Here is a 113137-nt window from a genome sequence, read left to right as displayed (position 1 = left end):
CCTGCGGGCTTCCCGGGTACGGCCCGGGTGACCTCATCGACCTGGCGTTCTCGTCCGAGGACCTCGACGACGCCGAGCTGGTCGAGGTGACGTTCACCGCCGGGATCGACCGGCCCGTACGTCTCACCGCCGCCGAGGCCGTCACACTGGAGACCGGACTCGCGATCTTCCTGGATCATCCCGAGGTGGTCGACCAGACCGCCCTGCGCGATCTGCTGCAGACCCTCCGGACCGCGGCGGGGGTCGAGTCGGGTGCCGGGGGACGCGGCGTGGACGCCCCCCGTCCGGAGACCACTACCCCGGATGCCGATGTGGTGCGCACCGCGGTCCACGACGGACGCGCGCTGCGATTCGTCTACCACTCAGCCAGCTCGGATACCTCCACCACCCGGGTGGTCGATCCCGCTCGCCTCTCGGTGTCCGACGGCCACTCCTACGTCCACGGCGTCGACCGCGGGACGGGGCAGTGGAGGACGTTTCGCACCGATCGGATGAGCGGGGTGGAGGAGGTCGGACCGCGAAGGGCTCTCGGACCGGAACCCCAGGACGACGGCGAGGGGGGCGTCCTCCTCGAGCGGGCCGTCGTCCCCTCGGCGGCGGCGTGGTTCCTCGACGAGTTCGGCTTCCGCGACGTCATCCGGCGCCCGGACGGTGATCTGGACGTCTCGATCGCCTATCACGACCGGGCGTGGCTGGTCAGATTCCTGCTCGGACACGCCGACGTCGTGACGCCGTCGGACCCCGCACTGGCCGCGGAGATCGCCGCCCGCGCGACCGCGGGGCTCGCGCTCTATCAGGCAGGCGACGACTCGAAATCGTCGACGTGAATTCGTGGTGAACCCGCTGGTCACCGCGTTCGCAGACGAGGACCGCGGCAACGCCTGTCGGCCGGGGTGCGTTAGCATGGGCGTGTTGTCACACAAACGGAGGTTGACATGGGTGCGTTGAGCATCTGGCACTGGCTCATCGTCCTCGCGGTGGTGCTGCTTCTCTTCGGTTCCAAGAAGCTCCCCGACGCCGCGCGCGGTCTCGGCCGGTCGATGCGGATCTTCAAGTCGGAGATCAAGGAGATGCAGAACGACGACAAGCCGGCCGAGCCGGAGGCGCTCACGCAGGCCGGTCAGCCGACCGCGGCGCAGTACGTCCAGCCGCAGGCGCATCCCCAGCAGGCCCAGCCCCAGGCACAGGGATACCCGCAGGCCCCGCAGCAGCCGTACCAGCAGCCACAGGGCCAGCAGCCGGGTCAGGCCCAGCAGCCGTACCAGCAACCCCAGCCCCAGCAGCCGTACCAGCAGCCGCAGGGTCAGCAGCCGCAGCAGCCCGGCCAGCCCCAGCAGCCCTTCGATCCCACCGCGCCGTACGACGGCGGCACCAGCCCCCAGCGGTAGTAGGCAACCTCACCGATGACGCAGAGCGGACCGGAGAAGACCGGCGCCACCCCCAGGGGCGGCGCCGGTCGGCTGCTGTCCAAGCGCAGGCGCCGGCCTCGGAACCCCGACGGCACGATGCCCCTCATCGAGCACATCTACGAGTTGCGCACGAGGCTGCTCATCGCCCTCGCGGCGATCGTGGTGACGCTGGGCTTCGGGTTCTGGTGGTACGGCAGCGGATTCTTCGGAGTCCCCTCGCTCGGTGAGATCCTCACCGGACCGTACTGCGACATCCCACCCGGCGCCCGCCTGCAGCTCGGTGACTCGGGGGACCAGTGCCGTCTCCTCGCCACCGGCCCCTTTGAGCAGTTCATGCTGCGTCTCAAGGTGGCCGCGACCGCCGGCATCGTGCTGGCCAGCCCGGTCTGGCTCTACCAGTTGTGGGCCTTCATCACCCCCGGACTGCACAAGAACGAGAAGCGCTACGGGATCGCCTTCACGTTCCTCGCCGCCGTCCTGTTCATCGGCGGGGCGGTCCTGGCCTACATCGTCATCGTCTTCGCCCTCGAGTTCCTGCTCTCCATCGGCGACAATGTCCAGACCACCGCCCTCTCCGGTACGCAGTACTTCACCTTCCTCATCCAGCTGATCCTGATCTTCGGGGTGAGCTTCGAGATCCCGCTGCTTATCGCGATGCTCAACGTCGCCGGTGTGCTCCGGTACGAGGTGCTCGCCAGGTCCCGCCGCGGGATCATCATGGGGATCTTCGTCTTCGCCGCCGTCGCCTCGCCCGGGCAGGACCCGTTCTCCATGCTGGCCCTCGCCGGGGCCGTGTGCATCTTGGTGGAGATGTCCATCCAGTTCGCCCGGATCCACGACAAGCGCAAGAGCAGGAACCGCGAGGAGTGGCTCGAGGTCGACGACGAGTCCGCGTCGCCGCTGGGTCCGTCCGAGCGCCTCGACGGCTCCGGTGCGGTCCGGTCCACCGGGCCGCTGTCCGCACCCGAGCCACTCGGTGGTGCACGGCCCCTCCAGGCGCCGTCGGGTGGGGCGATGTATGACGACACGCTCTGAGCCCCACGACCCGGGCATCATGCTCGAGTCGTTCCTGCAGACGGAGGGGTTCGACCCGGACCCGTTCCAGCTGGAGGCGTTCACCGCGCTCGACGCCGGCCGCAATCTGCTCGTCTCGGCGCCCACCGGGTCGGGCAAGACCCTCATCGGGGAGTACGCGGCCCACCGGGCGTTGTCCGGCGGCGGCAGGTGCTTCTACACCACGCCCGTCAAGGCGCTGAGCAATCAGAAATTCCGTCAGTTCCGTCACTGGTTCGGGCCCGAGAACGTGGGGCTGCTCACCGGGGACCACTCGATCGACGCCGATGCCCCGGTGGTGGTGATGACCACCGAGGTCCTCCGGAACATGATCTACTCCGGGTCCTCCGCCCTGCACGATCTGGACTGTGTGGTCATGGACGAGATCCACTACCTGGGTGATCGGTCACGAGGGGTGGTGTGGGAGGAGATCATCCTCACCCTCGATCCGGCGGTTCGGCTGGTGGGCCTGTCGGCGACGCTGAGCAACACCGGCGAGCTGGGGGACTGGATCAGCGAGATCCGGGGGGACACCGCCGTGGTGCTCTCCGAGCTGAGGCCCGTTCCGCTCGCACATATGCTCTACACCGACGGGGACCTGATCCCGGTCCGCGCGGCGGCCGATCAACGGCGACGCACCCGCGGCGGATATCACGACGAGCGGGTCGCGTCCCGGCCCAGAGCGCAATGGGCGCGGCGCCAGGACGTCATCGAGAAGCTCGACGACGACCACCTGCTGCCCGCGATCTACTTCGTGTTCTCACGGGCAGGTTGCGACGGGGCGGTCTCGCAGATGCGGCGGGCCCGGTTGCGGCTGACCACGGGGGAGGAGTCCCGGCGGATCGCCTCACACGTCGACGCCGCGTGCGCACAGGTGCCCCGACACGACCTGGACGCGCTCGACTTCACCGCTTTCAGGGCCGGACTGATCAGTGGCATCGCCGCCCACCACGCGGGGATGCTGCCGCTGTTCCGGACCATCGTGGAGGAGCTGTTCTCGGCAGGTCTGATCAAGGTGGTGTTCGCCACCGAGACCCTCGCCCTGGGAATCCACATGCCGGCCCGCGCCGTCGTCCTGGAGAAGACCACCAAGTTCAACGGCGACACCCACGCCATGCTCACCTCCGCGGAGTACTCGCAGATCACCGGCCGTGCCGGCAGGCGGGGGATCGACACCAAGGGCACCGCGGTGGTGCTGGACCAACCGGACCTCGACCTGGACGCACTGTCCGCACTGGTCGACACCCCACGATTCCCACTGCGCAGTGCGTTCACCCCCGACTACTCCATGGCCGTCAACCTCGTGGAGCAACTCGGCGTGGCGGAGGCCACCTCGCTGATCGGCAGGTCGTTCGCGCAGTTCCAGACCGATCGCACGCTGGTGTCCCGGTCCCGGGCGGTGGAACGCAGGACGGATGAGCGGGACCGGATCCGGGCCGATCTGGAGGACGCCGGTGGGGACCGGGAGCTCGACGAGTACATGTTGCTCCGCGCGGACCTCGGCCGGCTGGAGAAGTCCACCGAGAAGGCGACCCGGGACGACCGGCTGGACTCCGTCCGTGCGGCGATGCTCAAGCAGACCGCGGGTTCGGTGATCACCGTGGGCCGTAAACGGTTCGGCATGGTCGCCACCGTGCTGCAGGTCCGCACAGACATCCCCGCCGACCCGGCGCTGCTGTGCCTGACCGACACCGGTTGGACCGGCTGGCTGCGCCAGCAGGATTTCGCGGCTCCCCCCGTCCCGGTGGGGAGGGTCGACCTGCCCCGGGGCCGACGCAAGCTTGACGGGAGGGCCAAGCGGGCGCTGGTGCAGCGGATGGAGGGGCTCCGCGGTAAGGCCCGGGGTCGGATGAAGAACGCCGGCGGCAAGCCCGTCCGCAAGGACCCGCGGATCGCCGCGGCGCGCCGCGCCGTGCGCCAGCACCCCCTCCACGAGGACCCGCGGACCGAGAGGCTGGCACGTCTCCACGAACGCTGGGCCCGGGCAGCGGCGGAAGTGGCTGAGCTCACCGCCGAGGTGGAATCCGACTCCGACTCCCTGGCCCGCCGTTTCCGGAGGATCGTCGGGTTGCTCGACCACCTGGGTTACCTGGAGGACCGCGAGGGCGAGATCCGCGCCACGGACGCCGGCCGTCTGCTCGCGGGTGTGCACACCGAGCAGGACCTGTTCGTGGCCGAGTGTCTCCGACGCGGTGTGTGGGCCGGGCTGGACCCGGCCGGTCTGGCGGCGGTGATCGCCACCGTCGTGGCCCACCCCCGGAGTGATGCGGTGGTCCGCGAACCCTCCGACGAACTCCTGCGCGCCGCCCTCGCCGAGACCGAACTCGTCGCCGCCGACGTCGCCGCGACCGAGAAGGCCCACCAGCTGCCCTCGACCCCCGATCTCGACGCGGGGCTCGCACCGGTCCTGCACCACTGGGTGTCCGGCGGCGCGCTGTCGTCGATCCTCGCCGCCTCGTGGCAGGAGGGAGTGGAACTCACCGCCGGGGACTTCGTGCGCTCGGCGCGGCTCGTCGTGGACGTCCTGGCCCAGGTCGGTCAGGTCGCCGAACCCGATCTCGCGCGGACGGCACGATCGGCCGTGGGGTCCCTGCGTCGCGGGGTCGTACTCGACCACACGGTCTGACCCCCGTCCCGCACTCCCTCCATCGCGCAGTCGCGCTATCCCTTCAACCGGAAGAGCGTTCCGAACACATCGGTCGAGAAGAGGGTGTGCGGAACACTCTTGTCGATGCCGGCGCGGGAGATGACCGGCGCGGGAGTACAGAGGACCGGCGACGGTTCTCAGGCCGGATCCAGCACCGAGGCCGCCTTCTCCAGACGGCCGATCGCACGCGCCTGTCCCGTGGACTCACCGAGGGCGTCCAGCCGCGCGCGGTCCACGTGTCCTCGCCGGCCGTCGGCATCACCGGTGAACTCGAGCTCGAACCCGCGCCCCCGCAACCGCACCACCCCGCGGGCGGCGGTCAGATAGTCGGCGGCCTCGAGCACCGCCTTCCGCTGCCGGGTGGTCAGACCCGACCCCTCGTCCTCGGCGGCCTGCACGATGCCGTCGAGGCCCCCGTACTCCCGCACGAGGGATGCCGCGGTCTTGGTGCCGATCCCCGCCACCCCCGGCAGGCCATCGGAGGCGTCACCGACGAGCACCGCGTAGTCGGCGTACACGCGCGCGTCATCGCCGACGGGCAGATCGAAGCGCTCCGCGACGACCTCAGGGGTGTACGCGAGACGCTTCTTCATCCCCGCCCCCACGTACACGACCGTGGTGCTCGCCGACGCCAGCTGGAACAGGTCGCGGTCGCCGGTCACCACCAGCACCTCGCGATCGCGAGCGGCCAGTTCCGCCAGGACGTCGTCGGCTTCGGCGTCGGCCGCGGACGCCTGCGTGATACCGACCGCGGTGAGGACCTCCCGTATCGCACCGACCTGCGGGTGGAGTGAGGCGGGCGCGTCCTCCCCACCGTCGTCCCCGACACGGTGGGCCTTGTACGACGGCAACAACTCGACGCGCCAGCCGGGGCGCCACTCGCGGTCCAGGGCCGCGACCAGTCCGGCCGGCGAGTACTCCTCGAGCAGCACCGACACCATGTCGCAGAATCCACGCACGGCGTTGGCCGGTGCGCCGTCGGGTCCGGTGATCTTCTCCGGTACCGAGTGGAACGCACGGAACCACAGGCCGGCACTGTCGAGAACCATGAGCGGGCCCTGGGACACCGCGCCTCCTCGGGTCGAGTGTGGGCCGGGGATCGACCCGGCGTCAGAATAGTCCTCCCCGTGGGCGAGCGAGGTGACAGTGATCCGCCGGGAACGGACGGCGGGGCGCCCTGATCCGCCGGGAACGGACGGCGGGGCGTCCTCGTGGCCCGACGACCTAGGGTGGGGGGCATGAGCACCGGCCCCTCGGACATCCACGCCCGGCGACTGACCGCGGTGCGCGATCGCGCGCGCGGGCTCGGGATCGACCACGTGGTGGTGTACTCGGGTGAGGACATGGACTACCTCACCGGCGAACGCATGGATTCCCACGAGCGGCTCACCGCCCTCGTCGTACCCGTCGGGGACGGAACGCCCCTCCTCGTGCTCCCGGCGCTGGAACTCACCGGCGTCACCCGCCGGGCGGCCGCCCGGGTGGGCGCGGAGATCCATCCCTGGGCGGACGGCACGGACGCGGTCCCCCTGGTCGCGGGCACGGTGTGGGGCCGGATCGCCGTGTCGACCGCGCTGCCCGCGCTCCATCTCGTCCCGCTCCAGATGGGCGTCGACGGCGAGGTGATCCTGGCCTCGGAGGTGATCGACCACGTGCGGTCCGTCAAGACGCCGCACGAACTCGATGAACTCGCCGAGGCCGCCCGTCGCATCGACGCGGTCCACGCACGGATGGGCGAGTTCCTCGAGGTGGGTCGTACCGAGGCTCAGGTGGGTGAGCTGATCTCCGCCGCGATCGTGCAGGAGGGGCTCACCCACGCCGAATTCGTGATCGTCGGCTCGGGACCCAACGGCGCCGACCCGCACCACGGGGTCTCCGACCGCGTCATCGAGCCGGGGGACATCGTCGTGGTGGACATCGGCGGGCCAGTCGAGAGCGGGTACCACTCGGATTGCACCCGCACGTACTCGATGGGGGCGCCCGACCCCGGGATCGCCGAGGCGTACGCAGCCCTGGAGGAGGCGCAGCGTCTGGCCCGGGAGGCGGTGCGCCCGGGCGTCGCGATCGGCGAGGTCGACGCCGCGGCCCGCGAACACCTCGCGGCCGCGGGACTCGGGGAGCTGTTCATCCACCGCACCGGGCACGGGATCGGTCTGGGGCTGCACGAACCGCCGTTCGTCGCGCCCGGTGCCGACACCGTGCTGGCGGAGGGCATGGCCTTCTCCCTCGAGCCCGGGATCTACACGGCGGGCGGGTGGGGCGCCCGTCTCGAGGACATCGTCGCGGTGACGGCGGACGGCCGCCGCGACCTCAACACCGGTGATCGGGGTCTCCGGGTCCTCTAGCCCACTCCGGAACCGGTGAACATCTGGGCAGAACCCAGGACCCGGTCCACCTCGATCGCCACCACGACGCGCTCGGGATTCGGCTTCGGTTCCCGGTAGCGCAACCCGTATCGACGCTCGCCCTCGCGGACCGAGGCCTCGTCGGTGAGCAGCCGCGCCTGCCCCTCGAAGGTCAACCAGCGGCCGCGGTCGACGTGGGAGACCGCTGCCCGCCCGCCGCGCGCGGCGTTGCGCGCCTTCTGCGATCCCCGCCGGGTGATCACGCGGGCCAGCCCCGACTCGGGGTCGATGGTGAAGCCCACCGCCACCACGTGCGGTGAACCGTCGCGGCGGAGGGTGGTGAGCGTGCCCAGGTGGTACTCGGCGAGGAACTCGTGGGCGTCGGGGGAGAGGTCTGCCAGTGTGCGGGACATAGCGGCGAGCCTGCCACAGCGAGCCGACGCGGACCGGAACGACGTGCGTGGGACAATTCCCTCATGTCCACCCCCGCAGTCCCCTCGCCCCGGCGCGCACCGGGTGGCGAGGTCGTCGTGATCTTCGGTGGCCGGAGCGAGATCGGTCTGGCCGTGGCCCGGCGTCTCGCGGACGGACGCACGGTCGTCCTCGCCACCCGCCCCGGCCGAGACGTCTCCGCGCTGGCAGCCCCGCTCACGGCGGCCGGGGCGGTGGCCGTCGAGATCATGGACTTCGATGCCGACGACCTCGACTCGCACGCCCGGGTCGTGGAGGACGTCGAATCGCGCATCGGTGAGATCTCGATCGCCGTGCTGGCGTTCGGGATCCTGGGCGATCAGGAGGTGGCCGAGAGGGACGCGGCGGCCGCGGCCGGGATCCTGCACACCGACTTCGTGGCCCAGGCCGCCCTGCTCACGGTTCTGGCGGAGCGGATGAAACCCCGGGGTCGCGGGGTACTGGTGGCGTTCTCGTCTGTCGCCGGGCAACGGGTCAGGCGGGCGAACTACGTGTACGGCTCCGCCAAGGCCGGTCTCGACGGGTTCGCGTCGGGGATGGCCGACGCCCTCCACGGCACGGGCGTGACGCTGGTGATCCCCCGCCCGGGGTTCGTGATCGGCCGGATGACCGAGGGGATGGACCCCGCCCCGTTCTCCTCCACTCCCGATCAGGTGGCCGACGCGGTGGTCGACTGCGTGCGGGCCCGTCGGGCCGGGGTGGTGTGGATCCCGTGGCAGCTGCGGGTGATGTTCGCCGTGGCCCGTCTCGTGCCGCAGCCGCTGTGGCGACGGATGCCGCGGTGAACGCCCCCGCCGCGGAGGACAACGCGCGGTGACCGCCCGATACATCGGCGTCGGGCCCGGTGCCGCGGATCTGCTCACCGTCCGCGCGTCCGGGATCCTCGCCCGCTGCGGGACCTGTTTGTTCGAGGGCGGCCCCGGGATCCGGGAGGTGCTCGCCCTCTGCCCGCCGACGGCCCGACTCGTGGACACGGCCGGGATGCCCCTCGCGGACGTCATCGCCGAGATCCGGTCGGCGTGCGAGCGGGGCGACCGGGTCGTCCGGCTCATCCCGGGGGATCCCGCGTCGTCCTTCGAGGTGGGCCGGGAACTCCGCGCACTCGAGGCGGCGGGGATCGGGTGGCGGATCGTCCCCGGTGTCCCCGTGTTCGCCGCGGCGGCCGCCGCTGTCGGTGTCGACCTGTCCACACCCGGAGGAACGGGATCGGTCCACATCACCGGATCGGTCCACATCACCCCGGTGGGCGACCAGCCCCGGCCGGCCCCGTCCGGCGGGGACCCGGAGTCACCCCTTCTGACCGGGCACCCGGACCTCACCGTGGTGCCCCACGTGGGCGCCCCGCAGCTCGCCGAGGTGATCCGGGGACTCGTCCCGGTGCACGGAGCCGGGTGCCCCGCCGGGGTCGTGATGTCCGCGGGTCGAGAGGACGAGACCACGGTCATCGGGACGCTCGCGGACATCACCGACCGCCTGGCGGGAACCGATCTCCCGGCGGACATGGTCGTGATCGTGGGACGGACCCTCGGGCACCGCGAGGACGACGACGGATCCGTGGCCGACCGCGGACCGGCCCCGGTGGCGAGCCGGTCGTCCGAACCCACTCCTGCATCGGTGTCGCGGTCCGTCGTGGCGACAACCGCCCGGATGCCCTCGGACACCCCGGGACGGATCCTCGTCCTGGGCGGGACCGGCGAGGCCCGCGGGCTCGCCGACCTCATGGTGACGGCGGGGCTCGACGTGGTGACCGCTCTGTCCGGCGCGACGTCCCGCCCGCGGTTGCCCCGGGGAGAGGTTCGGATCGGGGGGTTCGGTGGGGCCGAGGGCCTGGCCCACTGGCTCCGCGAGAACGACGTCAGCGCGGTCATCGACGCGACCGACCCGTTCGCCACCCGGATCTCGGCCTCAGCGACCAGCGCCGCCCGCGCCACCGGAATCCCCCTGCTCCGGGTGCATCGCCCGCCGTGGACACCGGAGGACGGGGACCACTGGATCCGCGTCACCGACACGGGGGAAGCCGCACGGCTGGTCCGGCAGCGTTTCCGGCGACCGATGCTCACTGTCGGACGACGGGGCCCGACCGCCTTCGCGGGCGACACCCGGGGGTCCTACCTGATCCGTTGCGCCGAACCGCCACCCGGTCCGCTCCCGCACCGCTACCTGCTCGTGTTGGACCGGGGGCCGTTCGGAGTCGAGTCCGAGCGGACCATCATGTCCCGACACCGGATCGACGTCCTGGTCACCCGCAACAGCGGAGGCCAGGCGTCGGTCGCCAAGCTCCATGCCGCGCGCGATCTGCGGATCCCGATCGTGATGGTGGACCGGCCGGCCGGCGCACAGCCCGACCCGGTCGGGCCAGGCGACTCCGGCCCTCTCGTTGACACCGTGAACTCCGTCGATGACGCGGCCCGCTGGCTGGTCCGTCGCTTCGGCTCACGCTGACCCGGTCACCCAGGGCGACGAGGCGTCGAAGACCATCCCCATCGGCGCCAGGACCCGCACGACCTGCTCGGCCATGTCCTCGGTGAGTTCGTGGAGTCCGATGACCCGGTCCGCGGAGACCGTGCTCGGGCGGTCGACAGCGCCCAGGAACTCGGCCAGTCGCGCCGGGACGACGCCGTGGGGTACCACCGCGAGGAGGCTCACGAGCCCGTCGATGGTGTCGACCCACCCCACGGGGGGCACCTCTACCGCGGTAGTGGCGACGGGGCGGGGGGAGGGCGTCGGGTGTGCATCGGCGACGACGACGAGGTGGTCCGGAGCGTCCGGGTCGCCGATACCCCTCACCGCGTCCGGGCTCCGGAGGAGCGCGTCGGCGATATCCGCCAGGACCCGCGGGGCGTCGGTCGCCGCGATCTCCGACCCCTCCTGCTGTCCGGGGAGGTGCACCCGGACGGACCCGTCGGGGCCCCCGCCGACCACCGCGAGGTCGGGCGCGTGGGCCAGGACGTCCCCGGAACCGTCGTCGAGGCCCACCAGCAGCGGACGACGCGGCACGGGCGGGCCGGTACGCCCGAGCAACTCCTCACACAGACCCTCGGCCAGGTCGGCCAGGTCGTGATGGCCGTGGAGACGCCCGGCCATGGGCGAGGCGATGACGTGGGGGAGGCGCCGGTCCCCGACGATCGGGGACAGCCCGGCCGAGACGAGCTCGGACCGGGACAGCGGCTCACCGCCGGCTCGCCTGACCAGTACGCCGCCCTTGGGGGCGAGCCCGATGTCACCGCCGTGCTCGGCCGCCACGCCCGCCAGGGTCGTCCAGTCGGTGGGACGCAGCCGGCCGCCCGGGAAGCGGGCGACGGTATCGGGGGGAGAGTCGGTCATGGGGTGCCAGCTTAGGCGCCGGGCAGGTGGGGGACCGGACCCCCGTCCATCGACTCAGGGATAATCGGGGCCATGACCGCACTGCTGGCCACCGGAGGCCGCGTCCTCACCCCCTCCTCACGTGACGCCACCGCCCTGGCCCACGAGAACGGGCTGGTCGTGTGGGCCGGCTCGGACGCACCGGGACCAGCGCTGTTCCCCGGCGCCGAACTCGTCGATCTCGACGGGGACTGGGTCGCGCCCGCGTTCGTCGAGTGCCTCTCCACCGGCCTGGACCTCGACGCGGCCGCCGGCGACGGCGTGGTCGCCGCCCCCGTCCCCGGATCGCACCCGCTCGACGCCGTCGGCGACCGGGTGCGGGCGGGCGAGCGGGTGGTCCTGGACGCGCACGAGGGCCCCGCACGGATCGCGGACGAGCTCACCCGGCTGGCCGGGGAGCTCGGCGGGCCGGCGGTGGCGCGGTGCACCCCGGTGATCGTCGGGACGACCGCACGGATCGACGACGGGACACTGGCGGCCCTCGCGGCGGTCGGCACGGTTCTCCTGCTCCGGCCCCTCGTGGACGACCTCGCGGGGTGCGACCTCGTCCGGATCGCCGGCTCCGGGGTCGCGCTGGCGGCATCGACCCGGGCCGATGACTCGGTACGGCCGTGGGACACCCTGCGGGTGCTCACCTCGGTACCCGGCGGACGGGGTCTGTCGCCGCGCGCCGCGTTCACCGCCCTGACCCGGGGCGCCCGCCGCGCCGCCGGGGCGCGCGACGGGACGGCGGGGACCCTGACCCCCGGGGCGGCGGCGACCTACGCGAGGTGGCGGACGGGAGAGCTGGCGGTGGTCGCGGCCGACGACGCCGTCCAGCGCTGGTCCACCGATCGGAGGTCCGGCGTCCCACCGATGCCCGACCTCACGGGACCTGATCCGGAACTGCGCGGGCTGGTCGTCGACGGCAGGTCCACGGTGCACCCGCGGTGATCCCCGTCCTCATACGGGTGGTGGGGGCGGCCGCGGCCGGCGCACTGCTGGCCGCGTCGTTCCCTCCTGTCGGCCTGTGGTGGGCCGCACTTCCCGCCATCGCCCTCCTCGTCGTCGTCCTGTCCCCGTCGCGCGGGCCCGCGCCCCGTGCGCGGACCGGCGCCCTCCTCGGGCTGGTCGCCGGTCTGGTGTTCTTCCTCCTGCTGGTCCCCTGGGTGGGGTTGTACGTCGGCGCGTACGCCGCGTGGGCACTGGCGCTGGTGGAGGCGCTCTACCTCGCGGCGTTCGGTGCCGGGGCCGTGGTGATCCTCGGGGCGGGGCTCGCGCCCGGGCGGCGTCCCGGTCTGCGGGCGCTGGGGGCGGTGATCGGGGTGGCCGGCTGGTGGTCGGTGTGGGAGTGGGTCCGGTCCTCGTGGCCGTGGGGTGGTTTCCCGTGGGGTCGGCTGGCGTTCGGCCAGGCCGACGGCCCGCTACTGCCGTTGGCCGCACTCGGCGGGACCCCGCTGCTCGGGTTCGCGGTCGCGGCCACGGGCGCCTCGATCGGGCTCGCCGTCCTGCTGCTGGCGCGCCGCCGCCAGCCGTTGCGCGCGGCCACCGGGCTCGTGACCGTCCCGCTGGTCACCGTGGGACTCGTCGCGGTCGCCGCGGTCGACACCACGACCGGGGCACCGGGGGAGACGGCCGACGTCGCCGTCATCCAGGGCAACGTCCCCCGACTCGGGTTGGACTTCAACGCCCAGCGGCGTGCGGTCCTCGAGAACCACCTGCGGGTGACCTCGGAGCTCGCCGACGACGTCGAGGCCGGCACGGCGACCCGGCCCGACCTGGTGCTGTGGCCGGAGAACGCCTCCGACATCTCGCCCCTGGCCGACAGACTGGCCGGCGCACAGATCACGGCCCTGTCCCGGCGCCTGGAGGCCCCGATCCTCGTGGGCACCGTCCTGCGGGTGGGTGAGGGCCCCGAGGCCACCAACTCGTACCTGGTCTGGGACGGCCGATCGTCCGCGTCCGCCGCCGGTCCGGTGGTCGACCGTCACGACAAGAAGTACATCCAGCCGTTCGGGGAGTGGTTGCCCCTCCGCGCGCCGCTGGAGGCCCTGTTCCCGATCGCCCGGACCGCGGGGCACTTCGTGCCGGGGGACGGCACCGGGCTGATCACCGCGGCCGGGATCGACCTCGGCGTGGCCATCTGCTTCGAGATCGCCTTCGACGCCGCGGCCCGTGAACCGATCGCCCGCGGCGCGCAGATCCTCACCGTGCCCACCAACAACGCGACCTTCGGTAGATCTCCGATGACCTACCAACAGCTCGCGATGTCGCGGGTCCGGGCCGTGGAGCACCACGTCCCCGTTCTCATCGCCGCCACGAGCGGGGTCAGCGCGGTGATCGGCCCCGACGGTCGGGTGATCCAGGAGACCGGGATCTTCGAGCCCGCGACGCTGGCGGCGCAGGTCGAGTTGGGGACCGCCGGTACGATGGCAACCCGACTGGGCGGCATACCGCAGATGGTGAGCTGTCTCATCGGGCTCGTCGGCCTGGGATGGGCGTTGATCCGCACCCGGCAGCGACCCGCGACCGAGCACGAGGAGACGTAAGTGACCGATCCGACGGCGCCTCCGCCGGCCGTTCCGTCCGCGCGGACGCTGGTGATCATCCCCACGTACGATGAGCGGGACAACCTGCCCGGCGTCGTCGAGCGTCTGCTCGCGTCATCTCCCGACGTGGCTGTCCTCATCGCGGACGACAACAGCCCGGACGGCACGGGGGAGGTCGCCGACCGGCTCGCCGCACAGGACGTGCGGGGGCGGATCACCGTCCTGCACCGCCCGGGAAAGCAGGGGCTCGGCGCCGCCTACATCGCCGGATTCCGATGGGGACTGGAGCGCGGCTACACCGTGCTGGTGGAGATGGACGCGGACGGCAGCCACCCGCCGGAGCGGCTACCCGCGATGCTCGCGGCGGTCGACGCCGGCGCGGACCTGGTCATCGGGTCGCGCTACGTGCCCGGCGGCAGCGTGGAGAACTGGCCGTGGCAACGCCACGTGATCTCCCGCGGCGGCAACTTCTACTCCCGGATCATGCTGGGGGTGGGCATCAAGGACATCACTGCCGGCTTCCGCGCATATCGCAGCGAGTCACTGGCGCGCCTCGATCTGGACGCGATCGAGTCGAAAGGCTACTGCTTCCAGATCGACATGACCTGGCGTCTGCTGAACACCGGGGGCACGGTCGTCGAGGTCCCCATCACCTTCACCGAGCGCACCGTCGGGCAGTCCAAGATGAGCGAGTCGATCTTCCGGGAGGCCGCCGTGAACGTGGCCCGCTGGGGTTGGGAGAAGCGGCGCAGACAGCTGAAATCGCTCGTCCGGCGCTGAACCGGCACCCCCGGGATGCGCAACGCCCCGGCCCCCTGACGGGGCCGGGGCGTTCTCGCGCGGTGGCGACGCTCAGCGGGCGCCTGCGCGCCGACGCTTCTTGAGGATGTCCATCCGCTCCTTGAGCAGGTCCTCGAGGTCGTCGAGCGAGCGACGCTCGAGGAGCATGTCCCAGTGGGTACGCGGCGGCTTGCCCTTCTTGACCTCGACCGCCGGACCGTCGATGAGCTGGCCCTCCTGGCCGTTCTTGCACATCCAGGTCCCGGGGATCTCGGCGTCATCGGCGAACGGGACCTCGTACACCTCGCCGTTCTCCGTCTGGTACTTGGCCATCCGCCGGGGCGCGAGATCGGTGTCCCGGTCGGTCTCGTAGCTCACCGCACCGAGGCGGCTGCCTCTGAGGACTCGATCTGCCATGCGAACTCCTTCTACCGTGTTCGTCCGTCTGTCCAGCTGCCTGCGACACGACGCTGCCGTGTTCCTGGTGATGTAACGCCAGGTGACCCCCCAAATGTTCCCACGGGACACGGCAGCAGGCCAGCCGGGGACCGTCTCGGTACCCTGACCTCCGTGGACACCGACGCCCCAGCTGCTCAACCCCCGCCTCGGCGGGGCGAGGCCTCGTGCGCGTGGTGCGGGCGTCCGGTGGACGAGGGCGACACGGGCCGACGACGACGGTACTGCCGCCGCTCGTGCCGTCAGCGCGCCTACGAGCAACGTCAGTCTCTGCGGGTCCGCGAACTCCCCGAGGGGACGGTGGTGCTCTCGGAAGCCGAGTCGACGGACCTCATGGACCGGATGTTCCAGCTCAGGTGCGCGTGCGAAGACCTGCGCACCGCGATCCTCGAGGGAGAGGACGCCACCGAGTTGGCCCGGATGTCCGGTGATCTGGTGGCCGCTGCCCGGCGCGCCGAACGACTGAGGTGAACCGCGGCTGAGGTATCCCTCCCCGGCGGGGTGTGCGGCACCTACGGTTGTCCGCAGACACCCCAGCGAGGAGACGCACCGTGAGTGACCACATCGCCGATTCCCACGACGTCGTCCGCGTCCGGGGGGCGCGGGAGAACAACCTGAAGTCGATCAGCGTCGACCTGCCCAAACGACGGCTCACGGTCTTCACCGGGGTGTCCGGTTCCGGCAAGAGCTCACTGGTCTTCGCCACGATCGCCGCCGAGTCCCAGCGGATGATCAATGAGACCTACAGCGCGTTCCTGCAGGGCTTCATGCCCACTCTCGCGCGCCCCGACGTGGACCTCCTCGACGGCCTCACCACCGCCATCGTGGTGGATCAGGAGCGCATGGGGTCCGACCCCCGTTCGACGGTCGGCACGGCCACCGACACCGGAGCCCTGCTGCGCATCCTGTTCAGCCGACTGGCGGAGCCGCACATCGGCGGGCCCAAGGCGTACTCCTTCAACGTAGCGTCAGCCAGCGGGGTGGGCACACTCAAGAAAGCGGACGGGAGCCGGCAGAAGGCGGAGTTCTCCATCACCGGCGGGATGTGCGTCAGGTGCGAGGGTCGTGGGTCGGTGTCCGACTTCGACGTCGATGCTCTGGTCGACCGGTCCAGGTCGCTCGCCGAGGGGGCCATCACGGTACCCGGGTACTCGATGGACGGGTGGTACGGGCGCATCTACGCGGGGTCCGGCTTCTTCGACATGGACAAGCCCGTCAGCGATTTCACCGAACAGGAGATGCACGACCTGCTCCGGAGGGAGCCGGTCAGGATCAAGGCCGACGGGATCAACGTGACCTTCGAGGGGCTCATCCCGAAGATCCAGAAGTCGATGCTGGCCAAGGACGTCGAGGCGATGCAACCGCACATCCGGGCCTTCGTGGAGCGGGCCGTGGTGTTCACCACCTGTCCGGAGTGCGACGGCACCCGCCTGAACGAGGGCGCACGGTCCTCGCGGATCGGCGAGCTGAACATCGCCGACGCCTCCGCGATGCAGATCACCGACCTGGCCGAGTGGCTCAGAGGACTCTCCGAACCCTCGGTCGCCCCCCTGCTCGCCGCGCTGCAGCACACCCTGGACTCCTTCGTGGAGATCGGATTGGGCTACCTCTCCCTGGACCGGCCGGCCGGGACGCTCTCCGGCGGTGAGTCGCAGCGCGTCAAGATGATCAGGCACCTGGGGTCGGCGCTGACCGACGTGACCTACGTGTTCGACGAGCCGTCGATCGGGTTGCACCCGCACGACATCCAGCGGATGAACGACCTGCTGTTGCGGCTGCGTGACAAGGGCAACACGGTGCTGGTGGTGGAGCACAAGCCGGAGATCATCGCCATCGCCGATCACGTGGTGGACCTGGGACCCGGTGCCGGGTCCACCGGTGGGGAGATCTGTTACGAGGGGTCGGTCACCGGCCTCCGGGGAAGCGACACTGTCACCGGTCGCCACCTCGACGATCGCGCGACCCTCAAGGAGGAGGTCCGAAAGGCGACCGGCCACCTCGAGGTGCGGGGCGCGACCGCCCACAACGTCCGGGACGTGGACGTCGACATCCCGCTGGGGGTGTTGTGCGTGGTGACCGGCGTGGCCGGCTCCGGAAAGAGCTCGCTCATCCACGGGTCGGTCTCCCCACGACCCGGTGTGGTCGCGATCGACCAGGCCGCGATCCGCGGGTCCCGGCGCAGCAACCCGGCCACCTACACCGGATTGCTCGACCCGATCCGGAAGGCCTTCGCCAAGGCCAACGGCGTCAAGCCCGCGCTGTTCAGCCCCAACTCCGAGGGCGCGTGCCCCACCTGCAAGGGGGCGGGCGTGATCTACAGCGACCTCGGGCTGATGGCGGGGGTCGCCACGACGTGCGACGACTGCGAGGGTCGGCGGTTCCAGGCCGAGGTACTGGAGTACCGGCTGGGGGAGCGGAACATCGGTGAGGTCCTGGCGATGTCGGTGGCCACGGCCGAGGAGTTCTTCCGCGAGGGACCGGCCCGGATCCCGGCCGCGCACAAGATCCTGTCCCGGCTCCGCGACGTGGGACTGGGCTACGTCCGACTGGGACAACCGCTGACCACGCTGTCGGGTGGGGAGCGGCAACGTCTCAAGCTGGCCGCACAGATGGCGGACAAAGCGGAGGTCTACGTGCTCGACGAGCCGACCACCGGCCTGCATCTCGCCGACGTCCGCAACCTGCTCGGCATGCTCGACCGGCTGGTCGACGCGGGCAGGTCCGTCGTCGTCATCGAACACCACCAGGCCGTCATGGCCCACGCGGACTGGATCATCGACCTCGGTCCCGGTGCCGGCCACGGTGGTGGCCGCGTCGTGTTCGAGGGCACGCCCGCCGAGCTCGTGGCAACCCGATCCACGCTCACCGGTGAGCACCTCGCTCAGTACGTGGCCGAGGGTGTCGCGCCCGCGATCGGGTGAGGGGTACCGGCGATCACCCCGCCTTACCGAACCGCTTGTGCAGCGCCTGCTTGCTCACGCCGAGGACGACTCCGATCTCCGCCCAGCTCATTCCGTTCAGCCGAGCGTGTCGGACCGCCGCGGACTCCTCACGAGCGAGCGCTGCCTTCGCCTCCGCGATCGCGGCCAGGCGGGCGACCGGGTTCGGAGTGTCGTCGTGGTCGTCGTCGTCAAATGTCGTGTCCATTTCCCTCACCTCGCCTGTCAACCTACGTTGACGCCAGCCTGCCGTCAACTCCTATTGACGATCCACTACGGCGGACTAGGGTCGTGGCCATGCCCGCCAACCGGTATCCCCATATCGCCTTCGGTCCCGCCGCCCGATCGAGGCAGGAGTCGGTGGGCGCCTCCAGGCCGCGGGAGACCGGCGAGTTCGCCCTCGAGGGCACGGACTCCGCGCTGATCCGGCGCGCCGACCACTTCTTCCTCTCGAGCGTCACCGAGTCCGGGTGGCCCTACGTCCAGCACCGCGGCGGGCCCGCGGGATTCGTCCACGTCCTGACGCCCACCTCACTCGCGTGGGTCGAGTTCCGGGGGAACCGTCAGTACGTCTCGGTGAGCAACGTGGATCACGACGGCCGCCTCTGCCTGCTCTTCGTCGAGTACCCCACCCGGACCCGACTCAAGGTGTTCGGTCACGCCCGGATCATCGAACCGGACCGGGACCCGGACCTGATCGGACGCCTGCGGTCGATGGGGGAGAGGACCTACACCGGGCTCGTGGAGCGGGCGATCGTCGTGGATCTCGTGGCCGCCGACGCCAACTGCAGCAAGCACATCACGCCCAGGTGGGATCGTGCGTACATCGACGACCTCACCGAGGTCTACCGCCGACAGATCGACGAACTGCGGGAAGGGTGAGACGTGGGATCCTTCGACATCAAGCAGGAGCGCAGGGACCTCTACACCGGGAGAGTCGGGAGGTTCGACGTGGTCGACGTGCCACCCATGCGTTTCCTCATGGCCGACGGCAGCGGGGACCCCAACACCTCCGAGGACTACGGCAGGGTGATCGAGGCGCTGTACACGACCTCCTACGCGGTGCGGGCGGTGGCCAAGGTCGGGCTCGGACGCGTCCACACGGTCGGCCCGCTCGAGGGCCTCTGGTACGCAGAGGACCCCGGGGTGTTCACCGCGCGGGACAAAGATGCCTGGAGCTGGACCATGATGATCTGGCAGCCGGAGTGGGTCACCGCGGACATGGTGGTCTCCGCCGTGGAGAAGGTGAGAGCGGCGAAGCCGGCGGTCGCGGTGGACCGGGTCAGCCTCGAAGAGTTCGCCGAGGGCCCGGCCGTCCAGACCCTGCACGTCGGACCGTACGACGCGGAGGGGCCGGTCATCGCCCGGATGCACGAGGAGGTCATTCCCGGTCACGGCCTGACCGCCTCGGGGCACCACCACGAGATCTATCTCTCCGATGCCCGGAGAACCGAACCGGCTCGACTGCGGACGATGCTGCGGCAACCCGTGGCGAGGGTCGCGGAGCAATGATGGGGTGCGGGTAGAAAGAACTCATGACCACCTCCGACGGGTTCCCCGACGCCTCTTCCGATGACGCGAGCAGATTCGTCCGGGCCTCAGGGCTCGTCGTCGACGAGGTGACCGCGACGAGACTCAGGGGCCATGCGGTTCTGGGCGACGACCACCTCACCGCGTGGGGGACCGTCCACGGAGGTGTCTACGCCAGCATCGTCGAGTCCGCGGGCGGCGCGGGCGCCGGTGCCGCCGTGGCCGACAGGGGCCAGATCGCGGTGGGTGTCCACAACGGCACCGACTTCCTGCGGGCGTCGACCGGCGGGCGGGTGGAGGTGATCGCGGAAGCGTTGTTCCAGGGGCGCAGTCAGCAATTGTGGGACGTGGTGATCAGCCAGTCCGTGAGCGGCAAGGTGCTCGCGAGGGGCCAACTCAGGCTGCAGAACGTTCCGCGGCCGGATCCGGCTCCGCACAGCTGACCCCACCCGGGCCACGGCGGAGCCCCGGACTCAGGACGCGTCGGCACGCTCCAGTGCCGCCACGACACTCCGCGCCAGTCGACGCAGCTCGAGGAGGTCCTCCGCCGGCAGGTCCAGTTTCTCCAGCAGGGAGCACTGGATGCGGCCGGCCTCGTCGCGGAGGGCGTGCCCGGCGTCGGTCAGTACCACGGCCACACTCCGGGCGTCCCCGCCCGCCCGGTGACGCGACACCAGCCCGGAGGCCTCCATCCGCGAGATCAGCGGGGAGAGGGTGCCGGAGTCCAGGAGCATCCGGTCGCCCAGCTGTCGGATCGTCAGACCGTCCTCCTCCCACAGCGCGAGCATCACAAGATACTGGGGATAGGTGAGTCCGGCTGAGGCCAGGGCCTCCCGATAGGCCGCTGTCGATGCCCTGGACGCGGAGTAGAGGGCAAAGCAGACCTGCTGGTCGAGGCGGAGATCGGCGTTCATCTCCCCAGTGTCCCGCAGAATTTGATTGCGCACAATTGAGTTGTGCGCAATACTTCTGCCATGGAACTCACGCCAGGTAGGCAACCGGCCGCACGCACCGGCATCCGGATGACACGACGCCAGGTCCGGGCCGGCGAGGTGAGCCGCCACCTGGGACGCTGGACGCTCGGCGCCGCACTGCTGGGCGCCGGCGTGGGACACCTGACCACCATGCGGCAGGAGTTCCAGGCCCAGGTACCCACCTGGGTCCCCCTGGACCCGGACTTCGTGGTGCTGGCCTCCGGAGTCGTCGAGATCGGACTGGGCGCCGCCCTCATCCTGGCGCCGACGAGGTTCCGGCCCGCCGTGGGGTGGGTCACCGCCGGCTTCTTCGTCGCGATCTTCCCCGGCAACATCTCGCAGTACGTCACCGGCACGGCCGCCTTCGGACTGGACACCGACCGCGCCCGCCTCATCCGACTGTTCTTCCAGCCCCTCCTGGTGGCATGGGCACTGTGGTCCACCGGGGCGTGGCGAGCGTGGCGCGGCCGGCGCGGCTGACCACCGGCACCGGTGCGCTCACGGCGGGCCGGGGGAGAAGAACCGCCAGATCTCGCCGGGCGCGTCGTACCGTGCCCCACCGTCGCGGCCCCACCTGCCGGACAGGGTGGGAAAGGAGTGCCCCACCCGGTCCACCATCACCAGCCGCACAGGATCCGGGCCCTCCCAGGTGAACGTCTCGGCGTCGCCCTCACGACTGACCGACGGGGACGACCCGTCAACTGCGACCCCGTTGTGGCGGGCGAACCACTCCGCGCCCTCCACGGCGGACAGCACCTCGCCCCTCGACTGCGCGGCGAGGCCCGATCCCACGCGGACCTCACCACCGTCGATCGGGTTGATCGGGTCCTGGCGCCCCTGGACAAACATGATCGGAACCGGCTCACCCCCGACCCCGCAGCCCAGGTTCTCCGGGGTCGGGGGATTGGCGGCCACCGCCGCGACCCCGTCGACGAGGTCCGGCGCCTCGAGGGCGAGTCGCATGGCCATGTGCCCGCCGGAGGAGAAGCCCACCGCGTAGACCGGACCGGTCGTCCCGAGCGACCCGGCGGCCTCCCGGAAGAGCCCCACGTCGTCGAGGTCGTCCTCTTTGGCGGGCCAGTCGCCCTCTCTCCGGCACTCGTTCCAGTTGTTCTCGTGGCCGTCGACGTAGACGATCGCGAAGCCCTCGTCGTCGGCCAGGCGCTCCAGGTCGGGGCCTATCCCGTTGCGGATGCCCGAGCCGGTGTCCCCGGTCCCGTGGATGACGAGCAGCACGGGCGCCGAGGGGTCCTCCGCCGCCGGGGGGCGGTAGACGGTCCAGTTCCGGGTGAGGTCGTCCAACACTGTCGAGTGGCTGGTCAGATTCCGCGACTCATCCGTCGGGATCGACGCGGACGGGGAGCGATCACCGGACTGTCCTGCACACGCGCCCATCGCGAGCGTGAGCACGAGGCACGCCACGGCCCGGAGGGGTCGGGGGAACGACGACTCTGCCATTCCCCGAGTCTGGCGCATCTCGCGCACACCCGCCCCGGCGGACGGCCCCTGGGTACACTCACGACCCATGCGCATCGATGAGTACCGTCGCCACGACGCCCTCGGCCTGGCCGAGTCGGTCAGGTCGGGAGAGGTGACAGCGGGCGAGCTGCTCGAGGTCGCGTTGCAGCAGGCGGACGCCGTCAATCCGCACCTCAACGCGATCGTCCGCCGGATGGACGACCGGGCCCGCGAACGTACGGCAGGGCCACTCGACGGCCCCTTCGCCGGCGTCCCCTTCCTCATCAAGGATCTCGGTCAGGACTATCGGGGAGTGCCGACCAGCGGCGGCTCGCGGCCCCTGTCCCACGTCCCGGCGGCCGAACATTCGACAGTGGTACAGCGCTGGCTCGACGCGGGCCTCGTCATCTTCGGCAAGACCAACACCCCGGAGTTCGGCGCGAAGGGCATCACCGAACCGGACCTCTTCGGTCCCGCCCGCAACCCGTGGGATGCGAGCAGGACGCCCGGCGGTTCCTCGGGAGGGTCCGCCGCGGCGGTCGCGGCCGGTGTCGTTCCCGTGGCCGGGGCCAGCGACGGCGGCGGCTCGATCCGCATCCCGGCCGCCTGCTGCGGACTCGTCGGACTCAAGCCGGGCCGCGGCCTTGTACCCATGGGGCCGTCGCTTGGAGAGGCGATGCACGGTGCGGCGACGAACGGCGTGATCTCGCGCTCCGTCCGCGATTCCGCGGCGATGCTCGACGTGTTGGCGGGCGGGGAACCGAGCGGACCCTACGTTCCCGGGATCCCCACCGAGAGCTTCCTCTCTCAGGTCGGACAGGATCCGGGACGTCTGCGGATCGGCCTGTGCACCGCATCCTCTATCAACTCCGAGCCCCATCCGGAAGCCGTGGCGTCGGTGGAAGCGGCCGCACGGACGCTGTCCGACCTCGGTCATGACGTGGAGGTGCTCACCGAGCAACCGGTCGACGACCTGGCGTTGGCCCGCGACTTCCTCGCCACCTGGTTCGTGGTCCTGGCGTGGCAGGTCGACGATGCCAAGCGGCGCACGGGGTGCCGGGACGGTGACTTCGAGCTCGACACGCAGATCATGGCGGCCCTCGGACGAGCGCACAGCAGTGTCGAGTACGTCGACACGGTGATGCGTCGACACGAGCACGTGCGGAGGTTGTCGGCATTCTTCGACGACTACGACCTCCTGGTCACGCCCACGCTGGCCGACCTGCCCCCGCATATCGGCGCGCTGGACACCCCACGACTCGCACACCGCGCAGCGACAGGTCTTCTCAAGACCCGGACGGCCGGCCTGCTGCGACGCTCGGGGCTCGTCGAATCGATGATTGACAACAACCTCAACTGGATCCCGTACACCCAGTTGGCCAATCTCACCGGCCGACCGGCGCTGTCGCTGCCCCTGCACCGGACCCCGGAGGGCGTGCCCATGGGGGTTCAGTTCATCTCTCAGCTCGGGGGTGAATCCATGCTCTTACGCCTTGCCGGTCAGCTCGAGCAGGCGGTGCCGTGGGATCACCGGCGGCCGCCCGTACCGGCCGGCGCGGGGCGACCTCACTAGCTCGGGAGACCACACCCGGAAAGCCGGGGATTGCCCCTAGAATCGTCACAGTGACGTTTCAAAGCCAACCGACCACGCCCCGGAATCGCCCGAGAGGCCGGTGGTTCATCCGTCGGACCGCTTCCTCCAGTCAGCCTCCACGCCAGGGGTTCCCGAGTGGAGCCTCGGGGCCAGGCCGCCCACACGGCGTCACCTCAGGAGGGCGTCACCTCACGGCGGAGTCGGCCAACGCGAACCCCAGCGGTGACCGCGTCGACGGGGTGGCGATCTCAGCGGACGGATGGGGCGACCCGGGACAGCCCGACGGACGCGCACGGCGCCAGGCACGACATCACGGCGACACGATCAACGGCATCACTGCAGTACCCACCGCTATCGCCAGATCCGCCAAGTGCCGATAATCTACATTATGTAAAGTAAATCCGCGGACGGTGCCTACGAACCCCCTCACGGACCCTGAGGCCCCCTGTCGTGGGCGGATCCGATGGCAAGTCGACTTTCCACGCCACCCTGCCCTGTCCGATCACCCGGGTCACGCGGCATTGACCCGGGGCGGCCTCACCGCACGCACGCGGGATCGCCCGACACATAGAGGTCGAGGCGACCGCCTCCCGCACTCGCCGTGCGCAGCGAATTCACACCTCAACCGGCACTGAGATCTCCGGCGCCCCGCCTGTGGGAAATGTTAGGCTCGTACACATTTTTGACCGTACTCCGACACTCCGGATGTGAGGTAGCCGTGACCTGGTCGGCGTGGATGGCCCTCGCGGCGGGCACAGTTCCTTCCGCTGCCACTGTCGTGGCGGTGGTCCGGTACCGCAGATCACTGGATCCCGTGGTGCGCACCGGATACGTTCTCCTCGTCGTCATGGTGGGGTTCCTCGCTCTCCTGGCTGCGGTTCACCTCCCGCAACCGGCCGATCGGTTCGCGTGGCTCGGCGGAGTTCTCGTGCTGGGACCGATTCTGTGCATCCTCGTCTCGGTCGCCCTCCGCCACACCGGTGACGGTCGCGACGGCGAGGAGCAACCGAGAATCGACGATGTGGACGTGCTCCCCTTTCATCCCGAGCCCGTTCCGGGCGGCCCGGCGTGTGCCGATGAGCCCCGACGTCGCGACGACGACGGGTAGGCCCCCCGGATCAGCGCGCCCGGTCGACGGAGATCTGTTCGATCCGCGGCAGCGCGAGTGCCAGCACCGGAAGATACCCCGCCGCCCAGACCGGGGCCCCGAAGCTGACGACACAGCCGCCCGGCACTCCGATCACCTCGTGCCGCGTCGCGTTCACACCGGCCACCTTCCACGCCCACGACTTTCCCTCGACGCACTCGGTGATCTCGAAGGGCAGGGACAGCCCCATCACGGTCGTGAGTGTCCCCCTGGCACCGGCGGTCACCCCGCCTCCCCCGTCGACCCGTGCGCCCGAGACGCTGGGCCCCCATCGCGGCCAGGTCCGCACGTCGGCGATGACCGACCACACTGTGCCCGGCTCCACGTTCATGCGCAGTTCTGCCGTCACCATTCCGCGACGACACGAGGGTCGCACTCGCACCACCGAGGTCAGGGTCGCCAGCGGCGCGATATACCCCATCGCCCGGTCAGCTGGTTCGGTCCAGAATGAGCCGAACCGCTTCCCGGGGCGCGTCCCATTGCGGGAAGTGCCCGCACCGATCGAACCAGTGCAGTGTGGCGTCGGGGAACGCGCGAGCGGCTCGGTGAGCCTGGGCCGGAAGTGTCACCAGATCGCGGCGCCCCCAGCCGATGGTGACCCGTCCCGGGACAGTCCCCGCGGGCGCGCCCTGCTGCTTCGGGCCCTTCGTGAGCGCGTTCATCGCCGCGCCTGTCGCAGGTGCGTCGGCCAGCCCCGCCACGTCGGGCAGCACGGTCTGCGGGGGCAGGGCCCAGGGGCGCACAGAGAGCTGCGCCAGCAGCGCGGTCCGACTCACCGGGTTGCCCAGAAGGACCGGCAGCGCTCCCCGTAGGGCGCTGACCAGCGCGATCGATGGTCGCAGGGTGGCGCTGAAGATCGCCAGCTCGCGATCACTCCAGAAACCACCGGGGTCCAACGCCACGGTGTCGCCACCGACGCCGCGCCGGGCCAGCTCGAGCACGATCCGCCCACCCATCGACTGTCCGGCCGTGGAGACCCCGTGCAGACCCGACTCGTCGATGAACCGGGCGACCGCGTCGGCCAACGTCGCTATGGAGACCTCACCGTCGAGGGGTGGGGACTCGCCGAACCCGGGCAGGTCGACCGCGATGACCTCCCGGCTCGCGGCAAGGTCGTCGAGGATGGGCTCCCACGATCGCCACCCCGCGCCGAGTCCGTGCACGAGCAGTAGCGGACTGCCCTGTCCGCGTCGAACATGATGCAACGTCATCAGATAAGCCTACGGAGTGCGCGGCGGACGGGGCGCGCGCGAAGTGTCACCTCAGGGGCGCGACGGCCGGGCCTGTGGTAGCAGACCTGCGACGACGGATGGGACGATGAGGACATGCGCCCCTCGAAAGCCGCCGATCGTGATCGTGACGAGGACGGCCGCGCGCGCAACGCGCGTCCCCGCGACGAACTGGGCCGACCGCTGCCGCCGGGCAGCGTAGGCGTCGAGCGCATTCCCGACGACCTGGACCTGCCCCCCGCTGAATCGCTGGCGTGGGCGCAGGATCTGCTGGACCGAGGCCTCGCCTTCCACGCGCACGAGGTGCTGGAGGGAGCGTGGAAGAGCTCCCCTGCAGCTGAGCGCGAACTCTGGCAGGGTCTCGCCCAGCTGGCGGTCGGCATCACCCACATCCAGCGTGGCAACACCACGGGGGCCCTGGCGCTACTCGAGCGTGCGGCCGACCGTATCGGCAGCCGGGGCGGCCCGGCACCCCACGGGATCGATGCGACCGGATTGGTCACCCACGCGAACGACCTCATCTCAGAGCTCCGCCGAGGCACTGACCTCGCTCCCCGACGACTGAAGCCGCGTCTGAGGCACCGGCCAGGTCAGCGGTAGCGCGTCGTCACCGTTCGCGACCGCCCGTCAACTGCGCGCGGCCCGCTGGTGATCCCCGGTGTACGCGGCAAAGACCTGTCGGACGCCGGCTTCCCCCTCCGGGTCGATGAACTGTTTGAGGGACATCGCGAGGCGGTCCAGCGACGCCGTCAACATACGCGCCCCGACACGCGTCTCCACGTCTCCGATCTCCGCGACGGCATCGCACAGCTCCAGCGCGTAATGCACCTGGCGGGACGACGCCTGGTAGGGAGTGCCCTCCTGGAAATAGTAGGTCTCCGAATGCTGTGTCAGATCCACGGTCACGACGCTGATCTCCGCGGCGAGGCCCTCCGACACCCGCGCGATCGTGCCCGGGGACAGCTCTCGAACCGCCCCGGCGAAGTCGGCTTCCGCCAATCCGTGGAGCCGCAGGGCCAGCGCGCTGCGACGCGAGAGCGGCGGATAGACTTGCATGAACCAGGTGAGGGACGCGGTCAGCAGCGCGAACCCCGTCATCGCCTCCACCGGGGCGAGAACGCGGATGAGAGGTTGCGTGGCCACCACGTCCCCGAACCCCAGGGTGGCCAGTGTCACGAGGGACACGTAGAACGCCTCGGCGGCGACCGTGTATCGACCGGGGTCGATGCCGGAGGAGTAGTCGAATCCCTCCGGGACGTTCGGGAGGTAGACCAGGGCCCACCCCACTGCCTGCAGCAGCACCCAGATCAGAACGGTGACCACCATCCCCGCGGGGCCCACGGCCGAGCCCAGACGATGCCCGAACCGGCGCGACACCGCCCACAGTGCGGAGAACACCACCTTGCTGAGCGTCGCCTCGCTGCGTGGGTGCATCAGCGCGCGGAACACGTCCGTCAGCCCGAGAGCGATGATCCCGACGCCGACGAGGGTCACGGCGATATCCATCTGTCCTCCCCCGTCAACTGTCGACCACGACCCTGGACTCCCCTCGCGGGTCCACACACCGGGCGTGGGTGAACGGGCGACAACGGACCGTGGTCACGGGAGGCAGGGAGGTGCTCCGTCCGCCGGACGTCGAGAGTCGTACTCACGCCGCGTCGTCACCGCGCGCGGTGCTCGGATGTTCTCCCCTCCGCATGATGGGGAGCGTCTCGAGGGCATGAGCGGCCCGAGCCGCCAGGGTGCTGGCGGCGGTCAGTCCCGATCGCGCCTTCGACGGACTCGTCGTCGCGGCCAGGTCGAGCAGATCCCGCACTCTGTCGGTGATCGTCAGCGGTAACGCTGCGACGACATTTCCCGGAGGGCGCCTGGACACCACCGGGTGTGGTCGCGTGGGCGCCGTTCGACGAACGACCTCCCACGCCAGACCGAGCGCCCGCAGTCTCGAGAGCGGTAGCGCCGCCTGCAGCCGGGGCAGGAGGTCGTCCTCCTCGTCGCGCACGTCCTCTCGCAGGACGGTGATGAGCCGCCTCAGCACGCCATCCCGTTCGGGGCCGTCACTCTCCAGGTGCTCCAGCCGGATCACCAACTCGTTGACCTCCTGGTGTTCGCGCTCGACCCTGAGGGTGAGCGCGTGCCCGTCCGGCAGGGCCTTCCTGATGGCCGGCCACAGCACCGATTCCTCGGCGAACGCATGCGGGAAGACCAGACGGTAGGTCCGCAGCAGGACCCGCCGCTGCTCCGCTCCCCCCGTCCGTTCCAGCTCGCCGAGAAGCCTGTCGAGTTCGACGTGGTCCAGCTTCTGCCTCGCCAGCACACTCGTCCGTCCACCCAGATCTCGAAGGGACTGCTCTGAGATAGATCGCATATCGCATCCTTCCGACGGTGCCTCGATGGCAGCGATGGTGCTGTGCACGTGTCCCTCCCGCAACCGGAGGACGCTGCGCCCTGGGTCCGCTCCGCAAGTCGCCATCTCGGCGGATCCGGAACCGCGGGAATGCGCGTAGCGTCGTGGACACGCACCCGTCAAGGCTGGGAGTTCGACCCATGACCACTGTCTACGACGCCGCCGATCGCATACTCGCCAGAGCCGCGGACGCCCCACACGGACGGCACGCCGAGATCCTCGTCCACGAAGGGCCTCTCCGCCAGTCGCTGTTGGCCCTGACGGCGGGAACCGAGCTCGAGGAGCACAACTCTCCCCCGGCGGCGAGCCTCTACCTGCTCCGGGGGGCGGTACAGGTGACCGGCGAGACCACGGTCGACATCGGGGCCGGCGAACTCCACGCCCTCACCCACCACCGGCACGCCGTCACAGCCCTGGAGGACTCGGTCTTCCTCCTCACCACCGTCACCGGCATCGAGGGACAGGGCAGCCACAGCGATCCTCCGTCCGCCTGAGCTGACCCCGACCCCGATCTCCCGGAGCGGGTCATCCGGCGCAGGACCACCGGCGCAGTACCCCTGGCAGAATGCCGGCGCGTGACGGACACTGACGAAATGCGCACGCGCCACGTCAGCACGGTGATCCACCGCTCCCCGGCGGACGTCTACGACCTCGCCTCCGACCACACGAAGCTCGCCACCTGGGCATCGGGACTGGCCACCGCAGAGGCCTCCGTGGACGGCGACACCCTGGTCGTCGACTCCCCCATGGGTACAGTGAGCGTCCGATTCGTCCCCAGGAACGACTTCGGGATCCTGGACCACGAGGTCACCCTGCCCGACGGCGCGACGGTCCACAATCCGCTCCGCGTCCTGCCCCATCCGCACGGCGCGGAGGTGGTCATGACGGTCCGTCAGCTCTCCGACGACGACGACGAGTTCGAGCAGGACACCGCCACCGTGGCAGCCGACCTGGATCGGCTCAAGGGCCTCCTCGAGGGGGAACGGCCTCCGGTCCCCCCGTCTTCTGCGCGTCCCGCCTCACAGGCGGACATCCGTCTGGCCGGCCCGGCGGACGGGACATCACTCGGGGGCCTCCTCCACGACTTCAACACCGAGTTCGACTGCCCCACCCCGAGCGCGGCAGAAGCCGCGACACGGTTCGAGCGACTACTCGAGCGCGGAGACGTCCTCGCCGTCGTCGCCCGACTCACCCGCGGCCGCGAGGCCGGGACCGACGTCGGCTTCGCGTTCCTCACCCTTCGCCCGACCCCGTACTGGGACGGCCCCCTCGCCCAGCTCGAGGACCTCTACATTCGTCCGGACCTCAGAGGCGCCGGCATCGGAACCGCGGTCCTGCACCGGTCGGTGGCCGAGGTCCGACGGCGCGGCTGCGAGGAGATCCTCATCAACGTGGACTCGGACGACCTCGGCGCCCGGCGGTTCTACGAACGGCACGGCTTCTCCGATCACGACCCGGACACCGGCTCCGGGATGCGGTGCTACCTGCGTCAACTCTGAGCACCCACGGTCAGGTGAGCACGCTGGGTCACGTCACCACGCTAAGTCCCGTCAGCACTCAGAGAGTCCGCCGCGTTCAGGAAACGGGGCGGACGGTGAGGGTCTGCGCGAGGGTACCGATCGGACCCGATTCGTCGTGCAGGACGCTCGAGGTGAGCCCGAGCCCGCCCGGACCGAAACTCACCCGGGTGTCGAACCCCACCCACTCTCCTCGTGGCTCGCGGACGAGGTGGGCGGTGAGGTCGATGTTGGGGAACTGCACGTCCTCGGGAGCCGCGCGGATCGCCATCCCGTTGGCGATGTCGAACAGTGCTACCGACCGGGCCAGCGGGCCCACCGGCTCCCCTGCGACCAGCGGGACGTCGGTGCGCACCCAGTACCGGGCCCTCCCCGGCCCGACCGGGTCCCGGCGGACCTCAGCGGACGCCAGGTACCCACCCTGCCAGACCGTGGTGGGGTCCCACCGCGCCATGTCGGACGGCCCCGGAATCGGGTCGAGTCCGACGCCCTCGATCCCCGTGGTGTCTCTCGGTTCCTGCAGCCAGGCGCGCAGGCGTACTCCCACGCGATCCTCTAGTCCGTACGTGGCCTCCGCGAGTTCGATGGTGCGCCCAGGTCTGACCACCTGCACGTCCACCGCGACCGGGTCCATGGGCACGGTGCCGAGGATCTCGTAGGTCAGACGCGAGATCACCATGGGATCGTCCCGCCGACGTCGCAGATCGCCCTCCACCTCGTGCACGAGCAACCCGAACGATGGGCCGATATGCTGCACCGCCGGATCCCACGCCCCGGTGGCGTGTGAGGTCGGCTGGAACCGTCGGTCACCGAGTCGCTCGAAATACGCCACGCATGCCCCCTTCGAGTGAACTGTCACTAACTGACTACCACGTGATGAGGGGGCCGGCCGCGAATCGGCACCCACCGTCACCCGCGTGCGGTTGACTCTGATCTCGAAGCACGAGCCCGCCACCGCGCCCAGGAGTGACAGATGACCGCCGAGAAGTACGACACCTTCGACACGCCTGTCGGCGACAGGTACCTCGACGACTACCTGGAGGGACGCACGTACCGTTTCGGTGAGGAGTCGGTGGACGCCGAGGAGATCATCGAGTTCGCCCGCAGGTACGATCCGCAGAGCATCCACACCGATCCCGAGGCGGCCGCTCACGGCCCGTTCGGGGGACTCATCGCGAGCGGCTGGCAGACCGCAGCCCTCATGATGCGCCTGTTCGCCGACAACTACCTCACCGCTGTCGCGAGCCTGGCGTCCCCCGGGATCGACGAGCTCCGCTGGGTCCGGCCGGTGCGCCCCGGCGACCGGCTCACCCTGATCTGCGAGACGACCGGCGTCCGCCCCTCCAGGAGCAAGCCGGACCGTGGGGTGCTCACCACGGATGTGACGCTGGTCAACCAGAACCACGAACCGGTCCTCACCGCCACGGCGCTCAACATGGTCGCCCGCCGCTGATCCGTCTCAGAGCCTGGGCGTCAGGTGGAAGATCGGTAGGTGCCTGGTCGTGCGGGTGGCGTAGATCTCGTAATTCGGCCACACCTTGACGGCGGCGTCCCAGGCCGAGGCCCGCTCGTCCTCGGCCACCTCCCGCACGTCCACCGTGAGCCTGGCGCCGTAGACCGACACGTCGACCTCGCCCTCCCCCGCCGCACGGAGGTTGTGCACCCACGCGGGAGCCTTCTCGCCTCCCCAGTTGGAGCCGACTACCACCAGGCCGTTGCGCCACGATGCGAACAGCAGCGGAGTGTCGCGCAGCTCACCGGACTTCCGGCCCGGGACGTGCAACGTGAGCGTGGGCAGCCCCGCCACCCTGAGCAGCGGGACGCGGCCACCGGAGATCCTGTTCATCCACTTGTCGACGGTCACCACGAGATGGGAGTTCTCCCGGGTGGCGTCCTGACGTCCGAACCAGATCGCGATCGGGGTGAGAAAGTTGCTCATGAAAGAACCCTAGGACGTCGGAGGACCGTCACGGTGGTTCAGGGTGCGTTTCGCCGTGGCTACCACCTGGACGGACTCGAGCCACCCCCTGCTCAGCCCGGCCTCGAGCGCCGCCAGGTGGAACGCCCACATCCGCCGGTACACGGCGTCGAACCCCAGTGCCGCCGCATCCCGCCCCCGGTGGGCGAACGTCTCGGACCACAACCTCACCGTCTCGGCATGGTGAGACGTCGCCTCGATCCGGCCCAACAGCTGTAGCCGCGGAGAGCGGTCGATGGCCGAGACCAGTTCCGACCAGGGCACCACGGGGCCCGCCTCGGAGACATACCGCGAGCCCCACGCGGCGAGTTCGACGACCGCCGGCCGGGGGCGTTCCGGGGACACCACCGCGGCGATCGCGAGCCTGCCGCCATCCGCCAACATCCTCTCGGCCGCGTCCAGGACCTCCCCGTACCCGGCGACACCCGCCGTTACCCCGGGCTCGACCGCGACCACCGCGTCGACCTTCCCCCGCGCGTCCGCCGGACCGCCCAGGAAGAGCGTGATCTCGTCGTCGAGCCCCGCAGCGGCGAATCTCGACCCGAGGGCCGCCAGTCGCTCGGTCGACGCGGTCATCGTCCGTACGTGTGCCCCGCGCTCGGCGGCCCGCATCGGCAACTCACCCCACCCGGGAGTGGCGACGAGGGCCCGGGAGCCGGCCCCGACGCCGGCCAGGGTGAGGAGCGTGTCGGCCGAACGCCGCTGGGCGTCCCCCAGGTCGTTGCGCCGGGGAGGCGACGCCGGGACCTCGAGGTGGACCACGTCGGTTCCGTCCTCCATCCGCGCACGGGTGCGTGCACCGGAGGCGAACACCGCACCCGCCGTCGACATCGTCTCGTCGGTATAGAGGGAGGTGAGTGCGCCGGGGACGGAGTCCTCGAGCTCCACCGCCACCGGTCCCCCGCGTCTCCGCCCACCACCGCTGTTCCCGCGGCCGTCGCGCCCGTAGGCACGTTCACCCGGGTGAGCGCAGTCGGAGTTCCCCGCGATCCAGGGGCCGAGGGTCCCAATGGCCGCGCCGAGGTCCGTGGTCGTCCACTCGCCGGCCATGTACGACTCGCCCAGGCCGAGAACCCCGGCTGACGCGAGGCGCGCCCAGAAGCGCTCGGGCTCCCGCAGGACCACGCGGACAGGGGCGTCGTACTCACCCGCCGCCGTCGAATCCGGGTAGTCGATCCTCAGACCGAGGTCCCTGGTCGACCTCCTCAGGGCCTGGGCGACCTCCCCCGCGGCCTGCCCGCCCATCCCGTCCGGCTCCGCGAGCGCGGGCCAACGGTCGAGGTCGACGGTCTGCGGTTCGAGTCTGACCACCGGGTCCCTCCTCAGGGGTGTCGTCAGTGGGACGGTACCGCCGCGCGTCGCCCGGGAGGGTCAGGCGCGACGGGGGGAGCGTTGACCGTGGCGAGCCCACTACGTGTGCACCGGCTACCGCATACCACTACCCTGGGGACTCGTTCCCGCGCGTGATCCGCCCGGGCACCCGATCGGCGAGCCCCGCGCTCACCACGACAGCCTCACCTTCACCAGGAGCCGCCATGACCGAGCCCGCACACGACCAGGTCACCGCCACCGCACCGGCCGGACGCCGGCACCGAGTCGTCATCATCGGGTCCGGCTTCGGCGGGCTCTTCGCAGCCCAGCAACTGAAGAAGGCGGACGTGGACGTGACGCTGGTCGCCAAGACCGGGCACCACCTCTTCCAGCCGCTTCTCTACCAGGTCGCGACCGGCATCCTCTCGGTGGGCGAGATCGCCCCGCCCACCCGGCTCATCCTGCGTGATCAGAAGAACGTCACCTGCATCCTCGGGGACGTCAACAAGATCGACGTGGCCGCCAAGACGGTCTACGCCTCGGCCGGTCACATCAAGTTCGACCTCGAGTACGACAGCCTCATCGTGGCCGCCGGCGCCAACCAGTCGTACTTCGGCAACGACCATTTCGAACGGTGGGCCCCCGGCATGAAGACCGTGGACGACGCCCTCGAACTGCGCAGCCGCATCCTGGGTTGCTTCGAGCAGGCGGAGGTCACCGAGGACGACGAGGAGCGCCGCCGCCTCCTCACGTTCATCATCGTGGGCGCGGGACCGACCGGTGTCGAGATGGCCGGGCAGGTCGCGGAGCTGGCCCAGCACACCCTGAAGAACACCTTCCGCCGTATCGATCCCGCCTCCGCCCGGGTGATCCTCCTCGACGCGGCCCCCGCGGTCCTCCCGCCGTTCGGAAACAAACTGGGCAACGCGGCCCGGGCCCGGCTCGAGAAGATGGGCGTCGAGATCCAGCTCAACGCCATGGTCACCGACGTAGACCAGCGCGGGATCGAGGTCAAGGATCCGGACGGCTCGGTCCGCCGGATCGACGCCACCTGCAAGATCTGGTCCGCGGGCGTCCAGGCCAGCACCCTCGGCAAGATGCTCGCCGACCAGACGGAGGCCGAGATCGATCGCGCGGGACGCGTCCTGGTGCAGAAGGATCTCTCGCTACCCGGGCACCCCGAGATCTTCGTCGTCGGCGACATGATGAGCCTCGACAAGCTCCCCGGCGTCGCGCAGGTCGCGATCCAGGGCGGCAAGTACGCCGCGAAGCAGATCATGGCCGAGGTCGAGAAGGGCAGGTCCCCCGCCGAGCGGCCGCCGTTCAAGTACTTCGACAAGGGCTCCATGGCCACCGTGTCGCGCTACAGCGCGGTGGTGAAGGTGGGCAGGCTGGAGATCTCCGGCTTCATCGCCTGGGTGATGTGGCTCGTGGTGCACCTCGCGTACCTCATCGGTTTCAAGAACCGCCTGACCACCATGTTCTCCTGGGGAATGCACATGGGCGGTGACCACCGCTCCCAGCTGACCTCCACGCAACAGTGGGTCTACGGTCGACAGGCCATCGAGCGCGTGGCGGCCCATGAGAAGGCCCGGTCGGCGGAGGAGGCCCGCGACCGGGCTGTGGAGACCACCTCGATCGGCGACTGAGGCGCGGCGACACCGGGCGCGGCGACTGGGGCGCGACGCTTCAGACCTGTCAGCGGGTCGATCAGTCCCGGGACGAGCGCCCGGCGGGACATCCCGCCGGGCGCTCTCGCTGTTCCGTCCCGGTCGTCGCTGCGCGCCCCGGGGCCGGACGGGGCCTCTCGCCCGGGGACAACGCCTACTGGAGGTTCGCCAGCCGGACCTGACCCACGGCAACGAGCCGCCCCTCGTCATCGGCGATCTCGACGCGCCAGAGCTGCTGACTACGTCCCCGGTGTACGGGGGTACCGGTCGCCGTGAGGGTGCCCTCGGTGACGGCCCGCAGGAAATCGGTCGAGTTGTTGACCCCGACCACCTTGCCCTCACCACCGAGCCAGACCGCGCCCGCCACACTCGCGACCTCCTCGGCGATGGCACAGTAGACGCCGCCGTGGACGATCCCGTACGGCTGGTGCAGGTGCGGCGCGACCTCGACCGAGACCACGACCCTGTCGGGGGTGATCTCCCGGTAGTCGATGCCGATCCCGCCGCCGAAACCGGTTCCGGACCGTCCCCGGATCAGTTGGATGAACTCGTTCTCGACCGCGTCGGACATCGGACCTCTTCTCCCGGCCCGGGCCGTCCGGGCGATTCGGGTACCGACGCTACCGCGCCTCCGCGTCCGCAGAGCCGAGCCATGCGGGGTCGAGCGGGTCACGCCACGCTGGGTCAGCGGACCGAGCGCCAACCCCTGTCGCGCACCGGGATCGGTCCCGATCCGGGCGTTCGCGGAAGGGCGCTCCGTCTCCGCACCGCCAGACCGGAGTCGTGGAGCGCCTGCAGCACGAGTTGTCCGCGGCGGTATCCGGTTTCCGCACTCGTGTCGGCGAAGGTCGGGACGATGGTCGCGGCGCCCAGTACGCACTCCCCGACCACCGACCACAGGGTGTCGACACTGCAGTTGCTGACGCGGGAGAGATCGTCGAACACCGGACTCAGGGTCATTCGTGACCGGCAGGCGATCCACTGGGCGAGGGCCTGCTCGCACGGCAGGACAACGGTCCCCGGCGAACCCGCGGACGGATCATCACAGAGGAGTCGGAGGGTGGTGTCCCGGACGCCGGCCCAGTCGAGCCCCCCTTCGATGTCGGTGCGGACCGCGAGGTTCTCCGCACCCGTGTCCCACACCCGGCCGATCGTGACGAAACTCGCGACCGCCCGGCCGATCACCCCGTGGGCGAACGCGTCCGCGACGAGGTACGTCGAGAACCGGATGTCCCCGGACTCCGCGAAGTAGTTGCGGAACATCGTCTCGACACGTCCGCCGTCCACCGCCCGCTCCAGCGGAACCCACCGGCGGCGGGACTGGGTACCGAGATCCGCGATCGAGTAGAACTTCGGGTATCCCGGTCTGAATCCGGCGAGTACCTCGACCGTGTCGTCGAACACCGTGCGCGTACCCACGATCTGTGTGGGCAGCATGGAGCTGGTCATGTCTGCTGCTTCCCCCTCGATCATCACTTCTCACTCGGGCCGCCCACACACCGGCGCCACACCGCGGCGCGTTTCCCCCCGTTCCGCGGGTGCTCCGGTGTCCCGGCCCGGTAATAAGTGATACAACACACCACCTCGTACAACCAAGGGATTTCGACCGGTTCCGGCAATCGTTGCACTCAGTGCACCACTGACCTGTCAGCAAACACTCAGGTTCGCGGATGCCCTCCGAACGCCCCGTCTCCCCCATCGATGCAGGTCCACTGCCCGCGAACCCGTGGACTACTCTGAGACCCATGAGTACTGAGCGCGAGGACGCGCAGCCGACCTCAGACACCAACGGGACCGCCGACATCGGAGTCACCGGACTCGCCGTGATGGGCTCGAACATCGCACGGAACTTCGCCCGTCACGGATACACGGTCGCCGTTCACAACCGCTCCGCCGGCAAGACCGACGCTCTCCTGGACGAGCACGGCCGGGACGGGGACTTCGTCCGCACCGAGACGATCGAGGAGTTCGCCGCGGCACTGCGGTCGCCGCGACGTGCGCTCGTCATGGTTCAGGCCGGGGCCCCCACGGACGCGGTGATCGACGCCCTCGCCGACGCATTCGACGAGGGCGACATCATCATCGACGGGGGCAATTCCCTCTACACCGACACCATCCGCCGCGAGAAGGCGATGGCCGACCGCGGGATCCGGTTCATCGGCGCCGGGATCTCCGGCGGCGAGGAGGGCGCCCTCGAGGGCCCGTCCATCATGCCGGGTGGCCCGGCCTCCAGCTACGAGGTCGTCGGGCCCATGCTCGAGGACATCTCCGCCAAGGTTGACGGAACCGCGTGCTGCACCCACATCGGCGAGGACGGCTCCGGCCACTTCGTGAAGATGGTGCACAACGGGATCGAGTACTCGGACATGCAGCTCATCGGCGAGGCGTACCACCTCCTGCGCGGTGTGGCGGGGATCGAGCCGGCGGCCATGGCCGAGGTGTTCCGCGAGTGGAACACCGGCGAACTCGACTCCTACCTGATCGAGATCACTGCCGAGGTGCTCGCTCAGGTTGACGCCGAGACCGGGTATCCCCTGGTCGACGTGATCGTCGACCGCGCGGGCCAGAAGGGAACCGGACGCTGGACGGTCAAGTCCGCACTCGATCTGGGAGTCCCGGTGACCGGTATCGCCGAGGCCGTCTTCGCGCGCGCCCTGTCCAGTTCGGTACCTCAGCGCGAGGCGGGCCGCGCGCTGCCCTCCGGCGCGGTGTCGACGCCGAGCGGCACCGGCCCCGAGTTCATCGAGGACGTCCGGCGCGCACTCTATGCGTCGAAGGTCATCGCCTACGCCCAGGGATTCGACCAGATCACCGCTGCCACCGCCGAGTACGGGTGGGATGTGGCGAGGGGCGACCTGGCCACGATCTGGCGTGGGGGGTGCATCATCCGCGCCACCTTCCTCGACCGCATCCGCGAGGCCTATGCGGAGAACGCCGATCTCCCCACTCTCCTGGCCGCCCCCTATTTCGCCGAGGCGCTCGCCGACTGCGTCGACAGCTGGCGTCGGGTCGTCACCACGGCGGTCACCGCAGGGATCCCGGCACCCGGCTTCTCCGCGGCCCTCGCCTACTACGACGGGCTCAGGACCGAACGACTGCCAGCCGCGCTCATCCAGGGCCAGCGCGACTTCTTCGGCGCCCACACCTACCTGCGGACCGACCGCGAGGGCAGCTTCCACACGCAGTGGAGCGGCGACCGTACGGAGGTGCGGGCCTGACCGGGTCGGCTCAGACCGATCTGGGCCGTCTACTCGCCGGGCTCGGCGTCGCGGTCCCGGTCAGACACGCCGTCTCCACCGTCGTCGACGGCCCGGCGAGCGCGATCCAGATCGCCGCGCTCGACGACGCCGTCGCGGGCCGCGACCTCCTCGCGGTCGCGCCGACCGGCTCCGGGAAGACCCTGGTGTTCGCGATCGCCGTGGCGCACCGTCTGGCCGGGGCGCCGAGTCTGCCCCTCCGGCCGCGTGCCGTCGTGGTCGCGCCGACCCGCGAGCTGGCGGTGCAGAACGCGGAGGTCCTCGCCGAGGTCGGCGCGGGTGCCGGGCTCCGCATCGCCACGTTCGTCGGCGGTCAACCGCTGTCCAAGGACCGCAGAACCCTGGTGGCGCCGGTCGACATCGCGGTGGGCACCCCTGGGCGCCTGACCGATCTGATCCGGACGGGAGCCCTGTCCACCGCAGACGTGCAGGTCCTCGTCCTGGACGAGGCGGATCATCTGATGGGGCTCTCCTTCGGCGAGCAGACCGCCTCACTGCTCGCGGAGTGTGGTGAGGCGACCCTCCTGTCGACGACGGCAACGGCGGACGCCGCGGTCGAGGACGCGCTGCGACATCGACGCCCCGGCCTGTGCGTCCACCGCGTGGACTCCCCGGTCGACCCGACCCCGGTGACGGTCGACTCCGGCGCCCCCCGACGACTCATCGTCGTCTCCGCACCGGACCCGGATGAGTACGCGATCGCACTCGCCTCCCGCTGCCGCAGGGCGTTGTTCTTCGTCCCCCGCCGCGACGCGGTCGAGCAGTTGCGCGCCTCCATCGCCGCGACCGGTGTCACGGCGGCCGGCGTGGCGGGCTCCGCCTCGCCTACCAGGCGCGCCGGTGCGTTCGCCGATCTGGCCTCGGGCACCGTCAGGGTGCTTGTGAGCACCGACCTCGCCGGGCGCGGCCTCGATCTCGACGGGATCGGCCACGTCGTCCATGTCGGGCCTCCCCACTCCGTCCAGGACCTCGTCCACCGCTCCGGCCGTACCGGACGTGGTGACGACACCGCCGGCGTGGTGGCCGCGATAGTCCGACCGTCCGAGGTCGCCCGGATCAGCGCGCTGGCACGCGAGGTCGGTATGACCGTCGAGCTCGTCGACGCCTCCGGTCCCCGGGCCGCGCCCCTCCTCGACGAACTCTTCGGGCCGGAGATCGCGCCGCCCCGGCGGCGGCGGGAGTCCGCGCCCCCGGCGCGATCCCGACGGCCCGCCCAGTCCCGGGTGCACCGCCCCAAGAAGAAGCGACGGTCGTGAGCCCACGGCGCCGCGACGCCGACCCCGTTCTGATGCCCGAGCGCCTCTGGCGGGCGCTGGAGCGCCGGCACACCGAGGCCGTCGACTCGCTGACCACCGATCACCTCGAGCGTCGACGACGAGGCGAGCCGCACCCGGTCGCGGACTTCCTGTTCACCTACTACCGGACGAGCGTGGCCACCGTCCGACGCTGGCATCCCGGCCCCGGCACCATCCTGGAGAACGCCCACCTGACCGAACGGGCGGAATGGCGCCACTACGATCGAACCTCCCTCCGCGGTCGTTCCGGACTGATCGTGGATCCCACGTCGGTCCTATCCCGATGCGGCCCCCGCATGGCCCGGGCACGCGAGATCGTCGACGCCACCGCGTCCAGGCCGGGCGCCATGGGCTGTTTCGGCCTCCACGAGTGGGCCATGCTCTACCGGGGAGGCGACGATGCCGTCCGTCACCGCCGGGTACCTCTACGGGTATCCCAGCCGCTGATCGACGACGTGGTCGACGGATCCCGGCTGCGGTGCACCCACTTCGATGCCCTCCGGTTCTTCACCGAGGCGGCCGCCCCCCTCAACAGGGACGTCCTCACCCGCGCCGGACAGGTCCGCAACGAACAACCGGCCTGCCTGCACGCCGGTATGGATCTCTACTCGTACGTGGCGGATATGGAGGCCGGCGCCCCCGGCGAGCTCCTGGTGGACACGTTGACCGCGGCCTTCGACGCCCGCGAGATCGACATGCGGTCCTCGCCCTACGACCTGTCCGCCTGGGGACTCGACCCGATCCCGGTGGAGTCCCCCGAGGGACGCGCGGTGTTCGTCGCTCACCAGCGCGGTTGGATCGCGCGGACCCAGGCGCTCCGCGCCCGGTACCTGGAAGCGGCGCGGACCCTGGAATCGGCGCAGACCCTGGAATCGACGAACCCCACCTGTTCGGCCGGTGCAGAACGACCGCCCGTCAGGCGGCAACCGCCCCGAACAGCCGCTGGGCCACCCCGGTGATGACATTCCCGAGTTCGGCGTAGGCGTCGTCACCCGCCGTGGCAGTGCGGCGCACCAGACCCATCGTCCGGCCCGGCGCGGGTTCGAGGAACCTCGCGACGCCGATGCCGGGGTCGCGGCTCTCGGACACCACGGCCGACTCCGGCACGATCATCACCCCCAGCCCCCCGGCGACGCACTTCACCGCGGTGGTCAGGGACGCGGCCCGCGACCCACCCCGGCCCAGGATCGGCGCCGAGACCCGCCGGCACAGGTCGACGGTCTGGTCACGCAGGCAGTGCCCCTCGTCGAGCATCAGCAGTGGGAGATCCACGAGGGCCTCGAGGGAGAGGCCCTCCCGCCCGGCGAGCGGGTGGTCGGCCGGGACGAGGAGTGCGAACGGTTCGGTGTACAGGGGCATACCGATGGCACCCGCGGAATCGGCGGGAAGGGCCATGATCGCGACGTCGATCGCCCCCGAGCGCAGCTGTTCGAGCAGTCTGGCGGTCTGGTCCTCGACGATCCGTGGCCGGAGCTCCGGGAAACGCTCGGTCAGGGCGGGGAGCAGCCCCGGCAACAGGTAGGGCGCGGCCGTGGGGATCACACCGATGCGGACGTCGCCCGACAGCGGCCCCCCGCTACCGGCGGCGATGTCGGCCACCGCATCCATCGCGCCCACCGCGGCCCGTGCGAACGGGAGCAGCTGGTGCCCCACCGGTGTGACGAGCACTGTCCTGGTACTCCGTTCGACCAGGTGAACCCGGAGTCCCTCCTCCAGCGTCGCCAGGGCCTGGGAGAGGGACGGCTGGCTCATTCCCAGTTCTTCGGCGGCACTGCGGAAGTGAAGACGTTCCGCGACGGCGAGGAACACCCTGAGCTGGGTCACGCTCGGAACGAACCGTTGATTGGCCATGCCGATGAGTGTAGGACGATCAATAGCCCCACGTCGATGATTATTCGCCCTCCCCTATGGGTGATCTTCACCTCATTAGGCTTTACCTCTCACTGCGCGTCGGGCATAGTCTCCCCTGCCCGTTCAAGAACGGCCCATAACCCAGGAGGATCACATGGCACTTCTCACCATCGGCGATCAGTTCCCCGACTTCGAACTCACCGCACTCAAGGGTGGCGATCTCCAGCAGGTCAACGCCCAGCAGCCCGAGGACTACTTCGAGACGGTCACCAACCAGTCGTACGCCGGTAAGTGGCGGGTGATCTTCTTCTACCCGAAGGACTTCACCTTCGTCTGCCCCACCGAGATCGCCGCGTTCGGCAAGCTCGACGAGGACTTCCAGGACCGTGACACGCAGGTCCTCGGTGGCTCGATCGACAACGAGTTCGCGCACTTCAACTGGCGCGCGACCAACGACGAGCTCAAGGGCGTCCCGTTCCCGATCCTGTCGGACATCAAGCACGAGTTGATCCGCGCGCTCGGTGTCGAGAACGCGGACGGGGTCGCCGACCGCGCGACCTTCATCGTCGACCCGGACAACGTCATCCAGTTCGTCTCCGTGACGCCTGACGCCGTCGGTCGCAACGTGGACGAGGTCCTCCGCGTGCTCGACGCCCTCCAGTCGTCCGAGGTCTGCGCCTGCAACTGGCAGAAGAACGACCCGACGAAGAACATCAACAAGATGGACATGCTGCAGGAGGGCATCAAGTGACCATCGAGAACCTGAAGTCCGGACTCCCTGAGTTCGCGAAGGATCTCAAGCTGAACCTCGGGTCGCTGGCGCGCTCCACGGAGCTGTCTCCCCAACAGCTGTGGGGGACCTTCCTGGCCACCGCCGCGGCGACCCGGTCCGAGACCGTGCTGTCCGAGATCGCCGACGAAGCGCGCGAGCACCTGTCCGACGAGGCGTTCAACGCCGCCCTCGGCGCTGCGTCCATCATGGCCATGAACAACGTGGCTTACCGCGCCAAGGAGTTCCTGGGAGACGACTACGCCCAGGTCCGTATGGGCTTGCGGATGAACATCATCGCGAACCCGGGAGTGGAGAAGGCCGACTTCGAGCTCTGGTCCATGGCCGTCTCGACGATCAACGGATGCGAGAACTGCACCGCCGCGCACGATGACGTCATCCGCAAGGAGGGCATCACCAAGGAGCAGGCCTGGGAGGCGGTCAAGATCGCCGGAACCGTGGCCGGCGTCGCACAGGCTGTCGAGATCCACGCCAACATCTGACACCGTCGTCCGGTCAACGGACCCGGAGCCCCGTCGACATCGTCGACGGGGCTCCACGCATTTCCCCACGCCGGCCGGCGAGTTGGCCCTCCCCAAAACGCACGGACAGGACTAGGTTCGAGGCAAGGCAAGTGGAAAAATCTTTCACACCGACGCGAAGAGATCTGGAGATGCCATGACCACCGGAGGTACCCCGTCAGGAGACGGGATCCCGAATGACCCGAACGCCACCGGCTCCGCCCAACAGAACTGGCGCGGACAGCCGTACGGCGGGCAGCAGTACGGCGAACAGGGGAACGCACAGGGATTCGGCCAGGAGCCCTACCCCGGACAGGGCTACGGCCAGGAGGGCCATGGCCAGCAGGGCTATGGAGGACAGGACTTCGGCCACCAGCCGTACGGAGACCACGGGTACGGGGCCGGGTACCCCCAGTCCGGCCAGGGGGGCGGGCCGGTGATGACGGGCAGGGTGTCCGCCACCGACGCGATCGGCGCCGGCTGGCAGATGTTCAAGAACAATCCACTGCCGTGGGTGTTGGTCACGTTGGCGATGTTCCTCGCGAACGGGGTCGCGAGTTCGATATCCAACTCTCAGTCTGCGTCGGTGGCGTTCCTGGGCTCGATACTCGCGATCGCAGTGAGCTTCCTGTTCCAGGCATTCATCATCCGGGGAGCCCTACTCGAGGTGGACGGGCACAAGCCGGAGATCGGTGACTTCTTCAAGTTGCAGAACTTCGGGGCGTTCGTCATCGCCGCGATCCTCGTGGCGATCGCGACGTCTGTCGGGATGATCCTCCTCATCATCCCCGGAATCGTGATCGCCTTCTTCCTGTACTGGACCCTCCACTTCGTCGTGGACCGCAACATGACCGCGATCGACGCCATGAAGTCCAGCGTCAACGCCATCAAGTCCGACGCGGGAAACCTGTTCGCTCTCGCGGTGCTCAACATCCTCGTCGTCGTGGCCGGTTTCCTCGCCCTGTTCGTCGGCCTCCTCATCGCGATCCCCGTGGCCACCCTGGCCTCGGTATTCGCCTATCGCACCATCACGGGCCCGAGCGAGTTCTCGCGGATGGCGACGAGCACGGTCTGACCACTGCGTCACTCGTGCCCGCGGGTGACAGACACACACCAGACAGACGACGGCCCCCGGCGAACTCGCCGGGGGCCGTCGTCCTTCCGAGGTGAGGCGTCTCAGTCGTGCGTGGCTTCTCTGTCCTCTGCGGACTGCCTCTCGTAGACCATCGCGCGCCGCACCGCCCAGATCGTCGCCGCGAACGCCAGCAGCGCGAGGGGCCAGCCCATCGCGATGCGGGCGGCCCCGAGCCAGTTGACCTCGTCGTTGAGATAGAGCGCGTACTGCAGGACGGCGCGAATCGCGAAGAGCCCGGCCCAGATCCACGTGGCGACGGCGTACCACCGACGCGCCTTCGGGTGTCGGCGCCAGGACATCCCCTTCCCGTCGAGCAGGCCCCAGATCACGCCGACGAGTGGCCACCGCGCGAGCGCCGACAGGGCGAACACCCCGCCGTACACCGCCTGCGTGATGATCCCGTAGAGGAAGTACCCCTTCGCGCTCCCGGTGCGCCAGGCGATCAGGACACCGATCGCGACCCCGAAGAAGCCGGAGATCGCCGGCTGGGGGTTCTCCCGTCGGACCAGGGACCACGCCAGCATGGCGACCGCCACCCCCAGGGCAGCCCAGATCGCCACCGTCAGTCCCCAGAAACCGTTGACGGGGACGAAGGTCAGGATGGGGATCGACGAATAGACGAGGCCTCGGACTCCACCCATCTGCTCGAGCAGCGAGGCGTCCGGATCACCGAACGCGGACCTTCGTTTCCCTCCCGTGTTCTCCGGGGGTACTACTCCGGTGGACGGATCGCCGGCCCGCTCAGACTCGTTCACACTTCTCCTCCGCGTGTAGCGCCCGGCTGCCCGCTGAGCAATTCGTACCGTGGGTTGAACATGATCTTCTGGCCGGACCGGACGCCGATGCGCCCGGTCACCTTGACGAAGCGGCCCGTGTCGATACCCGGGATCGAACCACGCCCCAGCCAACACACGTTCACCGCACCCGTACCGTCGTACACCTCGGCGGTCACACCGAGGAACTTCTCTCCTCCACAGGACAGGACCGTCCGCACGCGTCCGGCGAGGGTCACCATCTGGCCCCTCTGGGCGTCCTCGACGGGCGAGCAGCCGATTCCCTGCACCGCACCGGCCAGGTCCACCGCGTCGAGCGATTCGAGCGGCGCGGTCAGCCGAGTCGAGAGACCACGGAACATCCGCGTGACGGGCATGGCACCCCTCTCAGCGCATCGGTCGGTCAGAGATCGTCGGTGGAGCGGAGCCGGTCCATGGCGCTGCCGTCCCTGCGGGGCCGGGACTCCGGCTGCTGAGGCTCTTCCCGAGCGGGGGTCGGGCTCGGGGCCGGAGTGCCCGATGTCGGAGCCTGCTGGTTCTGGGGCCGGGCCTGCGCGGCCGGCTGACCCTGTTGACCTGCCGCCATCTGCTGCTGGTACGCCTGCGCCTGCTGTTGTGCCGCCAACTGCGACTGCGCCTTGACCAGCGCCTGCTGGATCTCGTCAGGGATGGTCAGCGGAAGCACCTCCCGGACGGGCATCGGTCCGTCGCCACGGTTCACCAGCAGATGCTCGAACACCTCCCGCCCCTCCTCGGCGGCCTGCTCGGCCAGCTCCGGGGTTGCCATGATGCGCACCTCGGCGGTCCACCGGTGCCCGTCGACACCGATCGCACGGAAGACCGCGCCCGGCATCGCGGCCACGAGCTCGCGCCCCCACGGACCGTCCTCGACGGTCACCTCGGCGCCCTGCCCCTCGAGCTGCTCGCGCATGGCGGCGACCATGGTCCGCCACTGCCCGGCGGACTTCGGCGCGGCGAAGGCGCGCGGGATCACCCGCGAGACGGTCGTGACCACGTGGAACTCCGGCTGACCGTTCGGGTCCAGCGCGACGTTCAGATCGCGTCCCTTCGGGACGCCGATCACCAGGGAGCCGAGGTCGAGGTGTCCGTACCCGAGGTCGGTGTAGTACCGGGCCACGTCCCCGACCGATGACCGGTCATGCGGACCGGTCGTGGACGGTGCGGAGTCCGCGGTGTCCCCGGTGGTGGCGGCGTCGCGGTCCCCGGTCACCGACTTCTTGCGTCCGAACATGGTCGAATCCTCTCCGCGTGCGACCCGGTCCCGGTCGGGACCGTGCCTCTTGACGCTACCCAACGTGGTGTGGCGCCGGTCAGGTCAGGCGGTGGTGACCTCCGGTCGAGCCGTGGCCCCGCTCTCCCCGGTCGGTCTGGTCGAGCTCGTCGACCTCCTGCACGTCCCAGAGTTCGACTCTCTGGATGATCAACTGTGCGATCCGGTCACCGCGTCCGATGTGAACCGGCTCGGACGGGTCGAGGTTGATCAGGTTGACCTTGATCTCGCCGCGATACCCGGCATCGATCGTGCCCGGGGCGTTGACGATCGAGAGTCCCGCCCGCGCGGCGAGACCGGATCTGGGGTGGACGAGCCCGGCGTACCCCTCCGGGATGGCGACGGACACCCCTGTGCCCACCAGTGCACGCTGCCCGGGCTCGAGCCCGCGGTCCTCGGCCGAGAAGAGGTCGACACCCGCATCCAAGGGGTGTGCGCGGGAGGGCACCGGAAGCCCGGGATCCAACCGTCGTAGCCGCAGCGGTCCGCGTGATCCGGACGAGTGGTCGGGGTGGTTCATGGCTGGCCGCCCTCCTGCCGGGTGGAGCCCGGGTGATGGATAGTCTTGTTGTCGTGACCGAAGAAGATCTCCGACCGTCGCCCGACCGGGTCCCGCGCCCTGTTCACTCGGAACGACTCCGGGTACCGGGATGGTGGTGGGTGGTACTCGCCGCCGTCACCGTCCTCGTCGTAGCCGTGGCCTCGACATTCGGTGCGCCGTTGTGGCTGTGGCTGCTCACCGTTGCCGTGCCCGCCCTGTTCGCCTGGCTCTTCGTCACCGTCGGTCGCGAACGTATCGAGGTCGAGTCCGACGGTCAGGGCGGAGGGACCCTGTACGCGGGCCGCGCCAGTCTGCCCTTCGAGGCGATCTCGCGCAGCGCCGTCGTGCCGGCGACCGCCAAGCAGGCCGCGATGGGGCGCCAACTCGACCCGGAGGCGTTCGTCGTCCATCGCGGTTATGTCCCCACCATGGTGATCGTCGTCCTGGACGACCCGCTGGACCCCACGCCCTACTGGCTGATCAGCACCCGTGACCCGGAGGGACTCGCGGCGGCCCTCCCGGACAACCACTACAGCTGATCGATCAGCCCGCGCAGTCCACGCAGATCGGTAGTCCGTCCCTCTCCTCGGCGAACCGGCTGCGGTGGTGGACGAGGAAACAGTCACCACAGGTGAACTCGTTGTCCTGCTCGGGAACCACACGAACGGTGAGTTCCTCCCCTGACAGGTCGGCACCCGGCAATTCGTAGGACTCGGCGGTGTCCGTCTCGTCGACGTCGACCTCGCCGGTGGCCCCCTCCGCCCTCCGGGCCTTGAGTTCCTCCAGCGAATCACCGGCCAGCTCGTCAGCTTCGGTCCGGCGGGGTGCGTCGTAGTCGGTTGCCATGTGTCTCTTCTCTAGCGGTCTGGTGGCGAGGGGCGGGCGGTTCGATCGTGGACCGACCGGCGCACGCATATTAACGGAAACTAGCAGGGATTTCATCCCCACTTCCGGACCGTGTCCCCGTCGAGACGCCGATCACCCGACGATTACAGTGATGAGGCGGACCCGGACAGGGCTCCCGCACCGTGACACCTGCAGGAAGGACCCTCATGGTCGTCCACCTCAGCGCCCAGGCGACACCCAACCCGACCCCCACTCGGGGGATGGGACGCCTCCGCAGCCCCTACGTGCTGTTCGTGGTGGCCACGTTGGTCCTCGGTGGCCTGGTGTGGGCCTCCGCCCTCATGGGCAGCGATGCGGCGACGCAGGCCGCCGCCTGCCCCGTGACGCCCGCGGCGGAGGAGGCGGGACTGCAGGAACAGCCCGCCGGCGCACTCGACTCGGTCGAGCCGGCCCTGTTGGCGGACACGCGGGTCCGGGTGCTCAACGCGAACGGGCAGAGCGGTCAGGCGGGAGCGGTCGCCGCCCAACTCGCCGAACGCGGATTCCAGCCGGCGGGGGCCGACGCCACCGGCAACGACCCCGTCTACGCCCAGGACCTCGAGTGCCACGGGCAGATCCGCTACGGCGAGGCCGGGGAGGCGAACGCGAGGTCACTGTCCCTGGCGGCGCCGTGCATGCAGCTGGTGTCCGACGGGCGGGCGGACGAGTCCGTCGACCTGGTGCTGGGGACGATCTTCTCGCGACTGTCGGACTCGGCGGAGAGTGTGGGAGCTCTCGACGAGCTCAAGGTGGGACGTCAACCGATCTCCGCCGAGCTGGACGCGGCGCGAGCCGTCAACTGCTGACCGCGCCCCCGAGCGCCTCGATCGCGGACAGGAACTCCCTCGCCACACCGGGTGCGGCGGCGGCAGTGGGGACGTCGTCGTCGTCGGAGACCCTCACCACCGCGCCGGCCTCGGCGGCGATCAGGGCCCCGGCCGCGTGATCCCACGGCTTGAGGCAGCGCTCGTAGTAGGCATCGATCCGGCCGGTGGCCACCATGCACAGGTCCAGGGCCGCGGACCCGCACCGTCTGATGTCACGGATCCGCGGGAGGAGGTCCGCGACCACCCGCCCCTGTTCCGCGCGGACGTCCGAGTCGTAGGAGAACCCTGTTCCGACGAGCGCCATCGACAGGTCGTCACACGCTGACGCCGTCAGTTCGGTGAGCGTTCCCGTGGCGGATCGGAGGCTGGACCCGCGGCCGAGCCCCGCGGTCCAGGTCTCGCCGGTGACGATGTTGTGCACCGCACCCGCGAGAACCACCCCGTCGACCTCCGCCGCCACGGAGACGGCGGTGAAGGGGATCCCGTAGAGGAGGTTGACGGTTCCGTCGACCGGGTCCACCACCCACCGCACGACCGCCCGTCCCGCGACGGTCGGCTCCTCGCCACCCTCCTCCCCCAGGACGCGGTCGCCCGGCCTGGCCGACGTCACCTGTGCACGGAGGTGCTCCTCCACGGTGGTGTCGATGACGGTGACCGGGTCGGTCGCAGAACTCTTGGCACGCGCGTCGAGGCCCGTGGAGCCGAACTGTTCCACCATCCGCCGGGCCACGTCACCGCCCGAGACCGCGAGCCGACACGCGAACTCCCTCAGCTCGTCCACGGTGTCCGGGTGGGCTGGTCCTGCGACCCCTGCGCCGGTCTCCTCCGACATGTCGGCTCCCCTCGTCGTCGTCCCCGAATGGACCGGCCCACGGTGGTACCGGACAGATACGCTGACGAACGGGCGCTCGTCGCCCCCATCGTGCCCCGTCGGTCCGGTGGACTCCAACCCCAGCCGTGACCCACACGGCCCGTCACCCGGGAGCCCGAGATGCCCACCCCCACACCTGCCGAGAGCACCCAGGGATCGGCCACCTCCACCGGCCTGGGGGTGGACGTCGGCGGCACAGGGATCAAGGCAGGACTGGTCGACCTCGGCACCGGGGAACTCCTCGGCCCCCGGTCGACTCGTCCCACCCCGCGGCCGGCGACGCCGGACGCGGTCTCCGAGGTCATCCGCGCGATGGTCGAGGAGCTCGGGTGGGACGGCCCTGTGGGGGTGGCGCTCCCCAGCGTCATCCACGACGGGGTCGCGAGGATCGCCCACAACATCGACGACTCCTGGGTCGGCTGCGACGTGGTCGCCCTGTTCGACGAGCACCTCCCCGGACGCTCGGTGGTCATGCTCAACGACGCCGACGCCGCGGGTATCACCGAGGTGCACTACGGCGCCGGTGAGGGGGTGGACGGCCTGGTGGTCCTGCTGACCTTCGGAACGGGGATCGGTTCGGCACTACTGCTCAACGGCCATCTCGTCCCCAACACGGAGTTCGGCCACCTCATGGTGGAGGACATCGCCGGCCGGGGTTTCGACGAGGCCGAGCACCTGGCCTCCGCGTCGGTTCGAGCGCGGGACGGACTGACCTACGAGGAATGGGCGCCCCACGTGTCCAACGTCCTGCGCTCCCTCGAGGACCTGCTCTGGCCCCGCGCATTCGTCCTGGGCGGCGGGATCAGCGAGGCCGCCGAGGAGTGGTTCCCGCTGCTGGAGAACCGCACCCCGGTTCGCGCGGCCATCAGACGAGGCGACGCCGGGATCATCGGGGCCGCGCTGTACTCGGCGGCGCACGACGGCCTGGTCGATCTGGGGTCGACACTGGCCCCGGACAGCTATTGACCCCTCGTCAACAGCGCCTGATGCGACCTCCCGGCTGGTTCCTCGTTACAATGGCGCAGGCCGGGATCACCTACCGGCCGGGGACGGGCCCGGTACCGCAAGGCGGACGGCTCGAGTGTCGGCACACTGTGCGGCATCGATCCCCGTTTCCCATCGATTCACCGGTTGTGAAGGGGCGTTTGTGGCAGCCACGAAGACCACCAGTTCGGATTCCGCGATGAGCGGCGATCCGTCGGACACCGAGGTCACGGGCGAGGCCCCCGCCAAGAAGACCGCGGCGAGCAGGACACCCGCGAAGAAGGCCGGCCCCGCCAAGAAGACGGCGGCGAAGAAGTCGGCCCCGGCCAAGAAGACCGCCGCCAAGAAGACCGCCGCGAAGAAGACCGCGGCCAAGAAGACCGCCGCCGCGGGGGAGCCCGCGATCACGGACACCGCTCCGATCGACGACGCACCGGTCGAGGCACTCGAGGTCGAGCCGGATACCGCCGAGCTCGAGGACGTCGAGGTCGAGGTCGTCGACGTCAATGACGCGGAGGCCGACGAGGAGACCAAGGAGGGGCCGACCGCCAAGGACAAGGCGTCGGGCGACTTCGTCTGGGACGAGGACGAGTCCGAGGCCCTGCGGCAGGCCCGCAAGGACGCCGAGCTCACCGCCTCGGCCGACTCGGTCCGCGCCTATCTCAAGCAGATCGGCAAGGTCGCCCTGCTCAACGCCGAAGAGGAGGTCGAGCTGGCCAAGCGTATCGAGGCCGGCCTCTACGCCACCTGGTTCATGGCCCAGGTCGTCGAGCGTGGAGAGAAGCTCACCACCGCCCAGCGCCGCGACTACAAGTGGATCGAGCGGGATGGTGTCCGCGCCAAGAACCACCTGCTCGAGGCCAACCTCCGGCTGGTCGTCTCCCTGGCCAAGCGCTACACCGGCCGCGGGATGGCGTTCCTGGACCTCATCCAGGAGGGCAACCTGGGTCTGATCCGCGCCGTCGAGAAGTTCGACTACACCAAGGGCTACAAGTTCTCGACCTACGCGACCTGGTGGATCCGCCAGGCCATCACCCGCGCCATGGCGGACCAGGCACGCACCATCCGCATCCCGGTGCACATGGTCGAGGTCATCAACAAGCTCGGGCGCATCCAGCGCGAGTTGCTCCAGGACCTGGGTCGCGAGCCCACTCCGGAGGAGCTGGCCAAGGAGATGGACATCACCCCGGAGAAGGTGCTGGAGATCCAGCAGTACGCCCGGGAGCCCATTTCGCTCGACCAGACCATCGGCGACGAGGGCGACTCCCAGCTCGGCGACTTCATCGAGGACTCCGAGGCCGTGGTGGCCGTGGACGCGGTGAGCTTCACGCTCCTGCAGGACCAGCTCCGCTCGGTGCTCGACACCCTGTCCGAGCGCGAGGCGGGTGTGGTGCGGTTGCGTTTCGGCCTCACCGACGGGCTGCCCCGCACGCTCGACGAGATCGGCCAGGTCTACGGGGTCACGCGTGAGCGGATCCGCCAGATCGAGTCCAAGACCATGTCCAAGCTGCGCCACCCGTCGCGGTCCCAGGTACTGCGCGACTACCTGGACTGATCGCCCGGGCGGTCCGATGCCCCGGACCGCAGACGACCCCGGGCCCCGTCGACATCGACGGGGCCCGGGGTCGTTCGCACGAGCATCCGCCAGGGACGCCGAGGGTGGTACCGCGCCTCCCCTACCAGCTGCGCAGCAGCGAGATCCGTTCCCGGATCTGGTCGGCCGAGGCCATGGGCACCGGAGGACCACCACAGGAGTTGCGCAGCTGCGTGTGGATGGCGCCGTGGGACTTGCCCAGGCGGCCCGAGTACACGGACACCAGCGTGTTGAGCTGGCGCCTCAGATCCTTGAGCTCGGCCGCGGAGGCCACGCGGGCGGCAGCCGCACCCGCGTTCGCGCCCGGACCGCCGGCATTGCCCGGGAGGGTGGTGCCGGAGATTGTCGGGTCCGTCCCCACGCCCACCACCGCCACTGCCCCGGGCGCGGAGGACCCCTCACCGGACGACCGTCTGATCTGCTCCTTCTCCCGCTGACGCAGGAGGGCCTTGACGTCGTCCGCCCCGAGCAGACCGGGGAGACCGATGTAGTCGGCCTCCTCCTCGCTCCCCGCGAACGTGGCCGTGCCGTAGGAGGACCCTTCGTAGACGATCTGGTCGAGTTCGGCGTCGGCGCCGAGGGAGATGTACCCCTTGTCCTCGTCGTCCGCGTCGGGCTCGTCGTGTTGCTGGTTGGCCTGCGCCAGCAGCTCGTCCTCGAGCCCGTCCTCGCGGTGGGGCTTGCCCAGGACGTGGTCCCGTTGGGCCTCCATCTGGGAGGCGAGCTGCAACAGGACCGGGACCGACGGCAGGAACACCGACGCGGTCTCCCCCGGCCTGCGGGACCTGACGAACCGGCCGATGGCCTGGGCGAAGTACAAGGGCGTCGAGGCACTGGTGGCGTACACCCCCACGCTCAGGCGCGGGACGTCCACCCCCTCCGAGACCATGCGGACCGCGACCATCCACTCGTCCGTCGAGGCGGAGAACGTGCCGATCCGGCTCGAGGCCGTGGGGTCGTCGGACAGGACGACGACGGGGGCCCGCCCGGTGATCTCCGTGAGCAGTGCCGCGTACTCGCGGGCGCGTTCCTGGTCGGTGGCGATCACCAACCCGCCGGCGTCGGGCACCCCACCCGCACGGATCTGCCGGAGCCGGGTGTGTGCCGCCTGGAGCACCGCCGGCATCCAGTCGCCGTGGGGGTCCAACGCCACCCGCCAGGCGCGCGAGTTCTGATCCGCGCTGAGCGGTTCGCCGAGCCGGGCGGAGAACTCCTCACCGGCATTGGTCCGCCAGCGCGCCTCGCCAGAGTAGGCGAGGAAGACGACGGGGCGCACCACGCCGTCGGCCAGGGCGTCGGCGTACCCGTAGGAGTGATCGGCCCTGGACCGCTGATGGCCCTGGCCGTCGGGTTCGTAGGTGACGAACGGGATCGGACTGTCGTCGGAGCGGAACGGTGTGCCGGTCAGGGACAGGCGACGCTCGGCGTCGTCGAACGCCTCACGGATGCCGTCTCCCCAGCTCTTGGCGTCGCCGCCGTGGTGGATCTCGTCGAGGATCACCAGGGTTCGGCGGGATGCGGTCCGTTCGCGGTGCTTGAACGGGTGAGATGCCACCTGGGCGTAGGTGACCACCACGCCGTGGTATTCCGGGGCGAGCGCGCCCGAGGAGTTGGAGTACTCGGGATCGAGCGCGATACCGGCCCTCGCGGCGGCCTCGGCCCATTGGAACTTGAGGTGCTCGGTGGGGGCCACCACGGTGATCGCGTCGACCGTCCGGTCGGCCAGGAGTTCGGTGGCCACGCGCAGACCGAAGGTCGTCTTACCGGCGCCGGGAGTGGCCACGGCGAGGAAGTCCTTCGGCCGGGCCATGAGGTACTTGCGCAGCGCGGTCCGCTGCCAGGCGCGCAGCGGCGCACCCGCGGCCGCCGTGGCGGCGGGGTCAGCGGTCTGCTCCTCGGTGCCCGGGACCGCGCCGGGTTCACTCACCAGGCTTCAGGGTCTCGTAGACGCGCTTGCACTCCGGGCAGACGGGGGAACCGGGCTTGGCGGACCGGGTGACAGGGAACACCTCGCCGCAGAGGGCGATCACATAGGAGCCCATGACCGCGCTCTCGGCGATCTTGCTCTTGTCCACGTAGTGGAAGAACTTGGGCGCGTCGTCCTGCGTCTCCTCGGTCGTCGTGACCTCGGGGCGCTCTAGTGTCTTGGTCCGGGTGGTGCTCACCCCCTCATGATGCCGCACGCCACGGTCGGCGCGCCAACGCCGGAGTACCTTGGGGGCCATGGCACCCGACTCCCGTCGCAAGCGGTCCAAAGATCGGGACGGCACCGCGAGGCCCGTTCTGATCACCGCCGCGCGGGAGTCCTACCGGGACGAACTCGCTGCGCGGAAGAAGCGGTACTTCCTCCTGATGTCCATCCGGATCCCGGCGTTGCTCCTCGCCGCGGGGTCCCTGGCTCTCTGGAACAACCCGTGGATCGCACTGGCCATCGTCGCGGGGTCCATACCGATCCCGTGGATCGCCGTGATCAGCGCCAACGACAGGCCTCCGCTACCCAAGGGTCAGGCCCGGATGTACACCGCCGGTGCGCTGTCCAACCACACGCCCTACGCCATGCCGCCGAGCCTCACGGGTGGCCCGTCGTCGCACCCGAGCCCGGCCCACGACGACCCGGCACACGGTGACCGCTCCGGCGACGGTCCCGCCCCCGCGACCCCGGACCCGGCCGACCGACCCGATGAGAGCGATCCCGCCCGGTGACCCCGACAGTTCCCACCCTCACCCGTCTGGCCCCCGTCCTGGCGGAGTCGTTCCGCGAGTGCCACTTCACGGTGCCCGGTCTGGAGGACACGCTGGGACCGGAGGCGGTCTCGGCGCTCGCCCGCTCGGACTCGGCGTCCGTCCGCAGGCGCGCCCGCTCCGCCGGGCCGGTCGGGACCCTGGTCCGGTTGTTCATCCTGGGCGGCGCGGTCCCCGAGGACGAGGTCGTGGCGGCCCTGCCCGGGGTACCCGTCCCCGACGGGATCGACGCCGGATTGTGGACTCGTCAGACCACGCCGGAGGCGACCCTCCGGGCGCTCCTCGACCTCCGACCCGTGGACACCGGTCACGGCACACGCTGGGTCTTCGCCGACCTCGACGGGTCGATGGCCCACGCCATTACGAGGCCCGACCACGTCCTCGGGGTCGGGCAGGCCACGCTGTCCCTCCTCCGGATCACACCCACCTCCCCCGTGGACTCCGTCCTCGACCTCGGCACCGGCTGCGGCATCCAGCTCGTGCACGCCCTCGAGACCGCGAGGACGGCGACGGGTACGGACATCACCCCGAGGTGTCTGGACCTGGCGTCCGCCACGCTGGCCATCAACGGGTTGGACGGGGAACTGCTCGCCGGTCCCTGGTTCGAGCCCGTGGCCCATCGTCGTTTCGACCGGGTCGTCGCCAACCCGCCGTTCGTGGTGGGCCCCTCCGATCCCGGCCATACCTACCGCGAGTCGGGACTCGACCTCGACGGGGCGAGCAGGACGGTCGTGTCCGGGGCTCACGAACACCTGACCCAGGGCGGCACCGCGGTCATCCTGGCCTCCTGGGTGGAGCGGCAGGACACCGACTGGCGGACCCACGTGGCGTCGTGGATCCCCTCCGACGGGGTGGAGGCCTGGGTACTCCGTCGCGACACGTCGGACCCGGAGCTCTACGTCTGGACATGGCTCACGGACGAGGGCCTGGACCCGAGGGACGAGTCCACCGCCCTCGCGGCGGACGCCTGGCTCGACCACTTCGAGGACCGGGGCGTCGACGGGGTCGGGTTCGGGTACGTCTTCCTCAGGCGGATCGACGGCGCGTCGTCGGTGCTCTGCGAGGACCTCACCCACCCCTTCGACGAGGGGCTCGGAGACGAGGCCGAGGCCTACTTCGCGCGGATGGCCTGGCTGCGGGCGGCCGCGGACCGACGGGGTGGGCAGGAGCGGGCGCTGGACGCGACGGTGTTCACCGTCTCCCCCGACGTCCGCCTGCACGTCTCGGAGAGCCTGGCGCCGGACCCCGGTGACCCGGGGGACGAGACGTCCGGGTCCTCCGCGCCGGCCGGGATGGTGGTGGTCGAGCGTGTCACCGGTGCGCGTTGGCGCCACGAGATCGACCCGCTGACCGCGACGGTCCTCCGAGGGGCGCGTATGGGTGCGCTACCCCTGGAGGATCTCGTCGTCCTCGCCGCGGCGGGGGCCGGTCGGGACCCCGGGGAGCTGGCGGAACCCGTGCGCAGGGTCGTGGCCGATCTGTTCCTCCACGGCGTCGTCGTCCCCGCCGGGGTCCCCGGGTTGCTCCCGCCCGGCGTTCGCACCGCCGTCACCCCGGGGCCGGTGGGCGGGTGAGGGCCGTCATCACGCGCGTCACCGAGGCGTCGGTCACCGTCGACGGGAAGGTCGTGGGTGCGCTCCCCCGCGCCGGGCTGCTGGTGCTGCTGGGCGTGTCGACCGACGACGACGAGGTGGACGTCGCCACGATGGTCCGCAAGATCGCGGAGCTGCGAATCCTGCCGGGCGAGGTGGGGGCGGTCGAGATCGGCGCGCCTGTCCTGGTGGTCAGCCAGTTCACCCTCATGGGGTCGACGAGCAAGGGGCGCCGACCGTCCTGGGCCCGCGCGGCCCCCGGGGAACGGGCCGAGGCCGCGGTCGATGCGGTGGTGCGGGGTCTCTGTGACCGGGGTCTCGAGGTCGCGACCGGGGCGTTCGGCGAGATGATGCAGGTCAGCTCCGTGAACGACGGCCCGTTCACCGTCCTCGTCGACACCTCGGGCTCCCGGACGTCGTGACGGACGTCATGGGCGCGGGAACATTCCAGGCACCACCGCCGTTGTAGCAGTACGTGACCGTGACCCGGACACGCGTCCGTTCCGTCCATCAGCAACCGACCGCCGACTCTGATCCCCCGGGCCGGCAGGAGGAGGAGACATGACGTCAGCCACCACCCGATCGGACCGTCGGACGGAGGCGGATTCGGATGGCCAGAGCCCCAGCGCGGACCTCGTCCGCGTCTACCTCAACGGGATCGGCAAGACGGCTCTGCTGAACGCGGAGGACGAGGTCGAACTCTCCAAGCGTATCGAGGCCGGCCTCTACGCTGCCCATCTCCTGGCCACCAAGAAGCGGATGGGCCCCACCAAGAAGGCCGACCTCAAGGTGATCGTCGCTGAGGGCGAGGCCGCCCGCGCGCACCTCCTCGAGGCAAATCTGCGCCTGGTGGTCTCACTCGCCAAGCGCTACACGGGGCGCGGCATGCCGCTGCTGGACCTCATCCAAGAGGGCAACCTCGGCCTGATCAGGGCCATGGAGAAGTTCGACTACGCCAAGGGCTTCAAGTTCTCGACCTACGCCACGTGGTGGATCCGCCAGGCGATCACCCGGGGGATGGCCGACCAGTCCCGCACCATCCGGCTCCCCGTGCACCTGGTCGAGCAGGTCAACAAGCTCGCCCGCATCAAGCGGGAACTCCACCAGCAGCTCGGTCGCGAGGCGACTCTCGATGAGCTGGCGGAGGAGTCGGGGATCCCCGCGCACAAGATCGAGGAGCTGCTCGACCACTCGCGCGACCCGGTGAGCCTGGACATGCCCGTCGGCGCGGACGAGGAGGCGCCGTTGGGCGACTTCATCGAGGACGCCGAGGCCACCAGCGCCGAGAACACGGTCGTCACCAACGTCATGCACTCGGACGTCCGTGCGGTCCTGTCCACGCTCGAGGAGCGCGAGCAGCAGGTCATCACACTTAGGTTCGGTCTCGACGACGGCCAGCCCCGCACCCTCGATCAGATCGGCAAGCGTTTCGGGCTCTCGCGTGAGCGCGTCCGCCAGATCGAGCGCGAGGTCATGGCGAAGCTCCGTGAGGGGCGCCGCGCCGACAAGCTCCGCTCCTACGCGGTCTGAGGTCCGCGCCGGACAGGGGTACGGCTGAGCCCCGGCTCCACGTCAGGCGGGTTCACCCCGCCACCGGAGCCGGGGCTCAGCCGTGTGCGGACCGGGCGGCGAGCCGCGCCAGCGCGGTGGCCGGCCCGCCGCGCACGCCGCGCTGGCTGTACTGACAGCTAGCGCAGTCTCCGCGGCCCCTCGTCCCCGCTGAACCGCGGGGGCGGCCCCAGATGGACCTGTGCGTACAACACGGACACACCGTCGGGGGCCGCGAGCGCCGGGTCGAGGGATAGCCGCCTGAGCTCGGGGACGTCCTCCACCAGGCACGACATCCGGCCCATGAGCTCCACCAGCGCGTCCCTGTCCGCCGGGGTGTCCCCCGCATACCCGTCGAGGATGGGAGCGGCCCGCGGACGGTCGAGAAGCGACCGGGCCTCCGAGGGGGAGATCGGCAGGGTGCTGAACGCGCGATCGGCGAGGAGGTCCGAGAGCATCCCGGACAGGCCGAAGGAGATGAGCGAGCCGAAGATCGGGTGGTCCGCCACCCGGATCGTCACCGCGACCCCCTTGGTGGCCATCTTCTGGACGTGGAGTGCCCGGGAGCCGGTGGTCGCCCGGAGGTCGTCGAAGGCATGACGCACGGCCCCCGCGTCGGTCAGATCCAGGCGGACCCCGGACTGGTCACTGCGGGTCCGCCACTTCTCCCCCATCGCCTTGACCGCCACCGGGTACCCGAGTTCCTCGGCCGCCATCGCCGCCTGCTCCACTCCGGCCGCCACACGGTAGTCGACGATCCCGACGCCGTAGCACTCCAGCAGACCCCGGACCTGCCCCTGGGTGAGTTCGAACGACTCACTCCCGGTGTTCGAGTGACACAGCGAATCGACGAGATCCCGCGCGCGGGCGCGGTCGATGTCGTCGTACTCGGCCGGCTCCTCGGCGGGCTGGTCCAACCACTCGGCGTAGCGGCGGGCGCGCACCAGCGCTGACACCGCACGCTCGGGGTACGGGTACGACGGGATGGAACCCCGTGAGGCCACGCCGGACTCGTCCGTGATGGTGAGACCCTCGGGCAGCCCCTCGCCGGCGAGGAAGGTACTGACCACCGGCTTGGAACTGTCGGCCGCAGCAGCACGGATAGCCTCGGCGTAGGCATCGGGCTCGGTGGCCACCGGTGGCACGAAGACCGTCAGGACCGAGTCCACCTCGTCGCGGGCCACCACGTCGGCTATCGCGGTCCGGAAGTCCTCGGGTAGCGCTCCGGCCCCCAGGTCGATCGAGTGCGCCACGGTGAATCCCTGCAGCCGCGCGGAGTCCCCGCCGAGTCGCCCGACGGCGGTCGAGTTCCCGACGATCGCCAGACGGCCGCCCGCCGGCAGCGGCTGATAGGCGAGCAACGTCGCGGTGTCGAACATGTCGGTGATGGAGTCCACCTGGATGAGCCCGGAGTCACGGAACAGTCCGCGGATGGCCGAGGCTGTCAGGCCCTGTACTCCCGATTCCATGTCGTCGGCGGCCCGGCGAACCACCACGACCGGCTTGTTGCGGGCCACCCGGCGCGCGATCCGCGAGAACTTGCGGGGGTTACCGAAACTCTCCAGGTAGAGCAGGACCACCTCGGTATCGGTGTCGGTATCCCAGTACTGGAGCAGGTCGTTACCAGAGACGTCGGCTCGGTTACCCGCGGAGACGAAGGTGGACAGGCCCAGCCCCCGGCGGGCGGCTGCGGCGAGGATGGTGATCCCCAGGGCACCGGACTGACAGAAGAACCCTGCCCGGCCCGGCCCCGGGACCACCTCGGCGAGGGTGGCGTTGAGCTGGACGTCGGGAGAGGTGTTGATCACCCCGAGGGCGTTGGGCCCCACCACCCGCATACCGTGGGCGCGGGCCTCGCTGACCAGGCGACGTTCGGACACCACTCCGGCGCTGCCGACGTCGGAGAACCCGGCAGAGATCACGACGAGGGTCGAGACCCCCTTGGACAGGCAGTCGTCGAGCACCTCGGACATGGACGCGGCCGGAACCGCCACCACGGCCAGGTCCACCGGGTCGGGGATGTCGCGGACGCTGGCGTAGGCGCGGACGGACTGCACGGAGGTCGCATCGGAGTTGACCGGGTACACCGGGCCGGAGAACCCGTTCCCGATGAGGTTGCGCAGGACCGTGTGGCCGATTTTCCCGACCTGGTCGGAGGCGCCGATGACCGCCACCGAGGCGGGGGTCAGGACTCTCGCGAGGCTGCGCGCCTCGGCCGCGGTCTCGCGGGCGTTGCGGACGTTGGTCAACGCCTCGGTGGGGTCGATCGCGAACTCGAGATGCAGGGTGGATCCATCGAAGGAGCGCGAGATCTCGTACCCCGCCCGTCGGAACACCTGGATCATCGACCGGTTCTCCGAGAGCACCTCCGCCTCGAAGTGGTCGATCCCGCACTCTGCGGCGGACCCCGCGAGATGCTCGAGGAAGATCGACCCGAGCCCCCGCCCCTGGTGCTGGTCCGAGATGGTGAACGCCACCTCGGCGAACGTCGAGTCCGGGAGCCTCTCGTAGATCGCCATCCCGATGATCTCCGCGCCCAGTTCCGCGACGAACGCCATGCGGTCGCGGTAGTCGACGTTGGTCATCCGCTGCAGTTCCTTGGCCGACAGGACGTCATGGGAGCCGAAGTAGCGCAGGTAGCGGGTCCGTTCGGAGAGGCTGGCGTGGAAGCGGGTGATCTTCTCCGAGTCGTTGGGCAGGACCGGCCGGATCCGCACCGCGCGGCCGTCGGAACCCAGGACGTCCGCCGCCCACTCGTGCGGGTAGCCCTCCGGATAGTCGTCGACCGCCGTGTCGGTGGAGGCGTGTTCTGGCGGGTTGACGACGGGCGCGTCACCCTCGGGGGCGCCGCCGTCGGTCGTTCCGTCACCGGGGTTGGCCATCGTGGTCCTCCATGAGACAGCAGTCGTGAATGGTGGGCACCCGCGACGCGGGAGCGTTGCGGTCAGTCCCGGGGATCGTCCGGGTCGAGTCCGAGCAGGGGGTACACCGAGCGGCGGGTGTCGAGGATCGACTGGTCGAGTCGGGCCAGCGTCCGGTCCATCTCTCCCCCACGATCGGCACCGGCGGGCTCCCAGGGCGTGTGCGCGGGGTCTCCGCCGTCACTCATCGTCTGCGGGACCCTGTCCGGAACGGTGAACCGGGCGGCCATGGCCTTCCACTCCTCCGGCACCCGCGTCTCCGGATCCACGGGGACGCCGAGGACGGCCGCGATGAGATGGGTCCACGATCGCGGGACCACCCGGACCAGCTCGTAGCCACCACCGCCGATCGCGATGATCCGCCCCTCGCAGAGCTCGTCCGCCAACGCGATGAGCCGGAGGTAGGACTCGCGGTGCCCGTCGACTGTGAGGGACAGGTCGGCGAGCGGGTCCTCGCGGTGCGAGTCACAACCGGCCTGCATGACGATGATCTGCGGCTCGAAGGCCCGGAGGACCCCGGGGACGACCGCGTGGAACCCGCGCAGCCACAGCCCGTCCGTGACCGCCGGCAGGAACGCCAGGTTCACCGCGGTCCCCTCAGCCCGGCCCACCCCCGTCTCCGACGCCCATCCCGTCGACGGCCACAGGGTCGCCGGGTGCTGGTGCAGGGACATGGTCAGCACACGCGGATCCTCGTAGAAGGCGGCCTGGACACCGTCCCCGTGGTGGACGTCGATGTCCACGTAGGCGATGCGGTCGTACCCGTTGTCGAGCAACCAGCTGATGGCCACCGCGGCGTCGTTGTAGACGCAGAACCCGGCGGCGGCCGCGGGCATGGCGTGGTGCATGCCGCCGGCCACGGAGACCGCCCGCGTCGCGGCGCCACTGGCGATCGCCCGCGCTGCTGCGAGGGTGCCTCCGGCCACCGCGGCGCTGGCCTCGTGCATGCCCGGGAACGTCGGGTTGTCCGCCGTGCCGAGACCGTGGCTCATCCCGAAGTGCTCCCCGGGCGGCAGGTCGCCGGCCGCCCTGACGGCACTGACATAACGGGACGTGTGGACGCGGAGCAGCTCCTCGTCGCTCGCCGAACCGGGGTCCAGCATCTCCACGCCCTGCAGAACCCCGAGTTCCGTGGCCAGCGACATGGTCAGATCGAGTCTGCGCGGACTCATCGGATGATCGGCGGAGTGCCGGTACTCCATCAGCGAGGGACTCCACACCACCGCGGCCGCGACGCCGTCCCGGATACCGGCCATTGCCACCCGTCCTCCCCTCGCACCGGGACGCTCCCGGCGGCCCACACCCGGTGGGATCACCGAGATGTGCGCCCCACGAATCTACGCGGCGGGGCCCGACCCGACCCCCGATTGCCCGCTCCCCACCCCGGTTCGAGGCCCGGCGGTAGTCTCGACCGTGAACCCGGATGGGACCGTCGACCACCGGGGGCGACTACCTGCGACGATCCGACGTGGAGGATTCAGCGTGAAAGACCTGGTGGACACCACCGAGATGTACCTCCGCACCATCTATGAGCTCGAGGAGGAGGGAGTCATCCCACTCCGGGCCAGGATCGCGGAGCGACTCGAGCAGAGCGGTCCGACCGTGAGCCAGACGGTCGCGCGGATGGAACGCGACGGCCTCGTACACGTGGCGCCCGACCGTCATCTCCAGCTCACGACGACCGGCCGGGATCTGGCCGTGGACGTGATGCGCAAACACCGTCTCGCGGAGCGACTGCTCGTCGATGTGATCGGCTTGGAACTGGAGAAGGTCCACGCTGAGGCGTGCCGATGGGAGCACGTCATGAGTGACGACGTGGAGCGTCGCCTCATCGAGGTACTCGACGATCCGAGGACGTCACCGTACGGCAACCCCATACCAGGGCTCGACCGGATCGGTTACACCTCCCGGATGGCCGACGATCGCGCGTTCACGCGCCTGTCTGCGCTGGACACGGACATCCCGCACAGCGTCCGCATCCAGGCGATCGGCGAGAACGTCCAGATCGACACCGACCTCATCTCCGAGCTCCGCGCGCACGGGGTGGAACCACTGCGGACCGTGACCGCGACCCGGCGGGGCCACCTCGTCGAGCTCGACTCCGGTGACGGTCACACGGTGGAACTCGACGGTGACCACGCGCACGCGATCCAGGTCGAGATCCTCCCGTGAAGCTGCTCGTCACCGGCGGGGCGGGGTACGTCGGGGGGGTCTGCGCGACGGTGCTCGTCGAGCGCGGACACGAGGTCGTGGTCCTGGACGACCTCTCCACCGGCAACAGGTCGGGCGTCCCCGCGGGGGCGACGTTCATCGAGGGCGATGTCGCCGCGCTGGCGGGCGAGGTCCTGAGCCCGGGATCCGGATTCGACGGGGTGCTGCACTTCGCCGCCCGCTCACTCGTCGGGGAATCGGTGGAGAAGCCCGGGGAGTACTGGCAGGGCAACGTCGTGACCTCCCTCGCGCTCCTCGACGCGATGCGCGCGGCCGACGTCACGAACCTCGTCTTCTCGTCCACCGCGGCGACCTACGGCGAGCCGGAGCAGGTCCCGATCACCGAGGCCATGCCCACCCGGCCCACCAACACCTACGGCGCCACCAAACTGGCGATCGATCACGCCATCACCTCGTACGCGGTGGCCCACGGACTCGCCGCCACGAGCCTGCGCTACTTCAATGTGGCCGGCGCCCACGGTCCGGTGGGAGAGAACCGTGTCGTCGAGACCCACCTCATCCCGCTGGTCCTGCAGGTGGCCCTGGGGCACCGATCCGAGATCAAGGTCTTCGGCGACGACTGGCCCACCCCGGACGGCACCTGCGTCCGCGACTACATCCACGTCGCCGACCTCGCCGACGCGCACCTGCTGGCCCTGGAGTCCAATCGACCCGGTGTCCACCGCGTACTCAACCTCGGCAGCGGGGAGGGCTTCTCCGTCCGCGAGGTGATCGACGTGTGCCGCGAGGTCACCGGGCACCCGATCCCGGACGTGGTCGCGCCGCGCCGCGCCGGCGACCCGGCAGTCCTCGTGGCGTCCAGCGAGAAGGCGATGACGGAGCTGGGGTGGACCCCCACCCGCACCGATCTAGGCACCATCGTCCGCGATGCGTGGGCGTTCACGTCGGCCCTGGGTGATCGGGCGCACTCCGCCCCGCGGTAGTCCCGGGCCGGCGCGTTCGGCCCGGTCCCCTCAGGCCGCGGCCACCCGACGGAGACGCTCGGGCGCGAGCCCGTTCTCCAGTCCGTGGAGCAGCAATCGCGCCAACGAGTTCCCCGGGTCCGCTGTCACCGCCGCCTCGAGAGCGGACCGCGCGTGGACCCCGCTGCCGGCGAAGTAGGCCGCGGCCCCCAGCAACAGCAACGCCACCGAGCGTTCGCGGCCCGGCCGGCGGCGCGCGAGCGACCACCACAGCAGGCGGCGGCCGTCGCGATCGCACAGCCCCCGGTGGGCCAGTCGCCGGTAGACCTCGTCCCGCACGGCGATGTCCAGCAGGACGCGACCGATCCCGGCCAGCTCGTCGTCGTCGAGCTCCTCTCCCTCCTCCAGGCGGCGGACCGCGTCCTCGTGCGCCCTCACCGCGCGGTCCACCTCGAGGGCTCCCTCCAGCCGTGCGGGTCCCCGACCGTGCGGCTCGTCGTCACACGCCTCGTGGTCCCGCACCTGGTAGAGCCTGTCGATCTCTCCCCTCGAACCGGCCCGGACCCGCCCGTCGAACGCGTGGACCGCTGCGATCTCCGTCGAATCCGGATCGGCCTGCGTGCCCCGGACCATCCCGAACAGATCGACCCAGGGTGAGCCGTGTGCGAACTCGCCGACCCCGTAGGCGCCGACGACCTGCGTGCCGGCCAGCCCCAACCAGTACTCGAACGCCGCGGCGGCGTCCTCCGCGCGGAGCCCGGCGGAGTGCCCGTCCGCACAGTCCTCGTGGACCACCACCAGGTGCACGTCGGTCACTCCCTCCCTCGAGCAGAACCGGGCCAACCCACGAGCCGGACCGTCGTCGGCCACGACCGGTGGGTGCTCACCCTCCCCGGAGCGGCAGTCCTCCGCTCCGGTCCACCCGTCCGCTCCGGTCCACCCGTCCGCTCCGGCCCACCCGTCCGCACCGGCCCACCCGTCCGCGCCGACCCACCCGTCGACTCCCCCGGGTGGCGATCCCGGTGCCGCGAGCAGTCCGTCGACATCCATCCTGACGACCGGCCCGGCGTGGCCGTCTGCGGTCCGCCCGCATATCACCACCACCGATCCGGGCCCCGGCGGGAAGCCCAACATCGACGGGATGGACGCGATGAGCTCCTCCGGGGAGGTGATCACCACCGTCCGAGGGTCGTCCACTCCGTCGTCACCGATCCGTCCGTTCGCGGTCATCGTCGTCCACCTGTCTCGTCGTCTCGCGCTGTCTCGTCGTCTCGCGACCGCTCCCCGGAAGAGGGCGGCCCGCGGGTGCCGGTGCACCGGATCAACCTTCGGACACGCCACCGGCACTCACCCGGGAGTGAACCGGCGGGGAGCGACCCGCTGTGGAACCCGCGGCACGGTGGGGAATCAACTACGGCCCGCGGTCGTTGGCAAAGAGGAGAAACCCCGTCCCGGTGGGACGACAAGTTCGGACCCGACCGGACGGCTCGGGGTGTTGCGACGAGAGGAGTCGACATGGCCAGGCACAGCGATCTGTACCGACTGATCGAGCCCGTTCCCGATCTGCGATCGGAATCCGGACAGGGTCCGGTGCTCGTGCATGCGTTGGAGGGCTTCTCCGACGCCGGCCAGGCGATCCAGGGCGTCACGGAACACCTCAAGGACAGCCTGGACTCCCAGTTGATCGTGGAGTTCAACGCGGACGAGTTGGTGGACTACCGCTCACGTCGGCCGCAGGTGCGGTACTCCTTCGACCATTTCGCCGGGTACTCGGAGCCGACCATCCAGATGCACGCCGTGAAGGACGCGGGCGGCACGTCCTTCCTCCTGCTCTCCGGCCTCGAGCCGGACCTGAAGTGGGACGGGTTCACCGAATCCGTGATCGACCTCGCCGGTTCGTTCGGAGCCCGGATGTCGATCGGCCTCGGCGCCATCCCGCTGGGGGTGCCGCACACCCGCCCGACCCAGGCGAGTGCACACGCCAGCGACGTCGAACTCATCCGCGGCTTCACCGCGTGGCCCGGGGAGTTCTCCGTCCCGGGGAACGTGAGCGCGCTGCTGGAGCTCCGGATGGCCGAGCACGGCATCCCGTCCGCGGGCTTCACCGTCCACGTCCCCCAGTACCTGTCGCAGACCGCCTACCCCGCGGCGGTGCTCAACCTCGTCGGCAACATCGCCCAGATCTCGCAGCTCGAGCTGCCGTCCGGTGAGCTGGAGACCGCGGCCCAGGACTTCACCGCACAGGTCACCGCCCAGATCGCCGACAGCCCGGAGATCCGGACCGCCGTGGAGTTGATGGAGAAACAGTACGACGAGTTCATGGAGTCCCGCCACGGGTCCGACTCGCTCAACCCCGGCGGCACACCGCTGCCGTCCGGCGACGAGATCGGTGCCGAGTTCGAGCGGTTCCTCGCGGAGCAGACCGGCGACGACTAGCCCCGCGCCCACTAGCACGGACGGTCGGTCGCGGCCGGGCGACTAGGCTCGGTCGGGTGCATCTGCCCGAACTCCTCGCCGACCTCGACGACGTCCCCTCCGACCTCATGGAGGAGGCGGTCTTCGACGCCTTCGTGGCGTGGGCCGCCGACCAGGGCCTGACGCTCTATCCGGCGCAGGAGGAGGCGGTCCTCGAGGTCGCGGCGGGCAGCCATGTCGTCCTCGCCACGCCGACGGGATCGGGAAAATCGCTGGTCGCGTTGGGGGCGCACTTCTCCGCCATGGCCCACGGGGTGCGGAGCTACTACACCGCGCCGATCAAGGCGCTCGTCAGCGAGAAGTTCTTCGCACTGTGCGCGGTGTTCGGAGCCGAGAACGTGGGGATGCTCACCGGCGACGCCGCGGTCAACGCCGACGCACCGATCGTCTGCGCCACCGCCGAGATCGTGGCCAACATCGCCCTCCGGGAGGGCGCCGCCGCGGACATCGGTCAGGTGGTGATGGACGAGTTCCACTACTACTCCGAGCCCGATCGGGGCTGGGCCTGGCAGGTCCCGCTCATCGAACTGCCCGATACGCAGTTCCTGCTGATGTCGGCCACGCTCGGCGACGTGGACTGGCTGATCGAGGATCTCCGTACCCGGACCGGACGGCAATGCGCGCTGGTCGGGGGCACCGAGCGCCCGGTTCCTCTGACGTTCGACTACGCACTGCGCAGCATCCACGAGTCGGTCGAACTCCTGCTCCGGGATGACAAGGCACCCGTCTACATCGTCCACTTCACTCAGGCCTCGGCCCTGGAACAGGCTCAGGCGCTGACCTCGGTGGCGGTGGCCACCAAGGAGCGCAAAGCCGCCATCGCCGAGGAGATCGGCGGATTCCGGTTCACGACAGCGTTCGGCCGGAATCTGCGCAAGCTGCTCATGCACGGAATCGGGGTCCACCACGCCGGCATGCTCCCGAAGTACCGCCGCCTCGTGGAACGGCTCGCCCAGGACGGGTTGCTCACCGTCATCTGTGGGACCGACACCCTCGGCGTCGGTATCAACGTCCCCATCCGGACCGTCCTGTTCACGGGGCTCACCAAGTTCGACGGACGTCGGCAGCGTGTCCTCAAGGCCCGGGAGTTCCACCAGATCGCCGGCCGTGCGGGCCGAGCGGGGTTCGACACCGAGGGTCTGGTGGTGGTGCTGGCTCCCGAGCACGAGGTCGAGAACGCCAAGGCCGCGGCCAAATCCGCCGCCAACCCCAAGAAGAAGAGCAGGTCGGCCAAGAAGAAGCCGCCGGAGGGATTCGTCAACTGGTCCCGCTCCACGTTCGACAAACTCGTCGGCGCGCAGCCCGAGCAGCTCACCAGCCGCTTCGAGGTCAACAACGCGATGCTGCTCAACGTGATCTCGCGTCCGGGGAGCTGCTACTCCCACATGCGGCACCTCCTGCTGTCCTCGCACGAGACCCGGGCCCGGATCCGGCAGCACGTCCTGCGCTCAATCGAACTCTTCCGCGGGCTCGAGACCGCGGGCATCGTCGAGAGGATGGCGGAGCCGGACGACGAGGGGCGGCACGTCCGGCTGACGGTGGACCTCCAACGGGACTTCGCCCTCAACCAGCCCCTCGCCCCGTTCGCGATCGCCGCGATGGAGGTCCTCGACCCCGACTCCCCCACCCCGGTCCTGGATCTGGTCTCGGTGATCGAATCCGTCCTCGACGACCCGCGCCCGATCCTCTACGCACAGCAGCGGGCCGCCCGCGGCGAGGCGATCGGTGCGCTCAAGGCAGAGGGGGTGGAGTACTCGGAGCGTATGGAGCTGGTCGAGGACATCTCGTGGCCCACACCGCTCGGGGATCTGATCGCGGACGCCTACGACGCCTACCGGGCCGGGCACCCGTGGGTGGCGGGGGTCGAGCCCTCCCCGAAGGCCGTCGTCCGCGAGATGGTCGAGCGGGGGATGACCTTCTCCGACCTGGTCTCCGCGTACGGACTCAGCCGTTCGGAGGGTTCCGTCCTGCGCTACCTCACCGATGCCTACCGCGCACTGCGGCAGACCGTCCCGGCCGACCTGCGGACCGACGAGTTCGACGACCTGGTCGAGTGGCTCGGGGAACTCGTCCGCCAGGTCGATTCGAGCCTGCTGGACGAGTGGGAACTGCTCACCGACCCCGAGGTCTCCCCGGACCAGGTTGCCGAGCTCGCCTTCGGTCAGTCGAGCGGCACCACCCGGCCCGTCACCGCCAACCTACGGGCGTTCCGGGTGATGGTCCGCAACGCGATGTTCCGCCGCGTGGAACTACTGTCGCGAGACGACATCGACACGTTGGTCCAACTCGACGTCGACGTCCCCCTCCATCCCGACTGGGACACCGAGATCGATGCGTACTGGGACGAGTACGACGCGATCGGAACCGGGCCCGCGGCGCGCGGACCCGCCCTCTTCTCCGTCACCGAATCGGGCGACGGGGTGGAGCCGGGAACCTGGCGGGTCCGGCAGGTGCTCGACGATCCGGAGAGCGACCACGGCTGGGCTGTCGAGGGTGTGGTGGACCTCGGCGCGAGCGACGAGGCGGGCGAAGTCCGGTTCGCGTCGCTGACCCTCGCCGGGTGACGCAGCGGGGAGGCTGAACCGGGCCTCGGATCCGGTGTCCGTACGATGACCGACGAACACCGATCCGACCCCTGGAGGACATCTGTGACCCCCCGCATCCTGTACAAGAGGCTCGCGCTCGCGGAGGTGATCACGTGGACGCTGCTGATCCTGGGCATGGTCGGCAAGTACGGGTTCGGTCTCGACTGGGCCACCACGGTCGGTGGCAGCATCCACGGTTTCGTGTTCCTGTGCTACACGGTGGCTACGGTCGCGGTCTGGACGGACAAGCGCTGGTCCGCGGGGACCGGCCTGACGGGCCTGGCGTCCGCGGTCATCCCCTACGCCACCGTGCCGTTCGAGAGGTCCGTCGAACGCCGCGGGCTCCTCGAGGGACATTGGCGGCTCGGTCCCGGAGGCGAGCAGTCGCGCTCCCCCGCCGAGCGCACGCTGGCCTTCGCGCTCAGGTCCCCGGTCGTCGCGCTCGTCGTGACCCTCATCGTGGTGGCCGTGGTCTTCTCGCTCCTCCTGGTGGCGGGCAAGCCCACCGAGTGGTTCTCGTGACCCTGGCCCGTGGACCGGGACGCCGGGAACTGAACAAGGCGGACAAACAGCGCCGGATACTGGCCGCCGCCCGTGACCTGTTCTTCCGCAACGGGTACTCGTCGGTCACCACCCAGGAGGTGGCCGATCAGGCGGAGGTCGGGACCGGGACCCTGTTCAGGTACGCCCGGTCGAAGGGCGAGCTCCTGTGCATGGTGGCCAACGAGGAGTTCCGGGCCATGGTCGAGACCGTCCCGGATACCGGGGACCCCGTCGAGGATCTGGTCACACTGTGCGACCCCCTGTTCTCCGCCCTCGAGAACCAACCGGAGAACATCGTCGCCTACCACCGCGAGACGGTCTTCGGGGAACCCGGCCCCCACCGGGCGGAGGCGCAGCGCATCCTCGGTGAACTCCGGGGCATCATCGGACTCATCCTCGCCCGGCATTCACCCCGGCCACCGGAGGCGGAGGACCTCCAGGGTCCCGCCCAGACAGTCTTCGACGTCCTCTACATGAGCATCGTCCGTTCGGGTATCGACCGGTCGCCTGGTCGCGACCACCGAGCCGACCTCCGCGAGCACGTGGATCGTGTCCTGCACGGTGTGCTCGCAGGTCGGGTGTCGCCCGACAGCACGTACTGACGGCGTCGTCCGGCCACCCCGACGGACCGGCCTCCACCGCGCCGGGTGAGACTTGTCCGCATGACTGAAGGCAACGACCCCGCCGCCCGCCCGATCAAGGACGCGTCCACCGTGATGGTGATGCGGGACTCCGACCGCGGACCCGAGGTGTTCGTCGCACGCCGCGTCCGGGGGATGGCGTTCGCCGGGGGCATGACGGTGTTCCCGGGCGGAGGCGTGGACGCCTCCGACGACGATCCTGATGTCGCCTGGTCCGGCCCGCCGCCCGCGTGGTGGGCCGAGCGGTTCGGCTGCGACGTACCACGTGCGCGCCGGTTGGTCTGCGCGGCAGCTCGGGAGACCTTCGAGGAATGCGGCGTGCTCCTCGCCGACCACCTCGACGGCTCCCCGGTCGCGGACGCGGGTCGATACCACTCGAGCCGCGAGGAACTCGAGAGCCACCGGCTGACCTTCAGCGGGTTCCTCGCCGACGAGGAGCTCTCACTCGCGGCGGGCAGACTCCGCCCCTACGACCACTGGATCACGCCCTCGGTGGAGTCGCGGAGGTACGACACGAGGTTCTTCCTCGCCGCGCTACCGGAGGGACAGGAACCCGATGACCTCACGACCGAGGTCGACCTGACCATGTGGGCCCGCCCCGTCGACCTCCTCGAGGACTTCCGTGCCGGCCGGTCCATGCTCCTGCCACCGACGTGGACCCAGCTCCGCGTCCTCGCCGGTTTCCCCGACGTCGCGGCAGCACTGGACTCCGAGCGCAGGATCGTTCCCGTCCAGCCGGAGATCGTCGAGCACCGAGACGGGGTGCGCGTGCGCTTCGACGGTTCGGACGAGTACTGGTCCGACTACCAGGCCGGCCGTCCGGAGACGGGGAGCTGATCACCTCCACCGGACATCCCGAAGTACCGACGGACCCGGCTGTGCGGTGGTTGACTGCCACTCATGCGGGATTTCGAGTTCGACGTGGACGCGTCGATCGCCGCCGGGTGGAACCGCTTCGCGACCCGCCTGGCCGGACTCCTGCGTGACCTCGTCCCGGGAGCCACGTTCGACCTGGCTGTTCCCGTCCTCGGGTCGCCGTCCACCCGCACCCCGTACGTGCGTTTCACCGCCACCGGCGGCGGCACCGTCCACGCGGAGGTCTCCGGCGGCGGGTCCGAGGATTCACCGGAGCCGCTGGGGCCAGTCCGGCTCGAGCAACTCATGGCCCTCGGTTGGTCGCTCCGGCACCCGACGGGCCAGGGTGCTCCGGGGGCGGACCTCACGTTCCCGGTCAACCGTGCACTCGAGGTGGCCCACCTGGTCGCCGGCACGATGGAGCGCGTCTTCGGGATCCCTCACCCGGTATTCCTCCATGACGTGTCCGATCCGGAGGACGCCGCCGGGGCCGGTTCAGATGAACCCGTGTCGGCGGACGCCGACTTCCGGTCGCAGCCCATCGCCACCCCGGACGAGGCGACCAGCGCACTACAGTCGGCCCTGTCGGAGGTCTACCAGCGACGGGTCACACCCGACGAGCACGACGTGTTCACCGTTCCCGCCGGCTGTGTCCTGCTGTTCGTCCGTGCGCACCGCTCGCTCCCCCTCGTCGTGTTCCGGAGCCCACTCGTCTCCTCGGTGGAGGATCCCGCGGCCGCGGAGACCGAGGTCGCGATCCTCAACCGGGACTCGCTGTGGTGCAGGTACGTGTTCGACGGCGAGACGATCTCCGCCGAGGCGGAGTTCGTCGACCGGGTGTTCGTCCCGGTCAACTTCAAGATCCAGTTGGCCGAGATCTCGGCCGAACTCGACGACGTCTACTCGGATCTCGCGCACCGGGTCGCGGGCAGACGATGGCGTGACCTGCGCGCCTCCGATGACCACCGTCCCGGCGAGCAGTAGGATCTGAGACCGTGCCGGGACGGGCCCGGTGTGAGAACTCGCCCCAGGAGCGCCTACATGCGTCGCGCCGTCCTCGCTGCAGTGATCGTGACCGCGGCCGTCTCCACGTCTGGCTGTTCACCGGCGTCCCTGTTCGGCGATGACGACTCCGCGGGCGTCCCGGTCCCGACGGCCCAGCAATCCGGACCCCTGCCCTCGTCGCAGCAGTTCGACAGGCCGTTCCCCGTGGCCGGGGAATCGTGGGACGCCACCGTGACGCTGTCCGACCTCAGGATCGTGCCCTCGACCACGTACTCGGACGCGGTCGTGGTCGTGGACGTCCGCGCGGTGCAGGCGTCCGGCCAACCGGAACTGGGACCTGAGGACTTCTCGGCGTTCGACCCGTCGGGGCGGCCGTTCGAGCGGATCGAGAACCCCGCGGGGACGGTCGAGGACCCCCTCGTGCCCTCGGTCCTGAGCTTTCCCGGCGAGGAGATCCGGGGGATGGTCGCCTGGACCATGCCCAGAGGGAACCGTATCGGGCGCATCGACGTGGTCGCCCCGAGGACGATCGGATCGGTCACCGTGACCCGCCAGCCCGAAGACCCGACCGCCACCTAGGGCTCAGGACGGTACCGTGCCCTCCAGATAGGTCCACCGACCACCTCTGCGCTCGAACGCCGATCGCTCGCGCATGACACCGGGCCCCTCGGGCCCGACATACCGGGCCTCGAACTCCACGGTCCCGGTCCGATCGACGACTCCACCGTGAACCACGTCGAGGATCGCGAGGCCGGTCCACTCCACGTCACCGGCCTCCACCCGGGCCGGCCTCGTCCGCGGGTGCCAGGTGCGCCAGAGGTGATCCTCCCGACCCAGAACGAAGGCCGTGTACCGGGATCTCATCAGTTGCTCGGCGGTCTCGGCCGGGACACCGTCCTCGACGAGCGGCCCGCAACAACGATCCAACGGGAGCCGACTCCCGCAGGGACATGCGCTCACGTCGACCTCCTCAGTCCACCCGCATCCGCGATCAGGCTACCCACGACGACCGGTTATCCTGAACCCAGACATGTCCAGTTTCCGTGCACTGCCCTTCCGGCCCCGGCGAGAGCCCGATCCCGACAGCGGCCCCCTGCGGGTCCGCTCGTGCCGCGACCTGTGCGAGTGGACGAGAACCCCGGTGGAGCGCCGCGGTGAGCCCATGTTCGCGTGCCGAGGGTGCGGATCCCAGTGGGTCCCGAGCGAGCACTGGACCCCGCGGGACAGCAACGGGGCGGTCCCCCCGGAGGTGTTGGAGATCGTCGCCGCCGAACCATGACCTCGCCGGCCGCCCTCTAGGCTGAGGCGATGACCACACCCCCTCGATCCCCCAGTCCCGCCGTGAGTTCCGCGACGATCGACGCCGTCCTCCGACGCTCGGCGGCCCGGTTCCCCGACCGCGTGGCACTCAACTTCGCCGAACGCCGGTGGACCTACGCGGCGCTGGACTCCGCGGTCGACCGGGTGGCCACGACCCTCGCCGGTCAGGGCCTCGAGGACGGGGCCCGGGTTGCCGCCTACGGGGTCAACTCCGACGCCTATCTCATCGGCTTCCTCGCCGCCTCCCGCGCCGGATTCACGCACGTGCCCGTCAACTACGCCCTGACCGGCGGCGAACTCGAGTACCTGTTGACCGACTCTGGGGCGTCCTTGGTACTGGTGGACCCGGCACAGTCCGCCACGTTGTCGGACGTCCTCGAGACCATGCCGGGGTTGCGCTCCCTCCCGCTGCTGCCCCGGGAGGGGGAGACCGCGGACGGCACCGTTCTGGGCTCGGCGACGGGCGACTCCCCGTGTGCCCCGGTGCAGTCCCCCGCCACCGGCGGCGATCTGGCCCAACTCCTCTACACCTCGGGCACGACCTCACGCCCCAAGGGCGCGATGATGACCCATTCCGCGCTCGTCCATGAGTACGTCAGTTGCATTCTCGCCCTGGACCTCACCGCGGACGACGAGCCGCTGGTGACCATGCCGCTCTACCACTCGGCCGCGATGCACGTGTTCGCGCTCCCCTACCTCTCGCTTGGGGCGACGGTGCACCTCATGGCCGCCCCGGACATCGCCGAGATCCTCCGCCGGGTCGAGGTCGACAGGATCGGCTCACTCTTCCTCGCCCCGACGGTGTGGGTCCCGTTGGCCTCGCATCCGGACCTGGAGTCACGGGACCTGTCGAGTCTGCGCAAGGCCCAGTACGGAGCCTCGATCATGCCGGTGACGGTGCTCCAGCGACTGCGGGGTAGGTACCCCGACCTCGGGTTCTACAACTGCTTCGGGCAGTCGGAGATCGGCCCACTGGCCAGTGTCCTGCGCCCCGAGGAGCACGACGCCCGCCCGGCGAGCGCCGGCCGACCGGTGTTCTTCGTGGACGCCCGCGTCGTCGACGAGACGGGCGCCGAGGTCGCGGACGGTGAGCGGGGCGAGGTGGTCTACCGCTCTCCGCAGTTGTGCACGGGCTACTGGAACAAGCCCGACGCCACCGCTGAGGCGTTCCGCGACGGATGGTTCCACTCCGGCGATCTGGTGGTGCGTGACTCGGAGGGGTTCATCGAGGTCGTCGACCGCATCAAGGACGTCATCAACACCGGTGGTGTCCTCGTGGCGTCCCGGGAGGTCGAGGACGCGATCTATCAGGATGAGCGCGTGGCGGAGGTGGCCGTGATCGGCACACCGGACGACAAATGGATCGAGGCCGTCACCGCGATAGTGGTCCTCAGGGACGACGTCCACGCCACCGAATCCGAGATCATCGACGGTACCCGCGCCCATCTCGCGCCCTTCAAGGTGCCGAAGCGCGTCGTCTTTGTGGACGAACTGCCCCGGAACCAGTCGGGCAAGCTCCTCAAGCGGGAACTGCGCCAACCCTGACTCCGGGGCCGGGACCGATCCACCCAGGCCTCCGGCGTCAGCCGATCCTGTCCAGGACCTCCGCGGCCACCACCTCGGGGGCTTGTTCCGGGAGCCAGTGCCCCATGCCCGCCAGCGGAACGAACCGGTACTCCCCCGCCATCCGGGAGGCGGTGGCCTCGGCACCGGAGCGCCCGATCGCGGGGTCGTCCTCCCCCCACAGATACGTCGTGGGGACCGACACGTCGGGCAGGTCGTACCGCCGCATCGCCCGGTACCAGTTGAGCGCGCCCGTCAGCCCCGCGCGAGTGCCGACCACCTCGAGGTGCTTGGCCATGAGCTCGTCCGACACGTGCTCGTCGAACATCGCCCGCAGACGTCGGGCCCCGTCCTCGAGCAGGACGTCCTCGGCTTTTTCCTCCTGACGGAAGAGGGCGAAGTAGGCCGACCGGGCCTGCTGGTCCGGATCGGACTGCAGAGCCTGCGCGAAGGCCGACAGATGGGGGACGGATACCACCGTCAGGCTCGACACCCGCCCGGGGTGGTGGGCGGCGAGCCACCACGCGACCGAGGCCCCCCAGTCGTGGCCGAGCACGTGCACGTTCTCCAAACCGAGTTGGTCGACGACCGCCAGGGCGTCCGCGCTCAGGTTCTCGATCGCATAGGCCGCGACGTCGTCCGGGCGCGCTCCGGCGGAGTACCCCCGCTGGGCCGGAGCGACGACCCTGAGACCCTGCTGCGTCAGCACCCCGGCGACCGCCTCCCACTCCCACGGCGACTCCGGGAAGCCGTGCAGCGCCAACACTGTCCCGCGCTCGGGCCCGTTCGTACGCCATTCCAGTACGTCGAGGGTGCCGGCCGGGATGTCGACGGTCATGCTCTGCGGTTCCATGGAGCGGACACTATCTTCTCTGGTGGGTCACCGCGGGCGGCCTCCGGGTGGACTCTCTGCGGACGACCCCGTCTGCGCAACCATCGAGCGCCGGTCATGCCAGTCGCGCACCACCCACATCTCGACCACGAGCGGGTCGACAGCGGCCTCCTCCGCCCACGCGGAGATCACGTCCAGATACCGCTGATACCGGCGTGGCGTCATGCGACCGAGCGAGTCCATCTCGGTCCATCCCGCGTGGACCAGCGTGGCGATCCCGGCCGAATCGACGGGAACGATGGTCTGCTCCGACCACGCCATTCCCAGGGACGACAGATAGAGCGACGCGAGCGGGAACCCGAGATCGGGCACCCCCCTGCCGGCCCTTCCGTACGGCGCCCCGTTGCGCAGCAGGTTCATCGCCTCCGCCGGGGCGTCCAACCAATCCGCTACCTCGTGCAGGACCAGGGGATATCCGTGAGAAGACACCGAGCGCCACGCGGAGCGGTCTCGCTCCGGCACACGGAAGTCCGGTAGGCCCCTGCGCACGCCCGATCGCTGCGGGTGACCGGCGAGCCAGGCTGCACACATGTAGAGCGCGACGACGGACTCCTCCAGGCTGCCGCGCGCCCTGCGTCCCGCCGCCCACAGGTCACTCCTGCGGAGGTATCCGAAACCGGTCTCGACCCGGCCGCCGTCGGGGCCGCCGGCAACCAGTCGGAGGTCGACCCCTCGCTCCGCGAGCCTGAGGTTCCACAGGTCGAGGTCGATCTCCACGTATTCGTCCGCCACCAGCAGCGCCGGGGGCTGGGCGCGACACCACGTCTGGCAGGACGAGGGGAGATCAGGAACGGGACGGGAACCGGTCGTCGTCATGCCCGCACGGTGTCACGCGGGTACGACAACGCCGGCCCCCGGCGCCTCAGTCCTCGGCGAACGCCTCCAGCGGAGGGCAGGAGCACACCAGGTTGCGGTCGCCGTACGCGCCGTCGATCCGCCGCACCGCGGGCCAGACCTTGGGGCGCCACACCGACCCCAGCGGGTAGCCCGCCAGGCTGCGCGGGTACGCATGCTCCCACTCGTCGGCGGAGACGCTCTCGGCGGTGTGGGGCGCCCCGCGCAGCGGATTGTCCTCCACGGTCCACTCCCCCGAGGCGACCAGGTCGATCTCGGCGCGGATCGCGGACATCGCCTCACAGAACGCGTCCAGCTCGGCCAGGTCCTCGCTCTCGGTGGGCTCCACCATGAGCGTGTTGGGCACCGGGAAGCTCATTGTGGGCGCGTGGAAGCCGTAGTCCGCCAGCCTCTTGGCCACGTCGTCGATCGAGATGCCGACCGAGTCGATGAGCGGCCTGAGGTCGAGGATGCATTCGTGCGCCACCCACCCGCCGTCCCCGGAATACAGCACCGGGAAGTCCTGCCCGATCCGCCGGGCCAGGTAGTTGGCACTCGCGATCGCGGTGAGCGTGGCACGGCGCAGCCCGTCCGCACCCATCATGCGGACGTAGGCCCACGTGATGGGGAGGATCGAGGCGGATCCGAAGGCGGCGGCCGAGACCACCGCGCCCGAACCGAGACCCTCCTCGTAGGGGTGGCCGGGCAGGAACTCGCGCAGATGCTCGGCCACCGCGACCGGGCCGACCCCGGGACCGCCACCACCGTGCGGGATGCAGAAGGTCTTGTGCAGGTTGAGGTGGCTGACGTCGCCTCCGAACCGCCCCGGACGGGCGACCCCCACGAGAGCGTTGAGGTTGGCCCCGTCGATGTAGACCTGCCCGCCGGCGTCGTGGACGATCGCGCAGATCTCCTCGATGTCGTGCTCGTACACCCCGTGGGTCGAGGGGTAGGTGATCATGATCGCCGACAGCTCGGCCGCGTGCCTGCCGACCTTCTCGCGGAGATCGTCGACGTCCACGTCTCCGTTGGGTCGACAACCGACGACGACGACCTTCATCCCCGCCATCACCGCGGACGCGGCGTTGGTCCCGTGAGCCGAGGACGGGATGAGACACACCCTGCGATCCTCGTCGCCGCGGGACCGGTGGTACTGCCGTATCGCCAGCAGACCCGCGTACTCCCCCTGGCTGCCCGCGTTGGGCTGCAGGCTCACCGCGGCGTAACCGGTGATGTCGACGAGCCACTGCTCGACGTCGGCCACGAGCCGGCGGATCCCGCGGGTCTGCTCCGCCGGCGCGAAGGGGTGGAGTCCTGCGAACTCAGGCCACGTGATGGGCTCCATCTCCGTGGTCGCGTTGAGCTTCATGGTGCAGGAGCCCAGCGGGATCATGGTGCGGTCCAGCGCCAGGTCCTTGTCGGCGAGGGCGCGCAGGTAACGCAGCATCGCGGTCTCGGTCCGGTACCGGACGAACGCCTCGTGCTGGAGATAGTGAGACGTCCGGTTCCCGTAGGCGGGATCGACGAGGATCTCCAGCTGTCCGGCGTCCGCGATGTCGGCGACCTCACCACCGAACGCCTCGAGGACGAGCGCGAGATGGTCCCCGGTGGTGGCCTCATCGCAGGAGACGGACACGTGGTCGTCGTCGACCTTCCACAGGTTCACCCCACGCTCGGCGGCGGCGGCGATCACCTCGGTGGCGCGGCCGGGCACCCTGGCCAGGACGGTGTCGAAGAAGTCTGGGTGGACCACCTGGACACCCGCGGCGACGAGACCGTCGGCCAGGACGGCGGCATGGGAGTGCACGCGCCGGGCGATCGCCGCCAGGCCCTCCGCGCCGTGGTAGGAGGCGTACATCGCGGCGACCACCGCGAGCAGGACCTGTGCGGTGCAGATGTTGGACGTGGCCTTGTCGCGGCGGATGTGCTGCTCGCGGGTCTGCAACGCCAGCCGGTAGGCCGGCCGACCGTCGGCGTCCGTCGACACCCCCACGAGACGGCCCGGGAGGTTACGGGCATGAGCGGTGCGACACGCGAGGAAGCCCGCGTGGGGGCCACCGAAGCCCATCGGGACACCGAAGCGCTGGGACGAGCCGAAGCAGGCGTCCGCCCCCTTCTCCCCGGCCGGGGTGAGGACGGTCGCGGCGAGCAGGTCGACGCCCGCCGCCACGAGGACTCCCCGGTCGTGGCACTGGTCGATCAGCCCGGCGACGTCGGCGACGCGGCCCGAGGCACCCGGCGTCTGCACCAGTGCACCGAAGAAGTCGCCCTCCGGCAACCCGTCGTCGATCAGGTTCGCGGTGACGATCTCGATGCCCAGCGGCTCGGCGCGGGTGGCGAGGATGGCGGCGGTCTGGCCGAAGACGTCCGCGTCGACCGCGAAGCGGGGACTCTTCGAGGACCGGTTGGCCCTTCGGAGCATCGTCATGGCCTCGGCGGCCGCGGTCCCCTCGTCCAGCATGGAGGCGTTCGCCATGTCCATGCCGGTGAGGTCGGCGACCATGGTCTGGAAGTTGAGAAGAGCCTCGAGTCGGCCCTGGCTGATCTCCGGCTGGTAGGGCGTGTACCCCGTGTACCAGGCGGGGCTCTCGACTACATTGCGGCGGATCACGGCCGGGGTGAGCGTGTCGTAGTACCCCTGCCCGATCATGGAGACCGCGACCTCGTTCCTGTCCGCGAGCACGCGCAGCGCGGCGAGCGTGTCGGACTCCGACAGGGGCTCGGGCAGGGCGTCGATGCCCGCTGCCCGGCCGTCGGGACCCACCTCGTCGAGGATGACCGACGGGAATGCACGCTCGGCGAGCTCGTCGAGCGAGTCCACTCCGATCGTCCTCAGGATGTGGGCCAGGCCGTCGGCGTCGGGTCCCAGATGGCGGGCGACGAACTCGCCTCCGGTCCGGGCGGTGTGCGGGGTCGTCGTCACAGGTGCTCCTCGAAGGGCGGGGCCGCCCGGACGGGCGGCCTGCGGGCCGGTGCTACCCTCTCCGCTCTGTCCCCAACCGGCTGACGCCGGCGCCTGAGAGATTCACGGGGCCCGCCTGCGGGCCGCGCTTTCCCCGTGGGCGGGTGGTCTGTTCCACCGCTCTCCAGAGGCGTTCGACGACTACACGGTCCGGGTGCCTGAGAGATTCTCGGAGAGGAGTTGCTCCTTCGGCGCCCGCGGTGGATACCGCGGGACTCTCCCGTGAGTCGCGTGAACGCACCGCCGAGTCTAGACGACTCCTGCGATCAGCCCGTACGCCGCGAGGCGCGGGCGCGCCGACGGGCCGCCAACTCGTCCTCGAGGGGTTCGATGACGTCCTCGGCCGAGACGGTCTCGGCGGGGAACTCAGAGATCGACCCGGCGAGCTCCCGCATCGCACCACCGATCCCGATGCCGAAGACCCCCTGTCCACCCTGGAGGAGGTCGAACACCTCCTCCTTCGAGGTGCACTCGAACACCGTGCGACCGTCGGAGAAGAGGGTGATGGTGGCCAGATCCTTCACCCCGCGGGAGCGGATCTGATCCACGGCCTTCCGGATGTTCTGCAGGGAGATCCCCGTGTCCAGCAGTTGCTTGACGATCTTGAGGACGAGGATGTCCTTGAACGAGTACAGGCGCTGGCTGCCGGACCCGGCGGCGTTGCGGATCGACGGCACCACCAGATCGGTCCGGGCCCAGTAATCGAGTTGCCGGTAGGTGATGCCGGCGATCTGGCAGGCGATCGGGACGCGGTATCCGCTCGTGCCGTCAGGGATGCCGTCGTCGGGGAACAGTCCCGGTTGCACCTCGTCGAACGTGGCCTGGGTGGCCTCGACGTCGCCTCCGAAGAGACCCTCCGTGTGCGTACCGGTGGAGGACGACTCCGGATCCCGGGTGTGGTCGGCCACGATTGCTCCCTCAAGCTGTGGGGTGCCGCCGCTGTCGCGGGGACACGGTGCCGGGCTCTGTCGAGTCCGGATCCTCTGACGCGTGAACACCATCGGTGTAGTTCACTGGGAGCAACGCTAGGCCCGCGAGGGTCCGCGATCAATAGGACACGCGGTAAACCTCAACCTCAAGTTGAACTTGAGACCTTGCCGCGACCTGCGCACTGGTGCTGGAGTGGCTCCTGTGGATACAGAAATACCTGGTCGCAGCGGTCAGGGCGTCGGGCCGCCGGGCTCCTGCGGCGCGTCTCCGCCACCGAGGAAGTCATCCGGGCTCACCTGGTCGAGGAACTCACGGAAGGCCTCGACCTCCTCCTCGCCCTGCTCTACCAACGAGATGCCGACCTCGTCGAGCACCTCACGGCTGACCAGGACCGGGGACGAAGTCCTCAGCGCGACGGCGACGGCGTCCGACGGGCGGGCGGAGACCCGCGTGCCCTCGAAGACGAGTTCCGCGATGAACGTCCCCTCGGACACCCCCACGATCTCCACCTGCTCGAGTGGATGGGCGAAGGTCTCGAGGAGCGTCGCCACGAGATCGTGGGTCAGCGGCCTCCCCGGCTGCACGCCCTGCTGCTGGAGACTGATCGCAGCGGCCTCGGACGCTCCGATCCAGATCGGGACGTACCGCCCCCCGTCCTTCTCGTGCAGGATCAGTACTGGTGCGTACTCCGGCTCCTCGAAACGGATGCCGACGACGTTCACCTCTCGCATGTTCTTTCCCATGTCCTCCGCCTCTCCCACGGGTCCAGCCTAGCCCCGATCCGTCCCGGGGCGCGTGCGTCAGGACTCCAGCGCGTGCCGGACGGCCACGGTGACGAGCGTGGAGTGCAGTGCCACCGACAGCGCGGCGATCTCCCGGGCCAACTCGGCCGCGCGATCCCGTGCATCCGCGTCGCCCTGCCGGGCCACCGGACCGGCGATCTGGGTGATGAGACCCGTCTGCCGGTCGGCGGCCGTCCTGAAGCCCCGCAGATGGCGAACGTCGACTCCGTGGCCGGCGAGGTCGTGCGCCGTCCGCGCGACCAGCACCGCCTCGGGGTCGAAGAAGCCACCGGGACCGGCCACGATGAGCCCGGCGTCGACGAGGGAGCCGACGAGCTCCGCGTCCACCCCCGACTGCTCGACCACGTCCTCCCGGGTGAGGCGCAGAACGGTGTCACTGCGGAAATCGTCCGGGGTCGACCCCGGTACACCGTCCCCACCGGGCCGCGGGAGCAGGGCGGTGGTGGACCCGTCCGCGATCGCGGAGTCGAGCGCCTCCAACTCCTCGCGGATCACCTTGAGGGGCAGATACCGGTCGCGCTGCGCCGTGAGGACATAGCGCAGCCGCTCGCGATCCCCGACGCTGAACCGGCGGTACCCGCTGGCGGTGCGCTCGGGGGTGACCAGTCCTTCGTTCTCGAGGAACCGGACCTTCGACACCGTGAGGTCCGGGAATTCCGGACTCAGGAGTGCGATGACACCGCCGATGGAGAGGTGTCCCTCCTCGGTGGCGCCGTGTCCGGCGGCTGTCACTGCCCGGGCGTACCCGTCAGGAAGACGAGGCGGAACTTGCCGATCTGGACCTCGTCGCCGTTCGAGAGCGAGGCGGAGTCCACGGGCTCACGATTGACGTACGTCCCGTTCAGCGATCCGACGTCGACGACGTTGAAGGTACCGCCCTCGCTCCGGAACTCAGCGTGACGACGACTCACCGTGACGTCGTCGAGGAAGATGTCGCTGTCCGGATGACGGCCGGCCGACGTGGTGGCCTGGTCCAGGAGGAAACGGGAGCCCGCGTTGGGCCCTCGCTTGACCACCAGGAGCGCCTGCCCCTCGGGCAGCCCCTCGACACCGGTGACGGCGGGCTCGGACTGAGCCGCCTGCTGATCGGACTCGTTGAGAAGCTCCGCGCGGAACACCGAGGTGGTCTCGGCGGTCGCCTCGGGCATGTTCTTGTTCTCGGTCACGTTCGTCTCTCCTCGTCCGAGCCCGGGCGTGGGGCTCACCATGCGGTGCCTGCGATTCTATGTCGGACCGTCCGGCCGCGGGGCCGGGGGCGGTCCCTACCCCTCAGCCCTCCGTGATCTTGGCGTATCCGTCCGAGTCAAGCGTCTGCTCGAGCTGCGTCTCCAGATCCTCGACGTCCGGGATCTCGAGGACGACGATCCACCCCTCACCGTACGGGTCGGAGTTGACCAGCTCGGGCGACGTCTCGAGGGCGGTGTTGACCTCGACGACCTTCCCGCTGAGCGGCGCGTACAGGTCGGAGACGCTCTTGGGCGACTCGACCTCGCCGAACGGTTCACCCGACTCCGTCTCCCCGCCCACGTCCGGGAGCTGGACAAAGACGATGTCACCCAGCTTGGACTGCGCGTACTCGGTGATGCCGATGCGAACTCGGGTGTCGGACACCCGCTCCACCCACTCGTGCTCGTCGGTGTACCGGAGCTGGTCGGGGATGTTCTGGTCACTCACTGACGTGCCCTTCTCGCGTGGCTCACTTGGCGATTACATCTGGCGACATTACACACCGCCGGACGGCTCCACTGCAGTAGATCCGGGACGGCGCGGGGGGACGGACCGGGCGATCCTCCAGGCCTGCCACAGGTAGATCGAGCCGCTCCACGAGTAGAGGCCCACACCCCAGTACAGACACGCCTCACCGAGGATCAGGAACGCCTCTCCGCCGGGGACCCCCGCGAACCCGGCGAGGAGCAGCGGGAGGGACCAGAACAGCGTGAACGTGGCGGCTTTGCCCAGGTAGGTGACCTCCGGTTCGATCCCTCTCCGGCGATACACCGGCACGGTCCCCACCAGCAGCGCGTCCCTGACCAGGAGGACCACCACGACCCAGACGGGGATGTACCCGGCGACGGCGAAGGCCACGGGCACGGCGGCCACCAGGATGCGGTCGGCCAGGGGGTCGAGGCGCTCGCCCCACGTGGATCGCATGTTCCACAGGCGTGCGATCTTGCCGTCGAGCCAGTCGGAGACGACCAAGGCGCCGAGGAGCCACAGCGCCAGCGGCGGGTCGTCCCAGACCAGGATGCTCAGTACGAGCACCGGGATCAGAGCGATGCGCGCCAGCGAGATGGCATTGGGAAGCGTCCAGAACCTGTCGCTGACCTGGGGGTCGCTCGGCGGCGGTTCGTACCCGAGGCCGGGTGGCACCGCGGCGGAGAGGTGTCCGTCGCGCGGTTGCGGGATGCGCGCACCGAGGACCCTGCCCTCGCCGGTCCGCCATTCCCGCAGATCGGTCTCACGTCGTCCCTCCCGCGCGGCACTCATCGGAACGTCGACATCATCCCGGAGAAGACGTTGCCACCCGCCGCCATCGGGTTGTCGTGGACCATATACGTCCACGTCGAGGTGGGGCGCGCCATCGCGTTGGCCACGAGATCCACCCCCGAATCGGTGAACTCGATCTCGGCGAAGGTGGTCTCCGACTCCCGGACCGCGTCCGAGGCGAGATCTCTGAAGTGATCGATCGCGATCCGGTGGAACTCGTCGAGAGGGTTCTCCCGCCCCAGTGCCCTGAGGTGGATGGACTCGCGGACGTCGTTCATCGTCTCCAGGTGTCGGGCCCAGCCCCGGTCGAGATGCCACAGCATGATGTCCCGGCACCCCTGCACCACGGCATCGCGGCCGTGCGCCTCCACGAGTTCGGCACTGCGCGCCGGATCGTGCGCGGTGAGTTCCTCGAACGCCTTCTCCGTGACCAACAGGGCCGCCCGACGCTCGGCGAGGATCGCGCGTTGCTCGGCGAGGAGCCGGCTGTACCGCCAGGTGTTGGAGTGGATCGCGAGCATCTGCCCCTCGGTGACGCGCTGCGCGTGGTCGACCGCGTCGCGGCCACGGTTGCCCTTGAGCAGCCCGCTGATTCTGTCGTGCGAGGTGGGGATCTTCTCGGGCTCCAGGGCCGAGGTCACGACCGGGTCGTCCATCGCCGCGAAGAACACCGAGCTACCGGGGTCCCCCTGGCGCCCGGCGCGCCCCCGCAGCTGATTGTCGAGCCGCTCCGTCCGGTGCCGCCCGGTCCCCACCACGTGCAGTCCACCGAGTTCGACCACCTCGTCGCGGCGGGACTCGTCGGATCCACCCAGTCTGATGTCCGTGCCGCGTCCCGCCATCTGGGTGGAGACGGTGACGTTGCCCACGTCGCCCGCCTCGGCGATGATGGCCGCCTCCTCCTCGTCATTCTTGGCGTTGAGGATCACGCACTCCACGCCCTTCTCGGACAGTCGTGCGGCGAGTTCCTCCGACTCCGCGACGTCGTGGGTTCCCACGAGCACCGGCTGGCCGGTCGCGTGGACGGCGGCGATGTGCTCGACGACCGCGCGGGTCTTGCTGTCGACGTCGATGTACGTTCGATCGGCCTCGTCGACCCGGACGCAGGGGGTGTTCGGGTCGATCTGGGAGACACCGAGTGAGTAGAACTCGCGCAACTGCGCCCCGGCCGCGAGGGCCGTTCCCGTCATCCCGCACACGCGGTCGTACCGGCCGATGAACGCCTGGACCGTGATGCTGTCGAGGATCTGACCGGCCTCGGAGACCGCGACGCCCTCCTTGGCCTCGACGGCCGCCTGCAGCCCGTCCGGCCACCGTTGCAGTTCGGCGACACGACCCCGCGAGGCGTTGATCAGCTGGACCCGGCCGTCACGGACGATGTAGTCCACGTCCCGCCTGAGCAGGAAACACGCGTGGAGTGCGACGTTGACCTGCACCAGCGTCGTGGCGACATGCTCCTCGTCGTAGAGGTCATCGATCCCCAGTTCGCCCTCGATCGCCTCGGCGCCGTCGTCCGTCAGGAAGATGTTGCGACGCTCGGAGTCGGTCTCGTAGTGGCGGCCCGGTCGGAGTTTCCGGACCGCGGAGAGGATCTCCCCCGTGGGCGCCTCCCCGGAGGTGGACCCGGCGAGGACCAGCGGGACCAACGCCTCGTCGACGAGCACCGAGTCGGCCTCGTCGACCAGAGCGACGTCGGTCGTGGGCGCGATGAGGTCGGCCGGATCGGTGACGAGCTGCTCCCGCAGAACGTCGAAACCGATCTCGGAGACGGACCCGTAGGTGATGTCGCAGGCGTAGGCGCCCCGACGCTCCTCGCGGGTCGACGACTCGGTGACGTGACCCACCGTCAGCCCCAGGAGCTCGAACATCGGCCCCATCCACCGCGCGTCACGGGCCGCGAGATAGTCGTTGACCGAGATGACGTGGACGTGGTGCCCCTGGAGTGCGTAACCGGCCGCCGCGACCGCACCGGAGAGGGTCTTTCCCTCTCCGGTCGCCATCTCCACCACATCCCCCGCGAACATCCTCAGAGCGCCCTGGAGTTGGACGTCGAACGGCCTCAGTCCGACGGCCCTCGTCGCGGCCTCCCTGGCCAGAGCGAGGAAGCGTGCGAGGTCCTCGGGGGACTCGCCGAAGAGCTGCAGATCGTGGGCGGCGTCCGCGAACTCCGCGTCGTCCATCCCCGCGGACCAGTCGTCGAACCCGTGGGAGGCCTCGACCGCACTCTGCGCGCGCGAGGTGTCCCGGCCCTGGGTGGAGCCCATCAGCTTCCAGAAGCGGTTGGCGAATCCCACGCGTGGAGTCCTTCCCGGTCTACAGAACAGATGATGCCACCGTACGCAGGGGCTGACAGGGTCGGCGGCGCACCCCGCTGGTCTCCGCGTCAGCGCTCGGGGTCGATCTGCCCGCGCAGCCTGCGCATGGCCTCGGTGGAGAGCATCCGGTCACCGGCGCGTGCGGCCAGGTGCTCGGCCGTGAGGTCTGCAGGACTGGGTGCGTGCACGGTGGACGGAGGCCTCACACCGTGCTCGCGGGCGATGTCGTCGAGCCGCGCGGCCTCGGACACCGCGGCGTCGGCGCGGGTCTCCACCGACTCCACCAGTTCGCGGAACGCGACCGCCCGTTCGACCACCTCGGCCCAGACCTCGTCGATCGCCGCGCCCATCCCGGTCCGGGTGCTGAACCCGTCACGGGCGGGCGGGACACCCGGCGTCGCCGCCGTCTCCCGGAGCCGACAGAGGTCTCCGGCGAGCCCCACCAGCTCGGTCTCCGCGTCGAACTGCAACCGGATCTCCTCCACTGATCGCCCCCCGCGGACGTAGGCCCGGATGAGTCGGTCGTACAGACCGCCGACCTCCATCAGCAGCGCGGTGTACATCTCGGGGAGTCGGCGGTTGTCCGCCCGGATCCGTGGGAGCGAGGGCAACGACTCCACCACCGCCTGGACACGGTGCGGCAGGACGACCCGTCCCATCTCGCGCTGCCCGTAGGCGGCCGCGGCGGTACCCAACTCGACCATCGTCCTGGGCACCATCGGCACCGGCGCCCTCGTCGGCGTGGAGGCGAGGGCGTCGAAGAGCCGACCTCGGTCCTCCGGGTCCAGGTGGACCCCGCGCTTGCGGTCTGCGCGGATGTCCTTGATCCGATACGCGAACACACCTGCGCCCCGGGTGAACCCGGTGCGCAGCGAGACGTACCTCCGGTCGAGGTCGGCCAGACGGGTGCGCAACGCCATCCTCAGGACCGACGGCAACGGGGTGCCCAGCAGGCGCCTGAGGTCGTGACGTTGTTCCTCGATCACACGCAGCTGGTGGAAGCCGCCGACGGTGGGGAAGGGCAGATTCCGGTGGAGTCTCGCGAGCACCACACTGACGATCCGTGGTTCGACGAGGCCACAGGCCACCAGCAGGGCCGCCCGATCGGAGAGCTCTCCGGGTCCCGAGGAGGCCGCGCCCGCGCACAGGGCGTCGACGTGGCGGATCAGGCGGGCACGGGCGTCCTCGCCGTCACCGTCCTGATCGTGACTGGTCATTCCCGAGCACCTCTCCCCCGCTCCGACGGTCACCGCCGATGGACTTCATGCTGCCATGATGCCCCCTTCGGGGATCGCATGCCGTCCCGCTCGACCGGAGGGCTGATCCGTCGGCGTGCCACGTGTGGGGTGTTACCGCCGCTCGGACGAGATCCGGACGACCATCTTCCCGGTGTTGGCGCCGCGCATCATGTCGAGGAACGCGTCGACGGTGTTCTCGATGCCGTCGACGACGGTCTCGTCGTAGGCGATCTCCCCGGCGGCGAACCACTTCGTCATCTGCTCGGCGAACTCGGGTCCCAGGTGGAGGTGGCCGCCGAGCGTGAAACCGGTGAGTGTCAGTCCCCGGACGATGATGTTGGCCAGGTTGTCCGGGCCGGGTGTCCGGCCCTCGTCGTTGTACCCCGATATCGCGCCACACAGGGCGATTCGCCCGCCGTCGTTCATCACGTCGAGGGCCGCCTCGAGGTGGTCGCCTCCGACGTTGTCGAAGTACACGTCGACCCCCTCCGGGACCAGTGCGCCGAGTTGTTCACGGACGGGCGCGTCCTTGTAGTCGAGCGCGGCGTCGAAGCCGTACTTCTCGGTGAGCAGACGCACTTTCCCGGGCGATCCCGCCGATCCGATGACGCGACCGGCGCCCAGGAGCCGCGCGATCTGCCCTGCCGCGGTCCCGACCGCGCCGGCGGCGCCGGAGATGAAGACCGTGTCACCCGGGTTCAGGCCGGCGATGGCCGTGAGGCCCACGTAACCGGTCAGTCCCGTCATGCCGAGGATGCCGAGGTAGAGGGAGAGCGGCGCTCCGTCGAGCTCGGGCACGACGGTGAAGGTCGACGCGTCGGCCTGAACGATGTCCGACCACCCGTGCTGGTGTGTCACGACGCTCCCGACCGGGACGGAATCGTCCGTGGACGCGGTGACGCGGCCGACCGCGCCGCCGGTGATCGTCGCGCCGACGGCGTAAGGGGCGGTGTAGCTGCGCACGTCGTTCATCCGGCCCCGCATGTAGGGGTCGACGGAGATGTAGAGGTTCGAGACCCGGGCCTGTCCCGGTTCGAGTGGCCCGTAGTTGACCGTCGTGGTGCGGAAATCCTCGTGCGTCGGCCACCCCGAGGGGCGCGCGGCGAGCTGGATGTGGGTACTGGTGGCGGTGCTGGTGGCGTCGGTCATGGTTCTACTTCCGGGTGAGGTCGGGATGGGTGGTGGGGAAGGGGTGACGGCGCAGGCCGCTAGAGAGCGATCGCGAGCGCGAGCACCGAGAGCAGCGGGAGCACGCCCTGCTTGAGGGCCGCCTCCCGCTTGTCGGGCGCGGAGAGGAACAGGACGAAGGCCGCCGCGGCCATGGAACCGGCACCCGCGAACAGCAGCGCGGCGCCGATGGGCAGCGGACCGGCTAGGACGAACGCGATCCCGACCCCCGTGACGATCGCGAGGAAGAGGTTGTAGAACCCCTGGTTGAAGGCGAGCTGCTGGGTGGCGCGCGCCTCCTCGAGGCCTGTTCCGAAGACTCGGCGGGCACGTGCGCTCGTCCACATGAGTGACTCGAGCGCAAAGATGACGACATGGATCAGCGCCGCGAGGGCGGCGAGGACCAGGGAGACGATGAGCATGGTGCGACCTCGCAAGAGCGATGGGAGCGGACAGGTTCTAAACTGATCGTTTCAATATATACTAGACCGGACGTTTCACAAAAGGAGGCCGATCATGGGTCGCACACAGGGATTCGACACCGCCGCCGCCGTGCGCTGCGCACGTCAGGTCTTCTGGGAGTCGGGCTACGAGGACGCGGCGATCCCCGCCCTCGAGAGCGCCACCGGCCTCAACCGCTCGAGCATCTACAACGCCTTCGGCAGCAAGCGCGGCCTCTTCGACGCGGCGGTCGACAGTTACCTCGACGAGGTCATCCGCCCACTACTCCAGCCACTCACCGCGACCCCTGTCGCCCCCGACGCGATCGTCGAGTATCTCGCCAGGGTGCGGAGCGCGTTCCTCGACGAAGGCTCCTCGGCGTCCGCGAACGGGTGCCTTCTCGTCAATTCGGCGAACGCGCCGATAGCGCGGGACCCGGCGGTGCGCGAGGTCGTCGCCGCGTATCGGGAGGAGCTGCGCTCGGCCATCGGGCGCGGCGTCGTCGCCCACCGTCCCACGCACGGGCCGGAGGCCAACGCCCGTCTCGCAGACGCCTGCACCGCAATGATCGTCGCGGCCTTCGCGCTCACCCGCGTCGACAACGAGGCCGCGCTGCAGTGCATCGACACCGCCGCCCACCTCCTCGACGACCACGCCTGACGCGGCGACAGCCTCCGCCCCGGCTGACGAGCTCCGGGACGAAGGACCCCTGGGTGTAGTCTTATTGACAACGATTACCAATAAGGCACAGGTGTGGGTGGTCAGCGTGGGACCGTTGCCGGTCGCGGTCCCGCCCGACGCGGGCCGGACATCTGTGTTCCGCATGGGAAGGGACCGCCGTGACCTCAGAACCCCCGATGCTCGATGCCCTCGTCATCGGCGCGGGCCCCGCCGGGATCGGCACCGCGCTGGCTCTCGCCGCGGTCGACGACCTCGTCTTCGGTGTCGTCGAACGGGGCGCGATCGGCCAGACCTTCCTGGACTGGCCGGCGGAGCAGACGTTCCTCACCCCCTCCTTCACCGGAAACGGTTTCGGCGCCACGGACCTCAACTCCGTGCACCCGGAGACCTCACCCGCGTTCAGTCTCGGGGTCGACTACCCCACCGGGCGCCAGTACGCGACGTACCTGCGCGGCGTCGCCACGCACTTCGCCCTGCCCCTGCTCGACGGGACCGAGGTCACCTCCGTCACCACTCGGGACGGCGGCTTCGAGGTGCGGTGCTCGCGCGGACCGGTCCAGACGCGGTCACTGGTGTGGGCCGGGGGCGAGTTCGGAGACCCCGTCGCTCCGCGGATCACCGGACACACCCTGCTCGATCACAGCAGCGGGGCCGCCGCCTGGGGGGCACGCCCGGGTGACGTCGTGGTCATCGGTGGATACGAGTCCGGCATCGACATTGCCTGCCACCACGTCCGGAACGGCGCCCGGGTGACCATCGTCGACGAGCAGACACCGTGGGATGCCGGAACGGGTTCCGACCCGTCGTTCCGGCTCGCTCCCCGCTCCCGGATGCGCCTGCTCGCCGCGCTGTCGACCGGGCGGCTCACCCTGGTCGCCTCGAACGCCGTCGCCGTCTCTCCGACCGCGGACGGCTATTCGACCCGGCTGGGCGATGGCAGCACGCTGGCCAGCGGGAGTCGCCCGATCGCGGCGACCGGATTCGGTCCGGGGCTCGGCCCGGTGGAGCACCTCTTCGCACCCCGCAGGGACGGCTGGCCCGAACTCGACGAGGACGACCAGTCCACCATCACCCCCGGGTTGTTCCTGTCCGGGGCCACCATCCGGCACGGCGGGTTGAAGTTCTGCTTCGTCTACAAGTTCCGGCAGCGCTTCGCCCATGTCGCCCGGGTCATCGGCGACCGGGCGGGTAAGGACGTCTCCGCCCTCGATGCGTGGCGGGCCGCCGGCATGCTCACCGATGATCTGTCGTGCTGCGGCGTGGAATGCGAGTGCTGAGCTCCGGTCCGGAGCCTCGGGCGGTGCCTCGGCCATTCGCCGCCACGGTGCTCTTCCTCGCCGCGATCCTCGTCGGCGGCGCGACCGGGACGTGGTGGCCGGGCATCGCGGACCGGCTGGGCGGAGCCGTGGACCACCTGGTCATGCTGCTGGTGGCTGTCCTCTTCTTCACCCTTCCCTGGGGCGGTCTACTGGATCGACGCCGGGTGCCCCGGATCGCGCTCCTGGCCGTCGCCATGAACTTCCTGTTCATCCCGGTGGTCGCGTTCGCGCTGACGTCGGTGCTGATCCCGGACGACGCCCTGCGGGTGGGGCTCCTGATCTACTGCATGGCCCCCTGTACAGACTGGTTTCTCGGGTTCACCCGCATGGCCGGAGGCGACACCGCGGCCGGGTCGGCACTCATCCCCGTCCAGCTCGTCCTCCAGCTGGCGCTCTACCCGGTGTGGCTGGGGGTGTTCGCCGGGCACCGGGTCGTGAACACCGTGTCGGCCGCCGGCCCGGCGCTGATCATCTGGTTCGTGATCCCAGCCGTGCTCGCGATCACCCTTCGAGGGGCACTTCGCCTCGTGGCACCACCCTCCACACGCGGCCGGGTCATCGATGCCGCCGACGGTGCGGTGCCCTTCGTCCTCGCCGCGCTGATCGTGTGCCTGTTCGCCTCGAATGTGGGCACGATCCTGTCCGACCCCTCCGCGTTCGGCCGGGTGCTGCTCGTGGTGTTCGTCTTCTTCGTCGTCGTATACGTGGTGGGAGAGTCGATCGCCCGGGGATTCGGCCTCAGCCACCCCGAGCATGCACTGCTCACCATGACCACCTCGGCCCGCAACGCGCCGCTCATGCTGGCGATCACCGCGATCGCGCTGCCTGATCACCCCGCCATCGCGGCCGCGATTGTGATCGGCATGGTGGTGGAGTTCCCGCACCTCACCGCTCTCACCCACCTACTAGCCACGCAGCGACAACGCGGGCACGCGCGCGGTGACGGTCACCGCCCGGCCGGGGCGGTGCCGCGACCGACGGCCGAGGCCGATCACCGGGGCCGTGAGCGGGTGAGAAGCGGCGCCGTACTCCCCCGGCACTCGCTGATTGGGGAGTACCGTCGGCCAATGCGATCCGCCGAGTCAGCGACCGTCGATCTGCGGGCGATGGAACCAGCGCTGTGGCCGGCGTACCTGTCGGCCCGCTCCGGTCTCCCCGGCCCTCGCGCCAACCTCTCGTTGCTCACCGTTGCCGCGAGGCTCGCCGACGGCCACGCCATCGAGGCGATGATGTCCGACGGCGGTGAGTACCCCGCGATGTGCGCGGCCGCGGCCCTCGGACTGAGAGCGGGCAGCGCGGAGTGCGAGGACCGCGCCCGGGCGCTCGCGACGGATGAACGGTGGCGGGTGCGAGAGGGCGTCGCCATCGGTCTCCAGCTCCTCGGCGACGACGCGCCCGATGTGTTGGTGGGGATAGTCCAGAGGTGGGCCGACGATCCCGAGCTGTATCTCCAGCGCATCGCCGCCGTCGCCATATGCGAACCGCGACTGCTGCGCACCGCACCGGCGGCGGCCGTCGCCGTCGACGTGTGCCGACGCTGTACACGCCACCTCGTGGCGCTCCCGCCGGCTCTGCGGACCAGCCCTGCAGCCAGGAACCTCCGCCAGGCGCTGGGCTACTGCTGGAGTATCGCCGTGGCCGCCGATCCGGAACCCGGCCTGGCCGCCTTCCGTGACCTCCCGACGGACGACCGCGACGTCGAGTGGATCGTCACCCAGAATCTGCGCAAAAAGCGACTCGCGGCGCTGATGTGACGCCTGCGCACGGGAATTCGGGAGAGAGCGTCACCTCACCCGTCGTCGCGTAGTGGGACCCGGACGTCCCCACCCGACTCCTCGGTGATCCGCCTGCCCATCTGCACATATGTCGGCTCGGAGACGAAGCCCCCGGCGAAGAGCGCCTGGCCCTGCGCGAACGAGGCCGATCGCCGTATCTGATCCTCGCCGGCGAACCCGAACACCTCCGCCAGCTCCATCAGGTCTCTGGGCGAGTTGACGCGCATCAGACCCAGGTTGTCGCACTGCGAGAGGACGTTGGGGTGGATCTTGTTCGGTCGCTGCGTGGAGAGCAGCAACCACAGCCCGAACTTCCGGCCCTCCGCGGCGATCTGGACCAGTTGACGGGTGAGCGCCCGCTCGACGTCGGTCTGCGGATCGGGCGGGCAGACATTGTGCGCCTCGTCGATCACGATGAGGATCGGCTCGCGATCCTCGCGCCGCGTCCACAGGTGCTCCAGGACCGCCAACGCCGCCACCTTGGATTCGGCCGGGTGGGTGAAGCCGCCGAGATCCATCACCGTGGCGCGCGGGCGCTGATCGATCACGTCGACGGCAGAACTCGCGCCCCTGGACCACAGATCCCACTCGAGCACCTGGAGGTTCTCCATCCGGTAGGACAGACGGAACTCACCGGGGTCGGACGAGGCCCGCAGCCTTGCGAGCGCCTCCGCCGAGTCGAAATCCTCCGCGCGGACATCGGTGCGCAGGAGCACGTTGTACTCCTCCGCGTCCGCGATCGGGTCGAGCTGCAACAAGGCTGCCTTGGACGCCGGGGTCAGGTCCACGTACCGGGCGTGCAACCGGTCCCCCGCACCCTCCGACGAGCGCAGCACCCTGATGTCGAGCTCCGCGAGCCGGGCCACCTCGGCCGCACCGGCCTCCTCGCGGGCTTCGGGCAGCCTGACGAAGTCCGCATTCGGGTCAAGGATGACCATGGGGAGCTCGGTGTGCAGCAGTAGCTGTTCGAGGACCACGCCCAGCGCGTAGGTTTTCCCGCTGCCGCTCTGCCCGCACCAGAAGGTGTGGCGGTTGAAGCGACGGGCATCCAACCGGACCGGGACATCCGTAGCACCCACCGCGCTGCCGATCGTGATCTCCGTCATCGTCACCCCTTATGTGCACACCGGTGGAGGAGATCTCATCTAATCACCGGCGTTCCACCCCCAGGCGCGAAATCGGTCAGTGCGGTACTACCCCTCGTCCGGGAGGTTGATCGTCCACTCGTCACGGTGCGACACGATGAGCACCGAGGGCCCGGGAGCCAGATCGAGGCCGAACTCTGCATCGGCACTGGGGGTGGTCACCACATTTTTCGGAGTCCCGCCCGAGCGAGGGAGGGAGAACTCAGTGACCGCCATCCCGACAGCGGTGTCTGCTCGGCTCCCCGTGATCACACCGCCCTCCCCGTCGTACAGAAAGACCCGCGTGCCTCGTCCCTCGCTCGCCAGCGGCGGGGCCGACGACACCGGCACCACCGAGAGCTCCCACACGCCGTCCCCCTCGACCTCGAGCCCGTGCGGAGCGGGATTCGCCGGCCACCACATCGACTCGCCGTCAAAGGTCCCCCGGTCGGCGGTGTTCGCTTCGATCACGCCGTCGATGAGGATCATCTGTTTCTCGCCCTCGCCATCCAGACTCCACAGAACTAGTGGTTCGGTTCCCTCATAGGTCATCCGGATAATTCCGCCATCAGTGTCTGCGACTTCGGGGGGTAGCGGAACGACCGCCTCGCCCTCGCCCGACGCCTCGACGGCATCGAAGCTCCCATACCGCTCGTCAGCGCTCTTAGCCGCAGACCTGTCGGCAGCAGCGGGTGACGGCGACGAGGACGCCCCGGGGTCGTCGGGCGACGGAGAATCACCCGAACATCCGACGAGGAACGCGGCAAGCGCGATCACCACCGGCCCAGCGGCGAGACGGCCGCGTGGAGGTCCGACCATCATCACTCGTCGATCAACCCCTCAGATTCCACATCACGCGTGACGTGGGGAACGCCTGGTAGTAGACGTCGATGACCGAGAACCGCTCGGTCACGTCGTCGCGGCGGAGGATCGCCGCTGTCTCGTAGCGTGCCATACCGAGGGAGCTCGTAGCGTTCCTACCGAGTGCGGTGTCCGTACCGGATTCGCGGAGCAATTCGATCTCCTCGACGGCCACACCCAGGCTTCCCGAAGTAGGGTCCGCGCGGCGATCGCGCACTAGATCGACCGCATCCGCGACCGTCATGGACGGCAGAGCTGTCTCAGCAGGATGGGTTGTCTCCAGACAGTGTCCATGGAGCTTGCTCCTTTCACCCCGCACGCAAACCCGCGTCGCGCGATGCATAGCGCAGTTGTCGGGCTGAAGCCCGAGGGGCCCTAACCACTGAGAAATGCATGCGCACCTCATCAGCGTGACGATGCGGGCCACGGCTCTCGGACCACCTCCGGAACGGCCTTCGAGCAGATATTCTGACCTTCCCAGCGGATCCGCCTCCCGCGCCCCGGACCACCTTCCAGACGATTCGGTTGCGCACCCCCGGAGAAGAAAAAGTCATGTCTTCCACACCCGAGTTCGCCAACTCCCCGACGCGCACTGTCGCCTCCAGAGATCGCGCCCGAATCACCGCGTGGCCCCTCTGGGCCGTGCTGTCCGGTGTCGCGGGAACAATCGGCACAGTCGCCACAGACCTTCGACCCGACGCCGAAACCGAGGCGATCGCCAACAACCGGGACCACGTTGTCGTCCCCGCCGACATGATCGGCCTCGACCCGACGCTGGCGCGCATCGGCTTCCTCGCCGGCCTCGTCTCGATACTCGCCCTGGTCTTCTTCGCTGCCGCCTGGCGCCGACACGTCGAGACCCTCGCATTCCGCTCCACCGCCGCATTCGCCGTGAGCATCGGGTTGATCGCGAGCGCCGGCGCGCTCATCCTCGGCTACGGGTGGCGCGGCGCCCTGGCCAACTACCTCGGCCCGGAAGCAGGCCTGTACGACGAGGAGGGACTGTTCGTCTACTACATGCTCACCGACTTCGGCGCATACATCCCCTGGACCGGACTCATCGCATCCGCCCTCGCCCTGGCCTGGATGGCGTGGATGGATCGCAACGTCTCCCTGATCCTCGGCACGTTCTCCGCCGTGATAGGTATCGGAGCTCTCGGCGCCGTTGTCGCGTCCGGCGTCCCCGGCCTCCCCGGGATCTTCATGCCGATCTGGCTCGCCGTCACCGGCATCTGGCTCGCCGTCGGCCGCAGTCCCGTCACGAACCCGGCGGGGGGCGCGATGTGAGCCGCTTCTCCCCGCAGCACTGCGGGCGCCTATGAGCGGAAGGCATCTGTGGTGCCTTCGCTCAGGTGGGTGACCTGCGGCGACGTATCGCCCAGCAGTATCCGGCGAATAGGAGCGGAGCGCGTTCTCGAACTCGCGGGGCTCATCCGGCTCGGCCTGCTCGGTGGCCGCTCGGTGGGGGCACTGGCGACCAGGCACTCTAGAGAACGTCAGGAAATCTGTGGAGATTGTCCCGGAAACGACCAGACCCCAGGTCAGATTTCTCTGACCTGGGGTTTGTCTCTGTCGGGCTGACAGGATTCGAACCTGCGACCCCTTGACCCCCAGTCAAGTGCGCTACCAAGCTGCGCCACAGCCCGCCCGCCACCGCTCGCGCGGCGACTGGATCAGACTAGCGCACGCCTGTAGCAGCGCTCCAATCGCCTGGTCACTTGCGCTGTCGACGCTCCTTGACGCGCACGTTCACCCGGACCGGAGAGCCGTCGAAGCCGAAGGTCTCGCGCAGGCGCCGCTCCAGGAACCGCCGGTACCCCGCCTCCAGAAACCCGGTGGAGAAGAACACGAACGTGGGGGGCCGGGTGGTGGCCTGGGTGCAGAAGCGGATCCGCGGCAGCTTCCCGCCCCGCATCGGCGGCGGGGTCGCGGCCACGACCTCGCTCATCCAGGTGTTGAGGGGACCCGTGGGGATGCGCTTGTCCCACGAGTCGAGGGCGCCCTCCATCGCCGGGACCAGCTTGGCCAGGGCACGACCCGTGGTGGCCGAGATGTTCACCCGGTACGCCCACGTGAGGATCTTGGACAGCTCCCTGTCGATCTCTTTGTCCAGGTCGTACCGGCGGTCCTCGTCCACCAGGTCCCACTTGTTGAAGGCGATCACCAGCGCCCGACCGGCGTCGGCCACCATCGAGATCACCCGCAGGTCCTGCTCCGTGATCGGTTCCGAGGCGTCTAACAGCAGCACCACGACCTCGGCGGCCTCGATGGCTCCGCGGGTACGGAGCGAGGCGTAGTACTCGTGCCCGTACGCCTGGTTGACCTTCCGCCGCAGACCGGCGGTGTCCACGAAGCGCCACGTCTTGCCGCCCAACTCGACGAGCGAGTCCACGGGGTCGACGGTGGTGCCGGCGACGTTGTCGACCACCGACCTCTCCTCGCCGGTGAGCTTGTTGAGCAGGCTCGACTTGCCCACGTTGGGCTTGCCGACCAGCGCCACGCGCCGCGGCACGTCGGTCGTCTCACGCATCCGGGCCTTGGAGGGCAGTTGGCGCAGAATCTCATCGAGTAGGTCGGCGGTACCCCGGCCGTGCGCGGCTGAGATCGCGTAGGGCTGGTCGAGGCCCAGCCCCCAGAACTCGGCCGACTGCAGCTCGGCCTTCTCGCTGTCGACCTTGTTGACCGCCAGGATCACGGGGGTGTCCGAGCGGCGCAGGCTCTTGGCCACGGTTTCGTCCGCCGAGGTGATGCCCACGTTCCCGTCGCACACCAGCACGATGAGGTCGGCGGTGCCCATGGCGATCTCGGCCTGCTGGGCGATGGAGCGGTGCATACCCTTGGCGTCCTGTTCCCACCCACCGGTGTCCTGCACCATGAAGGTGCGGCCGTTCCACAGGGCCTCGTAGGAGACGCGGTCCCGGGTCACGCCGGGGACGTCCTCCACCACGGCCTCGCGACGGCCGATGATCCGGTTGACCAGAGTGGACTTGCCCACGTTGGGCCGTCCCACGATGGCGACGGTGGGCAGGATCTCCACCCCGTCGATCTCGGCGCCGATCTCGTCGGCCCACTCCTCGGCCACGGCGTCCCAGTCCGTGTCGTCGTTCCAGGCGTCCTCGACGGTCTCCTCGACCGGGCCCGTGGGGAGGTCGAAATCCTCGTTGCTGCTCACTGTGTGTTCCCTTCTGCGGCGTCGCCGTGCGACGCGTCGGCGCCCTGGGCGAGTGCGACCAACCGGTCGAGCACGTCGTCGAGGGTGAGGTCTGAGGTGTCGATGACGATCGCGTCCTCGGCCGGCCGGAGCGGGCTCGCGGCGCGGGTGGAGTCCTTGCGGTCCCGCTCGATCACCGCGGCGAGCACCTCGTCGTAGTCGGCGTCACGTCCGGCCGCGAGGTCCTGTTCGGTCCGGCGCCGGGCCCGGATCTGCGGGCTCGCGGTGAGATACACCTTCACCTCGGCGTCGGGGAGCACCACCGTGCCGATGTCGCGGCCCTCGAGCACGACGGTGCCACCCCCGGAAGCCAAGCGACGCTGCAGTTCCACCAGATTGACCCGGACCTCCGGAACGGCGGAGACCGCCGAGACGCTAGCGGTGACACGGGCGGTGCGGATCTCGTCGCTCACGTCCTCGCCGGCGAGCAGGATCCGCTCGGATCCTGCATCGGTGCCGATCTCCATCGGCAGCTCGGCGGACGCGGCGATCACGGCGGCGGCGTCCTCAGGGTCGATCCCGGCGCGCAGCACCTGCAGAGTGGCCACCCGGTACATCGCTCCGGTGTCGAGGTATGCCCCGCCGAGCCGCTCGGCCAGCGTCCGGGCGAGGGTCGACTTGCCGGTGCCGGCGGGACCGTCGATCGCGATCCGTCGCCGCGGGACGCCGGAGGGTCCGGCCTGCGCGCTCACAGTCCCACCGCCGCGTAGAGATCCGAGACCTCTTTGCGGTTGAGCTTGCGGAAGCTCCCCGCGCGCTGGTCGCCCAGCGCGACGGCGCCGAACCGGATCCGCACCAGCGACTCGACGGGATACCCGACCTCGTCGAGGATCCGGCGGACGATGTGCTTGCGCCCCTCGTGGAGCACGACCTTGACCAGCGAGCGACCCTCGTGGACGTCGACGATCGCGAACTGGTCGACCCTGGCCGGCCCGTCCTCGAGCTCGACACCGTCGCGTAGCTTCTTGCCGACGCCCTTGCCGACGACTCCCGTCACGGTGGCCATGTAGGTCTTGGACACCTCGTAGGACGGGTGCATCAGACGGTGTGAGAGCTCGCCGTCGTTCGTCACCAACAGCAGCCCCTCGGTGTCGGCGTCCAGACGGCCCACGTGGAAGAGCCGCTGTCCGGCGTCGACGCGGTCGGCGACCAGGTCGCCCACGCAGGGCCGGCCCATGTCGTCCGACATGGTGGTGTGGTACCCGCGGGGTTTGTTCAGCGCCAGGTAGACCAGGTCGTCGTCGAGGACGATCCGGGTGCCGTCCACGCGGATCACCGCCGTGGTGGGATCGACCTTGACGCCCATCTCGCGCACGATCTTCCCGTTGACCTCCACCCGCCCTCGGGCGATGAGGTCCTCCGAGGCCCTGCGGGAGGCGATCCCGGCCTGCGCCAGGATCTTCTGGAGGCGGACCGGTGAGCCGTCTCGGCCAGCGGACTCAGTCATGAGTGCGTCACATCTCTTCGTTCTGGTGTTCATGGGCGGGGTCGGGCGCAGCGGTTCTGCGCCGCCCCAGGGGTATCCGCGGGTCCTCCGCGGGATCGTCGCTCATCTCGTCGACCAGGTCGACATCCGGCAGCAACGGGGCGATGTCCGGGAGCTCGTCGAGCGACGTCAGCCCCAATCTTTCCAGAAATAGCTCCGTGGTCCTATACAGGAGGCCCCCGGTGTCCGCGTCGGTGCCGCATTCCACGGCCAGACCGCGGGCCACGAGGGTCCGCATCACGCCGTCCACGTTGACCCCGCGTACGGCCGCCACGCGCGACCGCGTGACGGGTTGCCGGTAGGCGATCACCGCCAGGGTCTCGAGTGCGGCACGGGTGAGGGTGGACCGGGTGCCGTCGGTGAGGAGCCGCTCCACGTACGGCGCGAACTCGCGACGGGTGTAGAGACGCCACCCCTCGTCGGTCCGCCTCAGATCGATCCCGCTGCCCACCCTCGTGAGGTCATCCCGCCACCCACGCAGCTCGGCCGCCACCTCCGCGGGCGTCGAGCCCGCCGCCGCCGCCAGCGCCCCCTCGGCGGTCGGCTGGTCCACGACCAGCAGAAGCGCCTCGAGTCGGGCTCGCAACGGCGGCGCCCCGGGTTCGTCGAGCTCGTCGTCGTCCCCGTTCGGCCCCGTCGCACGCACGTCGTCGCCCTCCGTCACGTCCATTCATCCCTCCCGCGTGTCACCTCGGCCGCCTCCTCGCCCGTCCAACTCACCGACAGGTCACCGAGCGCCTCGTCCTGGGCGAGCGCCACGGCGCGCGCCCTGTACAACTCCAAAAGGGCGAGAAACCTGGCCACGACGACGAGGGAGTCGCCACAACCGGAGACCAGCTCCCGGAAGTCGACCCACTGGCCCCGGCCCCGGAATCTCAGCAACTCCAGGACGCGGGCGGCCTGCTCGGGGACGGACACGGTCGGGGTGTGGACGTGCGAGACCCCCACCTCCTCCACCGGCCGGGGTCGGAACGCCACGGCGGCGATGGTGGCGAACTGCTCGACGCCGACTCCCAGCTCCACCTCTGGCAGCAGGTCCAGGAACTCGTCGTCCGGGCCCGCCGTCCGCGGGTGCGAGTGGCGCGCGGTCCTGTCGAGCTCGGCGAACAACTCGGCAACCTGCCGGAACGCCCGGAACTGCAGGAGCCGGGCGAAAAGCAGGTCCCGCGCCTGGAGCAGAGCCAGATCCTCCAGGTCCTGGACCTCACCGGACGGCACGAGTCGTGCGGTCTTGAGGTCGAGCAGCGTGGCCGCCACCACCAGGAACTCGGTGACCTCCTCGAGGCCCGCCTCCCGGCCCAACTCGCGGGCGTGGGCGATGAACTCGTCGGTCACCGAGTGGAGCGCGACCTCGGTCACGTCGAGGCGACGCGAGTCGATCAGTTTCAGGAGCAGGTCGAACGGGCCGGTGAAGTTGGTCAGGTGGACCGTGAACGCACGCGGATCGGGTACCTCGGTGGCGTCGTCCCCCGGCGGGTGCCCGACCCCGGTCACCGGACCGCTCACCTGCCGCGCTGGATGACCTCGCGAGCCAGCGCCCGATAGGCCTGCGCACCCGCCGATCTGGGCGCCCACGTGGTGATGGGTTCACCGGCGACGGTGGTCTCCGGGAACCGGACCGTGCGGGTGACGAGGGTGTCGAAGACCTGGTCACCGAACACCTCGACGACCCGGCCGAGGACGTCGCGGGCATGGACCGTCCGGCGGTCGAACATCGTGATCAGGATCCCGGTCAGGTGCAGACGCGGGTTGATCCGGTCGCGGACCTTGTCGATGGTGTCCGTCAACAGGGCGAGCCCGCGCAACGAGAAGTATTCGCACTCCATCGGGATCAACACCCCGTCCGAGCAGGCCAGAGCGTTGACGGTGAGGAGCCCCAGTGACGGCTGGCAGTCGATCAGGACGTAGTCGTAACGGTCGAGCACCGGGTACAGCGCGCGGCCCAGAGCCTGTTCGCGCCCCACCTCGTTGACCAGTTGGATCTCCGCGGCGGACAGGTCGATGTTGGCGGGGATGAGGTCCACCCCCTCCACCCGGGTCCGGACGAGCACCTCCTCCGTCGACACGGTGTTGTCCACCAGGAGGTTGTAGACGGTCAGGTCGAGCTGGTGGTGCGGGATGCCCAGGCCCGCCGACAGCGCACCCTGGGGGTCGAGGTCCACCACGAGGACCCGGCGACCGTACTCCGCGAGTGCCGCGGCCAGGTTGATCGTGCTGGTGGTCTTGCCGACCCCACCCTTCTGGTTGCACATCGAGAGCACCATGGCGGGACCGTGCGAGGTGAGCGGCTGCGGTTCGGGGATGGCCGAGAAGCCCTCGCCGGCCGCCGGGTCGTCGGCGCCGAGCAGTTCCGCGCGGGAGAACAGTGCGGGATCCATGGTCCCTGAGTCCTGCGCCACCCGCGTCTCCTCTCGCTGCGTCGTCACCTGCGCTCAGGCCGGTCCCCGGTCACGTTACCGTGCCCGGGGGTGACACTCGGCCCAGACCTCGCGGAGCGTGTCGACGGTGACGAGGGTGTAGACCTGCGTCGTGGTGACCGAGGCGTGCCCCAACAGCTCCTGGACCACCCTGATGTCCGCACCGCCGTCCAACAGGTGGGTCGCGAAGGAGTGCCGGAAGGAGTGCGGCGAGACGTCGGGGCCGACCGCCGCCCGCTCCGCGGACGCGGCCACCACGTTCCACAGGGACTGCCGGGTGATGCGGCCGCCACGGGCGTTGAGGAACAACGCCGGACCGCCTCGGACCGCGAGTGCGGGACGGGCGCGCACCAGGTAGGCGCCGACCGCATCGCAGGCGGGACGCCCCACCGGGACCACCCGCTCCTTGCCCCCCTTCCCGCGCAGGATCACCGTGCCCCCGCCGGGGAGGTCGAGGCCGTCGAGGTCGTCTACGTCGAGACCCACGAGTTCGGCCGCCCGCGCGCCCGTCGCGTAGAGGAGTTCGAGCATCGCCCGGTCCCGGAGTCGCGCGGGCTCGGTGTCCACCTCGGTCCCGCCGGCGGCTTCGATCACCGCGATGATCCGGTCCACCGGTAGCGCCTTGGGTAGCCGTCGCGGTGGCCGCGGCGGGGTCACGGCCGCCGCGGCGTCGTCACGGGTCACCCCGTCCCTGGTGGCGAACCGGTGCAGGCCCCGGACCGCCGCCAGGGCACGGGCGACCGAGCTGGGCGCGAGCGCCCTCCTGCCGAGGTCCGGGTCGGCGGTGGCGAGCCGCGCCCGGAACTCCTCGACATGGGACTCGGTCACCGCACCGAGGTCCCCGACGCCCGACTCCGCGAGGTACTGCCGGTACTTCTCGAGGTCACGCCGGTAGGCGGCCAGGGTGTGGGCGGAGGCCCCCTGTTCGACGGCGAGGTGGTCGAGATATCCGCGGATCTGGACCGCGGCGCCGTCCGACCGGGTCATCGCGGGTCGGACGGCGTCATCGCCAGGACGCCCGGTCAGCGCCCGGCGATCGACGCGCGCGCGGCGAGGATCCCGGCCACGGCGATGCCGTTGACGATGCGCCCGTCCAGGACCGCGTCCACGGCCTCGGAGAACGGCATCCGGGCCACCTCCATGTCCGCCTCCTCGTGCCGGGCCTCCGGCCGGGTCACCTCTCGCAGGCCCCTGGCCAGGAACACGTGGACGCGTTCGGTACAGAACCCCGGTGACGGAACGATCGAGATCACCGGTTCCCAGGATCTCGCCTCCAGCCCGGTCTCCTCGACCAGTTCGCGCTGCGCGGTCTCCACCGGCCGTTCGCCGTCGACGTCGCACAGCCCGGCCGGCAGTTCCCAGAGCCGCTCCCCCACCGCGTGGCGGTACTGACGGACGAGCGTCACCTGATCGGAGTCATCGAGGGCGATGACCGCGACCGCGTCGTCGTGACCGCAGATCTCTCTGTCGGCGGTGCCCCCACCCGGCATGGTGAGGGTGTCCACGCGCAGCCGGACGATCCGGCCGTCGAAGACCTCCCGGCTGGCGATCGTGCGGTACTCGTGAGACCCGGGGGTACCGGAGTCGGGCACCTCGATCAGCTCCCGTCCGAGCGGACGTCGGAGTTCAGCCCGGCATCGACCTCGCCGGCGCGAACGCTGGACGTCTTGGCGTCCGGCGCGGGGACGGTCGCGTGAGCGGACTCCCCCGACTGGTCGGCCCGCCACGGCTCGACCGGCAGTCGCATCTCGTTCTCGTAGTCCAGGGCCGCCTTGATGAACGCGGCGAACAGCGGGTGGGGGCGTGTCGGCCGCGACTTGTACTCGGGGTGGGCCTGGGTGGCCACGAAGAAGGGGTGCTGCTCCGGCGGGTACTCGACGAACTCCACCAGGTGCCCGTCGGGCGAGGTACCGGAGAACCGCAGGCCGGACTCGGCGACCTTGTCGCGGTAGGCGTTGTTGACCTCGAACCGGTGTCGGTGGCGCTCCGAGATCTCCGTGGCGCCGTACGCCTCCGCCACCAGCGACCCCTTGGTGAGCACGGCCGGGTACGCGCCCAGGCGCATCGTCCCGCCGAGATCGGCGTTGCCGGCCACGGCGTCGACCTGATCCGCCATCGTGGAGATCACCGGATGCTCGGTGTCCGGCTCGAACTCACTGGACGAGGCCCCGTCGAGCCCGACCGACCGGGCCGCCTCGATGACGGAACACTGCAGCCCCAGACACAGACCGAGCAACGGGATGCGGTTCTTCCGCGACCACGAGATGGCGCCCAGCTTGCCCTCGATTCCGCGGATGCCGAAACCGCCGGGGATCAGCATGCCGTCGACTCCCCGGAGGGCCTCCCGCGCGCCGGCCTCGGTGGCACAGGCGTCCGACTCCACCCACCGGATGTTGACCCGTGCCCGGTGGGCGAAACCACCCGCGCGCAGGGCCTCGGTCACCGACAGATAGGCATCGGGCAGGTCGATGTACTTGCCGACCAGGGCGATCTCGACCTCCTCGCGCGGCTCGTGCACCCGCTTGAGGAGCTCGCCCCACACGGTCCAGTCGACGTCCCGGAAGGGCAGGTTGAGCTTGCGGATGACGTGGGTGTCGAGATGCTCACCGAAGAGCACCTTCGGGATGTCGTAGATGCTCGGGGCGTCGGGGGTGGAGACCACGCCCTCGAGGTCCACGTCGCACATGAGCGCGATCTTGGACTTGAGCCCGTCCGGCACCTCGCGGTCGCACCGCAGGACGAGACCGTCCGGGACGATACCGATGGACCGCAGCGCCGCCACAGAGTGCTGGGTGGGCTTGGTCTTGAGCTCACCCGACGGTGCGAGGTACGGCACCAGGGAGACGTGGAGGAAGAAGATGTTCTCGCGTCCGACCTCGTGGCGGACCTGCCGGCAGGCCTCGAGGAAGGGCTGGGACTCGATGTCGCCGACCGTGCCACCGACCTCGGTGATCACCACGTCGGGGCGGCGGCCCTGCTCATCGGGCGCACCCATCGCGATGATGCGTTCCTTGATCGCGTCGGTGATGTGGGGGATCACCTGGACGGTGTCCCCCAGATACTCACCCCGACGCTCCTTGGCGATCACGGCCGAGTACACCTGGCCGGTCGTGACGTTGGCGTTGGCGCTCAGGTCGCGGTCGAGGAAGCGCTCGTAGTGCCCCAGGTCGAGGTCGGCCTCCGCCCCGTCCTCGGTGACGAACACCTCCCCGTGCTGGAACGGGTTCATCGTCCCCGGGTCCACGTTGATGTACGGGTCCAGCTTCTGCATGGTCACGCGGAGTCCGCGCGCGGTCAGAAGCTGCCCCAGGCTGGAGGCGGTGAGCCCCTTACCCAGCGACGACGCCACGCCACCGGTGACGAAGATGTGCTTGGTCGCGGACCGCGATGCGGCTCGGTTCAGTGCCAAGGGGACTCCCGTGTCCAGACGCCGGAATGGATGAATGCTGGTGTGGCTCCGGTGCACCCCACGGGGCTTCAGGCTATCACCGAGCGGGCGCGGTGGGCAGCGACGGCACCGCCGCGGTCGCATCCGGGCGCAGCCCGTAGTGTCCCTGCCCACGCGCGAGCTGTTCCGCCAGCGCGAGCCCCGTGGCCAGACGGCCGGCGTCCGAACCGGCGGAGTCGACGGTCGAGACACCGTCCTCGCCGGAGGAGCGCAGCACGGTGACCGCGTTGTACCCCTGAGCGCCGGTGAGTTCGGCCGAGACGACCGCTCCCGCCCCCTCGCGGTCCAGGGCACGGGCGAACGAGGCCACCCGGACCGCGGTCGACTCGGTCTCGCCGGGGCCTGTGACGACCAGCGCCAGCTGGCCTGGTCGCAGAGTGCCGGGTTCGAACTCGACGAGTCCCGCGTCCGACAGCGTGGTGAGGACCGTCTCGCGGTCGCCGTCGTCGAGATGCGGTTCCGCGTCCTCGGTCCGCAGCAACCCGGCCCGGCCCAGGGCGGTACCCAGTTGGGTCCCCAGGTCCGCATCGGTGGCCGGCGCCTCTCCGATCGGCAGGTTGGCCACGAGTGCCTGCACCTCGGCGTCGGCATCGGGGTCGACAGCCTTGTCGGTGAGTGTCACCCGCCCTGCGGCGAGGCCGCCGGCCGTACTGATGACGTCGACGGCGGCGCTGACGTCCTCGTCGGACGCCCCGGGGGCGACCACGACCAGCACGGGGCGACCCTCGAGGGTGCCGTCCAGCACCGGCCGGGCGAGCTCACCGGCCATGTCGTCGAGCCGGTCGACGGCGAGTCGCCGTTCGGCCGACTCGGCCCGGGTCGACTCGAGTTGCGCCGCCGTCGTCTCCTCGCGATCGACCACCGCGTCCCGGATGGACGTCGCCACGGACGTCGACCCCAGGACCACCCCCAGCCCCAGGGCCAGGAACACGGCGACCAGCGTGAGAACGTGGCGACGCAGAGAGATCAACGGACGAGCCCCTGGACCCAGAGGGCGAAGGTGTTCCATGAGTCGATGGCCCAGATGAGCAGTTCCTGGGCGGAGTCGCGGGCGACCACCACCGCGGCCACCGCGATGAGCGCCGCGAGCACCACGAGAGCCAGCCCGATCCCCGCACCTCGCGACCGGTACAGAGTCGCACACGCGTCGGCGTGGACGAGGCGGGACGACACGGCGGTGTCCACCATGGTCGACGACGGTGCGGAGGAGGCGCCGAACGCGTTCTCGAGTCCGCGGTCGTCGCCGGTCACCACGATCATCTCGGCTCCGCCGTGGAATGCCAGCAGCAGGGCCATGTCGCGTGCGGTCGCCGCGGCGGGGAAGGTGGTGGCTCCCACGCCCAGCTCCGTGACCCGCTCGAGTCCCTCGGCCCTGCCGTCGCGATCTGCCGGCACGACCAGGACCGCGCCGTCCGTGAGCACCTCGTCGGAGACGCCGGTCGGGGTCGCGACCACCACGTCGGCGGAGATCCGGGCCGCACGCAGCAGTTCGGCTCCCCCGTCCACACCGACGACCAGCGGTCGGTACTCCTTCATGAAGGGCTTGAGATCGGAGAGCTGCGCTTCCGAGGCCCGGTCGCCGGTCACCACCACGACGTGGCGGCCGGTGAAGTCCACGTCGATCCCGGGAAGTCCCTCGCCGTCGAGGAGCAACTGGTGCTCGAGGCTGAGGAACTCCGTGGCGTTGGCCAGGTGCGCCAGAGCGGACTCGACGTACCCGTTCTCGGCGGCGTGGACCTCGGTGAGGAGGGTCTCGGGGCCGGCCTCGCGACCGGTGGCCAGCTGGCCCTCGGTCTTGACCGAATAGACCACGCCCTCGTCGATGCGGACCCGGGTCCCGTCCTCGACCTCGGCGAGGTCCGCGTCCTCGATGACGGGGATGGTCGACGAGGCGAGGATCCGGAACGCGGCGCGGGGCAGCATCTCCTCACCGGGGCGCGGGACGTGGACGACGGCGGCGACCTCGGCTTCGACGACGGCGCGGGCGGTGGCCGCCGACGTCCGGTTGAGGTCGAGCACGGCGACATCCTTGGAGCCGAGCTTGCGGGGGATCGGCGATCCCGCCCGGACCTGGCGGACGGTACCGACCACACCGGCGAGATCGTTGGAGCGGCGATTGAGCAGACCCGTCATCTTCATGTGCCCGAGTATCACGCGTGTGATTCGAGTGACGGGGGAGGTCGGTTCGGCGTGTCGGATTAACGGTCGACTTGAGCTTGAGACTTCTCCGACTGTGCCTTCCCCAGGAGCTCTTCGGCATGCGCGAGACCGGTGTCGGTGTCCTCCATCCCCGCGAGCATCCGCGCGAGCTCGACGACCCTGTCCGAGTCGTCGACCGCGCGCACACCGGACACGACGCCGTCCCCACCCGTGGAGTCCGCGGCCTTGTGGATCACGAGGTGCGTGTCCGCGTACGCGGCGACCTGTGCGAGGTGCGTCACGGCGATCACCTGGTGGGTCCTGGCCAGCCTGGCCAGACGCTTGCCGATACTCAGCGCGGCGCGCCCACCCACTCCGGCGTCGACCTCGTCGAACACCAACGTCCCGCCACCGGAACGTTCCGCCAGGACGACCTCCAGCGCCAGCATCACCCGGGACAGCTCGCCGCCGGAGGCCCCCCGGCCCAACGGCACGACTCCCGACGGGCCGTCGAGAGCCAGTTCGACGTCGTCCAGGCCGGACTCCGTCGCGGCGGCGAGGCCGTCCCCGGCAGGGGCGACCCGGACGACCAGCCCGGCTCCGCCCATGGACAGTTCGGCCAGCTCCGAGGTGACGCGACGTGCCAGGTCCTCCCCCGCCGCCCTGCGGATGGCGGTGAGCTCGGCCCCCCGCTCCTCCAGCTCGAGGGCGAGCCTCGCGACCGTGGCCGTGAGGTCGGCCACCGCGGAGTCTGAGGTGTCCACCTCGGACAGGCGGATCCGCGCCTTCGCGGCCCACTCGATCACGTCGTTCACGTCGGTCCCGTACTTGCGGGTGAGCGCCCTGAGGTCATGCCGTCTCTCGAGTGCCGCATCGAGGTCGGCCGCGTCCACCGGGAGTTCGGCCAGGTAGAGGCCGAGCTCGGTCGCGGCGTCGCCGAGTGCGGCGACGGCCTGGTCGATACTCGTGGCGATGGGGTCCAGCGCCGGGTCCCCTGCTCCTGCGAGCCGTTGCCGCAACTGGTCCAGGACGTTGACGACCGGCTCCACGGACTCTCCGTCACCCGTCAGGGTCTCGTGCGCCTGCCCGGCCACCTCACGCAACTCCTCCGAGTCGGTGAGACGCCGGATGACGGCGTCGAGCTCGGCCTCCTCCCCAGGTCTGGGGTCCAGGGCGTCGATCTCGTCGAGCCCGTGGCGCAGCAGGTCGGCCTCGCGGGCCAGCTCACGGGCGCGTCCGGTGCGCTCTGCCAGCGACCTCTCGGCCTCACGCCACCGATGGAAGGTCTCCCGGTATGCCCTGAGTGCGGCCCGCGCCCGCTCGCCCCCATGGGAGTCGACCGCCTCGCGTTGCCGGTCCGGACGCAGGAGCCGGAGCTGGTCGTTCTGACCGTGGACCGCGAGCACCGGGGAGCAGAACCGGGCCAGGGTGCCGGCGGGGACCGAACGACCACCCAACCGGGCCCGGGAGCGTCCGTCGGCGCCGACCCGGCGGGCCGCGATCACCGTCCCGTCCTCGTCGAGCTCCACGTCCGCCTCCTCGAGGAGCCTGTCGAGCTGGTCTCTGTCCTCGGTATCCATCGTCGCGGCGGCGGCCAGGTCGAACCGCCCCTCCACCACGGCCTTGTCGGCACCGCGGCGGACCCGCCCCGGATCGGCGCGCCCCCCGGCCAGAAGCCTCAGACCGGTGACGACCATGGTCTTGCCGGCACCGGTCTCACCGGTCAGGACCGACAGGCCCGGGGCGAAATCGGCCACGGCCTCGTCGATGACGCCGAGTCCGCTGATCCGAAGTTCCGTGAGCACGCACCCACCCTAGGGGAGGGGGCGGGCGGCGGACCGGCCACGCCACCCGGTCACCGGGAGTTCGAACTTGGTGACCAGGCGGTCCGTGAACGGTGAGTCGTCCAATCGCACCCACTTGACCGGTCTCCGACCGCGCACCACCTCCACCCGGCTGCCGGCGGGGGCGTCGACCAGTCGGCGCCCGTCGAGGACGACCACCGCGGGGCCCGACCGGGTACCGGTCTCCACGGCGACACGCGAACTGGGCGCCACGACCATGGGCCGGGCGAACAGGGCATGGGCGTTGTTCGGGACCACCAGGATCGCGTCGAGCTCCGGCCAGAGGATCGGCCCACCAGCGGAGAACGCGTACGCCGTCGACCCGGTCGGGGTCGACACGAGCATGCCGTCGCAGCCGTAGTCGCTCACCGGTCGCCCATCGATCTCGACCGACGCCTCGAGGACACCCTGCCGGGAGACCTTCTCGATACTCACCTCGTTGAGCGCCCAGTCGTGGCCGAGCACGGTGTCCCCGTGCATCACCGTGGCCTCGACCGTCATGCGCTCGACCACCCGGTAGTCCCGGTCCGCGATCTGTTCGACGACGCCGTGGAGCGAGGAGACCTCGGACTCGGCGAGGAACCCGACATGCCCGAGGTTCACCCCCAGCACCGGGACATCGGCCGCGGTGGCGTACTGACACGCCCGCAGGAACGTCCCGTCCCCACCCAGGACCAGGACGAGCTCGCACCCGTCAGCGGCGTGCGGAGTGTCTGCGACCGACTCCACGCCCGTCCCCGTGGCGACGTTCTCGCTGGTGTCCGCGAGCATGCGCACCGCGATACCCCGGTTCGCGCAGGCGTCGACGACCTGCGCGACGATGGCGACGATGTCCGGCCGCTCGAGGTTGGCCTCGAGCAGGATCCGGCGGGGCGTCCCCTGACCTGTCATGTCCGTCACTTCGGCCCCTCTTCCACGGCGCGGTGGATGGTGTCCGACGCCTGGTCAGTCAGCTCCGCCGGGGCGCCCGACTCGGTCTTGCGGAGATGGAGGAAGTATTCGACGTTCCCGGACGGCCCCGGGAGCGGGCTCGCCACGCAGCCGAGGGCCTCCAGTCCGAGCTCTGACGCGGCGCGCGCGACACCCGTGACCGCCTCGATCCGGAGGGCGGGGTCGCGGACGACGCCACCCTGGCCGACCCGCTCGCGGCCCACCTCGAACTGTGGTTTGACCATCGGCAACAGATCTCCGCCGGTGCGGACACACGCGGTCAGTGCGGGCAGGACGAGCGGGAGGGAGATGAAGGACAGGTCCGAGACCACGACGTCGACCTCGCCCCCGATGTCCTCGGGAGTGAGGGACCGCACATTGGTCTTGTCGTGGACCCCGACGCGGCCGTCGCTGCGCAGGCGCCACACGAGCTGCCCGTAGCCCACGTCCACTGCCTCGACCCGGGCGGCACCACGCGACAGCAGGACGTCGGTGAAGCCTCCCGTGGAGGCACCGGCGTCCAGACAGCGCGCACCGTCGACACGCATGCCGAAGGAGTCCAGCGCACCGATGAGTTTGTGGGCTCCCCGAGAGGCCCAGTCCGGTTCGTTCGAGGCGGCGAGCGCGATCGAGGTGGTCGGCTCCACCTGGGTCGCGGGTTTGCTGGCCGCCACCCCGTTGACGATCACACGCCCGGAGCCGATGAGGTCCCGGGCCCGTTCCCGACTGTCGCACATCTTGCGGCGGACCAGCTCGGCGTCCAGGCGCCTCCGTGTGACCGCCATCAGCGGGCGGCGTCCAGGGCGGAGAGCGCTCGGGCGAGCAGGTCATGAGCGGCGTCCAGAGCCCGGACCTGATCGTCGCGGACCACCCCGTCGTCGCCGTCGTCGCCGTCGTCGCCGCCATCGGCCGTCGACGGCCCGACGGAGTCGGCGAGGAGATCGTCGAACGCCGAGCGGAGCTCGTCGATGTCCGGGCCCGCGGGGCCCGGCAGCGGTGTCGGTGCGGGAGTGCTCACGCGGTCCACGCTAGCCCACGACGAGTCCCGCATCGGCGAGCCGCGACCGCGCACCGCCACCGGGATCCACGAGTGCGGTCACCCCGTGCAGCCACGCCTGACGGATGACACTGCGCGCGAGGTCTATACCACGCAGCGAGTCCGGGATCCCCTGCAGGTGGAGAGCCCCGTCCAGCACCCTCGCGTCGAGCCCGGCGGCCGAGTCGATATGACTGGACTCGGGCGGCGCGGCGAGCGCCGAGAGGTCCCGGGCAAGATGGGTGGCGCGACGACGCTCCTCGGCGACCAGCAGATCGGCCGTCCCGTGGACACCGGTCAGGACCAGAAGTGCGGGCATGTCAGCCGCCAACGCCCCTTCGATGTCGGTGTCGAGCCTGTCGCCGACGACCAGTGGACGCGTTGCTCCGACGAGGTCTGCGGCGGCCCTGAGAACCCCGGCGGACGGCTTCCCCGCCACGACGGGCTCTCGGTCCGTCGCCGCCCGGAGCGCAGCGACCAGCGAACCGTTCCCGGGGAGCAGGCCCCGCTCGGTGGGTAGCGTCGTGTCGGTGTTGGAGGCCACCCACGGAACCCCGCGGCGGATCGCGAGGCACCCTTCGGCGAGGTCGCCCCAGGTCAACTCACGGGACAGGCCCTGGAGGACCACCTCCGGATGATCGTCCGCGGAGAGGACGACCTCGTAGCCCGCCTCCCTGGCGAGGTCGCGGAAACTGTCGTGGCCCACCACGAGAACCCTCGCGCCGGCGTCGACGTGATCGACCAGCATCATCACCGCCGCCTGCGCACTCGTCATGACGTCGGACGCGCGGGCGGTGAAACCCAGTTCGCGGAGGTGTGCTGCGGTGTCGGCGGGGGCACGGCTCGCGTTGTTGGTCACGTACACCACCGGGAGCCCCGAGGCGTCCAGTGCCTCGGCCGCGCCCGGTATGGGTTCGGAACCGCGGATGAGCGTCCCGTCGAGGTCCACGAGCAGTGCATCGTGCAGATCCGCCAGAGTGGCTGGTGACACCGGGGTCAGTCCTCGAGCTCCGCCAGACGCGACTCCGCGTCCGTGTGATGGTCCGGGTCGGCCGCCACCGCGTGGCCGAACCACGCGGCGGCCTCGTCCTTCCGCCCGGACGCCAGCAGCACCTCCGCGTACGCGTAGTCCAACCGTGCCGCCTCCTCGCCCACCGCCGCCGGGTCGGCGCCGGCGTCCTGGAGGGTCACCAGGGCGGCGTCGAGCTGGCCCATGTCCACCCGCGCACCGGCCTCGACGATGCGGAGTTCCACGAGGTCCTCACCGGAGACCAGGCGGGACTCCTCGCCCCGGGCGAGTTCGATGGCCTTCTGCGGACGCTCGAGACCACGCTCACAATCAGCCATCATCGCGAGAAGGCCTGGCCCTCCCGAGATCCGGCGGGCTGCACGCAGCTCCCCGAGGGCCTCGGACCACTCACGGGCCCGATAGGCGAGCACGCCGAGGGTCTCCCGGACGACGCCGATCCGCCCGGCGCGATTCTTCGCGGCCCGGCCGTGGGCGAGAGCCAGCTCGGGATCGTCGTCGACGAAGTGCATCGCGGCGACCAGGTGCCGAGCCACGAGCTCGGCATTGGCCTTGTCCAGCCCGCGGAGGTCCCTGCGGATCTCCATGTCGAGATCCGCGGCCTCGATCTCGTCGGGGAGCGTCGGCTCGTCGACCCGTGCGGCCTGCCGGGCGTCCTGCCCCGGACGACCACCGGAGCGCCGGTCGTCACCCTGTCGTCCGGCACCACGAGGCTCACCTCGGGACGCCCCACCACGGCGGTCGGCGCCGGCGTCACCACGACCCTGACCCGCACGCGGGGCGCCGGTCCGTCGTTCCCCGGTCCGACCTGCACCCACGCGACCACCGGGCGCCTCGCCGGCTGCGGCGCGTCGCCGGCCCGACCCGTCGGCCCCCGACCCGTCGGCCGCCGTGCCGTCGTAGCGCCTGCCGCGACGTTCACCGAAGGAACTGTTGTCTCTCCGACCACCGCTGGAGGCCCGGTCGCCCCTACGCGGTACGTCACCATCGCCTCGTCGGGGAGTGCGATCTGGCTGTTCTGACCGGGGTTCGTTCACGTCGTTCACCTTACGTGCGCCGGGCTAGCGGCACTGCTGTTGAAGTATGGAGCACAAATACGACCAGCGAGAGGAACATGAAGTCCCTCCCGCTGGTCATGAAGTTGTGTTCGGCGGTGACCTACTCTCCCACACCCTCACGAGTGCAGTACCATCGGCGCTGGCAGGCTTAGCTTCCGGGTTCGGAATGGGACCGGGCGTTTCCCTGCCGCTATGGCCGCCGTAACTCTGTGAAACAAGGCCCGACCCGCATTGCTGCGGGTGGGTGTGTTGTTTCAGATACTGCACAGTGGACGCGTAACAATTCTTGGCTTGTATTGTGTGTAAGCCCTCGGCCGATTAGTACCGGTCACCTCCACGCATTGCTGCGCTTCCAGTTCCGGCCTATCAACCCCATGGTCTGTGGGGG

Annotated in this window: 114 protein-coding genes, 1 tRNA gene, 2 rRNA genes and 1 riboswitch (1 of these 118 cut by a window edge); of the genes, 52 read left to right on the top strand and 65 right to left on the bottom strand. The window is 70.1% G+C overall.

Annotation, left to right across the window (positions count from 1 at the left end; genetic code table 11):
- The 4 genes from ABIE38_RS04220 to ABIE38_RS04205 form a co-directional block, all read left to right on the top strand.
- On the top strand, window positions 1-827 hold the 3' portion of the coding sequence (locus tag ABIE38_RS04220; RefSeq protein ID WP_354054173.1) for a helix-turn-helix transcriptional regulator. Its footprint begins 145 nt before the window's first position; the window shows 827 of its 972 coding nt (coding positions 146-972); its start codon lies beyond the left edge, outside the window; the stop codon is at window positions 825-827.
- Between the two features lie 108 nt (window positions 828-935).
- Window positions 936-1388, top strand: coding sequence for a Sec-independent protein translocase subunit TatA (gene tatA / locus ABIE38_RS04215; RefSeq protein ID WP_354054172.1), 453 nt, complete (start codon window positions 936-938; stop codon window positions 1386-1388).
- A 15-nt stretch (window positions 1389-1403) separates the two neighbouring features.
- Window positions 1404-2444 (top strand): twin-arginine translocase subunit TatC, encoded by a 1041-nt coding sequence (tatC, locus tag ABIE38_RS04210; RefSeq protein WP_179525260.1) that lies wholly within the window; start codon window positions 1404-1406, stop codon window positions 2442-2444.
- Window positions 2428-5088: a DEAD/DEAH box helicase gene (locus tag ABIE38_RS04205; RefSeq protein ID WP_354054171.1), complete on the top strand. Its 2661-nt coding sequence runs from the start codon at window positions 2428-2430 to the stop codon at window positions 5086-5088. Before tatC ends, ABIE38_RS04205 begins: the two co-directional genes overlap by 17 nt.
- Window positions 5089-5246: 158 nt before the next feature.
- Here ABIE38_RS04205 and ABIE38_RS04200 read toward each other — a convergent pair whose 3' ends face one another.
- Window positions 5247-6176 carry a 5'-3' exonuclease gene (locus tag ABIE38_RS04200; protein WP_354054170.1) on the bottom strand — a complete coding sequence of 310 codons (930 nt, stop codon included), beginning with the start codon at window positions 6174-6176 and terminating at the stop codon, window positions 5247-5249.
- Window positions 6177-6347: 171 nt separating this feature from the next.
- Here ABIE38_RS04200 and ABIE38_RS04195 point away from each other — a divergent pair, with 171 nt between their 5' ends.
- On the top strand, window positions 6348-7454 hold the full coding sequence (locus tag ABIE38_RS04195; protein ID WP_354054169.1) for a M24 family metallopeptidase: 1107 nt from the start codon (window positions 6348-6350) through the stop codon (window positions 7452-7454).
- Here ABIE38_RS04195 and ABIE38_RS04190 read toward each other — a convergent pair.
- Window positions 7451-7867: a pyridoxamine 5'-phosphate oxidase family protein gene (locus tag ABIE38_RS04190; RefSeq protein ID WP_354054168.1), complete on the bottom strand. Its 417-nt coding sequence runs from the start codon at window positions 7865-7867 to the stop codon at window positions 7451-7453. The genes ABIE38_RS04195 and ABIE38_RS04190 overlap by 4 nt on opposite strands.
- Before the next feature lie 63 nt (window positions 7868-7930).
- Here ABIE38_RS04190 and dprE2 point away from each other — a divergent pair, with 63 nt between their 5' ends.
- Together dprE2 and ABIE38_RS04180 are read left to right on the top strand one after the other, a co-directional pair.
- Window positions 7931-8710: a decaprenylphospho-beta-D-erythro-pentofuranosid-2-ulose 2-reductase gene (dprE2, locus tag ABIE38_RS04185; RefSeq protein WP_354054167.1), complete on the top strand. Its 780-nt coding sequence runs from the start codon at window positions 7931-7933 to the stop codon at window positions 8708-8710.
- A 28-nt stretch (window positions 8711-8738) separates the two neighbouring features.
- Window positions 8739-10367, top strand: a complete 1629-nt coding sequence (locus tag ABIE38_RS04180) for a cobalt-precorrin-6A reductase (RefSeq protein ID WP_354054166.1) — start codon at window positions 8739-8741, stop codon at window positions 10365-10367.
- Here ABIE38_RS04180 and ABIE38_RS04175 read toward each other — a convergent pair.
- Window positions 10359-11249, bottom strand: coding sequence for a hypothetical protein (locus ABIE38_RS04175; RefSeq protein WP_354054165.1), 891 nt, complete (start codon window positions 11247-11249; stop codon window positions 10359-10361). The two genes, ABIE38_RS04180 and ABIE38_RS04175, sit on opposite strands and share 9 nt — an antisense overlap.
- A 72-nt stretch (window positions 11250-11321) precedes the next feature.
- Here ABIE38_RS04175 and ABIE38_RS04170 point away from each other — a divergent pair, with 72 nt between their 5' ends.
- The 3 genes from ABIE38_RS04170 to ABIE38_RS04160 are packed head-to-tail and all read left to right on the top strand — an operon-like array spanning window position 11322 to window position 14596.
- On the top strand, window positions 11322-12221 hold the full coding sequence (locus tag ABIE38_RS04170) for an amidohydrolase (protein WP_354054164.1): 900 nt from the start codon (window positions 11322-11324) through the stop codon (window positions 12219-12221).
- Window positions 12218-13816, top strand: a complete 1599-nt coding sequence (gene lnt, locus ABIE38_RS04165; RefSeq protein WP_354054163.1) for an apolipoprotein N-acyltransferase — start codon at window positions 12218-12220, stop codon at window positions 13814-13816. Before ABIE38_RS04170 ends, lnt begins: the two co-directional genes overlap by 4 nt.
- Entirely contained in the window at window positions 13817-14596 is a 780-nt protein-coding gene (locus ABIE38_RS04160) for a polyprenol monophosphomannose synthase (RefSeq protein ID WP_354054162.1), read from the top strand. It begins immediately after the preceding gene.
- Between the two features lie 72 nt (window positions 14597-14668).
- On the opposite strand, the gene ABIE38_RS04155 is transcribed toward ABIE38_RS04160, so the two are convergent.
- Complete coding sequence (locus ABIE38_RS04155; protein WP_179525251.1) at window positions 14669-15013, bottom strand: RNA polymerase-binding protein RbpA; 345 nt, start codon at window positions 15011-15013, stop codon at window positions 14669-14671.
- A gap of 153 nt (window positions 15014-15166) precedes the next feature.
- On the opposite strand from ABIE38_RS04155, the gene ABIE38_RS04150 reads away from it, so the two are divergent.
- Both ABIE38_RS04150 and ABIE38_RS04145 read left to right on the top strand, forming a co-directional pair.
- Complete coding sequence (locus ABIE38_RS04150; RefSeq protein WP_354054161.1) at window positions 15167-15523, top strand: hypothetical protein; 357 nt, start codon at window positions 15167-15169, stop codon at window positions 15521-15523.
- Between the two features lie 80 nt (window positions 15524-15603).
- Window positions 15604-17973 carry an ATP-binding cassette domain-containing protein gene (locus ABIE38_RS04145; protein WP_354054160.1) on the top strand — a complete coding sequence of 790 codons (2370 nt, stop codon included), beginning with the start codon at window positions 15604-15606 and terminating at the stop codon, window positions 17971-17973.
- A gap of 13 nt (window positions 17974-17986) precedes the next feature.
- On the opposite strand, the gene ABIE38_RS04140 is transcribed toward ABIE38_RS04145, so the two are convergent.
- On the bottom strand, window positions 17987-18199 hold the full coding sequence (locus ABIE38_RS04140) for a sigma factor-like helix-turn-helix DNA-binding protein (protein WP_354054159.1): 213 nt from the start codon (window positions 18197-18199) through the stop codon (window positions 17987-17989).
- An 89-nt stretch (window positions 18200-18288) separates the two neighbouring features.
- Between ABIE38_RS04140 and ABIE38_RS04135 the strand changes: the two genes are divergently transcribed.
- Genes ABIE38_RS04135 through ABIE38_RS04125 form a run of 3 tightly spaced genes read left to right on the top strand, consistent with a single transcriptional unit; the run spans window position 18289 to window position 19964 of the window.
- Entirely contained in the window at window positions 18289-18873 is a 585-nt protein-coding gene (locus tag ABIE38_RS04135) for a pyridoxamine 5'-phosphate oxidase family protein (RefSeq protein WP_354054158.1), read from the top strand.
- Between the two features lie 3 nt (window positions 18874-18876).
- The gene (locus ABIE38_RS04130) at window positions 18877-19503 is read left to right on the top strand and encodes a GyrI-like domain-containing protein (protein WP_354054157.1); all 627 of its coding nucleotides are present in this window, start codon (window positions 18877-18879) and stop codon (window positions 19501-19503) included.
- 23 nt (window positions 19504-19526) lie between these two features.
- Window positions 19527-19964: a PaaI family thioesterase gene (locus ABIE38_RS04125; protein WP_354054156.1), complete on the top strand. Its 438-nt coding sequence runs from the start codon at window positions 19527-19529 to the stop codon at window positions 19962-19964.
- Between the two features lie 30 nt (window positions 19965-19994).
- Here ABIE38_RS04125 and ABIE38_RS04120 read toward each other — a convergent pair whose 3' ends face one another.
- Window positions 19995-20435 (bottom strand): MarR family winged helix-turn-helix transcriptional regulator, encoded by a 441-nt coding sequence (locus tag ABIE38_RS04120; protein WP_354054155.1) that lies wholly within the window; start codon window positions 20433-20435, stop codon window positions 19995-19997.
- A gap of 108 nt (window positions 20436-20543) precedes the next feature.
- Between ABIE38_RS04120 and ABIE38_RS04115 the strand changes: the two genes are divergently transcribed.
- Window positions 20544-20975 carry a DoxX family protein gene (locus ABIE38_RS04115; RefSeq protein ID WP_354054756.1) on the top strand — a complete coding sequence of 144 codons (432 nt, stop codon included), beginning with the start codon at window positions 20544-20546 and terminating at the stop codon, window positions 20973-20975.
- Between the two features lie 18 nt (window positions 20976-20993).
- Here the strand turns inward: ABIE38_RS04115 and ABIE38_RS04110 are convergent, their stop codons facing one another.
- Window positions 20994-21953 (bottom strand): CE1 family esterase, encoded by a 960-nt coding sequence (locus ABIE38_RS04110; RefSeq protein ID WP_354054154.1) that lies wholly within the window; start codon window positions 21951-21953, stop codon window positions 20994-20996.
- A 67-nt stretch (window positions 21954-22020) separates the two neighbouring features.
- On the opposite strand from ABIE38_RS04110, the gene ABIE38_RS04105 reads away from it, so the two are divergent.
- Together ABIE38_RS04105 and ABIE38_RS04100 are read left to right on the top strand one after the other, a co-directional pair.
- Window positions 22021-23526: an amidase gene (locus ABIE38_RS04105; protein WP_354054153.1), complete on the top strand. Its 1506-nt coding sequence runs from the start codon at window positions 22021-22023 to the stop codon at window positions 23524-23526.
- A gap of 739 nt (window positions 23527-24265) precedes the next feature.
- A complete protein-coding gene (locus ABIE38_RS04100) occupies window positions 24266-24655 on the top strand; it encodes a DMT family transporter (RefSeq protein ID WP_354054152.1) in 390 nt (129 codons plus the stop codon).
- 10 nt (window positions 24656-24665) lie between these two features.
- Here ABIE38_RS04100 and ABIE38_RS04095 read toward each other — a convergent pair whose 3' ends face one another.
- Together ABIE38_RS04095 and ABIE38_RS04090 are read right to left on the bottom strand one after the other, a co-directional pair.
- Complete coding sequence (locus tag ABIE38_RS04095; RefSeq protein WP_354054151.1) at window positions 24666-25046, bottom strand: SRPBCC family protein; 381 nt, start codon at window positions 25044-25046, stop codon at window positions 24666-24668.
- A 76-nt stretch (window positions 25047-25122) separates the two neighbouring features.
- Window positions 25123-25905, bottom strand: a complete 783-nt coding sequence (locus ABIE38_RS04090; RefSeq protein WP_354054150.1) for an alpha/beta fold hydrolase — start codon at window positions 25903-25905, stop codon at window positions 25123-25125.
- A 114-nt stretch (window positions 25906-26019) separates the two neighbouring features.
- Here ABIE38_RS04090 and ABIE38_RS04085 point away from each other — a divergent pair, with 114 nt between their 5' ends.
- Window positions 26020-26523 carry a DUF309 domain-containing protein gene (locus tag ABIE38_RS04085; protein WP_354054149.1) on the top strand — a complete coding sequence of 168 codons (504 nt, stop codon included), beginning with the start codon at window positions 26020-26022 and terminating at the stop codon, window positions 26521-26523.
- A gap of 27 nt (window positions 26524-26550) precedes the next feature.
- On the opposite strand, the gene ABIE38_RS04080 is transcribed toward ABIE38_RS04085, so the two are convergent.
- Entirely contained in the window at window positions 26551-27429 is an 879-nt protein-coding gene (locus ABIE38_RS04080) for a potassium channel family protein (protein WP_354054148.1), read from the bottom strand.
- Between the two features lie 142 nt (window positions 27430-27571).
- Complete coding sequence (locus ABIE38_RS04075; protein ID WP_354054147.1) at window positions 27572-28291, bottom strand: hemerythrin domain-containing protein; 720 nt, start codon at window positions 28289-28291, stop codon at window positions 27572-27574.
- Window positions 28292-28470: 179 nt separating this feature from the next.
- Between ABIE38_RS04075 and ABIE38_RS04070 the strand changes: the two genes are divergently transcribed.
- Window positions 28471-28824, top strand: coding sequence for a cupin domain-containing protein (locus ABIE38_RS04070; protein ID WP_354054146.1), 354 nt, complete (start codon window positions 28471-28473; stop codon window positions 28822-28824).
- Between the two features lie 99 nt (window positions 28825-28923).
- Entirely contained in the window at window positions 28924-29829 is a 906-nt protein-coding gene (locus ABIE38_RS04065) for a GNAT family N-acetyltransferase (RefSeq protein WP_354054145.1), read from the top strand.
- A gap of 76 nt (window positions 29830-29905) precedes the next feature.
- Here the strand turns inward: ABIE38_RS04065 and ABIE38_RS04060 are convergent, their stop codons facing one another.
- Window positions 29906-30679 (bottom strand): thioesterase family protein, encoded by a 774-nt coding sequence (locus ABIE38_RS04060; RefSeq protein ID WP_354054144.1) that lies wholly within the window; start codon window positions 30677-30679, stop codon window positions 29906-29908.
- A gap of 141 nt (window positions 30680-30820) precedes the next feature.
- Between ABIE38_RS04060 and ABIE38_RS04055 the strand changes: the two genes are divergently transcribed.
- Window positions 30821-31300 (top strand): MaoC family dehydratase, encoded by a 480-nt coding sequence (locus ABIE38_RS04055; protein ID WP_354054143.1) that lies wholly within the window; start codon window positions 30821-30823, stop codon window positions 31298-31300.
- A 6-nt stretch (window positions 31301-31306) separates the two neighbouring features.
- Here ABIE38_RS04055 and ABIE38_RS04050 read toward each other — a convergent pair whose 3' ends face one another.
- Together ABIE38_RS04050 and ABIE38_RS04045 are read right to left on the bottom strand one after the other, a co-directional pair.
- On the bottom strand, window positions 31307-31786 hold the full coding sequence (locus ABIE38_RS04050; protein WP_354054142.1) for a nitroreductase family deazaflavin-dependent oxidoreductase: 480 nt from the start codon (window positions 31784-31786) through the stop codon (window positions 31307-31309).
- 9 nt (window positions 31787-31795) lie between these two features.
- Window positions 31796-33136, bottom strand: coding sequence for a class I SAM-dependent methyltransferase (locus tag ABIE38_RS04045; RefSeq protein ID WP_354054141.1), 1341 nt, complete (start codon window positions 33134-33136; stop codon window positions 31796-31798).
- A gap of 224 nt (window positions 33137-33360) precedes the next feature.
- Here ABIE38_RS04045 and ABIE38_RS04040 point away from each other — a divergent pair, with 224 nt between their 5' ends.
- A complete protein-coding gene (locus ABIE38_RS04040; protein WP_179525231.1) occupies window positions 33361-34785 on the top strand; it encodes an NAD(P)/FAD-dependent oxidoreductase in 1425 nt (474 codons plus the stop codon).
- 175 nt (window positions 34786-34960) lie between these two features.
- On the opposite strand, the gene ABIE38_RS04035 is transcribed toward ABIE38_RS04040, so the two are convergent.
- Together ABIE38_RS04035 and ABIE38_RS04030 are read right to left on the bottom strand one after the other, a co-directional pair.
- Entirely contained in the window at window positions 34961-35377 is a 417-nt protein-coding gene (locus ABIE38_RS04035; protein ID WP_354054140.1) for a PaaI family thioesterase, read from the bottom strand.
- 113 nt (window positions 35378-35490) lie between these two features.
- Window positions 35491-36255 carry a hypothetical protein gene (locus ABIE38_RS04030; protein ID WP_354054139.1) on the bottom strand — a complete coding sequence of 255 codons (765 nt, stop codon included), beginning with the start codon at window positions 36253-36255 and terminating at the stop codon, window positions 35491-35493.
- 296 nt (window positions 36256-36551) lie between these two features.
- Between ABIE38_RS04030 and gnd the strand changes: the two genes are divergently transcribed.
- Genes gnd through ABIE38_RS04015 form a run of 3 tightly spaced genes read left to right on the top strand, consistent with a single transcriptional unit; the run spans window position 36552 to window position 40317 of the window.
- Complete coding sequence (gnd, locus tag ABIE38_RS04025) at window positions 36552-38024, top strand: NADP-dependent phosphogluconate dehydrogenase (protein WP_354054138.1); 1473 nt, start codon at window positions 36552-36554, stop codon at window positions 38022-38024.
- The gene (locus ABIE38_RS04020; RefSeq protein ID WP_354054137.1) at window positions 37991-39319 is read left to right on the top strand and encodes a DEAD/DEAH box helicase; all 1329 of its coding nucleotides are present in this window, start codon (window positions 37991-37993) and stop codon (window positions 39317-39319) included. Before gnd ends, ABIE38_RS04020 begins: the two co-directional genes overlap by 34 nt.
- Window positions 39316-40317, top strand: a complete 1002-nt coding sequence (locus ABIE38_RS04015) for a hypothetical protein (RefSeq protein WP_354054136.1) — start codon at window positions 39316-39318, stop codon at window positions 40315-40317. Before ABIE38_RS04020 ends, ABIE38_RS04015 begins: the two co-directional genes overlap by 4 nt.
- Here ABIE38_RS04015 and ABIE38_RS04010 read toward each other — a convergent pair.
- Window positions 40274-41209, bottom strand: coding sequence for a hydrogen peroxide-inducible genes activator (locus ABIE38_RS04010; RefSeq protein ID WP_354054135.1), 936 nt, complete (start codon window positions 41207-41209; stop codon window positions 40274-40276). The genes ABIE38_RS04015 and ABIE38_RS04010 overlap by 44 nt on opposite strands.
- Before the next feature lie 154 nt (window positions 41210-41363).
- On the opposite strand from ABIE38_RS04010, the gene ABIE38_RS04005 reads away from it, so the two are divergent.
- The 3 genes from ABIE38_RS04005 (at window position 41364) to ABIE38_RS03995 (ending at window position 43574) form a co-directional block, all read left to right on the top strand.
- The gene (locus tag ABIE38_RS04005; RefSeq protein ID WP_354054134.1) at window positions 41364-41960 is read left to right on the top strand and encodes a peroxiredoxin; all 597 of its coding nucleotides are present in this window, start codon (window positions 41364-41366) and stop codon (window positions 41958-41960) included.
- On the top strand, window positions 41957-42481 hold the full coding sequence (gene ahpD, locus ABIE38_RS04000; protein ID WP_179525224.1) for an alkylhydroperoxidase, AhpD family: 525 nt from the start codon (window positions 41957-41959) through the stop codon (window positions 42479-42481). The genes ABIE38_RS04005 and ahpD overlap by 4 nt, the downstream gene beginning before the upstream one ends.
- Before the next feature lie 175 nt (window positions 42482-42656).
- A complete protein-coding gene (locus ABIE38_RS03995; RefSeq protein ID WP_354054133.1) occupies window positions 42657-43574 on the top strand; it encodes a DUF2189 domain-containing protein in 918 nt (305 codons plus the stop codon).
- A gap of 101 nt (window positions 43575-43675) precedes the next feature.
- Here ABIE38_RS03995 and ABIE38_RS03990 read toward each other — a convergent pair whose 3' ends face one another.
- The 4 genes from ABIE38_RS03990 to dut form a co-directional block, all read right to left on the bottom strand.
- Window positions 43676-44275, bottom strand: coding sequence for a DUF3159 domain-containing protein (locus ABIE38_RS03990; protein WP_502914728.1), 600 nt, complete (start codon window positions 44273-44275; stop codon window positions 43676-43678).
- A 110-nt stretch (window positions 44276-44385) separates the two neighbouring features.
- Window positions 44386-44784 carry a single stranded DNA-binding domain-containing protein gene (locus tag ABIE38_RS03985; RefSeq protein ID WP_354054131.1) on the bottom strand — a complete coding sequence of 133 codons (399 nt, stop codon included), beginning with the start codon at window positions 44782-44784 and terminating at the stop codon, window positions 44386-44388.
- 26 nt (window positions 44785-44810) lie between these two features.
- Window positions 44811-45659, bottom strand: coding sequence for a DUF3710 domain-containing protein (locus ABIE38_RS03980; RefSeq protein ID WP_354054130.1), 849 nt, complete (start codon window positions 45657-45659; stop codon window positions 44811-44813).
- Window positions 45660-45738: 79 nt separating this feature from the next.
- The gene (gene dut / locus ABIE38_RS03975) at window positions 45739-46218 is read right to left on the bottom strand and encodes a dUTP diphosphatase (protein WP_354054129.1); all 480 of its coding nucleotides are present in this window, start codon (window positions 46216-46218) and stop codon (window positions 45739-45741) included.
- 53 nt (window positions 46219-46271) lie between these two features.
- Between dut and ABIE38_RS03970 the strand changes: the two genes are divergently transcribed.
- Complete coding sequence (locus tag ABIE38_RS03970) at window positions 46272-46778, top strand: DUF3093 domain-containing protein (RefSeq protein ID WP_354054128.1); 507 nt, start codon at window positions 46272-46274, stop codon at window positions 46776-46778.
- 4 nt (window positions 46779-46782) lie between these two features.
- On the opposite strand, the gene ABIE38_RS03965 is transcribed toward ABIE38_RS03970, so the two are convergent.
- The gene (locus ABIE38_RS03965; RefSeq protein WP_179525218.1) at window positions 46783-47085 is read right to left on the bottom strand and encodes a DUF4193 domain-containing protein; all 303 of its coding nucleotides are present in this window, start codon (window positions 47083-47085) and stop codon (window positions 46783-46785) included.
- Between the two features lie 206 nt (window positions 47086-47291).
- On the opposite strand from ABIE38_RS03965, the gene cei reads away from it, so the two are divergent.
- Entirely contained in the window at window positions 47292-47930 is a 639-nt protein-coding gene (cei, locus tag ABIE38_RS03960; protein WP_354054127.1) for an envelope integrity protein Cei, read from the top strand.
- Here the strand turns inward: cei and ABIE38_RS03955 are convergent.
- Entirely contained in the window at window positions 47920-48783 is an 864-nt protein-coding gene (locus tag ABIE38_RS03955; RefSeq protein ID WP_354054126.1) for an inositol monophosphatase family protein, read from the bottom strand. The genes cei and ABIE38_RS03955 overlap by 11 nt on opposite strands.
- A gap of 159 nt (window positions 48784-48942) precedes the next feature.
- On the opposite strand from ABIE38_RS03955, the gene ppgK reads away from it, so the two are divergent.
- Both ppgK and ABIE38_RS03945 read left to right on the top strand, forming a co-directional pair.
- Window positions 48943-49788: a polyphosphate--glucose phosphotransferase gene (gene ppgK / locus ABIE38_RS03950; RefSeq protein ID WP_354054125.1), complete on the top strand. Its 846-nt coding sequence runs from the start codon at window positions 48943-48945 to the stop codon at window positions 49786-49788.
- A gap of 181 nt (window positions 49789-49969) precedes the next feature.
- The gene (locus ABIE38_RS03945) at window positions 49970-51361 is read left to right on the top strand and encodes an RNA polymerase sigma factor (RefSeq protein ID WP_354054124.1); all 1392 of its coding nucleotides are present in this window, start codon (window positions 49970-49972) and stop codon (window positions 51359-51361) included.
- Window positions 51362-51482: 121 nt separating this feature from the next.
- Here ABIE38_RS03945 and ABIE38_RS03940 read toward each other — a convergent pair whose 3' ends face one another.
- Window positions 51483-53210, bottom strand: a complete 1728-nt coding sequence (locus tag ABIE38_RS03940; protein ID WP_354054754.1) for a DEAD/DEAH box helicase — start codon at window positions 53208-53210, stop codon at window positions 51483-51485.
- Between the two features lie 109 nt (window positions 53211-53319).
- Entirely contained in the window at window positions 53320-53565 is a 246-nt protein-coding gene (locus tag ABIE38_RS03935) for a DUF3039 domain-containing protein (RefSeq protein ID WP_017837712.1), read from the bottom strand.
- Window positions 53566-53623: 58 nt separating this feature from the next.
- Here ABIE38_RS03935 and ABIE38_RS03930 point away from each other — a divergent pair, with 58 nt between their 5' ends.
- From ABIE38_RS03930 to ABIE38_RS03915, 4 genes are all read left to right on the top strand, one after another.
- The gene (locus tag ABIE38_RS03930; RefSeq protein WP_354054123.1) at window positions 53624-54103 is read left to right on the top strand and encodes a DUF3099 domain-containing protein; all 480 of its coding nucleotides are present in this window, start codon (window positions 53624-53626) and stop codon (window positions 54101-54103) included.
- Window positions 54100-55716, top strand: a complete 1617-nt coding sequence (locus tag ABIE38_RS03925; protein WP_354054122.1) for a DUF7782 domain-containing protein — start codon at window positions 54100-54102, stop codon at window positions 55714-55716. Before ABIE38_RS03930 ends, ABIE38_RS03925 begins: the two co-directional genes overlap by 4 nt.
- Window positions 55713-56156: a D-aminoacyl-tRNA deacylase gene (dtd, locus tag ABIE38_RS03920; protein WP_354054121.1), complete on the top strand. Its 444-nt coding sequence runs from the start codon at window positions 55713-55715 to the stop codon at window positions 56154-56156. The genes ABIE38_RS03925 and dtd overlap by 4 nt, the downstream gene beginning before the upstream one ends.
- 139 nt (window positions 56157-56295) lie before the next feature.
- The gene (locus ABIE38_RS03915) at window positions 56296-57264 is read left to right on the top strand and encodes a sigma-70 family RNA polymerase sigma factor (protein ID WP_179525209.1); all 969 of its coding nucleotides are present in this window, start codon (window positions 56296-56298) and stop codon (window positions 57262-57264) included.
- A gap of 158 nt (window positions 57265-57422) precedes the next feature.
- On the opposite strand, the gene ABIE38_RS03910 is transcribed toward ABIE38_RS03915, so the two are convergent.
- Window positions 57423-60164, bottom strand: a complete 2742-nt coding sequence (locus ABIE38_RS03910; RefSeq protein WP_354054120.1) for a bifunctional acetate--CoA ligase family protein/GNAT family N-acetyltransferase — start codon at window positions 60162-60164, stop codon at window positions 57423-57425.
- Window positions 60165-60226: 62 nt separating this feature from the next.
- Window positions 60227-61459 carry an acetoin utilization protein AcuC gene (locus ABIE38_RS03905; RefSeq protein WP_354054119.1) on the bottom strand — a complete coding sequence of 411 codons (1233 nt, stop codon included), beginning with the start codon at window positions 61457-61459 and terminating at the stop codon, window positions 60227-60229.
- Window positions 61460-61685: 226 nt separating this feature from the next.
- On the opposite strand from ABIE38_RS03905, the gene ABIE38_RS03900 reads away from it, so the two are divergent.
- Both ABIE38_RS03900 and galE read left to right on the top strand, forming a co-directional pair.
- A complete protein-coding gene (locus ABIE38_RS03900) occupies window positions 61686-62375 on the top strand; it encodes an iron-dependent transcriptional repressor DtxR (RefSeq protein ID WP_354054118.1) in 690 nt (229 codons plus the stop codon).
- Window positions 62372-63358 carry a UDP-glucose 4-epimerase GalE gene (galE, locus tag ABIE38_RS03895; protein WP_354054117.1) on the top strand — a complete coding sequence of 329 codons (987 nt, stop codon included), beginning with the start codon at window positions 62372-62374 and terminating at the stop codon, window positions 63356-63358. Before ABIE38_RS03900 ends, galE begins: the two co-directional genes overlap by 4 nt.
- Before the next feature lie 30 nt (window positions 63359-63388).
- Here the strand turns inward: galE and ABIE38_RS03890 are convergent, their stop codons facing one another.
- The gene (locus tag ABIE38_RS03890) at window positions 63389-64567 is read right to left on the bottom strand and encodes a DUF4192 domain-containing protein (protein ID WP_354054116.1); all 1179 of its coding nucleotides are present in this window, start codon (window positions 64565-64567) and stop codon (window positions 63389-63391) included.
- 285 nt (window positions 64568-64852) lie between these two features.
- Here ABIE38_RS03890 and ABIE38_RS03885 point away from each other — a divergent pair, with 285 nt between their 5' ends.
- The 7 genes from ABIE38_RS03885 to ABIE38_RS03855 all read left to right on the top strand — a co-directional run bounded on the left by ABIE38_RS03885 (window position 64853) and on the right by ABIE38_RS03855 (window position 72020).
- On the top strand, window positions 64853-65773 hold the full coding sequence (locus tag ABIE38_RS03885; protein WP_354054115.1) for a PAC2 family protein: 921 nt from the start codon (window positions 64853-64855) through the stop codon (window positions 65771-65773).
- A gap of 56 nt (window positions 65774-65829) precedes the next feature.
- Window positions 65830-68376 (top strand): DEAD/DEAH box helicase, encoded by a 2547-nt coding sequence (locus ABIE38_RS03880; RefSeq protein WP_354054114.1) that lies wholly within the window; start codon window positions 65830-65832, stop codon window positions 68374-68376.
- 84 nt (window positions 68377-68460) lie between these two features.
- Complete coding sequence (locus ABIE38_RS03875; protein WP_354054113.1) at window positions 68461-68919, top strand: DUF3817 domain-containing protein; 459 nt, start codon at window positions 68461-68463, stop codon at window positions 68917-68919.
- Window positions 68916-69542 carry a TetR/AcrR family transcriptional regulator gene (locus ABIE38_RS03870; protein WP_354054112.1) on the top strand — a complete coding sequence of 209 codons (627 nt, stop codon included), beginning with the start codon at window positions 68916-68918 and terminating at the stop codon, window positions 69540-69542. The genes ABIE38_RS03875 and ABIE38_RS03870 overlap by 4 nt, the downstream gene beginning before the upstream one ends.
- Before the next feature lie 60 nt (window positions 69543-69602).
- Complete coding sequence (locus tag ABIE38_RS03865; RefSeq protein ID WP_354054111.1) at window positions 69603-70418, top strand: NUDIX hydrolase; 816 nt, start codon at window positions 69603-69605, stop codon at window positions 70416-70418.
- 63 nt (window positions 70419-70481) lie between these two features.
- The gene (locus tag ABIE38_RS03860; RefSeq protein ID WP_354054110.1) at window positions 70482-71420 is read left to right on the top strand and encodes a TY-Chap domain-containing protein; all 939 of its coding nucleotides are present in this window, start codon (window positions 70482-70484) and stop codon (window positions 71418-71420) included.
- A 57-nt stretch (window positions 71421-71477) separates the two neighbouring features.
- Window positions 71478-72020, top strand: coding sequence for a hypothetical protein (locus ABIE38_RS03855; protein ID WP_354054109.1), 543 nt, complete (start codon window positions 71478-71480; stop codon window positions 72018-72020).
- Between the two features lie 3 nt (window positions 72021-72023).
- Here the strand turns inward: ABIE38_RS03855 and ABIE38_RS03850 are convergent, their stop codons facing one another.
- Entirely contained in the window at window positions 72024-72401 is a 378-nt protein-coding gene (locus tag ABIE38_RS03850; protein ID WP_354054108.1) for a YchJ family protein, read from the bottom strand.
- A 70-nt stretch (window positions 72402-72471) separates the two neighbouring features.
- On the opposite strand from ABIE38_RS03850, the gene ABIE38_RS03845 reads away from it, so the two are divergent.
- Window positions 72472-72720, top strand: coding sequence for a hypothetical protein (locus ABIE38_RS03845; RefSeq protein WP_354054107.1), 249 nt, complete (start codon window positions 72472-72474; stop codon window positions 72718-72720).
- A 29-nt stretch (window positions 72721-72749) separates the two neighbouring features.
- Window positions 72750-74306: a fatty acyl-CoA synthetase gene (locus tag ABIE38_RS03840; RefSeq protein WP_354054106.1), complete on the top strand. Its 1557-nt coding sequence runs from the start codon at window positions 72750-72752 to the stop codon at window positions 74304-74306.
- A gap of 37 nt (window positions 74307-74343) precedes the next feature.
- Here ABIE38_RS03840 and ABIE38_RS03835 read toward each other — a convergent pair whose 3' ends face one another.
- The 13 genes from ABIE38_RS03835 to ABIE38_RS03775 form a co-directional block, all read right to left on the bottom strand.
- Entirely contained in the window at window positions 74344-75177 is an 834-nt protein-coding gene (locus tag ABIE38_RS03835; RefSeq protein WP_354054105.1) for an alpha/beta fold hydrolase, read from the bottom strand.
- Between the two features lie 27 nt (window positions 75178-75204).
- The gene (locus tag ABIE38_RS03830) at window positions 75205-76032 is read right to left on the bottom strand and encodes an 8-oxoguanine DNA glycosylase OGG fold protein (protein ID WP_354054104.1); all 828 of its coding nucleotides are present in this window, start codon (window positions 76030-76032) and stop codon (window positions 75205-75207) included.
- 46 nt (window positions 76033-76078) lie between these two features.
- Window positions 76079-78973 (bottom strand): aminomethyl-transferring glycine dehydrogenase, encoded by a 2895-nt coding sequence (gene gcvP / locus ABIE38_RS03825; protein ID WP_354054103.1) that lies wholly within the window; start codon window positions 78971-78973, stop codon window positions 76079-76081.
- Between the two features lie 175 nt (window positions 78974-79148).
- Window positions 79149-79245, bottom strand: a riboswitch (glycine riboswitch).
- Window positions 79246-79278: 33 nt separating this feature from the next.
- Entirely contained in the window at window positions 79279-79920 is a 642-nt protein-coding gene (locus tag ABIE38_RS03820) for a MerR family transcriptional regulator (protein ID WP_095718999.1), read from the bottom strand.
- Window positions 79921-80172: 252 nt separating this feature from the next.
- Window positions 80173-80673: a bifunctional nuclease family protein gene (locus ABIE38_RS03815; RefSeq protein WP_354054752.1), complete on the bottom strand. Its 501-nt coding sequence runs from the start codon at window positions 80671-80673 to the stop codon at window positions 80173-80175.
- A gap of 69 nt (window positions 80674-80742) precedes the next feature.
- Window positions 80743-81477, bottom strand: coding sequence for a transcriptional regulator FtsR (ftsR, locus tag ABIE38_RS03810; RefSeq protein ID WP_095718998.1), 735 nt, complete (start codon window positions 81475-81477; stop codon window positions 80743-80745).
- Complete coding sequence (gene odhI, locus ABIE38_RS03805) at window positions 81474-81893, bottom strand: oxoglutarate dehydrogenase inhibitor Odhl (protein WP_176475132.1); 420 nt, start codon at window positions 81891-81893, stop codon at window positions 81474-81476. The genes ftsR and odhI overlap by 4 nt, the downstream gene beginning before the upstream one ends.
- A gap of 121 nt (window positions 81894-82014) precedes the next feature.
- Window positions 82015-82419 (bottom strand): glycine cleavage system protein GcvH, encoded by a 405-nt coding sequence (gene gcvH / locus ABIE38_RS03800; protein ID WP_354054102.1) that lies wholly within the window; start codon window positions 82417-82419, stop codon window positions 82015-82017.
- Between the two features lie 48 nt (window positions 82420-82467).
- Complete coding sequence (locus ABIE38_RS03795; protein WP_354054101.1) at window positions 82468-83232, bottom strand: CDP-alcohol phosphatidyltransferase family protein; 765 nt, start codon at window positions 83230-83232, stop codon at window positions 82468-82470.
- Window positions 83229-85526, bottom strand: coding sequence for an accessory Sec system translocase SecA2 (secA2, locus tag ABIE38_RS03790; RefSeq protein WP_354054100.1), 2298 nt, complete (start codon window positions 85524-85526; stop codon window positions 83229-83231). Before secA2 ends, ABIE38_RS03795 begins: the two co-directional genes overlap by 4 nt.
- An 89-nt stretch (window positions 85527-85615) precedes the next feature.
- Window positions 85616-86764 carry a hypothetical protein gene (locus tag ABIE38_RS03785; RefSeq protein WP_354054099.1) on the bottom strand — a complete coding sequence of 383 codons (1149 nt, stop codon included), beginning with the start codon at window positions 86762-86764 and terminating at the stop codon, window positions 85616-85618.
- Between the two features lie 132 nt (window positions 86765-86896).
- A complete protein-coding gene (locus tag ABIE38_RS03780) occupies window positions 86897-87934 on the bottom strand; it encodes an NADP-dependent oxidoreductase (protein WP_354054098.1) in 1038 nt (345 codons plus the stop codon).
- A 59-nt stretch (window positions 87935-87993) separates the two neighbouring features.
- The gene (locus ABIE38_RS03775) at window positions 87994-88374 is read right to left on the bottom strand and encodes a DUF1304 domain-containing protein (protein ID WP_354054097.1); all 381 of its coding nucleotides are present in this window, start codon (window positions 88372-88374) and stop codon (window positions 87994-87996) included.
- A 94-nt stretch (window positions 88375-88468) separates the two neighbouring features.
- On the opposite strand from ABIE38_RS03775, the gene ABIE38_RS03770 reads away from it, so the two are divergent.
- The 3 genes from ABIE38_RS03770 to ABIE38_RS03760 all read left to right on the top strand — a co-directional run bounded on the left by ABIE38_RS03770 (window position 88469) and on the right by ABIE38_RS03760 (window position 92147).
- Window positions 88469-89053 (top strand): TetR/AcrR family transcriptional regulator, encoded by a 585-nt coding sequence (locus ABIE38_RS03770; protein ID WP_354054096.1) that lies wholly within the window; start codon window positions 88469-88471, stop codon window positions 89051-89053.
- A gap of 179 nt (window positions 89054-89232) precedes the next feature.
- The gene (locus tag ABIE38_RS03765) at window positions 89233-90351 is read left to right on the top strand and encodes an NAD(P)/FAD-dependent oxidoreductase (RefSeq protein WP_354054095.1); all 1119 of its coding nucleotides are present in this window, start codon (window positions 89233-89235) and stop codon (window positions 90349-90351) included.
- A gap of 23 nt (window positions 90352-90374) precedes the next feature.
- Entirely contained in the window at window positions 90375-92147 is a 1773-nt protein-coding gene (locus ABIE38_RS03760) for a hypothetical protein (protein WP_354054094.1), read from the top strand.
- A 35-nt stretch (window positions 92148-92182) separates the two neighbouring features.
- On the opposite strand, the gene ABIE38_RS03755 is transcribed toward ABIE38_RS03760, so the two are convergent.
- From ABIE38_RS03755 to ABIE38_RS03745, 3 genes are all read right to left on the bottom strand, one after another.
- Window positions 92183-93274, bottom strand: coding sequence for an ATP-binding protein (locus tag ABIE38_RS03755; protein WP_354054093.1), 1092 nt, complete (start codon window positions 93272-93274; stop codon window positions 92183-92185).
- Window positions 93275-93361: 87 nt separating this feature from the next.
- On the bottom strand, window positions 93362-94069 hold the full coding sequence (locus ABIE38_RS03750; protein WP_354054092.1) for a hypothetical protein: 708 nt from the start codon (window positions 94067-94069) through the stop codon (window positions 93362-93364).
- A gap of 55 nt (window positions 94070-94124) precedes the next feature.
- A complete protein-coding gene (locus ABIE38_RS03745; RefSeq protein WP_354054091.1) occupies window positions 94125-94328 on the bottom strand; it encodes a hypothetical protein in 204 nt (67 codons plus the stop codon).
- A 377-nt stretch (window positions 94329-94705) separates the two neighbouring features.
- Between ABIE38_RS03745 and ABIE38_RS03740 the strand changes: the two genes are divergently transcribed.
- Window positions 94706-95440 carry a hypothetical protein gene (locus ABIE38_RS03740; protein ID WP_354054090.1) on the top strand — a complete coding sequence of 245 codons (735 nt, stop codon included), beginning with the start codon at window positions 94706-94708 and terminating at the stop codon, window positions 95438-95440.
- A 285-nt stretch (window positions 95441-95725) separates the two neighbouring features.
- On the opposite strand, the gene ABIE38_RS03735 is transcribed toward ABIE38_RS03740, so the two are convergent.
- The 20 genes from ABIE38_RS03735 to ABIE38_RS03640 form a co-directional block, all read right to left on the bottom strand.
- A tRNA-Pro gene (locus ABIE38_RS03735) sits at window positions 95726-95799 on the bottom strand.
- Between the two features lie 68 nt (window positions 95800-95867).
- Complete coding sequence (gene der / locus ABIE38_RS03730) at window positions 95868-97325, bottom strand: ribosome biogenesis GTPase Der (protein ID WP_354054089.1); 1458 nt, start codon at window positions 97323-97325, stop codon at window positions 95868-95870.
- A complete protein-coding gene (cmk, locus tag ABIE38_RS03725; protein ID WP_354054088.1) occupies window positions 97322-98056 on the bottom strand; it encodes a (d)CMP kinase in 735 nt (244 codons plus the stop codon). The genes der and cmk overlap by 4 nt, the downstream gene beginning before the upstream one ends.
- Window positions 98053-98811, bottom strand: coding sequence for a pseudouridine synthase (locus ABIE38_RS03720; RefSeq protein WP_502914711.1), 759 nt, complete (start codon window positions 98809-98811; stop codon window positions 98053-98055). Before ABIE38_RS03720 ends, cmk begins: the two co-directional genes overlap by 4 nt.
- A gap of 7 nt (window positions 98812-98818) precedes the next feature.
- Complete coding sequence (scpB, locus tag ABIE38_RS03715; RefSeq protein ID WP_354054087.1) at window positions 98819-99520, bottom strand: SMC-Scp complex subunit ScpB; 702 nt, start codon at window positions 99518-99520, stop codon at window positions 98819-98821.
- Window positions 99511-100356, bottom strand: a complete 846-nt coding sequence (locus ABIE38_RS03710; protein ID WP_502914710.1) for a segregation and condensation protein A — start codon at window positions 100354-100356, stop codon at window positions 99511-99513. The genes scpB and ABIE38_RS03710 overlap by 10 nt, the downstream gene beginning before the upstream one ends.
- Window positions 100353-101228: a ParA family protein gene (locus ABIE38_RS03705; RefSeq protein ID WP_179526225.1), complete on the bottom strand. Its 876-nt coding sequence runs from the start codon at window positions 101226-101228 to the stop codon at window positions 100353-100355. Before ABIE38_RS03705 ends, ABIE38_RS03710 begins: the two co-directional genes overlap by 4 nt.
- A gap of 75 nt (window positions 101229-101303) precedes the next feature.
- On the bottom strand, window positions 101304-102254 hold the full coding sequence (locus tag ABIE38_RS03700) for a tyrosine recombinase (RefSeq protein WP_354054085.1): 951 nt from the start codon (window positions 102252-102254) through the stop codon (window positions 101304-101306).
- Window positions 102255-102289: 35 nt separating this feature from the next.
- Entirely contained in the window at window positions 102290-102859 is a 570-nt protein-coding gene (locus ABIE38_RS03695; RefSeq protein ID WP_354054084.1) for an NUDIX domain-containing protein, read from the bottom strand.
- Between the two features lie 5 nt (window positions 102860-102864).
- Window positions 102865-104676, bottom strand: a complete 1812-nt coding sequence (gene pyrG / locus ABIE38_RS03690; RefSeq protein WP_354054083.1) for a CTP synthase — start codon at window positions 104674-104676, stop codon at window positions 102865-102867.
- A gap of 76 nt (window positions 104677-104752) precedes the next feature.
- Entirely contained in the window at window positions 104753-105685 is a 933-nt protein-coding gene (locus ABIE38_RS03685) for a copper transporter (RefSeq protein ID WP_354054082.1), read from the bottom strand.
- Entirely contained in the window at window positions 105682-106854 is a 1173-nt protein-coding gene (gene steA, locus ABIE38_RS03680; RefSeq protein ID WP_354054081.1) for a putative cytokinetic ring protein SteA, read from the bottom strand. The genes ABIE38_RS03685 and steA overlap by 4 nt, the downstream gene beginning before the upstream one ends.
- Before the next feature lie 59 nt (window positions 106855-106913).
- Window positions 106914-108659: a DNA repair protein RecN gene (recN, locus tag ABIE38_RS03675; protein ID WP_354054080.1), complete on the bottom strand. Its 1746-nt coding sequence runs from the start codon at window positions 108657-108659 to the stop codon at window positions 106914-106916.
- Between the two features lie 9 nt (window positions 108660-108668).
- Window positions 108669-109589, bottom strand: coding sequence for an NAD kinase (locus ABIE38_RS03670; protein ID WP_354054748.1), 921 nt, complete (start codon window positions 109587-109589; stop codon window positions 108669-108671).
- 5 nt (window positions 109590-109594) lie between these two features.
- Window positions 109595-110413: a TlyA family RNA methyltransferase gene (locus ABIE38_RS03665; RefSeq protein ID WP_354054079.1), complete on the bottom strand. Its 819-nt coding sequence runs from the start codon at window positions 110411-110413 to the stop codon at window positions 109595-109597.
- Window positions 110413-110646 (bottom strand): hypothetical protein, encoded by a 234-nt coding sequence (locus ABIE38_RS03660; protein ID WP_354054078.1) that lies wholly within the window; start codon window positions 110644-110646, stop codon window positions 110413-110415. Before ABIE38_RS03660 ends, ABIE38_RS03665 begins: the two co-directional genes overlap by 1 nt.
- Window positions 110647-110656: 10 nt before the next feature.
- Entirely contained in the window at window positions 110657-111655 is a 999-nt protein-coding gene (locus tag ABIE38_RS03655; RefSeq protein ID WP_354054077.1) for an HAD-IIA family hydrolase, read from the bottom strand.
- A gap of 5 nt (window positions 111656-111660) precedes the next feature.
- Window positions 111661-112737, bottom strand: a complete 1077-nt coding sequence (locus ABIE38_RS03650; RefSeq protein WP_502914709.1) for a hypothetical protein — start codon at window positions 112735-112737, stop codon at window positions 111661-111663.
- A 99-nt stretch (window positions 112738-112836) separates the two neighbouring features.
- Window positions 112837-112953, bottom strand: a 5S ribosomal RNA gene (gene rrf, locus ABIE38_RS03645).
- Between the two features lie 94 nt (window positions 112954-113047).
- A 23S ribosomal RNA gene (locus ABIE38_RS03640) occupies window positions 113048-113137 on the bottom strand; the annotation flags it as partial.

This window comes from Dietzia sp. 2505 (genome assembly GCF_040546785.1).
Taxonomy (GTDB): Bacteria; Actinomycetota; Actinomycetes; order Mycobacteriales; family Mycobacteriaceae; genus Dietzia.
This window is presented reverse-complemented; position numbering and strand designations above follow the sequence as displayed.

Coding starts and splice junctions, on each gene's coding strand:
- ABIE38_RS04005 (WP_354054134.1), top strand. CDS start 41,364: ATGGCACTTCTCACCATCGGCGATCAGTTCCCCGACTTCGAACTCACC.
- ABIE38_RS03720 (WP_502914711.1), bottom strand. CDS start 98,811: ATGACTGAGTCCGCTGGCCGAGACGGCTCACCGGTCCGCCTCCAGAAG.
- ABIE38_RS03955 (WP_354054126.1), bottom strand. CDS start 48,783: ATGTCGGAGGAGACCGGCGCAGGGGTCGCAGGACCAGCCCACCCGGAC.
- ABIE38_RS03665 (WP_354054079.1), bottom strand. CDS start 110,413: ATGGCGGTCACACGGAGGCGCCTGGACGCCGAGCTGGTCCGCCGCAAG.
- ABIE38_RS04040 (WP_179525231.1), top strand. CDS start 33,361: ATGACCGAGCCCGCACACGACCAGGTCACCGCCACCGCACCGGCCGGA.
- ABIE38_RS04110 (WP_354054154.1), bottom strand. CDS start 21,953: ATGGCAGAGTCGTCGTTCCCCCGACCCCTCCGGGCCGTGGCGTGCCTC.
- ABIE38_RS03855 (WP_354054109.1), top strand. CDS start 71,478: ATGCGTCGCGCCGTCCTCGCTGCAGTGATCGTGACCGCGGCCGTCTCC.
- cei (WP_354054127.1), top strand. CDS start 47,292: ATGGTCGTCCACCTCAGCGCCCAGGCGACACCCAACCCGACCCCCACT.
- ABIE38_RS03780 (WP_354054098.1), bottom strand. CDS start 87,934: ATGACCGACGCCACCAGCACCGCCACCAGTACCCACATCCAGCTCGCC.
- tatA (WP_354054172.1), top strand. CDS start 936: ATGGGTGCGTTGAGCATCTGGCACTGGCTCATCGTCCTCGCGGTGGTG.
- ABIE38_RS04195 (WP_354054169.1), top strand. CDS start 6,348: ATGAGCACCGGCCCCTCGGACATCCACGCCCGGCGACTGACCGCGGTG.
- ABIE38_RS03835 (WP_354054105.1), bottom strand. CDS start 75,177: ATGGAACCGCAGAGCATGACCGTCGACATCCCGGCCGGCACCCTCGAC.
- ABIE38_RS03990 (WP_502914728.1), bottom strand. CDS start 44,275: ATGGGTGGAGTCCGAGGCCTCGTCTATTCGTCGATCCCCATCCTGACC.
- ABIE38_RS03985 (WP_354054131.1), bottom strand. CDS start 44,784: ATGCCCGTCACGCGGATGTTCCGTGGTCTCTCGACTCGGCTGACCGCG.
- ABIE38_RS03775 (WP_354054097.1), bottom strand. CDS start 88,374: ATGCTCATCGTCTCCCTGGTCCTCGCCGCCCTCGCGGCGCTGATCCAT.
- steA (WP_354054081.1), bottom strand. CDS start 106,854: ATGAAGATGACGGGTCTGCTCAATCGCCGCTCCAACGATCTCGCCGGT.
- ABIE38_RS03980 (WP_354054130.1), bottom strand. CDS start 45,659: ATGTTCGGACGCAAGAAGTCGGTGACCGGGGACCGCGACGCCGCCACC.
- ABIE38_RS04065 (WP_354054145.1), top strand. CDS start 28,924: ATGCGCACGCGCCACGTCAGCACGGTGATCCACCGCTCCCCGGCGGAC.
- ABIE38_RS04070 (WP_354054146.1), top strand. CDS start 28,471: ATGACCACTGTCTACGACGCCGCCGATCGCATACTCGCCAGAGCCGCG.
- ABIE38_RS03910 (WP_354054120.1), bottom strand. CDS start 60,164: ATGGCCAACCCCGGTGACGGAACGACCGACGGCGGCGCCCCCGAGGGT.
- ABIE38_RS04055 (WP_354054143.1), top strand. CDS start 30,821: ATGACCGCCGAGAAGTACGACACCTTCGACACGCCTGTCGGCGACAGG.
- ABIE38_RS03845 (WP_354054107.1), top strand. CDS start 72,472: ATGTCCAGTTTCCGTGCACTGCCCTTCCGGCCCCGGCGAGAGCCCGAT.
- ABIE38_RS03770 (WP_354054096.1), top strand. CDS start 88,469: ATGGGTCGCACACAGGGATTCGACACCGCCGCCGCCGTGCGCTGCGCA.
- ABIE38_RS03700 (WP_354054085.1), bottom strand. CDS start 102,254: ATGACCCGGTCGGACGGCGCCGCGGTCCAGATCCGCGGATATCTCGAC.
- ABIE38_RS03795 (WP_354054101.1), bottom strand. CDS start 83,232: ATGAGTGCCGCGCGGGAGGGACGACGTGAGACCGATCTGCGGGAATGG.
- ABIE38_RS03995 (WP_354054133.1), top strand. CDS start 42,657: ATGACCACCGGAGGTACCCCGTCAGGAGACGGGATCCCGAATGACCCG.
- ABIE38_RS04125 (WP_354054156.1), top strand. CDS start 19,527: ATGACCACCTCCGACGGGTTCCCCGACGCCTCTTCCGATGACGCGAGC.
- gnd (WP_354054138.1), top strand. CDS start 36,552: ATGAGTACTGAGCGCGAGGACGCGCAGCCGACCTCAGACACCAACGGG.
- ABIE38_RS04090 (WP_354054150.1), bottom strand. CDS start 25,905: ATGACGTTGCATCATGTTCGACGCGGACAGGGCAGTCCGCTACTGCTC.
- ABIE38_RS04035 (WP_354054140.1), bottom strand. CDS start 35,377: ATGTCCGACGCGGTCGAGAACGAGTTCATCCAACTGATCCGGGGACGG.
- ABIE38_RS03740 (WP_354054090.1), top strand. CDS start 94,706: ATGTCTTCCACACCCGAGTTCGCCAACTCCCCGACGCGCACTGTCGCC.
- ABIE38_RS03965 (WP_179525218.1), bottom strand. CDS start 47,085: ATGGCAACCGACTACGACGCACCCCGCCGGACCGAAGCTGACGAGCTG.
- ABIE38_RS03885 (WP_354054115.1), top strand. CDS start 64,853: ATGGCCAGGCACAGCGATCTGTACCGACTGATCGAGCCCGTTCCCGAT.
- ABIE38_RS04175 (WP_354054165.1), bottom strand. CDS start 11,249: ATGACCGACTCTCCCCCCGATACCGTCGCCCGCTTCCCGGGCGGCCGG.
- ABIE38_RS04050 (WP_354054142.1), bottom strand. CDS start 31,786: ATGAGCAACTTTCTCACCCCGATCGCGATCTGGTTCGGACGTCAGGAC.
- ABIE38_RS03940 (WP_354054754.1), bottom strand. CDS start 53,210: ATGGCCCGGCCGAAGGACTTCCTCGCCGTGGCCACTCCCGGCGCCGGT.
- ABIE38_RS04155 (WP_179525251.1), bottom strand. CDS start 15,013: ATGGCAGATCGAGTCCTCAGAGGCAGCCGCCTCGGTGCGGTGAGCTAC.
- tatC (WP_179525260.1), top strand. CDS start 1,404: ATGACGCAGAGCGGACCGGAGAAGACCGGCGCCACCCCCAGGGGCGGC.
- ABIE38_RS03840 (WP_354054106.1), top strand. CDS start 72,750: ATGACCACACCCCCTCGATCCCCCAGTCCCGCCGTGAGTTCCGCGACG.
- ABIE38_RS04135 (WP_354054158.1), top strand. CDS start 18,289: ATGCCCGCCAACCGGTATCCCCATATCGCCTTCGGTCCCGCCGCCCGA.
- ABIE38_RS03785 (WP_354054099.1), bottom strand. CDS start 86,764: ATGACCAGTCACGATCAGGACGGTGACGGCGAGGACGCCCGTGCCCGC.
- ABIE38_RS04190 (WP_354054168.1), bottom strand. CDS start 7,867: ATGTCCCGCACACTGGCAGACCTCTCCCCCGACGCCCACGAGTTCCTC.
- ABIE38_RS03705 (WP_179526225.1), bottom strand. CDS start 101,228: ATGGATCCCGCACTGTTCTCCCGCGCGGAACTGCTCGGCGCCGACGAC.
- ABIE38_RS04205 (WP_354054171.1), top strand. CDS start 2,428: ATGACGACACGCTCTGAGCCCCACGACCCGGGCATCATGCTCGAGTCG.
- ABIE38_RS03670 (WP_354054748.1), bottom strand. CDS start 109,589: ATGACAGGTCAGGGGACGCCCCGCCGGATCCTGCTCGAGGCCAACCTC.
- ABIE38_RS04115 (WP_354054756.1), top strand. CDS start 20,544: ATGACACGACGCCAGGTCCGGGCCGGCGAGGTGAGCCGCCACCTGGGA.
- dut (WP_354054129.1), bottom strand. CDS start 46,218: ATGAACCACCCCGACCACTCGTCCGGATCACGCGGACCGCTGCGGCTA.
- ABIE38_RS03890 (WP_354054116.1), bottom strand. CDS start 64,567: ATGACCGCGAACGGACGGATCGGTGACGACGGAGTGGACGACCCTCGG.
- ABIE38_RS04085 (WP_354054149.1), top strand. CDS start 26,020: ATGCGCCCCTCGAAAGCCGCCGATCGTGATCGTGACGAGGACGGCCGC.
- ABIE38_RS04105 (WP_354054153.1), top strand. CDS start 22,021: ATGCGCATCGATGAGTACCGTCGCCACGACGCCCTCGGCCTGGCCGAG.
- ABIE38_RS04030 (WP_354054139.1), bottom strand. CDS start 36,255: ATGACCAGCTCCATGCTGCCCACACAGATCGTGGGTACGCGCACGGTG.
- ABIE38_RS04095 (WP_354054151.1), bottom strand. CDS start 25,046: ATGGTGACGGCAGAACTGCGCATGAACGTGGAGCCGGGCACAGTGTGG.
- ABIE38_RS04120 (WP_354054155.1), bottom strand. CDS start 20,435: ATGAACGCCGATCTCCGCCTCGACCAGCAGGTCTGCTTTGCCCTCTAC.
- ABIE38_RS03860 (WP_354054110.1), top strand. CDS start 70,482: ATGCGGGATTTCGAGTTCGACGTGGACGCGTCGATCGCCGCCGGGTGG.
- ABIE38_RS04140 (WP_354054159.1), bottom strand. CDS start 18,199: ATGGACACGACATTTGACGACGACGACCACGACGACACTCCGAACCCG.
- ABIE38_RS03915 (WP_179525209.1), top strand. CDS start 56,296: ATGACGTCAGCCACCACCCGATCGGACCGTCGGACGGAGGCGGATTCG.
- ABIE38_RS03905 (WP_354054119.1), bottom strand. CDS start 61,459: ATGGCCGGTATCCGGGACGGCGTCGCGGCCGCGGTGGTGTGGAGTCCC.
- ABIE38_RS03755 (WP_354054093.1), bottom strand. CDS start 93,274: ATGACGGAGATCACGATCGGCAGCGCGGTGGGTGCTACGGATGTCCCG.
- ABIE38_RS04170 (WP_354054164.1), top strand. CDS start 11,322: ATGACCGCACTGCTGGCCACCGGAGGCCGCGTCCTCACCCCCTCCTCA.
- ABIE38_RS03865 (WP_354054111.1), top strand. CDS start 69,603: ATGACTGAAGGCAACGACCCCGCCGCCCGCCCGATCAAGGACGCGTCC.
- ppgK (WP_354054125.1), top strand. CDS start 48,943: ATGCCCACCCCCACACCTGCCGAGAGCACCCAGGGATCGGCCACCTCC.
- ABIE38_RS03830 (WP_354054104.1), bottom strand. CDS start 76,032: ATGACGACGACCGGTTCCCGTCCCGTTCCTGATCTCCCCTCGTCCTGC.
- ABIE38_RS04080 (WP_354054148.1), bottom strand. CDS start 27,429: ATGGATATCGCCGTGACCCTCGTCGGCGTCGGGATCATCGCTCTCGGG.
- dprE2 (WP_354054167.1), top strand. CDS start 7,931: ATGTCCACCCCCGCAGTCCCCTCGCCCCGGCGCGCACCGGGTGGCGAG.
- ABIE38_RS04010 (WP_354054135.1), bottom strand. CDS start 41,209: ATGGCCAATCAACGGTTCGTTCCGAGCGTGACCCAGCTCAGGGTGTTC.
- ABIE38_RS04075 (WP_354054147.1), bottom strand. CDS start 28,291: ATGCGATCTATCTCAGAGCAGTCCCTTCGAGATCTGGGTGGACGGACG.
- scpB (WP_354054087.1), bottom strand. CDS start 99,520: ATGGACGTGACGGAGGGCGACGACGTGCGTGCGACGGGGCCGAACGGG.
- odhI (WP_176475132.1), bottom strand. CDS start 81,893: ATGCCCGAGGCGACCGCCGAGACCACCTCGGTGTTCCGCGCGGAGCTT.
- ABIE38_RS03930 (WP_354054123.1), top strand. CDS start 53,624: ATGGCACCCGACTCCCGTCGCAAGCGGTCCAAAGATCGGGACGGCACC.
- ABIE38_RS03815 (WP_354054752.1), bottom strand. CDS start 80,673: ATGCGAGAGGTGAACGTCGTCGGCATCCGTTTCGAGGAGCCGGAGTAC.